The following is a 113733-nucleotide window of genomic DNA, read 5'->3' on the forward strand; positions in this document are numbered from 1 at the left end:
CGTCCGGAGCCGGCACGACGGGGGTAGCGGGCGTGGCGAAGGTCTCGGTGCTCACCCGCCGGAGCCTAGCCGCGCCCGCTCCCGCACGCGGGTAGTGTGGCCGACAGCACGGGAGCCCCGCACGGGGCTGAGAGGGCGTCGGAGCCGACCGTCGAACCTGATCTGGGTCATGCCAGCGAAGGGAGCGCGCATGCACACCCCTGTCCGTCCCGGACCCCGCACGTCCGGGGCCGGTGCGCCCGTGCCCGACGGCGCACGCGACGTCGTCGTCGTGGGCGGCGGCATCGTGGGGCTCGCCGTCGCGTGGCGCGCGGCGCGCGCCGGGCTGACCGTCACGGTGCTGGACCCGGCGCCGGGCGACGGGGCCACGCACGCCGCCGCGGGCATGCTCGCCCCGGTCACGGAGGCGGACTTCGGCGAGGACGCCGCGCTGCGCCTGCACCTCGCCGCCGCAGCGACCTGGCCCGGGTTCGCCGCGGACCTGCACGCCGCGACGGGGGCCGACGTCGGGCTGCGCACCGCGGGCACCCTCACGCTCGCGTACGACGCCGACGACCTCGCCCTGCTGCGCCGCGTCCTCGCCCTGCACGCCGCGCACGGCCTCGCGTCGCACGAGCTCACCGTCGCCGACGCGCGTCGGCGCGAGCCGTACCTCGGCCCGCGGGTCGCGGGCGCGGCCTGGGCGCCCGCGGACCACGCGGTCGACCCGCGCGCGGCGCACGCCGCGCTGCTCGGCGCGCTCGACGCCGTCCCCGGTGCGAAGCCGGGCACGCTCGCGGGCGCGGACGGAGGTTCGGTCGTGCACGCCGCCGTCGTGCGTGCGTCGGCGACGCGGCTCGCGCTCGACCCGGCCGGGCGGGTCGTCGGGGTGCACGACGACGCGGGCCGGCTCCACCGGGCGGGCGCGGTCGTCGTCGCCGCGGGCTGGGAGTCCGGCGCGCTGCTCGCGGACGTGCCGGGCGCCGTCGTGCCCACCCGACCGGTGAAGGGCCAGACGCTGCGCCTCGACGCCGGTCCGGACCTCGCGCTGGAGCACGTGGTGCGCGGCGTCGTGCAGGGGCGACCGGTGTACGTCGTGCCGCGCGACCCGGTCCCGGAGGGGCAGGGTCACGGCTGCGCGGGGCACCGGGAGGTCGTCGTGGGCGCGACGTCCGAGGAGAACCCCGACGACCGCCGCGCGACCGCGGGCGGGGTGTTCGCGCTGCTGCGCGACGCACGCGCACTCCTGCCCGGCATCGACGAGGCCGCGCTCGTCGACGTCACGCCCCGGGCGCGCCCCGCGACGCCGGACAACCTGCCGCTCGTCGGCCCCACGGACGTCCCCGGGCTGCACCTCGCGACCGGCCACGGCCGCAACGGCATCCTGCTCGCGCCGCTCACCGCCGCCGCTGTCGTCGCCGGCCTCACCGGCGCCGCGCTCCCCACCGACGCCGCGACCGCCCTCGCCCCGACCCGCCCCGACCGCTTCGCCGCGCTCTCGACGACGACACCGAGGTGATCTTCATGACCCCACCCGCTCCGACCGCGCTCGTCAACGGCGAGCCCTACCCGCTCGACGCACCCGTGCACCTCGAGCAGCTCGTCGCGGCGCTCGTGCCCGCGTACGTCGCCGACGGGACGCCGCAGGGCGTCGCCGTCGCCGTGGACGACGCCGTCGTGCCGCGCGGCTCGTGGGCGACGACCGTCGTCGCGCCCGGCGACCGCATCGAGATCGTGACCGCCGTCCAGGGCGGCTGAGGAGGACCCGTGACCACGACCGACAGCTCCCCCGCGACCGCGAACCGACCGACGGAGGGCGACGACCCGCTCGTCGTCGCCGGGACGACCATCGGGTCGCGCCTCGTCATGGGGACCGGCGGGGCGGCGAACCTGCTCACGCTCGAGGACGCGCTCGTCGCGTCCGGCACCGCGCTGACGACCGTCGCGATGCGCCGCGTCGCGGTGCGCGCCGGCGGCGAGGCCAGCCCCGACGCCGGGATCTGGGCGCTCCTCGCCCGCCTCGGCATCCGGGCTCTGCCCAACACGGCCGGGTGCTTCTCCGTGCGCGAGGCCGTGCTCACGGCGCACCTCGCGCGCGAGGCGTGCGGCACCGAGTGGGTCAAGCTCGAGGTGATCGCCGACGACGTCACGCTCCTGCCCGACCCGGTCGGGCTCGTCGACGCGGCCGACCAGCTCGTGCGCGACGGGTTCGTCGTGCTGCCCTACACGAACGACGACCCGATCCTCGCGCGCCGGCTCGAGGACGTCGGCTGCGCCGCCGTCATGCCGCTCGGTGCACCGATCGGCACCGGGCTCGGCATCCTCAACCCCCGCAACATCGAGGCGATCGCCGCCGCGGCCCGCGTGCCGGTCATCCTCGACGCCGGGATCGGGACGGCGTCCGACGCCGCGCAGGCGATGGAGCTCGGCTGCGACGGCGTCCTGCTCGCGACCGCCGTGACGCGCGCGGCAGACCCGGTCCGCATGGCGCACGCGATGCGCCTCGCGGTCGAGTCGGGCCGCCTCGCCGCCGGCGCCGGCCGCATCCCCCGCCGCGAGGGCGCGCTCGCGAGCTCGTCGCCCGACGGCCGCCTCGACCTCGCCCTGTAGCCCGGCGGAGCACACCGCAGCGGTACCGGGGTCTCAGGCCGTGCGAGCGGACAGGCCGACGAGGTCCACCCAGGGTCAGAGACGAGTGGTCGCAGCGAGCCGCGCTCCGAGCACGACGAGCACCCCACCGGTGACGCGGTCGACCCACCGCACGGCACCGGAGCCGCGCAACCGAGGGCCGACCGAACCGGCCGCGAGCACGACCCCGGTCAGCCACGCCGACCCGAGCACGCAGTGCACCCCGGCCAGCGACGCTCCCATCGCCAACGGGTTCACGCCCTCCGGGACGAACTGGGGGATCGTGGCGACGTAGAAGACTCCCACCTTGGGATTGAGCAGGTTCGTCGTCAGACCCATGAGGAAGTCGCGGCCACGCCCCCCGACCGGCGGTGGGACGGCGACACCGTCACCCTCTGGTCGGCGGCGGAACGAGGACCAGAGCAAGGCTGCGCCCAACCACACGAGATACCCGGCTCCGGCGACGGTCAGCACCTGGTACGCGACCCGGCTCGCGGCAAGGAGCGCTGCGGCCCCGGCCGCCGCGGCGACGCCCCAGACGAGCGTCCCTGCCTGGATCCCGAGCAGGGCCGCGACGCCGTGCCCCCGGGATCGCGTCACGGTGCTACGCAGCACGAGCGCGGTGTCCAGACCGGGGACGATCGTCAGGACGCCGGCGACGGCCGCGAAAGCCAGCAACGCCTCAGGCACGGTCACGACCGTCACCCTAGACCGCCGCCGGCGGATCGTCCCCGAGCGGGGCTACCTCGGCGGGGCCGACGACAGCTCGGCGAGGAGGGCGGAGACGCCGCCGACGACCGAGCGAGCGTCGAGGCCCGCCGCGCGCGCGACGTCGGCCACGCGCGCCGACCGGGCGCCCACCGCGCACACGACGAGCACCGGGCGGTCGGTCGGGAGGTCGGCGAGCGCCACGCTCACCGCGTCCTCGGACGCACCCGGGACGCCCAGGAACGCACCGCTCGGGACCAGCACGGCCCCGGGCACCGGGCGCACCTGCGCCTCCCAGTCCTCACGCACGTCCAGCAGGAACGCCGTGCCCGACGACGCGACCTCGCCCCCGAGCAGCGTCGCGGCCTCGCGCGCGCTCACCTCGGTCGGCGCCGGCCGCGCGGGCACGAGGCCGCAGAACGACGCGTAGGCGTCGTCGCCCGGGAGCAGGGCCGTGACCGGCTCGCGCGTCGGGTCGGCGCGCACGGTGAGCTGGCGCCAGGAGAGGTCGAGCGCGTCGTAGACGGCGAGGCGGCCGAGCAGCGTCGTCCCGGCGCCGGTCACGAGCTTGATCGCCTCGGTCGCCATGACGGAGCCGACGGTCCCGCACATCGCGCCGAAGACTCCGCCGGTCGCGCAGTCGGGCGCGGCGCCGGGCGGCGGAGGGACGGGGAACACGTCGCGGTACGTGACGCCACGTGCCTCACCGTCGTCCGGGCCGGCGGGAGCCGCGCCGCCCGGGTGCGCGTCGCCGTCGGGCGCCGCGAACCGCGGGGCGCCCCAGAAGACGCTGACCTGACCCTGGAAGCGGTAGATCGAGCCCCAGACGACGGGCAGGCCGAGCACCTCGGCCGCGTCGGAGACGAGGTAGCGCGTGGGGAAGTTGTCGGCGCCGTCGAGCACGACGTCGTAGTCGCGAAGCACGTCGAGCGCCGTGTCCGCGTCGAGGCGCAGGGCGTGCTCGACGACGCGCACGTGCGGGTTGACGTCGGCGATCGCGTCGCGCGCGGAGTCGACCTTGCGGCGTCCGACGTCGGGCCCGCCGTGGATGACCTGGCGCTGCAGGTTGGACGTGTCGACCACGTCGTCGTCGACGATGCCGATCGTGCCGACGCCCGCGGCGGCGAGGTAGAGCAGCGCCGGGCTGCCGAGTCCGCCCGCGCCGACGACGAGCACGCGCGCGGCCGCGAGGCGGCGCTGCCCCTCGGGCCCGACGCCGGGCAGCGCGAGGTGGCGCGCGTACCGCTCGAGCTCGGCGGTGCTCAGCGCGGGACCGGGCGCGACGAGAGGTGCGAGCGGGGGCGTCGTCATGCCGCGTACTGCTCCTCCAGGACGGCGAGCTTGGCCTCGGCCTCGGCGTGCACCTTCTTCTCGAGGACGAACGACATGACCGGCACGACGCCCGCGAACACCATCGTCGCGAGGCGCCCCCAGCCCCAGCGCATCTTGGTCCACAGGTCGAGGACCGTGACGAGGTAGACGACGTAGATCCAGCCGTGCGCGAAGGGGATCCAGGAGACGTACCGCATGATCCCGTCGACGTCGACGAACTGACCGACCCCGTACTTGACGAGCATCTCGACGCACAGGATGAGGAGCATCACACCCGTGATGATCGCGAGGACCCGGTAGCGGGAGAGGGCACCGCGCGCCTTGCGGATCGCGGTGCGCGCGGCCTCCGTGCTGGGTGCCGCCACCTCGGCGGTCGCGGCGGCGGGCGCGTCGGTGGGGGTGGCCGGGTCCTGCGTGGTCATGGGGAGTGTCCTCGTTCCGGGCGAGACGGCCGCGGCGGTCCCTGCCGCGCGCGGTGGCGTGACGCGGTCGCAGCGTTAAAGCGTCGCCGCGTGTCGGACGCCGAACCTAGGGTAGAACACCGTGCGACCCCTCCCCCTCCCCGACCCGGGGACCCCCGACCTGCGCGGACCGACGCGCTACCTGCTCTGGCTGGCCAAGCGCCAGTGGACCGTCCTGACCGTCTCCGTCCTGCTCGGGCTGGTCAACTTCGCGTGCCAGGCGTTCCAGCCGTACATGCTCGGCCGTGCTCTCGACGAGGGGCTCACCGCGGGGTTCGGGCCGGCGCTGTGGCAGTGGGCCGGCCTGCTGCTCGCCCTGGGGCTCGGGATCGTCGTCACGGGAGTGACGCAGCACCGGTTCGACATCGCGAACTGGCTGCGCTCGGCGCTCACCACGTCGCAGCTCGTGGGCGACGTCACCGCGCGCTCCGGCGACGCGATCACGGAGGAGCTGCCCACGGGCGAGGTCGTGTCGACGGTGGCGAGCGACGCCATGCGCGTCGGACAGCTCTTCTCGATGATGGGCCAGTTCCTCGGCGCGCTCGGGGCGTACGTCGTGGTGGCCGTCATCATGCTCTCGACGTCGCTCCAGCTCGGGCTCGTCGTCGTGCTGGGCCTGCCCGTGGTCGCGGCCGTGCTCGCGCTCCTCGTCAAGCCGCTGCAGCAGCGCCAGGCCGCGCAGCGCGAGGCGCAGGGCCGCCTCACGACGCTCGGCGCCGACACCGTCTCCGGACTGCGCATCCTGCGCGGCATCGGCGGCGAGGGCGTGTTCGTCGGCCGCTACGCACGCCAGTCGCAGAAGGTGCGCGAGGCGGGCGTCAAGGTCGCGCACACGCAGGCGCTGCTCGACGCGCTCCAGGTCCTCCTGCCGGGCCTCCTCGTCGTGCTCGTCGTCTACCTGGGCGCGACGGCGGCGATCGCGGGCGACATCACGCCCGGCCAGCTCGTCGCGTTCTACGGGTACGCCGCGTTCCTCGGCTGGCCGCTGCAGGTCGCGACGCAGATGCTCAACATCGCGACGCGCGCCCACGTCGCGTCGCGCAAGATCGTGCGCGTCCTCGCGGTCGAGCCCGCCGCGGGCGCCACCTCCGCGACCGCGCCCATGCCGCCCGAGGGCAGCCCGCTCGTCGACGAGACGAGCGGGCTGGTCCTCGAGCCCGGTCGCGTCATCGCGCTCGTGTCCGCGGACCCCGACGCGTCCGCCGCCGTCGCCACGCGCCTCGGCCGGTTCGACGACGACGCGGAGTCCGCCACGCCCGTGCGGCTCGGCGGGACGCTGCTCGCCGAGCTCGACAAGCACGCGCTGCGGCGGCGGGTCGTCGTCGCCGAGGCGACGCCCCAGCTCTTCTCGGGCGCGCTGCGCGACGAGCTCGACCCGCGGGGCTCCGCGACCGAGGCGGACGTGCTCGCCGCGGTCGCCGTCGCCGACGCCCACGACGTGCTCGACTCCGTCCCGGACGGCCTCGCGGGCGAGCTGCCCGAGAAGGGCCGCTCCCTCTCGGGCGGCCAGCGCCAGCGTGTCGCCCTCGCCCGGGCCCTGCTCACCGAGCCCGAGGTGCTCGTGCTCGTCGAGCCGACGAGCGCGGTCGACGCGCACACCGAGGCACGGATCGCCGCGAGCCTCGCCGACGCGCGTCGCGGGCGCACGACGCTCGTCGTCACCGCGTCGCCTCTCGTGCTCGAGCACGTCGACGAGGTGCTGCTCCTCGAGAGCGGTCGCGTCACCGCGCGCGGCACGCACCGCGACCTCGTCGACCGCGCCCACGCGTCCGGCACCGCGCCGGACGACGACGCGGCCCGCTACCTGCGCGTCGTCGGGCGCTCGCTCGACGAGTCGCCCGTCCTCGCCCGCACCGCACCCGAAGGAGGAGAGTCGTGAAGCTCCCCGTCGCCGACGGTCCCACCGTCCGCAGCGCCGCCGGGCTCCTCTTCGCCCGCCACCGCGGCACGTTCGTGCTCATCGCCGTGCTGCACACCCTGGCCGCCGTCGCCGGTCTCGTCGGGCCGTGGCTGCTCGGCCGCCTCGTCGACGCCGTCACCGAGGGCACGACCTCGTCCTACGTGACGACCGTCGTCGCCGTCGGTGCGGGGGCCGTCGTCGCGCAGGCCGTGCTGCGCCGGTACGCGCAGCGCCTGTCCATGGTGTTCGGCGAGACGGTGTTCGCCGAGCTCCGCGAGGACCTCGTCGAGACGGTGACCTCGCTCCCCCTCTCGACCGTCGAGCGCGCCGGTACGGGCGACCTCGTCGCACGCACGACCAACGACGTCGACCGCATCCAGCACGCGGTGCGGTTCGGCGTGCCGCAGCTCCTCGTCGCGGTCGTGACGCTCGTGCTCACGGTCGTGGCGTCGGTCGTCGTGGCGCCGCTGGTCGCGCTGGCGCTGTTCGTCGGCGTGCCGCTGCTCGTGGTCGTCTCGCGCTGGTACCTCAAGCGCGCGTCGGCCGGCTACCAGCGCGAGGCCGCCGCCTACGCGACGCTCAACGGCACCATCACGGAGAACGTGGAGGGCGCTCGCACCGTCGACGCGCTCTCGCTCACCGAGCGGCGCAAGGCCCGCGTCCGCGCCGACCTCACGGAAGCGTTCGAGTCGGAGCGGTACACGCTCGGGCTGCGCACGGTGCTGTTCCCCGGCATCGACCTCGCGATCGCGATCGCCCCGGTCGCCGCGCTCGTGTGGGGCGCGTGGCTGCTCTCGCAGGGCCAGACCACGCTCGGCGCCGTCGCCACGGTGACGACGTACGCGTTCCAGCTCGCCGGTCCGGTGTGGAACCTCATCTTCTGGCTCGACGAGATCCAGGTCGCCGCGGCGTCGTACGCGCGCATCGTCGGCGTCGCGCAGGTCCCGGGCGACCGGACCGCGACGGGTGAGGTGCCGGACGGCGACCGCCTCGTGGCGCGCGACGTCGAGTACGCGTACCGCGAAGGACGCCCCGTGCTGCACGGCGTCTCGCTCGACCTGGAGCCGGGCGAACGGCTCGCCGTGGTCGGTCCGTCGGGCGCGGGGAAGTCGACCCTCGGACGCATGCTCGCGGGCATCCACCCGCCGACGGCGGGGTCCGTCCGCTCGGGCGGCGTCCGGCTCGTCGACCTGCCGCTGGAGGACCTGCGCCGCGAGGTCGCGCTCGTCACGCAGGAGCACCACGTGTTCGTCGGGACGCTCGCCGACAACCTCCGGCTCGCGAAGGTCGACGCGGGCGAGACCGAGCTGCTCGACGCGCTGGACGCCGTGGACGCCCGCGGCTGGGCCGAGTCCCTGCCCGACGGGCTGGAGACCACGGTCGGGTCGGGCGGGCACGTGCTCACCCCCGCACAGGCGCAGCAGGTCGCGCTCGCGCGCCTCGTGCTCCTCGACCCGCACACGCTCGTGCTCGACGAGGCGACGTCGCTGCTCGACCCGCGCGCTGCCCGGCACCTGGAGCGCTCGCTCGACGCCGTGCTCTCCGGGCGCACGGTGGTGGCGATCGCGCACCGCCTGCACACCGCGCACGACGCCGACCGCGTCGCCGTCGTCGACGCCGGACGGATCGCCGAGATCGGGCCGCACGACGAGCTCGTGGCCGCAGGCGGGGACTATGCGCGGCTGTGGGAGTCCTGGCAGCAGGAGTAGCACCGTCCGCGTCCGGTCCGGCCCTCCCCCGGGACCGGGCCGCGGCCGGGCTGGAGGGTGCCAAGATGGTGCTGATGCCTGACACCACGAGCGACGCCCCGCACGACCTCCCGTCCCTCCCGAGCCCGTGGCGGGCCCGGGTCCCCGGCTACGCCGACATCGACGCCCTCGTCGGGCTGCGGCGTCTGGACGAGCTGCAGGGGACGGGCTCGACGCACGTCGACCCCGCCGGGATCGAGTCCGAGGTCGCGGGACTGGCGTCGTGGACGCGTCGCCAGCTCGTCGCCGTCGGGCCGGACGACGTGCCCCACGCCTGGATCACGGTGCACGACCGCGCGGCCGGGCGGGCGACCGTCTGGGGCTACTTCGACCGCGACGTGGACGAGGTCGACGCGATCGCCGACGCGTTCTACCGATGGACGGAGCGCACGGCGGTCGCGATGGCACGCCTGCGCGGTGTCTCGACGACGCGTCTGGACGAGAGCCCGTTCGCCGACGACACGCGCCAGACCGGCTGGCTCACGCGGGCAGGCTACGCCAGACGGCGGAGCTGGTTGCACATGACCCGCCCCGTCACGGCGGACGAGGCCGCGCTGACGCCCCGCGCGCGCGTCACGGTGCGCCCGGTCGAGCGGCACCAGAACGGCTTGCCCGTCGCGGCCGACCTCCAGGTCGTGCACCAGATGCTGGAGACGTCCTTCCAGGACCACTTCAACTCCTACCGCGAGAGCTTCTCGGAGTTCGTGCAGCGGCTCCGCGAGGACCCGGGACACAGCTGGGACCACTGGTGGCTCGCGTACGTCGAGACGGACGACGGCCACCGCGTCGCGGCGGGCACGGTGGTGTGCTCGTCGCTCGCCGCCCTCCCGGGCGGCGCACGCGGCACCTACGTCGAGTACATCGGGGTCACACGCGCCGCCCGGGGCCGCGGCGTGGCGAAGTCGCTGCTCGCCACGGTGATCGCGGACGCAGCGCGCGACGGGCGCGACCGCGTGGCGCTCGAGGTCGACGCGGACTCCCCCACGAAGGCCGACCAGCTCTACCGCTCGCTCGGTTGGGAGACGGACTACGTCACCGAGTCGTGGTTCAAGGACCTCGCCGTCGAGGGCTGACGTGCTCGACGGGCGCCCGGCCCGGACCTACCCGTGGCGGCAGGAGGATCAGTCGCCGGGCAGGCCGGCGATCCCGGAGCCGTCGCCGCGCGCGCGGCGCGCTCCGCCCGCGGCCTCGTCCCGCACGAGCCGGACCCACAGCAGCACGGCGAACCCGCCGAACACCCACCACTGCAGCGCGTAGAACAGGTTCTGCAGGTTCAGGCCGGTGCCGCCCTCGATCGTCGGGCGCGGGAGCTGGGCCGGGCCGCCGTCGGCGGCGGAGACCTGCGGGGGGTCGGACGAGAGGAGCACGAGGTACCCCGAGTAGATGGGTCCGCCCCAGACGTTGACGAGCTCGCCCGTGGCGATCGCGTCCGTCTGACCCGCCGGGAGCACCAGCTCCCCCGCGGCCTCGGAGGCCTGCAGGTAACCCGTGAGCCGCACCTCGCCCTCGGGCACGACGAGCGCCGCCGCGTCGTCGGGCTCCTCCACCCATCCGCGGACGACGGGGAGCACGGGCGCGCCGGACAGCTCGGCCCACGACTCCCCTGCCGTGCCGTCGTCGGTGACGCGCAGCGGGGTGAGGACGAGGTAGCCGGTCCGACCGTCGAGCGCTCGACCGGCGACGACGAGCTGGCCGTCCGGCTCGTACTCCCCCTCGACCCACGCCTGCCGGCCGACGAGCTCGCCGGGGAACGTGGACTGCGGAGGGAGGAGAACGCCGAGGCCTTCCGGGCCGACGGCCTCGAGCTCGGCGGCCTCCTGCTGCGCCGCGAGCTCGGCGCGCTGCTGCGCGCGGTCGAGCTGCCAGACGCCGAGCCGCGCGCACACCGCCGCGGCGAGGAGGAACAGCACGAGCAGCCCGATCACGCGTGGCTGGCGGGCGACCGCCCAGAACGAACGGCGGGCGGTGGGCTCGGGCACGACCCCACGGTAACCGCGCGCCGCACGACTCCCCGAATCCGCGAACCCGCCCGGGCGAAACTCACATCCGGCGGACCGACGCGCGCCGCCGCGGGGACGGACGTCCCGGACCCGTCGCGCTGCCCGGGACCTTGGACCCTTTGTCCGGCAGCGGAGGCACGTCACACCCCGGAGCGCCGTCACGAACCGTGCAGGGCCTCGGTCGATGCGGTTGTATGAAGCCGTAGTCGTTCACGAACCCTTCCCCCTGCAGGAGCGTGAGATGAGCACGACCACCGCCACCGAGCACACCGCCTGGCGACCCGCCGAGGTCGCCCCGCTCGACGACGACACCCTGCGTCGTGTCGACGCGTGGTGGCGCGCGGCGAACTACCTGTCCGTCGGCCAGATCTACCTGCTGTCCAACCCGCTGCTGCGCACCCCGCTGGTGCGCGACGACGTCAAGCCGCGCCTGCTGGGCCACTGGGGCACGACCCCCGGCCTGAACTTCCTCTACGCGCACCTCAACCGGGCGATCGCCGAGCGGCGCCAGTCGACGATCTACGTCGCGGGCCCCGGTCACGGCGGCCCCGGGCTCGTCGCGAACGCGTACCTCGAGGGCACGTACTCCGAGACGTACACGGACATCACGCAGGACACCGAGGGCCTGCGCCGGCTGTTCCGCCAGTTCTCCTTCCCGGGCGGCATCCCGAGCCACGTCGCGCCGGAGACCCCCGGGTCGATCCACGAGGGCGGGGAGCTCGGCTACGCGCTCTCCCACGCGTACGGCGCGGCGTTCGACAACCCCGACCTGCTGGTCGCGGCGGTCGTGGGCGACGGCGAGGCGGAGACGGGCCCGCTCGCGACGAGCTGGCACTCGAACAAGTTCGTCAACGCGCGCAACGACGGCGTCGTGCTGCCGATCCTGCACCTCAACGGCTACAAGATCGCCAACCCGACGGTGCTCGCGCGCATCAGCGACGACGAGCTGCGCGACCTCATGATCGGCTACGGCCACACCCCCTACTTCTTCACCGGCGGGTTCGACGGCGAGGACCACGTCGAGGTGCACCAGCGCTTCGCGAAGCTCCTCGACGAGGTGCTCAACCACATCGCGCAGATCAAGGCCGACGCCGCGGCAGGGAACGACGAGCGGCCCGCGTGGCCGATGATCGTCTTCCGCACGCCCAAGGGCTGGACGTGCCCGCCCGTCATCGACGGCAAGAAGACCGAGGACTCGTGGCGCGCGCACCAGGTGCCGCTCGCGAGCGCGCGGGACACCCCGGAGCACCTCGAGGTGCTGCGCGGCTGGCTCGAGTCCTACCGGGCCGACGAGCTGTTCGACGAGGACGGCCGGCTCCTCGACGACGTGGCCGCGCTCGCGCCCGAGGGCACGCTGCGCATGAGCGACAACCCGCACGCCAACGGCGGGCTCCTGCTCAAGGACCTCCGCCTGCCCGACTTCCGCGACTACGCGGTCGACGTCTCGGGCCCGGGTGGCTCCGTCGCGGAGGCGACGCGCGTCCTCGGTCAGTGGCTGACCGACGTCGTGCGCCTCAACCCCGACAACTTCCGGATCTTCGGGCCCGACGAGACGGCGTCGAACCGGCTCCAGGCGGTCTACGAGGTCACGGACAAGCAGTGGAACGCGGACTTCTACGGTCCCGACGTCGACGAGCACCTCGCGCGCGCCGGCCGCGTCATGGAGATGCTGTCGGAGCACCAGTGCCAGGGCTGGCTCGAGGGGTACCTGCTCACCGGGCGCCACGGCCTGTTCACGAGCTACGAGGCCTTCATCCACATCGTCGACTCGATGTTCAACCAGCACGCGAAGTGGCTCAAGGTCACCAACCACATCCCGTGGCGTCGACCGGTCGCGAGCCTCAACTACCTGCTGTCGAGCCACGTGTGGCGCCAGGACCACAACGGCTTCAGCCACCAGGACCCCGGCTTCATCGACCACGTCGTGAACAAGAAGGCCGAGATCGTCCGCGTGTACCTGCCGCCGGACGCCAACACGCTGCTCTCGACCTACGACCACTGCCTGCGCTCGCGCCAGTACGTGAACGTCGTCGTGGCGGGCAAGCAGCCGGCGCCGCAGTTCCTGTCCATGGAGCAGGCGATCGCGCACTGCACGCGCGGGCTCGGCATCTGGGAGTGGGCCGGCACCGAGGTCGAGGGCGAGGACCCGGACGTCGTGCTCGGCGCCGCGGGCGACGTCCCGACGCTCGAGGTGCTCGCCGCGGCCGACATCCTGCGGCGCCGCATCCCCGACCTCAAGGTCCGGGTCGTCAACGTCGTGGACCTCATGCGGCTCCAGGACGAGAACGAGCACCCGCACGGCCTCTCGGACAAGGACTTCGACACGCTGTTCACCGCCGACAAGCCGGTGATCTTCAACTACCACGGCTACCCGTGGCTCATCCACCGCCTCACGTACCGCCGCACCAACCACGGCAACATCCACGTGCGCGGGTACAAGGAGGAGGGCACCACCACCACCCCGTTCGACATGGCCATGCTCAACGACATCGACCGCTACCACCTCGTCATCGACGTCATCGACCGCGTGCCGTCCCTGCGATCGACCTACGCGGGTCTGCGCCAGGAGATGGTCGACGCGCGGCTGACGGCCCGCCAGTACACGCGCGAGCACGGGGAGGACATCCCCGCGGTGCGCGACTGGGTCTGGCCGGACGCCGGCGACACGGCGACCGAGGAGGGTGGCCCGCAGCACGACGGCGCTCGCGCCGTGCAGGACACCGGAGGAGACAACGAGTGAGCGACACCGCTCGCAGCATCTACATCACCTCGCCCGAGGGCGAGACGGGCAAGTCCACGATCGCGCTGGGGGTCCTCGACCTGCTGGTCCGCAAGGTCCAGCGGGTCGGGGTCTTCCGGCCGGTCACCCGGGCCGTCGGCCCGGACGTGCAGGACTACGTGCTCGAGCTGCTGCTCGCGCACGACGGCGTGGACGTCACCGCCGAGCAGGCGATCGGCGTCACGTACGAGGACGTCCACGCCGACCCCGAGGCCGCGCTCTCGCGGATCGTGGCGCGCTACCACGAGGTCGCGCGCCAGTGCGACTTCGTCGTGGTCGTCGGGACGGACTACACGGACGTCGCCGGGCCGACCGAGCTGTCGTTCAACGCGCGCGTCGCCGCGAACCTCGGCGCGCCGGTGCTCCTCGTCGTCTCCGGCAAGGGCCGCACGCCCGACGCCGTCGGCAACCTCATCGAGGTGAGCGTCGCCGAGCTGCGATCCCAGCACGCGCAGCCCATCGGCGTGGTCGCCAACCGCGTGCGGCCGGACGAGCTCGACGCGGTGCGCGCGCTGCTCGGCGCGCTCGGCCCGGACGGGGAGCCGCTCGCGCGGTCCGGCTCCGTGTCGTCGGGAGCGGCGGCGTCGGGCACGACGGCGGAGCCCGGCCCGGGCGCCCGGCTGCCCGGCTGGGCGGTGCCCGAGGACCCGTTCCTCGATGCCCCGACCGTGCGCATCCTCATGGAAGCCGTGGGCGGGACGCTCGCGTTCGGCGAGGAGGAGCTCCTCGCACGCGAGGCGACGGACCTGCTCGTCGGTGCCATGTCGTTCGAGCACCTGCTCGACCGGCTCACCGACGGCGCCGTCGTCATCACGCCCGGCGACCGGGTGGACATCCTCATCGGGCTGCTCGCCGCGCACTCGGCGTCGGGCTTCCCGTCCCTCGCGGGCGTCATCCTCAACGGCGGGTTCTTCCCGCCCGAGTCGACCGCGCGCCTCGTCGCCGACCTCGACCCGAGCCTGCCGATCATCCGCACCGACCTCGGGACGTTCCGCTCGGCGAGCGCCGCCGCGAGCGCCCGGGGCCGCGTGACCAAGGAGTCGCAGCGCAAGGTCGACACGGCGCTCGCGCTGTTCGAGCAGAGCGTCGACGGCGCGGCGCTCCTCGCGGGGCTCGACGTGCCCCGGCCCGAGGTCGTCACGCCGCTCATGTTCGAGTACGAGCTGCTCTCGCGCGCCCGCGCGGACCGCAAGCACGTGGTGCTCCCCGAGGGCGACGACGACCGCATCCTGCGCGCCGCGTCCACGCTGCTCGGCCGCCAGGTCGCGGAGCTGACGATCCTCGGCGAGGAGCAGAAGGTCCGCGCCCGCGCGGCCGAGCTCGGCCTCGACATCGACGCCGCGCACGTCGTCAGCCCGCACGACCCGGAGCTCGTCGAGCGGTTCGCCGCGGAGTACCAACGCCTGCGCGCCCACAAGGGCATGACGCTCGAGGAGGCGCGCGAGCGCGTCCAGGACGTGTCGTACTTCGGCACGATGATGGTCCACCTCGGCCTCGCGGACGGCATGGTCTCGGGCGCGAAGCACACGACGGCGCACACCATCAAGCCGTCGTTCGAGATCATCAAGACGCAGCCGGGCGTGTCCGTCGTGTCGTCGGTGTTCCTCATGTGCCTCGACGACCGGGTGCTCGTCTACGGCGACTGCGCGGTCATCCCCGACCCGACGGCGGAGCAGCTCGCGGACATCGCGATCTCCTCGGCGGCGACGGCGCAGCAGTTCGGCGTCGACCAGCGGGTCGCGATGCTCTCCTACTCGACGGGCGAGTCCGGCTCGGGTGCCGACGTGGACAAGGTGCGCCGGGGCACGGCGCTCGTCCGTGAGCGCCGCCCCGATCTGTTCGTCGAGGGCCCGATCCAGTACGACGCCGCCGTGGACGCGTCCGTCGCGGCGTCGAAGATGCCGGGCTCGGACGTGGCGGGTCGCGCGACGGTGTTCATCTTCCCGGACCTCAACACGGGCAACAACACCTACAAGGCCGTGCAGCGCTCCGCGGGCGCCGTCGCGGTGGGCCCCGTGCTGCAGGGTCTCAACAAGCCGGTGAACGACCTGTCGCGCGGCGCGCTCGTGCAGGACATCGTCAACACCGTCGCCATCACCGCGATCCAGGCGCAGGCACCGTCCGACGCCGCCGTGGACGCTTCCACCGCCGACCCCGGCTCCGCGTCCGGCGCCGACTCCCGAGGAGCCACCTCATGACGATCCTGCCCGAGGGCGAGCGCCCGAACCCCTACAGCGCCTACGGGGCGCACGGGTCCGTGCTCGTCATGAACTCGGGGTCGTCCTCGCTCAAGTACCAGCTCGTCAACCCGGTCGGCGGCGAGGCCATCGCCGCGGGCACGATCGAGCGCATCGGCGAGGACACCGGCATCATCAAGCACCGGTTCGCCGGGAACACAACGACGCGCGAGGAGCCGGTCGCCGACCACGGCGTCGCCCTGCGCATCGCTCTGGGCTTGTTCGACGAGGTCGGCCCGAGGCTCGCCGACGCGGACGTGTACGCGGTGGGGCACCGTGTGGTGCACGGCGGCGCGGTCTTCTCCGCACCGGTCCTCGTGGACGACGAGGTCGTGCGCCAGATCTCCGAGCTGTCGCCGCTGGCTCCCCTGCACAACCCGCCGAACGTCAGGGGCATCGAGGTCGCGCGCGAGCTGCTGCCCGACGTGCCGCACGTCGCCGTGTTCGACACGGCGTTCTTCTCCACCCTGCCGGACGCCGCGTCCACGTACGCGCTGGACCGCGAGGTCGCGCAGGCGCACGGGGTGCGCCGGTACGGCTTCCACGGCACGAGCCACCAGTACGTGTCGGGCAAGGTCGCGCGCGTCCTCGGGCGCCGGATCGAAGGTCTCAACACGATCGTCCTGCACCTGGGCAACGGCGCGTCCGCGTCGGCGGTGCGCGGCGGCGTCGCTGTCGACACCTCGATGGGCATGACCCCGCTCGAGGGCCTCGTCATGGGCACGCGCACGGGCGACATCGACGCGGCCGTCGTGTTCCACCTCGCGCGCAACGCGGGCATGAGCATCGACGAGATCGACGTCCTGTTCAACAAGCGCTCGGGCGTCAAGGGCCTGTCCGGCGTCAACGACTTCCGCGAGCTGCGCCGCCTCATCGACGCCGGTGACGAGGACGCGCGCCGCGCCTTCGACGTCTACATCCATCGCCTGCGCAAGTACGTCGGTGCGTACACCGCCGTGCTCGGCCGGGTCGACGTCGTCGCGTTCACCGCGGGCGTCGGCGAGAACGACACGGACGTGCGCGCCGCCGTCGTCGAGGGACTCGAGCCCCTCGGCCTCGCGGTCGACCCTGAGCGCAACGCCGTGCGCTCCGGCGAGCCGCGCGTCATCTCGCCCGACTGGACGAGCACGCTCGTCATGGTCGTGCCGACGATGGAGGAGCTCGCCATCGCCCGCCAGTCGGTCGAGGTCGTCGAGGCCGCCTCGCGCGCCGGCTGAGCGCCGCCGGTTGAGCCCTACCCGCCGACCGGCGGGCCGACGCACACGCGTCGGCTCGCCGGCCGGTGGCATGCTCGGGCGGTGACCGTTCTCATCGACCCGCCGGCATGGCCCGCGCACGGCACGCTGTTCAGCCATCTCGTGTCCGACGCGTCGCTCGCGGAGCTGCACGCGTTCGCGACCTCGATCGGCGTGAGCCGCCGAGCGTTCGACCTCGACCACTACGACGTCGCCGCCGAGCGGTACGACGTCGCGGTCGCGGCCGGCGCGGTGCCGGTCGACGGGCGCGAGCTCGCCCGGCGGCTCGGGGCGTCGGGGCTGCGCGTGCCCGGCCGGGCGCGGCGCGCGGCGAAGGCCGACGCGCTCCTCGCCCGATGGGACGCGCTGCTCCCCGGCGCGCGCGACGTCGGCGTCGACCTCGTCGAGCGCTGGCACGAGCCGCACCGCGTCTACCACGGCCCCGAGCACCTGGTGCACGCGCTCGACTCGCTCGCGCTCCTGGAGGGGCGGCAGCCCGGGGTGCCCGATGACGTCGTCGCGCCCTGGAGCGCGGGTGGCGGCGCGACGTCGGGCAGCGAAGCGGGCGACGACCCGGACCACGTCCCGCGGAGCGGCGTGGCGACGCAGCTCGCGCTGTGGTTCCACGACGCGGTGCACGACGGCGAGGCAGGCCGCGACGAGGAACGGTCGGCCGAGCTCGCGCGCACCCGGCTCGCGGACCACCTCGGCACGAGCGTGGTCGACGAGGTCGCGCGCCTCGTCCTCGTGACGACGGACCACTCCCCCGCGCCGGGCGACGGGCCGGGCGCACTCGTCTCCGACGCCGACCTCGCGATCCTCGGCTCCGCCCCGGACAGGTACGCGCGGTACGCGCGGCAGGTGCGCGCCGAGTACGCGCACGTGCCCGACGACGCCTTCCGCACCGGTCGCGCCGCCGTCCTGCGCGGACTCCTCGCAGGCGACGCACTGTTCCGCACCCCACAGGGCACGACCCTCTGGGAGGCCCCCGCCCGGAAGAACCTGCACGACGAGCTCACGACGCTCGACACCCCCACCTGACCCCCACCCGACCCCCACCCCGCCGAACAGGTGGTCCTGGTCCGTCCAGCGCGACGGACGGACCACGACCACCTGCTCGGCCAGCCGGGATCGCCTGGTCGGCGCTCGGGCGGCGTTAGGGTCGGGTCGTGAGCGACGAACCCACGAAACCCGGTTTGCTCTCGGCCTCGGCTTCGACGTCGTCGGCCTCGGTGTCGGTGTCGGGGGTCGGGTCTGCGTCCGGTCGCCCGTCCCACCCGGTTCGACCCCGGTGGTCGCGGCGTCGCCGGACCCTCGTCTGGGTCGCCGCCGGGCTGGCGGTGCTCGTGCTGGCGCCGTTCGTCGTCGTGCAGGCGGTCGGGCGCGCGCACGTCGCCGACGCCGCGGACGTGCCGGCGAGCGACGCGATCGTCGTGCCGGGGGCTGGGCTGCGGCCCGACGGGTCACCGTCCACGTACCTGCGCCGTCGGCTCGACGCGGCGGCGGAGCTCTACGGTCGGGGCGTCGCACCCGTCGTCCTCGTGAGCGGCGACGCCCACGACGACTACGACGAGCCCGGGTCCATGCGCGCGTGGCTGCTCGACCGGGGAGTGCCGGACGACGCGATCCTGCTGGACCGCGAGGGCTTCGACACGCACGCGACGTGCACGCGCGCGGTGTCCGAGTTCGGCGTCGGCACGGCGGTGGTCGTCACGCAGGGCTATCACCTGCCGCGCACCCTCTTCTCGTGCCGCGTCGCGGGCCTCGACGCCGTCGGGATCGGGGTCAGCGCGGCGAGCGTCGAGCCGTGGAAGGCCGTGCTGTACCGCGTCCGCGAGGTCCCCGCGGCGTCGAAGGCCGTGCTCGACGCCGTGCGCCGCTGAGCCAGGCTCCGCTGAGCGGGGCGCCCGCTGAGCCGCACGACCCGGTCGTGCCCCGGACGACCGGCACGGCCGGTCGCCACCGGCGTCAGGGCAGCCGCAGGCGGCGCATCGCGTCGAGCGCCGACGTGAGGACCTTGCTCGGCAGCTCGCCTCCGAGCTGGTAGACGGTATCGAGCGTGAGGCCCTGGTTCGCGCCACGCTGCACGGAGATCGTCTGCGCCTCCGTGAGCGCCTCGATCCCCTCGCGGCCGTGCCGTCGGCCCAGCCCGGAGGCCTTGAACCCGCCCATCGGCGCGCCGACCGAGCCCCACGCGGCGGAGTACCCGTCGTTGACGTTCACCGTGCCCGCCTCCACGCGCGCAGCGATCCGGCGCCCCCGCGCGACGTCGCGCGTCCACACGCTCGCGTTGAGCCCGTACTCGGTGTCGTTCATGACCCGCACGGCCTCGTCGTCGCTCGCGACCCGCCGCACGGACACGACCGGGCCGAACGTCTCCTCGCGGGCGCACGCGGCGTCGTCGGGCACGTCGTCCAGGACGGTGGGCGCGTAGAACCACGGACCGATGTCCGCGCGGTGCACGCCCCCCGCGAGGACGCGCGCGCCGCGCGCGATCGCGTCCTCGACGTGCGCGACGACGCGGTCGAGCTGCGCCTGCGACGTGAGCGACCCCATGTCGGCGGAGTAGTCGAGCCCGGCCCCGAGGCGCATCTCGCGGACGAGCGGCACGAACTCGTCGAGGAATGCGTCGGCGACGTCCTCGTGCAGCACGATCCGCTCGATCGAGACGCAGAGCTGGCCCGAGTTGGAGAAGCACGCGCGGACCGCGCCACGTGCGGCGGCACGCACGTCCGCGTCCGCCGCGACGTAGAGGGGGTTCTTGCCGCCGAGCTCGAGCGTCGCGCCGATGAGCCGCTCTCCCGCGCGCGCGGCGACCTTGCGGCCCGTGGCCGTCGAGCCGGTGAAGGCGATGTGGTCCACGTGGTCGGTCACCGCCGCGCCGACGTCGCCGCCGCCCGCGACGACGAGGAACAGGTCGGCGGGCAGCCCCGCCTCCTCGAGCAGCTCGGCGCCCCACAGCGCGCTGAGCGTCGTCTGCGGGTCCGGCTTGAGCACGACGGCGTTGCCCGCCACGAGCGCGGGCACGGCCTCCGCGAACGCGAGCGTCAGCGGGTAGTTCCACGGCGCGATGACGCCGACGACGCCCACGGGGCGACGGTGCACGCGCGTGCCCGTCAGCACCGGGAGCATGCCCGGCGCCCGGCGGTCGGCGAGGTAGCGGGGCCCGCGCTGGGCGTAGTGCCGCGTGAGGATCGCGACGTCCGCGACCTCCTCGAACGCGCTGCGGCGCGACTTGCCGGACTCCATCTGGATCAGGTCGAGGCCGTCCGACTGGCGCGCGAGCACGAGCTCGCCGAACCGTCGCAGCACAGCCGCGCGCTCGCGGACGGGCAGCGCCGCCCAGGCCGGCTGCGCGGCGCGTGCCCGCTCGACCGCGCGCGCGACGTCGTCCACGGAGGAGACGGGGAACGCGGCGAGCGGCGCACCCGTGAAGGGTAGGACGGAGCGGTGCATGCCCGCCTCGTTGCCGGTGACGATGCGCTGCGCGAGCGGTGCGACGACGTCGGGCTCGAGCACGTACGTCGCGGCCGGGTTCTCGGGGTCGATCGGGCCGTCCAGCGCGGCGCCCTCGCCGGGGCCGGTGCCGGGGGTGCCGGATGAGCTCGTCATGGGGACAGGCTACGTCGTCGGACCGACAGTCCTCAGACGGGGAGCTCCCACGTCGTGAGCACGGGGCGGAAGCCCTGGCGCGCCCAGAAGGGAGCCGAGAGCGGGTTGAGGACGCCGTGGTGCAGCAGCACGACCGTGTCCTCCCCGACGCCGTCCCGGACGCGCGCGAGCGCGGCGTCGACCAGCGTGCCGCCGACCCCGGCGCCGCGCGCGGAGTCCGTCACGTGGAGCAGCACGAGGTAGGCGACCGGCCCGGTCGTCACCGTCCCTGCGACCGCCCCCGACCGCTCCGGCGGCTCGACCGCGACGACGCCGAGGATCTCCTCGGGCCGATCCTCGGGGGCGTTCCCGCGACCGTCCGACGGGGAAGCCGTCGCGACGAGGAACGTCGTGGCCGGGTTCGCGACCGCGCCCGCGACCTGGGTCTCGAGGTGCTCGCGAGCCCCGGGACGCACCCGGGCCGCGCCCACGAGCTCGTCGTACGCGAGCTCGGCGAGCTGGTGCTCGACGAGTGCCGGGAGGTCGTCGGGCGTCGCGTCGCGGACGACGACGCCCGCCGGACCACGTCCTGCGGCGCCGGGGGCAGTGCCACGGCGGGCGGCGAGGTGCACGGTCGGGCGCATGCCGTGCGCGGCAAGGGCCGCGACCGCCCCGACGTCGCGGCTCGGCCAGAGGAGCACCCTCCCGTGATCGCGCGGGGCGGGTCCCACCTGGGGCACGCCGTCGCCGTCGGGAGGGGTGCCCGGGTCCTGCGCGACGCGCTCGGACCATGCCGAGAGGAGCGCCGCCACCGCGCCCGGGACGTCCGGGCCCGCCGCCCGGGCGCGCAGCCGGTGCTCGCGGAGCGGGCGGAACAGCGCGGCCGAGGAGTCGGCGCCGACGTCGCCGACCGTGACGAGGCCCGCCGCCCTCGACCCGTCGGGGAGCCGGACGGCGAGCAGGCGCTCGTCCTCCGGGGCCGCGCCCAGGTCCGGGACCGCGACGAGCGGGTCGAGCGCACGGGCCCGCGCGCGATGCTCGGCCTCCAGGGCGGCCAGGTCGTCGGCGTCCGGTGCCCAGGTCGCCGTCGTCATCGGCCGGCGTCGCGCGCGTCCGGCGCCCCGAGCGGCCGGCCCAGCACCACGCACTCCTGGTCGGTGTAGCCGAGGTGCTCGTAGAAGCCGCGGACGGCGTCGTTGGTCGAGCGCACCATGAGGCGCACGGCCCGCGCGCCCTGAGCCGCGAGCCACGCCTCCGCCGCGACGACCGTGGCCCGTCCCGTGCCGTTTCCCTGCAGGCGCGGGTCGACGGCCACGTAGTAGAGCCAGCCGCGGTGACCGTCGACGCCGGCCACCGCCGACGCGACGACCTCGCCCGCGCGGACCGCGGCGCCGGCCTCGCCGTCGTCGGGCGCGGCGCCCGGGAGGTCGCGCGTCGCCCGGCCCACGAGCACCGTGGACGTCTCGCCCAGCCGGGCGTCCGCGACGTCGCGGTACGGGTCGTTCCACGGCCGGGTGAGCCCGCACGTGCGCCACAGCACGACGACGGCCTCGACGTCGTCGTCCGCGACCTCCGCGAACACGACGTCGGCGCCCGCTCCGGCACGGCCGTCGTCAGGCAGCTCGCCCGGTGTCGCTCCGCGCACCGGGTCGGGCACGCCGTCTCCCGCGCGGGCCAGCCGGGGTCCGTCCGCGATCCGTCCCGTCACGCCGCTGCTCAGCGGGGCTGGTACGGAGAGACGACGACCTCGACGCGCTGGAACTCCTTGAGGTCGGAGTAGCCGGTCGTCGCCATCGCGCGGCGCAGCGCACCGACGAGGTTGAGCGTGCCGTCGGCCTGACGACCCGGGCCGAAGAGGATCTCCTCCAGCGTGCCCGCGGTGCCGACGCGCACGCGCTCGCCGCGCGGGAGCTGCGCGTGGTGCGCCTCCGAGCCCCAGTGCCAGCCCTGGCCCGGCGCCTCCTCGGCGCGCGCGAGCGCGGCGCCGATCATCACGGCGTCCGCGCCGCACGCGACGGCCTTGACGAGGTCGCCCGAGCGGCCGACGCCGCCGTCGGCGATGACGTGCACGTAGCGGCCGCCCGACTCGTCGAGGTAGTCGCGGCGCGCGGCCGCGACGTCCGCGACCGCCGTCGCCATGGGCGCGTGGATGCCGAGCGAGACGCGCGTGGTGTGCGCGGCCCCACCGCCGAAGCCCACGAGGACGCCCGCGGCGCCCGTGCGCATGAGGTGCAGCGCCGCGGTGTACGTGGACGCGCCGCCGACGACCACCGGGACGTCGAGCTCGTAGATGAACCGCTTGAGGTTGAGCGGCTCCGCGACGCCCGAGACGTGCTCGGCCGAGACGGTCGTGCCGCGGATGACGAAGAGGTCGACGCCCGCGTCGACGACCGTCTGGTAGTGCTCCTGGGTGCGCTGGGGAGACAGTGCCCCGGCGACGGTGACGCCCGCGGCCCGGATCTCCTTGAGCCGCTGGGTGATGAGGTCCGGCTTGATCGGCTCGGCGTAGATCTCCTGCATGCGCCGCGTGGCCTCGACCGGCTCGAGCGTCGCGATCTCCGCGAGGAGCGCGGTGGGGTCGTCGTAACGCGTCCACAGGCCCTCGAGGTCGAGGACGCCGAGGCCGCCGTGGTTGCCGAGCGCGACCGCCGTGGCGGGGCTCATCACCGAGTCCATGGGCGCCGCGAGGATCGGCAGCTCGAAGTGGTACGCGTCGATCTGCCAGCCGACCGACACCTCCTTCGGGTCGCGCGTGCGCCGGGAGGGCACGACCGCGACGTCGTCGAAGGAGAACGCGCGCCGACCGCGCTTGCCACGTCCGATCTCGATCTCGTTGCTCACCGGGCCAGCCTACCGGCGGGCCGTGCCGGTCATCTGCACGGCGGGGCCGTGTGGGTGGGCGCTGGCAGGGTGACGCTCGTCGCCGGGACGTCCGGCGGCACCCGGGCGCGACGCGCACCGGGACGCGAGCGAGACCGCGAGGTGCACCATGACGACGACGCCCTGGACGGCGGGACCGCTCCTCGGTCTCGACACCGAGACCACGGGCGTCGACGTGGACGTCGACCGGATCGTCACCGCGGCCCTCGTCCTGCGCGAGCCCGGGTCGACGCACGTGCGGACGTGGCTCCTCGACCCGGGCGTCGAGGTCCCCGCGGAGGCGACGGCGATCCACGGCGTGACGACGGCGCACGCCGTCGCCCACGGCACCGCGCCCGCCGAGGCCCTGGAGGAGATCGCGACGCTCGTCGTCGACGCGCAGCGCGACGGCGTGCCGCTCGTCGCGTACAACGCCGCGTTCGACCTGTCCCTCCTCGACGCGGAGCTCGTCCGGCACGGCCTGCCGACGCTCGCCGTCCGGCTCGGGCGGCCCGTGCGCCCGGTGCTGGACCCGCTCGTGCTGGACCGGGCGTGGGACCCGGACCGGGAGGGCAAGCGGCGGCTCGTGGACCTGTGCGCGCGCTACGGCGTGCTCGACGTCGGGCGGCTGCACACCGCGGACGCGGACGTGCTCGCGACGCTCGACCTCCTCGACGCGCTGGCCCGCCGGTTCCCGGACCTCGGCGCCCTCGGCCCGGGCGCCCTCCACGACCTGCAGGTGGAGGCGCACCGCCGATGGGTCGACGCCCTGGACCCCGAGCGGGAGCCCCCCTACGTGGGCGCGGGCGCGGACGGCCGCTGGCCGTCCTGAACGGCGTCGTCGTCAGCAGCGGCGCCACCGGCTATCTCACAGCACGGATGGAGATCGTGTGACGATGGCGTGATACCGCCCCTGTCCCCCCGGGTTGCCGCGTGGATATCTCATCCATGAGTTATCGTCGCTCGCATGACAGCGATCGACGACGCCCCACTCACGCAGGTCGGCACGCTCATCCGCGGCGCCCGCCAGAACCGGGGTCTCACCCAGACCCAGCTCGCGGAGCGGCTCGGCACGAGCCAGAGCGCCGTGCACCGCATCGAGCAGGGCGCCCAGAACCTCAGCCTCGAGATGCTCAACCGCATCAGCCTCGCGCTCGACTCCGAGATCATCAGCCTCGGCGGGCCCAAGCACGCGCACCTGCGCGTGCAGGGCGGACACACCCTGTCCGGGCGCATCGACGTCAACTCCTCGAAGAACGGCGCGGTCGCGCTCCTGTGCGCGTCGCTGCTCAACCGGGGCCGCACGACCCTGCGCGGCGTCGCCCGCATCGTCGAGGTCGACCGCATCGTCGACGTGCTCCGCTCCATCGGCGTGCGGGCGACCTGGACGACCGGCGGCCGCGACCTCGAGATCGTCGTGCCGGACCAGCTCGACCTCGCCGCCATCGACGTCGACGCCGCACGGCGCACCCGCTCGATCATCATGTTCCTCGGCCCGCTGCTCGGGCTCCGCGACACGTTCGAGCTCCCGTACGCCGGCGGCTGCGATCTCGGGACGCGCACCGTGGAGCCGCACATGATCGCCCTGCGGCCGTTCGGCCTCGCGGTCACCGCGACGGGCGGCAACTACCACGCGACGGTCGCCCCGGCGTCGGGCACCGACCTGTCGGTCGTGCTCACCGAGCGCGGCGACACCGTCACGGAGAACGCGCTCATGGCCGCGGCCCGCCGCGACGGCGTGACGACGATCCGCAACGCCAGCCCCAACTACATGGTCCAGGACCTGTGCTTCTACCTCGAGCTGCTCGGCGTGCGGGTCGAGGGCATCGGGACGACGACGCTGCGCGTCCACGGCCGCACGGACATCGACGTGGACGTGGAGTACGCCGTCTCGGAGGACCCGGTCGAGGCGATGAGCCTGCTCACCGCGGGCATCGTCACCGGTTCGGAGATCACGGTGGCCCGCGTCCCGATCGAGTTCATGGAGATCGAGCTCGCGACCCTGGCCGAGATGGGGCTGCGCTACACGCTGAGCGCCGAGTACCTGGCCCGCAACGGCCGGACGCGCCTCGTCGACGTCACCGTGCACCCGAGCGAGCTGCACGCCCCGATCGACAAGATCCACCCCATGCCGTTCCCCGGCCTCAACATCGACAACCTGCCGTTCTTCGCGGTCATCGCGGCGAACGCGCACGGCACGACGCTCATCCACGACTGGGTCTACGAGGGCCGCGCCATCCACCTCACCGACCTCACGCGCCTCGGGGCCGACGTGCGGCTCCTGGACGCCCACCGGCTCCAGGTCACCGGCCCGACGCGCTGGTCCGGCGCCGAGGTGAGCTGCCCCCCGGCCCTGCGCCCCGCCGTCGTCATCCTGCTCGCGATGCTCGCCGCGAAGGGCACGTCCGTCCTGCGCGGCGTCGACATCATCGCGCGCGGCTACGAGGGCCTGACGGAGCGCCTGCGCGAGCTCGGCGCCAACATCGAGACCTTCCGCGACTGACCCCGACCCACCTGCTGAGTGCATGAAATAGTCGCGGCCAGGACGTCCGACCGCGACTATTTCATGCACTCAGCGCCCTCCCGGGCGGGTGTCGTCAGAAGCCGGTGTAGTTGGGGGCCTCGACGGTCATCTGGACGTCGTGCGGGTGGCTCTCCTTGAGCGACGCCGACGTGATGCGGATGAAGCGGCCCTTCTCCTGGAGCTCCGGGACCGTCCGCGCGCCGACGTAGAACATCGTCTGGTGCAGGCCCCCGACGAGCTGGTGCGCGACGGTGCCGAGCGAGCCCTTGTACGCGACCTGGCCCTCGATGCCCTCGGGGACGATCATGTCGTCGCTCGTGACCTCGGCCTGGAAGTAGCGGTCCTTCGAGTAGGACTTCTTGCCGCGCGACGACATGGCGCCCATCGAGCCCATGCCCCGGTACGCCTTGTACTGCTTGCCGTTCACGAGGATCGTGTCGCCGGGCGACTCCTCCGTGCCCGCGAGCATCGAGCCGAGCATCACCGACTCCGCGCCCGCGACGATCGCCTTGCCGATCTCGCCCGAGTGGCGCATGCCGCCGTCCGCGATGACGGGCACGCCCGCCGGGCGCGCGGCGAGCGACGCCTCGTAGACCGCCGTGACCTGCGGGACCCCCACGCCGGTGACGATGCGCGTCGTGCAGATGGAGCCCGGACCGACGCCCACCTTGACCGCGTCCGCACCCGCGTCGACGAACGCCTGCGCGCCCTCGCGCGTCGCGACGTTGCCACCGATGACCTGCACGTCGCGCGTCGCCGGGTCGGACTTCAGCCGCGCGACCATCTCGATGAGCATGCGCACGTTCCCGTGCGCCGTGTCCGCGACGAGCACGTCGACACCCGCGTCGATGAGCGTCGTGGCGCGCTGCCACGCGTCGCCGAAGTAGCCGATCGCGGCGCCGACGAGCAGGCGGCCCTGGCCGTCCTTCGACGCGTGGGGGAACTGCTCGGACTTGACGAAGTCCTTGACCGTGATGAGCCCCGAGAGGCGGCCGTCGGCGTCGACGAGCGGGAGGCGCTCGAGCTTGTGCTTGCGCAGGAGGGCGGTCGCCTCCTCGCGCGAGATCCCGGCCGGGCCCGTGATGAGCGGCTGCGGCGTCATGACCTCGTCGACCTTGGTCGTCGCCCACTCCGCGACGGGCGTGAAACGCAGGTCGCGGTTCGTGACCATGCCGATGAGGCGGCGCTCGCCGTCGAGCACGGGGAAGCCGGAGATGCGGTACTCGCCCGCGGTCTTGTCGAGCTCCTCGAGCGTCGCGTCCGGGCCGATCGTCACCGGGTTGTCGATGATCCCCGTCTGCGTGCGCTTCACCAGGTCCACCTGGAGCGCCTGGTCCTCGATGGAGAGGTTGCGGTGCAGGACGCCGATGCCGCCCTGGCGCGCCATCGCGATCGCCATGCGCGACTCGGTGACGGTGTCCATGGCCGCCGAGACGAGCGGCACGCGGAGCGAGATCTCGCGCGTCAGGCGCGTCGTGGTGTCGATGTCCGACGGCGCGAGGTCCGAGTAGCCGGGCTGCAGCAGGACGTCGTCGTAGGTGAGACCCAGGAAGCCGAAGGGGTCGCGGTCGGGAGCGGCGGCGGGGACGGGCGAGGCGGTCACACCAGGATTCTACGCCGCGGGCCCTCGCCGTATTCCCGCCCGGTCCCGGCCCGCCCGGCGTGCGGGAGGCACCGACGGACGGCCCGGGTACCGGTCCAGCGGACGGCTCAGCGCACGACGGCGAGGAGCTCGTGCAAGAGACCCGTGAAGCTGCGCACCCGGTGCACGGTCGCGGCGAGCGGGAGCTCGCCGGCGGCCTCGTCGCTCGGCAGGCCGACGAAGAACGGCAGGTTCGGGTTCGCCTCGTGCGCGGCGTGCACGATCCCGAGGTCGGGACGCGCCTGGGTCGTGACCATGGCGACGGCCGACGGGCGCACCATCGTCACGATCTCGAGCGTGCGGTGGACGTTCGCCGGGCCGGTGACGATGCGGGCCATCGCGCCGTGCGACGCGAGGGACGCGGCGAGCGCGTGCGCGGCGAGCGGGAGCGGCTCGTCGGGCGCCGCGAAGACGAGGACGATGCGGCGCATGCGGCTCGGGTGGTTGCGCGGCGGCCCCCCGGCCGCGACGATCGCGTCCTCGCTCGCCTGCGTGTACTCGCGCAGCGCGCCGAGCGTCGCGTTGGCGAGCACGACCTCGGGCACCTCGCCCGGGCCGGCGAGCACCGTGCGCTCGCCGAGCCGCTCGAGCGCGGGCTCCACGAGGTCGGACCACCAGGCGGCGGGGTCGCTCCCGGCGGGGATGCGCAGGAGCCGGTCGCACCCGCGCTGGTCGTAGGCGATCGCGGCGTCGACGACGTCGGAGACCCGGGTGGGGCGCGGCGCCTCGCGCACGCCGAGGACACGTGGCCCGACCGACCGCGCAGGCTCGCCGCCGGGGACGGCCCGCAGGAACGGGCGCGACGGCGGAGCGGGCTCGGGGGTGGGGTCGTCCGCGTCGAGGTCGTCGTCGGGGTCCGGGCCGCCCTCGGCACCGTGGTCGTCGAACGAGACGGCACCACGGTGCGCGTCGAGCTCGTCGTCGTCGGCGGCCAGGGCCGCACGGGCCGCGTCGGCGGGCGCGACGCCGTCGAGCGTGAGGCGCCGCATGACGACCAGGCGTGCGACGTCGTCGTCGGTGTAGCGACGGTGCGACCCGGCGCGGTGCTGCGAGGGCCCGAGGCCGTACCGGCGGTCCCACGTGCGCAGGGTCGCGGGCGCGACGCCGAGCCGGCGCGCGACGGCGGCGACGGCGAGGCCGGGGTTCGTGGACATGCTCGGTCGGGCTCCCTCGGGGTCGGGGGCGGACCGGACGGAGGTCATGGATCGATTCTGCCGACCGGCCACCGGTCTCGCCACCTCGTCCAGGTCACAGTCGTGCACCCTTCGCTTCAGCCTTGTGCAGCATTTGTTCACCACACGCGCAAACGCGCCATCGCGTCACGATCGCGCCAGGCCGACCGTGCGTCATGGATCGCTTCTGCGCCTCATGGCCCACATCCGCCGAGGAGAACCGCCCGCGACCTGGCCGTTCACCTTTTCACCACAGGGGACTTGAACAACCTCTGCAACGCTTGTAGGTTGTTCGCCATGGCAGAGATCTCGAGGCTCCCCGGGCCCGTCATGGAGCTGTGGGAATGGCAGTACCAGGGTTCGTGCCGCGACGCGGACGACACGTTGTTCTTCCACCCGGAGGGCGAGCGCGGCTCGACGCGACGGCGTCGCGCGGAGGCCGCGAAGGCGATCTGCCACTCGTGCCCCGTGATGATGCAGTGCCGTGAGCAGTCGCTCCGCGTGCGCGAGCCGTACGGGGTGTGGGGCGGCCTGAGCGAGGACGAGCGGGCGGCGATCCTCGCCGGCGGCGCGCGCCGCACCGGCTGAGCCCCGCCGCGCCGCCGCACCACCCGGCGCGGCACCTCCAGGCCGCGGCACCACCCGACGCAGGCCCCTCCCGCAGACCTGCACGACCCGGTCCGACGTCGCACCGGGAGCACGTGCGCACGACCCGTGGGAACGGTGGGGCGACCGGCCACGGAACGCAGCAGGGCCCGCGACCGGACGGTCGCGGGCCCTGCTGCTGGAACGGGTCGGCGTCAGCCGACCACCACGGCGAGGATGTCGCGCGCGGACAGGACCAGGTAGTCCACGCCGCCGTACTTGACCTCGGTGCCGCCGTACTTGCTGTAGATGACCTTGTCGCCGACGGTCACGTCGAGCGGGACGCGGTTGCCGTTGTCGTCGACACGGCCCGGACCGACGGCCAGGACCTCGCCCTCCTGGGGCTTCTCCTTGGCGGTGTCCGGGATGACCAGGCCGGATGCGGTCGTGGTCTCGGCCTCGAGGGCCTTCACGACGATCCGGTCCTCGAGCGGCTTGATGGGGACCGACACGTCGGACCTCCCCTTTCGCGGTGAGAACTGCAACGGATGGGTCGAGCGCACCGGCTGGCCGTCGTCGCGGGTGCCGGACAGCCTGGTCGCACGTGGTGCCGCCTCCGCGAGCGGCGGCGGCACGTCCTCAAATCTAGGTCGCCGTTAGCACTCGGTCAAGGCGAGTGCCAACGTCCGCCCCTCGGACGGTCGACGTCCCGGCTGCGCGAGGCGCCCACCTGCCGTGGAAGGATCGACGCCATGGACGCCGCCACGCTGACCAAGCTGCTCAGCCCCGAGGGCTGGGCGCTGCTCGGCGCGCTCCCCCCGTACGACGAGCAGCAGGCGCTGGTGCTCGCGGCGGGGCTGCGCGCGAAGGGCGTCGACCCCGACCTCGCCGCGGCGGCGCTCACGCAGTCGCGGCTGCGCGCGGCCGCCCGCGGCAAGCTCGGCGCGTTCGCCGACGGCATGCTCTTCACGCAGGCGGGGCTGGAGCAGGCGAGCCGGCTCGTCGTCGCGGGTCTGCACGCGCGGAGGTACCAGGACGCGGGGATCCGGCGCGTCGCCGACCTCACGAGCGGGATCGGCGTCGACGCGCTCGCGTTCGCCGCCGCGGAGCTCGAGGTGGTCGCGACCGACGTCGACGAGCTCACCGCGGCGATCGCGACCGTGAACCTGCGGCACTTCCCCGAGGCCGAGGTGCGGCACGGCGACGGGCTCGCGCTCGACCTCGAGGGCGAGCGGGTCGAGGGCGTGTACGCCGACCCCGCCCGACGGACACGGGGCGGCACGCGCGTGTTCGACCCGAGGGCCTACGCCCCGCCGCTCGACGCGGTGTGGGCGCTGCGCGAGCGCGTCCCCGCGGTCGGTATCAAGGTCGGCCCCGGGATCCCCCACGACGGCCTGCCCGAGGACGCTGAGACCGAGTGGGTCTCCGTCGACGGGGACGTCGTGGAGGCCCGGCTCTGGTTCGGACCGCTCGCGCCCGAGGGGCCGGGTCGCTCCGCGCTCGTCCTCACGTCGTGGACCGACCAGGACGGGACGCAGCGCTCGACGACGCGCCGCCTCGCCCACCGCCCCGGCGACGAGGACGTCGTGCCCGACGTGGGCGGCGTCGGGCAGTACCTCTACGAGCCCGACGGCGCGGTCATCCGTGCGGGGCTCGTCGCCCATGCGGCGCGCGGGCTCGGCGGGCGGCTGCTCGACCGGACGATCGCGTACGTGACGACCGACTCCCCCGCGCCGCTCGACGCGACCGGGCTCGCGGACGGACTCGCGCGCGGCTACCGCGTGCTCGACACGATGCCGTTCGGGCTCAAGCGGCTGCGCTCCTACCTGCGCGAGCGCGGCGTGGGGCGCCTGACGATCAAGAAGCGGGGCACGGCCGTCACGCCCGAGCAGCTCCGCCGTCAGCTCGCCCTCACGGGCGACGCGACCGCCACGATCGTCCTGACGCGCGTGGGCGGCTCCCAGCAGGTGCTGGTCGTCGAGCCGCTCACCGTTCCCCCCGCCACCACCCCGCAGGACGGTCCGCGGTGAGCGCCCTGCCGCGCCGCACCGCGATCCCGTTCGCGCGGTCGGAGCGCTCGACCGTCGGGCTCGAGTGGGAGCTCGCGCTCGTCGACGCCGACTCGGGCGACCTGCGCCAGGTCGCCCAGACCGTGCTCGACGCCGTGCGGCCCGCGGGTGGCGGCGCGCACCCGTCGATCAAGCAGGAGCTGCTGCTCAACACGGTCGAGGTCGTGAGCGGCGTGTGCCGCACCGTCGGGGAGGCCGGGCGCGACCTCGAGCGCTCGATCGAGGAGCTGCGGGCCGTGACGGACCCGCTGCGCGTCGAGCTCATGAGCGCGGGCACGCACCCGTTCGCGCGCTGGGCGCAGCAGAAGGTCACCGACAAGCAGCGCTACACCACCCTCATCGACCGTACGCAGTGGTGGGGTCGGCAGATGCTCATCTACGGCGTGCACGTGCACGTCGGCATCGAGGACCGCGCCAAGGTGCTCCCGATCCAGCGCGCGATGCTCACGACGTTCGCCCACCTGCAGTCGCTCTCGGCCAGCTCGCCGTTCTGGGGCGGCAAGGACACCGGGTACGCGTCGAACCGCGCGCTGATGTTCCAGCAGCTCCCCACCGCGGGCCTGCCGTTCCAGTTCGCGACGTGGGAGGAGCTCGAGGGCTACGTCGCGGACATGCTGCACACCGGCGTCATCGACGCGTTCGACGAGGTCCGCTGGGACCTGCGGCCCGCGCCCCAGTTCGGCACGCTCGAGACCCGCATCTGCGACGGCGTCACGAACGTCTCCGAGCTGCTCGCGATCGCCGCGCTCACGCACTGCCTCGTCGAGCACTTCTCCACGATGCTCGACGAGGGCCGCGAGCTCCCGAGCATCCCGCCGTGGTACGCGCAGGAGAACAAGTGGCGCTCCGCGCGCTACGGCATGGACGCGATCATCATCCTCGACCGCGAGGGCAACGAGGAGCTCGTGACCGACGCCGTGGGGCGCCTCCTCGTCGAGCTCGAGCCCGTCGCCGCGCGGCTCGGGTGCCTCGACGAGCTCGACGGCGTGCGCACGATCGTGCGGCGCGGTGCCTCCTACCAGCGCCAGCGCGCCGTCGCGCGCCGCAACGGGGGCGAGCTCGACGCCGTCGTGCGCTCGCTCGTCGCCGAGATGCGGGCGGGCCGCCCGCTCTGATCGGCGGTGTCACCCGACCTCCCGCCCCGCGGGGCGGTCAGTAGTCGCGCAGGACCACGCCGAGGTCGGTCGCGCGCTCGGCGAGCCACGTCGGCGACCAGTCGTCGGTGTCGCACGGCGACGACATCCGGTCCGCCGCGGCCTCCGAGTACCCGCCCCACGAGAGGACGCGGCACGTCGCGTCGGTCTCGAGCGCGTGCTGCCACTCCTCGTCCTCCGCGAGCCCCGAGTCGACGGCCGACTGGAGCAGGTCGAACTCGTGCCACCACTGGAGCATGTGCGACAGCTCGTGCGCGAGCAGGACCTGGTTCGTCGCCGGGTCGGCGTCCTCGCCCCACCACACGAAGAGCACCGTGGGGTGCGCGGGCTGGAAGCAGCCCGCCGAGCCGGTGGCGTACGCGTCGTGCTCCGCGACGTGCTTCATGCCGCAGTTGAGCTCGGGGTCGTCCGTGAAGACGACCTGCACGCCCTCGTTGGCCGGGTTGAGCGCGAGCAGCCACGCCGTGGGGTCGGGGTGGTCGGGCAGGAAGGGCGACGTCTGCGCGGACCCCGGCACGGGGTCCGGCAGCGGCTCGGCGTAGTCGCCCGCCTTCCAGGCCGCCTCCGTCCCGGACGCCGACGTGGTCGCGTCGGGGCTCGGGTCCTCCCAGACCGTGGGGGGAGGCACCGCGCCCTCCTGCTCGGTCGGCAGGACCGCGCCGTCGTCGCGCGCCTCGCGCCGGTCGTTGACGAGGTAGGAGAAGACGGCCACCACCACGACGAGGACGACCGTCCCGACCCGCCCGGCGCGACGTCGGACCGGTCGGCGTGGAGGCGCGCCCCACGGTGCGGGGGGCGTCCCGTCGACCGCGGCGCCGTAGCCGGGCGCGACCGCGGGGGTACCGTATCCGGGCTGTGCCGCCGGAGAGCCGTAGCCCGCGGGAGCGGCCGTGGCGTCGGCCGTCCCGTAGCCCGTCGTGGACGGAGCTCCGACCGGCACGGCGGCCGTCCCGTACGCAGGCACCGCCGCGAGGAGGGCCCGGTGCTGCGCCGCCCAGTACGCCGCAGCGTGCTCGGCGTGGGCACGCTCGGGCCCGGGGGCGGCCGACGAGGCCGCCCCGGCCCAGGCGTGGGCGCGCCGTAGCGCCTCGTCGGGCGTGAGGCCGGGTTCCGGAGTCACACGTGGGTCACGGTGAGCGGCATCGACGAGTCGACGCCGATGTCGAGGCTCGACGGCGCCACGCCGGCCCGCACGACGGCGGAGCCGAGCGCGGCGATCATCGCGCCGTTGTCGGTGCAGTAGCGGATCGGCGGGATCCGCAGCTCGATCCCGGCCTCGGCGCAGCGCTTCGCCGCCATGTCGCGCAGCTGCGAGTTGGCGCTGAACCCGCCGCCGACGACGAGCGTCGACACGCCGTGCCGCTCGCACGCCGCGATGGTCTTGGCGGTGAGCACGTCGGCGACGGACTCCGCGAAGGAGGCCGCGACGTCGTGCACGGGGATCTCCTCGCCCGCGTCCTGACGCGCCTCGACCCAGCGCGCGACGGCCGTCTTGAGGCCGGAGAACGAGAAGTCGTACGCGTGCTTCTCCTGGTCCTTGCGGGCGGTGAGGCCGCGGGGGAAGCGGATCGCCGTCGGGTCGCCCTCGCGTGCGAGGCGGTCGATGTGCGGGCCGCCCGGGTAGGGCAGGCCGAGCAGGCGACCCACCTTGTCGAACGCCTCGCCCGCCGCGTCGTCGAGCGTCGAGCCGAGCTCGGTGACCGACGTCGCGACGTCGTCCACGAGCAGGAGCGAGCTGTGCCCGCCGGACACGACGAGCGCCATGACGCGCTCGGGGAACGCGCCGTGCACGAGCTCGTCGACGGCCGCGTGGCCGATGACGTGGTTGACGCCGTAGAGCGGCTTGCCGAGCGCGAGCGAGAGCGCCTTGGCCGCGGACGCGCCGATCGTCAGCGGGCCGACGAGGCCCGGCCCGGCGGTGACGGCGATCGCGTCGACCTCGGACAGGTCGACGTCGGCCGTGCCGAGGCTGCGCTCGATCGTGGGGATCATCGCCTCGAGGTGGGCGCGCGACGCGACCTCCGGGATGATGCCGCCGTAGCGCGCGTGCTCGTCCATCGAGCTCGCGACCGTGTCGACGAGCAGCTCGCGACCGCGGACCAGCGCGACGCCCGTCTCGTCGCAGGACGTCTCGATACCGAGCACGAAGGGCTCGCCGGCGCTCACAGACACCTCACCGCCACAGAGGGAACCATGGCGTCCAGGGTAGTCGCGCACCAGGACGTCCCGTGCCGTGTCACGCACGTCACACCGTCTGCTGGGAAGATGGTTCAAGACTCAACTGTTGCCTCGGTCATGAGCACCGACACCCTCGCCCCCGCGAGCCTGCACATCGACGACACCACGGCCGACCGCCTCTTCCGCGAGGCGCGCACCACCGCGCAGTTCACCGACACCGAGGTGAGCGACGAGCAGCTCGCCACGGTCTACGACCTCGTCAAGTGGGGCCCGACGGCCATGAACATCGTCCCGCTGCGCATCCTCGCGGTGCGCACGCCCGAGGCCCGCGAGCGCCTCGTCGCGCACATGGACGACGGCAACAAGGAGCGCGTCGCGAACGCGCCGCTGTCGCTCGTCGTCGCGTACGACCCCGCGTTCCACGAGCACCTCGACACGCTCTTCCCGCACGTCCCGGGCGTCCGCGAGAACCTCGACGGCGTCCCCGAGGTCCGTGACGGCATGGCGCGCGACAACGCCTACATCCAGGCGGGCTACCTCGTCGTCGGCCTGCGCGCGGCCGGGCTCGCCGCAGGCCCGATGAACGGCATGGACCGCGCCGCGATCGACGCCGAGTTCTTCGCCGACAACGGCTGGAAGTCGATGCTCGTCATCAACGTCGGCGTGGCCGACGGCGTCGGCACGCCGTACCCGCGCTCGCCGCGCCTCGCGGCCGAGCAGGCCATCGCGATCGTCTGAGCAGCGCGGCCCCGCGCCGCAGCACCACCGGCCGAGGCGGCGTCCCACCCGGGGCGCCGCCTCGCGGCGTCCGCGGGGTCGCGGTCCGTCAGGTCGCGGCGGGTCGCGCCGGGTCGTTCGACCACTGCGACCACGAGCCCGCGTAGAGCGCCGCCTCGACGCCGAGCGTCGCGAGGGCCGCGACCTCGTGCGCCGCGGTCACGCCCGAGCCGCAGTAGACGCCCACCGCCGGGGGCGCGCCGTGCGGCACTCCCAGACCCGCGAACCGCGCGCGCAGCGCGGCCGCGTCCAGGAACGTCCCGTCGGCGGCGAGGTTGTCGGTGGTCGGTGCGCTCACCGCGCCGGGGACGTGTCCCGCGCGCGGGTCGACAGGCTCGACCTCACCGCGGTAGCGCTCGGCCGCCCGCGCGTCGAGCAGCACGCCCGACGTCGCGAGGTCGGCCGCGCCGTCGGCGTCGAGGACCGGCATCCCGCCCGGGGTGACGACGACGTCGCCCGGCTCGGGCCGCACGTCGCCCGCGTCGACCGCGAGACCGGCGGCCTGCCAGGCGACGAGCCCGCCGTCGAGGATCCGCACGTCGTCGTGGCCGGCCCAGCGCAGCAGCCACCAGGCGCGCGCGGCGGACGTGCCGCCGACGGCGTCGTAGACGACGACCGGCCGGTCCGCGCGCACGCCCCAGCGTCGGGCCGCGGCCTGGAGGCCGGCGGGGTCGGGCAGCGGGTGGCGCCCCGCCGCGGGCGACGGCGGCGCGGCGAGCTCGGTCTCCAGGTCGACGTAGACGGCGCCCGGGACGTGCGCGGCGTGGTGCTGCTCGCGCCCGTCGGTGACGCCGAGCGCCCACCGCACGTCGAGCACGACGGGCGGGCGGTCGCCCGCGAGCGCCTCGGCCAGCACGGGCGCGGTGACGAGGACGCGCTCGCGCCGCGCGGCGTCGGGCCCGCGGTCGTCCGTGCCGAGGCCCGGGCTCCGCGGCACGGGCGCGGTCACGCGACGACGCCGGTCTCGGTCGCCGTGCCGTAGTCCGGTGTGTCCCGGTCGGGCGTCGTGGTCGCGCCGAGCTCGAGCCGCATCGTGTACGCGTCGACGTCCTCGGGCTGGTAGTAGCGCTTGCGGATCCCGAGCTGCTCGAACCCGTACTTCGCGTAGAGCGAGAGGGCCGGGTCGTTGTCGACCCGCACCTCGAGCAGCACCGCGCTCGCGCCCAGGTCGCGCGACCGCGCGATCAGCGCCTCCAGGAGCGCCGAGCCGACGCCCTGGTGCTGGAACGCGGGGTCGACCCCGAGGGTCATGACCTGCGTGACGTCGCCGTCGAACCACAGGCCTGCGTAGCCGACGACGGGCTGCGGGCCGGCGGCGTAGAGCCGCACGGGCTCCGCGGCGACGTACCAGCGGCCGAGGCCGGCGAGCTCGTCCGCGAGCATCCCGTACGTCCAGGCGCCGCGCCCGAACAGCTCGCGCTCGAGCTCGACCACGCGGTCGAGGTCGGCCGCCTTGAGGGGTCGCAGGCGGATCTCGTAGCGGCGCGCGCTCATCGGGACCCCTCGGGCGCCGGGGCGGGCGCGGCGTCGCTCACGCGCTTGCGTGCCGCGGCCTCGTGGACGTCGGGACGCCGCAGGTACAGCGGCTCGGTCGGCTGGTCCGCCCCCGCGGCCCTGCGCGCGATCGCGAGCCGCGCGAGGACCGCGGCGTCGGGCACCTGCGGCGCGTCGTCGGCGGCGTCGAGGGCGTCCGGGTAGAGCTCGCCGCCCTCCCCCACCACGACGGCGCCCGCGGCGTGCTCCGCGACCGCGGCCGCAGGCCCGACGTCGGGGCCGGCGACGGTCGCCAGGATCGGCACGGCGTGCGGGCCCTCGTGCGCGACGACCCGATAGCGCGCCCAGTACACCTCGCGGCGGCGCGCGTCGGTCGCGACCAGCAGCTCGTCGTCGGGTTCGAGACCGAGGTCGCTCACCGCCTGCGCGGCGATCGCGTCGAGGCTCGGGACGCCGAGCACGGGGATGCCGAGCGCGAAACCCAGCGCCCGGGCCGTGACGAGCCCGACCCGCAGTCCCGTGAAGGGTGCGGGGCCCGTGCCGACGGCGACGGCCGTGAGGTCGCTCCGGTCGACGCCCGCCTCGACGAGCGCCTCCTCCACGAGCGGGGCGAGCGCCTCGGCGTGCCGACGACGCTCAGGCGCGTCGCGGCGGGCGAGACGGGCGCCGTCGTCGGACACGACGGCGACGGTGACGGAGGCGGAGGTGTCGAGCGCGAGAACAGCCACGGCCCCAGCCTACGGCCGAGACCGCGAGGTGTTCCTCCGCGTCCAAGGTGCCCCACCGGGTGGAACGCCCCGGGCGCGACGGAAGACCTCGCGCGGGCTACCGGGTCAGCGCGGCGACGTCGAGGTCCGCCCATCGGGGGCCGACGCCGCGCACGGTCACGCGACGCGCGCCCGCCTCGGGCGCTACCTCGTCGTCGGACGCGGCCTCGTCGTCGGACGCGCCGCCGGGCACGACCCCGGTCGCGTCGCCGCGCGGGCGCTCGAGCACGAGCTCGAGCCGGTCGCCCGCGAGCGCCTCGACGAGACCGCTGCCCCACTCGACGACGGTCACCGACTCCTCCAGGCTCGAGTCGAGGTCGAGCGCGTCGACCTCGTCGAGAGAGCCGAGCCGGTAGGCGTCCACGTGCACGAGCGCCGGGCCGCCCACGAGCGACGGGTGCTCGCGCGCGACGATGAACGTGGGCGACGCGACCTGGCCGCGCACGCCGAGCCCGGCACCGATGCCCTGCGTGAGCGTCGTCTTCCCCGCGCCGAGGTCGCCCGTGAGGATCACGAGGTCGCCCGCGCGCAGGACGCCCGCGAGGGCGCGGCCGAACGCGCGGGTCGCGTCGGCATCGGGCAGCACGACGACGCCGTGCCCGGCGGCCGCGTCGGTGGAGGTCGAGGGGGTCGGGTCGTCGCTCATGCGCGGACCGTCCTTTCCGTGCTCTGCTGGCTCGGGTCGTGCGCGAGCAGCGCCCGCGCGCCGTCGTCGAGCACGTGGGTCCCCACGTGCTCGCGCGGCACGCGCGCGCCGAGGCGCGTCGTGATCTCGTAGCTGATGGTCCCGGCGGCCCGGGCCCAGTCCTCGGCGGTGGGGACGCCGTCGTGCTCGACGCCGTCGCCCGCGCCGAACAGCGTGACGACGTCGCCCGCGCGCTCGGCCGCGTCCGGGCCGAGGTCGAGCACGAGCTGGTCCATGCACACGCGTCCCGCGACGCGCAGGACCCGACCGCCGTCGCCGGGACGAGCGCCGACGAGGACCGGACCGCCGGGCGCCCCCGCGGGCCCGCCGCCCGAGGCGTGCCGCGGGATCCCGTCGCCGTAGCCGAGGGGGACGACGCCGAGCGTCGTGTCCTGCGGGGTCGTGTAGTGGTGCGAGTAGGAGACGCCGTGCCCGCCGGGCACGCGCTTGACCGTCGCGAGCCGCGCCTCGAGCGTCATCGCGGGGCGCAGCCCGTACCGGGATGGCGGCCCGAGCTGCGGCACGGGCGTCATCCCCCACACCGCGAGGCCGGGCCGCACGAGGTCGTAGTGCGTGCGCGGCGCGGTCAGCGTCGCGGCGGAGTTCGCGAGATGGCGCAGCTCGGGCGCGACGCCCGCGCGCTCGGCGAGGCGGACCGCCTCGTCGAGCACGTCGGCCTGCGCGACGACGCTCGGGTGCCCGGGCTCGTCCGCGAACGCGAGGTGCGACCACAGGCCGACGACCTGGACCGCGCCCTCGGCCTGGGCGCGCGCGACGGCGGCGAGCACGTCCGGCAGGTCGGCGGGCATGATCCCGTTCCGCCCCAGGCCCGTGTCGACCGCGAGGTGCACGCGGGCAGTCCGCCCGGCGGCCCGCGCTGCGGCGACGACCTCGTCGACCGCCCAGCGCGCGGCGAGCGACACGTCGACCTCCGCCTCCACGAGCGCGCGCAGCGGCGCGCCCGGCGGGTAGAGCCACGTGAGGACGCGCGCGCGGTCCACCGCGATCCCGGCGGCGCGCAGCGCGAGCGCCTCGCTCGGCTGCGCGGTGCCGAGCCACGTCGCGCCGCCCGCGAGCGCCCCCAGCGCGCTCGCCACGAGCCCGTGCCCGTAGGCGTCCGCCTTGACGACGGCCATCACCTGGGCCGTCGGCGCGTGGTCGGCCAGCGCCCGGACGTTGTCCCGGATCGCGGCGAGGTCGACGACGGCGCGAGCCGGGTAGGCGAGGGCCGGCTCGGCGGGGGGCCGGTGGGCGTGGTGGCTCGAAGAGCCGGCGGGTGTGCCGGCCGGGGTCGTGCGCTGGGTGTCGCTCACGAGGGACGATTCTCTCACCGTCGTCGCCCGGCGGGCGGGCGCGCCGGGTCGCGGTCGTCCGGGCCGCTCGGCGGGGTGCTACCGAACTCGACCCGGTACCGGGACGGGCTGGTCCCGAGCCGCGCACGGAAGTGGTGGCGCAGGGACTCCGCGGAGCCGAGGCCCGCGGCGTCTGCGACCCGGTCCACGGCGAGGTCGGTCGTCTCGAGGAGCTCGCGCGCCCGGTCGACGCGCTGGTCCAGCAGCCACCGCACCGGGCTGAGACCCGTGCGTGCGGCGAACCGGCGCGTGAAGGTGCGCCGTGACGTCCCGGCCGCGCGCGCCCACGAGTCCAGCGAGATCGGCTCGTCGAGGTGCGACCGCGCCCAGACCATCGCGAGCTCGACGGGGTCGGCGGTGTCCTCCGGGGGCACCGGGGCGGGGACGAACTGCGCCTGCCCGCCCGTGCGGTGTGGCGCGAGAACGAGCGCCCGCGCGACCCGGGCCGCGACTCGTGCCCCGTGGTCGCGGCGCACCAGGTGGAGGCAGCAGTCGAGCGCGGCCGCGGTGCCGGCGGACGTCACGACGTCCCCGTGGTCCACCCACAGGACGTCGCTGCGGACCGTGACGGCCGGGTGGTCCCGGCCGAGCCGCTCGGCCGCGCGCCAGTGCGTCACGACCTCCCGCCCGTCCGCCACACCGCTCGCCGCCACGAGGAACGCGCCCAGGCACAGCCCGACCACGCGGGCGCCTCGTGCGTGCGCGGCCCGCACCGCGGCCAGGAGCGCGGGTGGCGGCTCGACGTCGTGGTGCCAGCTCGGCAGCACGACGGTCGCCGCGTCCTCGATCGCCTCGAGCCCGTGGTCGACGTGGACAGCGAAGCCGGCCGACGTCGCGAGGCGACCGGGCGTCGGCGCGCACACCACGACGTCGTACGCGGCCCCGGCGAGGGCGTCGGAGCCGAGGACGAGGCCGGGGACGGCGAGGTGGAACGGGCTGATGCCGTCGAACGCGACGACGGCGACGCGCTCGGGTCGCCCGGCGGGCTCGCGGGCAGGCGCTCCGGTAGGTACTCGCGTGGGCGCTCCGGTGGCCGCCGAGGAGGGCACCACGACGCCGGCAGGGGCCAGGGCAGGCATGGCCCGATCCTACCGATCATCGCCCTGCGGGCCACTGTCCCGTCCCCGTCCCGCGCGGGAGGCTCGACCCATGACCACCGCACCGCACCCCGTTCCCCGGCCCGGCGAGCGCGCGCCCGCGACGCCCGGCGGGCTCACCCTGCTGCACGTCGGCGGGCCGGCGCTCCTGCTCCGCCTCGGCGGGCTGACGATCGTCTCCGACCCGGGCTTCGACACGCCCCGCGACTACCCGCGCCCCGGCGGCGGCACGACCACCCGCCTGGACGGCCCGGCCACGACTCCCGACGCGCTCGGCCCGCTCGACGTCGCGCTCGTCTCCCACGACCAGCACGTCGACAACCTCGACCTCAGCGGCCGGGCGCTCCTGCCCGACGTGCCGTGCGTCCTCACGACCCCCGCGGGCGCGGCGCGGCTCGAGCCCGACGTCCCGGGCGTCGTCGGGCTCGCGCCGTGGGAGTCGACGGCCGTGCCCCGACCCGACGGCGGCACGCTGCGCGTCACCGGCGTCCCCGCGCGCCACGGACCGGAAGGTGCCGAGCGCGTGCTCGGCGACGTCACCGGGTTCGTCCTCGACGGCGACGGCCTCCCCCGCGTCTACCTGTCCGGGGACAACGCCGCCCCCGGCCTCGTCGCGGAGATCCCCGACCGCGTCGGGCCCGTCGACGTCGCGATCGTCCACGCGGGCGCCGCGCGCGTCCCCGCGATCCTCGACGGCGCGGCGCTCACGCTCGACGGCGCGGGCGTGGTCGAGGTCGCGCGGCTCCTGCGGGCGCGCGTCGTCGTCCCGGTGCACGCCGAGGGGTGGGCGCACTTCAGCGAGTCGGTCGCCGACGTCGAGCGGGCGTTCGCGGCCGCCGGGCTGACCGACGTCCTGCGCGTCCCGACGCCCGGCGTCGCCCTCCGGCTGTGACGGCCCCGTGCGGCTCCCCGGGTCGGGCGCACCCGGCAAGGCGCCGCCCCGCCCTCACCAGGCGGCGAGCGTCCGGTCCGTCTCGAAGCGCCGCTCGCGCCCCGTGAGGGGGTCGACGAAGGCGAGCGACCGCGACACGAGCTGCAGCGGGCGCGTGTAGTCGTCCGGCGCGACGTCGTACGGCTCGGGGTAGAAGTTGTCGTGCAGGATCGGCACCCCGAGCCGCGCCATGTGCAGCCGGAGCTGGTGCGTCTTGCCGCTGTGCGGCTCCAGCCGGTAGCGCGCGAGACCGCGGGTCGCGTCCGCCTCGATCACGTCGACGCGGCTCTCCGCGTTGGGCTCACCGTCGACCTCCTCCGCGCGCATGACGCCGCGCCGCTTGACGATGCGGCTGCACACCGTCGCGGGCACGTCCAGCGCCGGGTCGAAGGGGGCGACCGCCTCGTACGTCTTGCGCACCTCGCGCCGCGCGAAGAGCTCCTGGTACGCGCCGCGCACCTGCGGGCGCAGCGTGAGCAGCAGGACGCCCGCGGTCACGCGGTCGAGCCGGTGGGCCGGGCTGAGGTCGGGCAGGTCGAGGTCGCGGCGCAGCCGCACGAGCACCGACCGCGCCACGTACGACCCTCGCGGGATCGTCGCGAGGAAGTGCGGCTTGTCGACGACGAGCAGGTCCCGGTCGCGGTGCAGCACGCGGACCTCGAACGGCACCTCGGGCTCGACCGGCGGGTCGCGGTAGAGGAACACGAAACCGCGCGGCTCGTACGGGGTGGTCGGGTCGACCGGACGGCCTCGGCCGTCCACGACCTCGCCCGCCGCCACCTTCTCGGCCAGGCGGTCCGCGTCGTCCGGGAAGCGGTGGCGCACGTAGTCGAGCGTGCGCGTGTACCGCGCGACGCTCTCGGCGTCGTGCGGCAGCACGAGGCGCGTCGGGTTGAGGCCGTCGCGCACGGGGAGGGGGACCACGCCACCACGGTACCGGCGCACCCCGGCCCGCGACCCTCACCTCCGCGACGCCCCGCCGCTCCCCACCGTCACGGCACCCCGCCCACCGCCGCCGTCCGCGCGGAACGTCGGCGCTCGGAGCACCCCCGGCGCTAGAACCCCTCGCTCCGTGCCGCGAGCAGCTCGGCGACGACGGCGGGCACAGCACCGGCGACGTCGAGCGCGGCGACCGGGCCGCCCGGGTTCGCCCGCTCCGCCGCGAGGCCGTGGACCACCGCGGCGACCGCCGCGAGCTCCGCGGCGAGACCCGGCTCGTGCACGACCCGCTCGGAATGCGCGGCGAGCACCGTGCCGAGGATCCCCGCGAGCACGTCGCCCGCGCCCGCCGTCGCGAGCCACGCGGGCGCGTCGGACTGTGACCACGCGCCCTCCGGCCCGACGACGACGGTCGCCGACCCCTTGAGCAGCACCGTCGCCCCGGTGGCCGCGTGCGCGCGCCGCGCCCACCGCAGCGGCTCCGCCTCGACGTCGGCGCGCGTCACGTCGTCGCCGCGCGACCGCAGCAGCGTCGCGAGCTCGCCGGCGTGCGGGGTGAGGACGGCCGACGGCGGGCACCGCTCGGGCAGCAGCGACAGCGCCCCGGCGTCGACCACCACGGGCACGCGCGGCCCCGCGACGTCCGCGGCGAGCTCTCCGGTGGCGGCGGCGAGCGCGGAGCCGATGCGGTCGTGCTGGCCGCCGTCGCCCGCCGGCTCGTCGTCGGGGCCCGGCACGGGCGGCACGCCGGGTCCGAGCACCCAGGACTGCACGCGGCCCGCGGCGGGCACCACCTCGGGCCGGGCGGCGAGCACCGCGCGCGTGACGTCGTCCGGTCCGCGGAAGCGGACCATCCCCGCGCCCGCGCGAACGGCGGCGCTCGTCACGAGCACCGCGGCGCCCGGGTAGGTCGACGTGCCCGCGACGACGCCGACGACGCCGCGCGTGTACTTGTGGTCGGTCGGTCCCGGCACGACCCACCGCGCCGCGACGTCCGCGGGCTCGAGGCGTCGGACGACGGGCCGCGCGGCGTCCCCGTCCTCGCTCCGCACGCGGTCGGCGAGGCGCAGCCCGATGTCGACGACCGCGCCGCGCCCCGCGAGGTGCGTCGCGGGCGGCAGCAGGAGGCCGGGCTTCGCCGCTCCGAACGTCACCGTGCGGTCCGCCCGCAGTACGGGCCCGGGCACGGTGCCGTCGTCGACGCCGATGCCGCTCGGCGCGTCCACCGCGACGACCCAGGGGCGACCGCGCCCCCCGGACCCGGCACGGAGCTCGATGCCCGGCCCGGGCCGACCGTCGAGCCCGGCGCGCCCGTCGAGCCCGGCGCGCGCGCCGTCGTCGAGCACGGCGGAGACGCGCGCCACGAGGTCCCCCGCGACGCCGCGGAGCGGACCCCGGGACCCGATGCCGACGAGACCGTCCAGCACGACGTCGGCCCGCGCGACCTGCGAAGCGACCCGGTCGGCGACGTGCGCGTCCAGATGGTCGTGCGGCCGGTCCGCGCGGCTCGCGTCGTCGGGGCTGCCGACCAGCACCTCGACGCGCCCGCCCGCGTCCCGGAGCGCCGCGAGCCCGCCCGGGTGCGCGTGCTCACCGGTCAGGACGGCCAGCACCTCGACGCCCCGGCGCGCGAGGTACGCGCCCGCGTGGAGCGTGTCACCGCCGTTGTTGCCCGACCCCACGAGCAGGACCGCCCGGGCGCCCGTGACGCGCCCGTCCCGACGACCGCCGTCGGGCAGGGCGACCGACCGTCGTCGCGCGAGGTCGCGCGCGACGACGGTCGCGAGCGCGAAAGCGGCACGCTCCATGAGCGGGGCGCCCGCCGCGAGCAGGGGTTCCTCGGCGGCACGCACGTCGGCGACGGACCAGGCTTCGATCATGACCTCATCCTGCCCACCGCGGGGACTCGTCGCCTGCCCGGCGCCCGCCCGCGGCGGCTCGGCGACCGGGACGGCACCCACACCGTCGGGGTCGTCCGGGCGAGGAGACCGAGGGACGAGACGGACGACGCGACGGGCTGCGGGCTCCGCCTGCCCGCATAGGGTGACGACCATGCGATTCGGACTCTTCATCCCCCAGGGCTGGCGCTACGACCTCGTCGACGTCGCGCCCGCGGACCACTGGAAGACGATGCTCTCGCTCCTCCACTACGCCGACAACGCCGCGGCGGGCGAGCCGCTGCCGGGCGGCGAGTTCGCGTGGGACGGCGTGTGGGTCTACGACCACTTCCACACCACCCCGACCCCGAGCACGGAGGCGACGCACGAGGCGTGGACGCTCTTGGCGGCGTTCGCAGCGGCGTCGCAGCGCGTCCGACTCGGCCAGATGTGCACGTGCATGGCGTACCGGGACCCGACGTACCTGGCGAAGGTCGCCGCGACCGTCGACCACGTCTCCGGCGGGCGGCTCGAGATGGGCATCGGCGCGGGCTGGTACGAGCACGAGTGGCGCGCCTACGGGTACGGGTTCCCGAGCGCGGGCGAGCGCCTGCGCGCGCTCGACGAGGGCGTCCAGATCATGTCCCGCATGTGGCGGACCGGGTCGTCGGGCACGTTCGACGGCGAGCGCTACCAGGTGGACGGCGCGCTCTGCTACCCGCAGCCGCTGCAGCGCGTCGCCGTGGACGGCGAGGGTGCCCGCCCGAGCATCCCGCTGTGGATCGCGGGCGGCGGCGAGAAGAAGACCCTGCGGATCGCCGCGCAGCACGCGCAGTACACCAACTTCGACGGCTCTCCCGAGGGCTTCGCGCACAAGTCGGCGGTGCTCGAGGAGCACTGCCGCGACCTCGGCCGCGACTTCGGCGAGATCACGCGGTCGGCCAACTACAACGTCGTCGTCGGCGAGACCGAGCGGGACGTCGCGGACCGGCTCGCCCGGATCGAGGACCACGCCCGCCGGTACTTCCCGGAGAAGGCCGACGACAACGTCGCGACGTGGCGCAACGGCCCCCTCGTCGGGACGCCGGAACAGATCGTCGAGACGCTCACGGGCCTGCGCGACCAGGGCCTCGGCTACGCGATCGGCTACTTCCCCTTCGCCGCGACCGACCGCGACCAGCTCGACCTCTTCCAGCGCCAGGTCATCCCGGCCATCCAGTCCTGACCGCCGTACCTTGCGGGCATGAAGAGGGCCCGGTTCTCGGCCGAGAACCGGGCCCTTTTCATGCCCACAGCACGCGGCAGTCGGTCAGCCCTCGGCGACGACTATGGCCGACGCGATGCCCGCGTCGTGGGAGATGCTCAGGTGCCAGGCCGTGATGCCGAGCGCGTCCGCGCGCGCCGCGACCGTGCCCGTGATCTCGACCTCCGGCGGGCCGCCGACGACCCGGTGCACCGTCGCGTCGTGCCAGCGCATGCCCGCGGGAGCCCCCAGCGCCTTGGCGATGGCCTCCTTCGCGGCGAACCGCGCGGCGAGCGACGCCGGCGGGAGGTCGCGCTCGGCGGGCGTGAACAGCTTCTCGCGGAGCCGGGGCGTCCGCTCGAGGGTCTCCATGAACCGGGCGACGTCCACGACGTCGATCCCCACGCCCTTGATCATGCGCCCACCCTACGGCCGGACGCCCGCCCCACCGTCCCCGGACCAGGCGATCCCGCCACCACGAGCAGGTGGTCCTGGCTCGTCCGGGAGACCGGACGAACCAGGACCACCTGGTCGGCGAGCGGCGGGGTCGGGAGACGGCTACTCGACCGTGACCGACTTCGCGAGGTTGCGCGGCTGGTCGACGTCGAGGCCCTTGGCCGTCGCGAGCGCCATCGCGAAGATCTGCAGCGGCACGACGGCCAGCAGCGGCGAGAGCAACGTGGCCGACTCGGGGATCCAGAAGATCTCGTCCGCGTAGGGGCGCACGGCGTCGTCCCCGTCCTCGGCGATGACGAGCGTCCGCGCACCGCGGGCCCGGATCTCCTGGATGTTCGAGATGACCTTCGAGTGCAGGCCCTCGCGGCCCTTCGGCGACGGCACGACGACGAACACCGGCTGGCCCTCGTCGATGAGCGCGATCGGCCCGTGCTTGAGCTCGCCCGCCGCGAAGCCCTCGGCATGGATGTACGCGAGCTCCTTGAGCTTGAGCGCGCCCTCGAGCGCGACCGGGAACCCGACGTGCCGGCCGAGGAACAGCACGGACTTCGCGTCCTTCATGGACCGGGCGGTCGCGCGCACGTACTCGCCGCGCTCGATGACCGTCTGGATCTTGCGCGGCATGTCGCGCAGGTCCTCGAGGATCGCCGAGATCTCGTCGGGGAACTTGTTCCCGCGCAGCTGCGCCAGGTAGAGCCCCAGCAGGTAGGCGGCGGTGATCTGCGAGAGGAACGCCTTGGTCGACGCGACCGCGATCTCCGGGCCGGCGTGCGTGTAGAGCACGGCGTCGGACTCGCGCGGGATGGTCGACCCGTGCGTGTTGACGATCGAGATGACCTTGGCGCCCTGCTCGCGCGCGTGGCGCACGGCCATGAGCGTGTCCATCGTCTCGCCGGACTGGGTCACGGCGACGACGAGCGTCTTCTCGTCGACGATCGGGTCGCGGTAGCGGAACTCGTGCGCGAGCTCGACCTCGACCGGGATGCGGCACCAGTGCTCGATCGCGTACTTCGCGACGTGGCCCGAGTACGCGGCGGTCCCGCACGCGACGACGATGATCTTGTCGACCGAGCGGAGCACGGCCTCGTCGATGCGCAGGTCGTCGAGCACGAGCTTGCCCGACGGGTCCGTCCGGCCGAGCAGGGTGTCCGCGACCGCGTGGGGCTGGTCGTGGATCTCCTTGTCCATGAAGGACGAGAAGCCGCCCTTCTCCGCGGCGGCCGCGTCCCAGTCGACCGTGTACCGCTTGGCCTCGGCGGGGTTCCCGTCGAAGTCGCTCACCTCGACCGACGTCGGGGTGATCGTGACGATCTGGTCCTGCCCGAGCTCGAGCGCCTCCTTGGTGTGGGAGATGAACGCCGCGACGTCGGAGCCGAGGAAGTTCTCCCCCTCGCCGAGCCCGACCACGAGGGGCGAGTCGTGCCGCGCGCCCACGACCGTGTCGGGCGAGTCGGCGTGCACGGCGAGGAGCGTGAACGTGCCCTCGAGCCGGCGCGCGACCTGGCCCATGGCGAGCGTGAGGTCCTTGGTCTCGCGGTAGGCACGGGCCAGGAGCTGCGCCGCGACCTCGGTGTCCGTCTCGGACCGGAAGAGCACGCCCTCGGCGAGCAGCTCGGACTTGAGCGTCGCGAAGTTCTCGACGATCCCGTTGTGGATCACGGCGAGGCGGTCGTCGTCCGCGAGGTGCGGGTGCGCGTTCGTGTCGGTGGGGCCGCCGTGCGTCGCCCACCGCGTGTGGCCGATCGACGCGGTCGCGGCGGGCAGCGGGTGCAGGTCGATCTCCTCGACCAGGTTCGCGAGCTTGCCCGACTTCTTCGCGAACGCGACGGCCTCGACCCCGGGCGCGACGAGCGCGACCCCGGCCGAGTCGTAGCCGCGGTACTCGAGCCGTCCGAGTCCTTCGAGAGCGACGTCGAGGGGTCGCCCCGAGGCCTCTCCGACCATGGTTCCAGGGCCTACGTAGCCCACGATTCCGCACATGGTGATCGAGTCTATCCACGGTGCGACCGGCCTCGGGAGCGGCGAGATTCCGCGGGTTTTGGTGACCACCGCTGCCATATTCGGGAGGGGCTCGACCGGGCTCGCGGCACGACCGGCCCGCACGATCCGGCAGAATCGCCGGGTGGACAGTTCTCCCCGTCCGACCGACACGACCGGGCCGACCGGGCTCACGACCGACGCCGCGGACCGCGCGACGAGCACGGAGCCCGACCCGTCCGACCTCCTCCCGGCCCGGCTCGCCGCGCCGTCCGCGTCGCCGTACGTCGACCTCGACCGGGCGGTGTGGAGCCGCCTGTCGGAGTCGACGCCGCTGCCGCTGACGGACGACGACGTCACCCGGCTGCGCGGGCTCGGCGACCCGATCGACCTCGCGGAGGTCGACGCCGTCTACCGCCCGCTGTCGCGCCTGCTCAACCTCTACGTGACCGCGACGTCCGGGCTGCACGAGGCGACGTCGACGTTCCTCCGCGAGGACACGGGCAACACGCCGTACGTCATCGGCGTCGCGGGGTCGGTGGCCGTGGGCAAGTCCACGACGGCGCGCGTGCTGCGCGAGATGCTGGCCCGCTGGCCCGAGACGCCGCGCGTCGAGCTCATCACGACCGACGGGTTCCTCTACCCCAACGCGGAGCTCGCGCGCCGCGGGCTCATGGAGCGCAAGGGCTTCCCCGAGTCCTACGACCGGCGCGCGCTCATCCGGTTCCTGTCCCGGGTCAAGGCGGGCCACGCCGAGGTCCGGGCCCCCGTCTACGACCACCTCACGTACGACATCGTCCCGGGGGCCGAGACGGTCGTGCGCAAGCCGGACGTCCTGGTCGTCGAGGGCCTGAACGTCCTGCAGCCGGCGCGCCCGAGCGCGCACGACGAGTCCACGGTCGCGGTGTCCGACTTCTTCGACTTCTCGATCTACGTCGACGCCCGCACCCGCAACATCCGGCAGTGGTACGTCGACCGGTTCCTCGCCCTGCGCCGCACCGCGTTCGCGCGCCCCGAGTCGTACTTCCGCCGCTACGCGGACCTCACGGACGAGCAGGCGGTCGAGAAGGCGAAGTCGATCTGGGACTCGATCAACGCACCGAACCTCGAGCAGAACATCCTGCCGACGCGCGGGCGGGCGACCCTCGTCCTCACGAAGGGCTCGGACCACTCGGTCCAGCGCGTCCGGCTGCGCAAGCTCTGACCCAGCGGGCCCCCGGGGGGCCGCGGCCCGCCCCCTCAGGACGCGCGCGGGGTGGCGCCGGGCCGCTCCGAGGCGGTCGCTCCCGGCGCCCCCGACGACGGCGCACCCGGCGGCTCGGACGTGCTCGGCCCCGGCGCGGCGGACGACGTCGGGACGGCCCCCGCGTCCGGAGACGTCCCGGCCGCGGCACCCGCGTCCGGGACGGCGGGCGTCGTGGCCGCCGCCGTCGGCAGCTCCCCCTTGCGACGTCCCCGCATCATGAGGACGCGGTCGATGACGAACCCGGAGGCGATCCCCAGCACGACCCCGACGACCATGGCGAGCAGCGGCTCGTGCCCCAGCCACTGCGCGGCCGCGTAGCCGATGAGGACGGAGTACACCGCCCACGTCACGGCCGCGATGCCGGAGAACGCCATGAAGCGGCGGCGGGGGTAGCCCACCGCCCCGGCGGTCATGTTGACGGCGACCCGGCCGACGGGGATGTAGCGGGCCGCGAGGATGAACGACGCCCCGCGGTGGGCGAGCGCGCGCTCCGCCCACGCGACGGCCTTGCGCCCCCGCGGGGTGCGCAGGAACCGCACGCGGTCCGTGCCGATCGCCCGCCCGATCGCGAAGGCGATCTGGTCGCCGGTCCAGGCCCCGGCCGCGGCGACCAGGAGCACGAGGAGCAGGTTGGGCTCGCCGGTCGCGTGCGCGGACACGGCGAGCGTGATGACGACGGACTCGCTGGGGATGGGCGGGAAGAAACCGTCGATCGTCGCGAAGCCGAACAGCGCGGGGTAGATCCACGCGGACGCCGCGAGGGCGAGAATCCAGGTCTCCAGATTCTCCAGGAAGGTCGAGACGGCCTCGGTCAACGGCGTCCTCGTTCGTCGGCTGGCGGGGAGGCCAGGCAGGTGGCGGCGGCAGGTCGGTCGTCCTGCACCAGGACAAGCCTACGGAGCGCGAGGACGTCGACCATCAGGGAAACCCCCGGTTCACCCCCGAGGATTCCCGCGCAGCGGACGCTGCGCCCGGTGACGAGTCTCCCGGGGGTGAGCGCGCGGCGTCGTCATCCCGACGAACGACTTCGCCCGACGAGGGCGTACGTCGTGAGGACCAGGCCCTCCACCTGCTCAGCCGTCACGGCGGCGCGGGTGCCGCGTGCTGCGCAGCGGCTCGGCGGTGCGCGGGTCCTGCGGCCACGCGTGCTTGGGGTAGCGGCCGCGCAGCTCGGCCCGCACCTGCGGGTAGCCCTGCACCCAGAACGAGGCCAGGTCGGCCGTGACCGCGGCAGGTCGACCCGCCGGGGACAGCAGGTGCAGCAGCACGGGCACGCGTCCGTCGGCGACCCGGGGCGTGCTCGCCCAGCCGAACGTCTCCTGGAGCCGGACCGCGAGCACGGGCTGGTCCTGGTCGTAGGCCACCGCCACGCGCGACCCGCTCGGGACCTCGATCCGCTCGGGCGCGAGCGCGTCGAGCCGAGCAGCCTCCGGCCACGGCAGCAGGCGGCGCAGCGCGCCCGCGAGGTCGGTGCTCTTCCCTCGTGCGACGGCGGGGACGTCGGGGCCCAGCCAGGCGTCCAGGCCGTCCAGGAGCGCGTCGTCGCCGACGTCGGGCCACGGGTCGCCCAGCACGCGGTGCAGGAAGCGCAGGCGGTCCCGCAGCCGGAGCGCGCCGTCCGACCACGCGAGGCTCGCGAGGCCGTCCCGGCGCAGCCCGTCGCGCACGGTCGCGAGCACCAGGTCCGCGGGCGGGTCGCGCCACGGCTCGCGCACGAGCTCGATCGCGCCGAGCGACGTCACCCGCGTGGCGCGCACGCGCCCGCCGGACCACTCGGCGACACCGGACGACCGCAGCTCGGGTGCGGCGGCGGCGCGCGCCGTCGCCTCGTCGACCGGTGCGGCGGACCGCACGACGGCGTCCGCCCGGCCCGCCGCGCGGTCCACGTCCGCGACCGCGAGCCACGGCGCGCCCTGCAGCGGCGAGCCCGGGGGCAGTCGCGCGCCCGCCCCCGAGACGAGGAGGTACGTCTCGCCGCCCGGGCGCAGGCGGGCCAGGCGGTCCGGGTGGGCGAGCGCGACGACGTGCCCGACGGCGACGTCGTCGGTGAGCCGGTCGTGCGCGGCCGGGCCCGGGGTCGCGGTCGGGTGCGCCGCGGCGGCGCGCGCGACCCGTTCGAGCCGGTCCCGCTGCGCCGCCCAGGTACCCGAGCCCGGACCACCGCGGCGCAGCGCACGCAGCGCGGCCGGCAGGTCGGCGCCCGGCACGCGCACGTCCTCCGTGAGCAGCGCCACGACCTCCGCCGCGCGCCGCGCGCCGACCTCGGGGGCGGCGTCGAGCAGCGCCCGGGCGCGGCGCGGGTCGGCGGGGACGTCGGCGATGCGGCGCCCGAGCGGCGTCACCCCGTCCGGCCCGACGGCGCCCAGCCCGTGCAGCACCTCGCGCGCCGCGGTCCAGGCGGCCGCGGGCGGCGGGTCCAGCAGCGCGAGGCCCGAGCCGTCGGGACTGCCCCAGCACGCGAGCTCGAGCGCGAAGCCCGTGAGGTCCGCGGTGCGGATCTCGGGCTCCGGGTGCCGTGCGAGGCGCGCGTGGTCGCCCTCCGACCAGCACCGGTACACCGCTCCCGGCCCCTCGCGCCCGGCGCGCCCCGCACGCTGCTCGGCACCGGCCCGGCTGACCGCGACGGTCACGAGGCCGGGCAGCCCTCGGCGGACGTCCGTGCGCGGCTCGCGGGCGAGCCCGGCGTCCACGACGACCCGGACCCCCGGCACGGTGAGCGACGACTCCGCGACCGCGGTCGAGACCACGACACGGCGCCGTGGGCCGGGCTCGAGCGCGCGGTCCTGCTCGTGCGAGGGCAGCCGGCCGTGCAGCGGGCGCACGTCGACGTCCGCCGAGCCGCGTCCGAGCCGGCTCGACACGACGTCGACCTCGCGCGCGCCCGGGACGAACACCAGGACGTCGCCGTCCCGCTCGCGCAGCGCACGATGCGTCGTGGCGACCACGTGGTCGAGCAGCGCGTCCGAGGTGCCCCGGGCGTCGGTACGCGGACCGGGCGCGGGGCACCAGACGACGTCGACCGGGTGCAGCCCGCCCTCGACCTGGACCACGGGGACCGGTCCTGCGCCCCCGCCGAGCGCTCGGGCCGTCCGCCCCGCCTCGACCGTCGCGGACATCGCGACGAGCGCGAGGTCGTCGCGCAGGTTCTCGCGCACGTCCGCCAGGAGCGCGAGCGCGAGGTCGTCGTCCAGGTGACGCTCGTGCACCTCGTCGAGCACGACGCCCGCCACGCCCGGCAGCTCGGGGTCGCGCTGGAGCCGGCGGACGAGAGTGCCCGTGGTGACGACCTCCACCCGGGTGCGCCTCGACGTCCGCGACTCGCCCCGCACGGTGTAGCCGACGGTTCCCCCGAGGTCCTCCCCGAGCAGGGACGCGAGCCGGCGTGCCGCCGCCCGGGCCGCGAGACGCCGCGGCTGGGTCACGACGACCCGACCGTCCCGGGCGCCCTCCAGGGCGGCCGCGAGCGCCGGCGGGACGAGCGTCGTCTTGCCGGTCCCGGGAGGCGCCTGCACGACGACGGCCCCCACCGCGTGCACGGCGGAGACCACGTCGGTCAGGTGGCGCCCCACCGGCAGGTCGGGCGGCGCGGCGAGGAGTCGGGTGAGCGGATCCACCCCGGTAGTCTCGCGCGGCGGACCGCACGGGCCGAACGGCGGGCCGGCCGCCGGGACCGCGACCGGTCCTAGCGAGCCCCGCCCGGGAGCCGCGCGACCCCGAGCGTGGACGCGAGGGTGCGCAGGTCGGCCGCGTCGACGTAGAGCTCGCCGCGCAGGTGGTCGGTCTCGTGCTGGACGATCCTGGCCGGCCAGCCGGTCAGCACGTCGTCGAAGGGCTCGCCCGCCTCGTCCTGCCCGGTGAGGCGCACCGAGCGGGCGCGCGTCCGCTCCGCCTGCCAGCCGTGCACGGAGAGGCACCCCTCGAAGAACGTCCGCGTCTCGTCGCCGACGGCCTCGTACCGGGGGTTGACGAGCACCCGGAACGCCAGCGGGGGACGCTCGCGCTCGTCGTCCACGTCGGGCGTGCCCGGGTCCTCGACGACGGCGACCGCCAGGCCGATCCCGACCTGCGGCGCCGCGAGGCCCACCCCGGGAGCGGCGTGCATCGTCGCGCGCATCGCGTCGAGGAAGCGCGGCAGCACGTCGCCGAGCTGCCCCGCGTAGGGCACGGCCGGCGTGCGCAGCACCGGGTGCCCGGCCTGCACGATCGGGAGGACGCCGTCGTCGTACGTGTCGAGGAGCGCGACCACGTGCGCGCGCAGCGCGTCGTCGACCCCCTGCCGCACGCCCGTCGTCTCCCGGTCGGTCGTCGGTCCCGTCGCGCTCACAGCGCGAGCCGGTCCCGCACGACGCCCGCGAGCCGCGCCGCGACCGCGTCGGCCTGCTGCTGCGTCGCCGCCTCGACCATGACGCGGACGAGCGGCTCGGTGCCCGACGGGCGCAGCAGGACGCGACCCGTCTCGCCGAGGGTCCGCTCCGCGTCCGCGACGGCGGCCTGGAGCTCCTCGTCGCTCGACGCACGCGCCTTGTCCACGCCGGGGACGTTGAGGAGCGTCTGCGGGAGCCGCTGCACGACGCCCGCCAGGTCGGCGAGCTTCTGACCGGTCGCCCGCACGCGCGCCGCGAGCTGGAGGGCCGTGAGCACGCCGTCGCCCGTGGTCGCGTAACGCGACAGCACGATGTGCCCCGACTGCTCGCCCCCGAGGCCGTAGCCGTGCGCCCGCATCTCCTCCAGGACGTACCGGTCGCCGACGGCCGTCTGGACGGTCGAGATGCCCGCGTCGCGCATCGCGAGGAGGAGGCCGAGGTTGCTCATGACCGTGACGACGAGCGTGTCGTGCGGGAGCGCGCCCTCCTCCTTCAGCGCGAGCGCGAGGACGCCCATGATCTGGTCCCCGTCGACGACCGTCCCGCCGTGGTCGACCGCGACGCACCGGTCGGCGTCGCCGTCGAACGCGACGCCGAAGTCCGCCTCGGACGCCACCACGACGGCCTGGAGCTGCTCCGGGTGGTTCGAGCCGCACGCGGCGTTGATGTTGCGGCCGTCGGGGCTCGCGTTGATGACGACGACGTCGGCGCCGGCCGCGCGCAGGGCCGCGGGGCCGACGTCGCTCGCGGCGCCGTTCGCGCAGTCGACCGCGATCCGCAGGCCCGCGAGCGGCTTGTGGTCCTCGTCGGCCCCGATGCTCGCCATGAGGTGCTCGACGTACGCGCCGCCGGCGCGCCCCGAGTCCGGGGAGATCCGGCCCACCGAGCCGTGCGTGGGCCGCTCCCACTCCTGCCCGATCAGGCTCTCGATCCGGTCCTCGACCGCGTCGTCGAGCTTGACCCCGCCGCGCGCGAGGAACTTGATCCCGTTGTCCTGCATCGGGTTGTGGGAGGCCGAGATCACGACGCCGAAGTCGACGTCCATGGTGCTCGTCAGGTACGCGACGGCGGGCGTCGGGAGTACGCCCACGTCCTTCACGTCGACGCCCGCGCTCGCGAGACCCGCGATGAGCGCCGCGCCCAGGAACTCGCCCGAGACCCGCGTGTCGCGACCCACGACCGCGCGCGGACGGTGCCCCTCCTCCTGCCCGCTCCCGAGCACGCGCGCCGCCGCGACGCCGAGGTCGAGCGCGAGCTCGCCCGTCACGTTGCCGTTCGCCAGCCCGCGCACCCCGTCGGTGCCGAAAAGCCGTCCCATGGAAAGTCCTTCCTCGACCGGCCGTACGTCGACCGTACGACCGCCTGCCCTGCCCCGCCCTCGGCGGGCTTGGTCACCGTCCCTCACAAACGACGTCGGCCCCGGTGGACGAGGTCCACCGGGGCCGACGAGCGCACAGCGCAGGATCAGCGCTTGGAGTACTGCGGTGCCTTACGAGCCTTCTTGAGACCGGCCTTCTTGCGCTCGACGACGCGGGCGTCGCGAGTGAGGAAGCCGGCCTTCTTCAGCGCGGGGCGGTTGTGCTCGGCGTCGATCTCGTTGAGCGCACGAGCGATGCCGAGGCGCAGCGCACCGGCCTGGCCGGACGTGCCACCGCCGCTGATGCGGGCGACGACGTCGAAGCGACCCTCGACGTCGACCAGCTTCAGCGGGGAGTTCACGAGCTGCTGGTGGACCTTGTTCGGGAAGTAGTCCTCGAGCGTGCGCCCGTTGATCTTCCACTGCCCGGTGCCGGGGACGAGGCGCACGCGCGCCACGGCCTCCTTGCGGCGGCCCAGGGCCTGGCCGGGGGCGGTGATGCTCTGGCCGCGGCCCGTGGGGGCGGCGGACTCGGAGGTGTAGGTGCTGGGCGTCTCGTCGCCCAGGGTGTCGGTGTCGACGGTGGTCTCGGCCACGGGTGTGTCCTCGCGTCTCTCTGTGCGCATCGCCTGGGCGGCGATTACTGCGCGACCTGGGTGATCTCGAACGGCTTCGGCTGCTGCGCGGCGTGCGGGTGCTCGGCACCCGCGTAGACCTTGAGCTTGCCGAACTGGGCACGACCGAGGGTCGTCTTCGGGAGCATGCCGCGCACGGCCCGCTCCACAGCACGCTCGGGGTGCTTGTCGAGCAGGTCGCCGTAGGCGACGGCACGCAGACCACCCGGGTAGCCGGAGTGGTTGTAGGCCATCTTCTGCTCGCGCTTGTTGCCGCTCAGGGCGACCTTGCCGGCGTTGATGACGATGACGAAGTCACCGCCGTCGACGTGCGGAGCGAAGGTCGGCTTGTGCTTGCCGCGCAGCAGGGTGGCCACGTGGGTGGCCAGGCGGCCCAGGACGACGTCGGTCGCGTCGATGACGTACCAGTCGCGCTGGACGTCGCCGGGCTTCGGGGTGTACGTACGCACGGTCGTAGCCTTCGTTTCTGTCTCAGGATGTCTTCTTCGGCCGCTGAAGCGTGCGGCCGAGAGGGCAGGTCGTTGCGCGGCGGGCTCGGTCGACACCCGCTCCTTGGCCGGCAGCGAGTGGGCGCGCTAGCGACACGGGCGTCGTGAGATGAGCACAACGACTCACCAGACTACCCGCGGGGCAGGCCACCGGTCAAAGCGGCGGAGCTGGTAGGCGGGCTGGTAGGCAGGCCGGTGGCCGGGCGCTCGACGACGCACGTCTCGCACCGCGTCGAGCGCGCGACGTGCACGCAGTCCGGGCAGTACAGGCGCAGCGTCCGGCAGCTCGGGTCGGCGCAGTTCTCGTACTTCGCGGTGGCCGCCCCGCAGCCCGTGCACGCGCCGAGCGGGGTCGACCCCGGGCCGAGGTCGACGTGCATGCGCTCGTCGAACACGTAGAGCGAGCCCTCCCACAGCCCCTGCGACCCGAACGCCTCCCCGTACCGCACGACGCCGCCGTCGAGCTGGTACACCTCCTCGAAACCGCGTGCGGTCAGGAGCGCCGACAGCACCTCGCACCGCACGCCCCCGGTGCAGTACGTCACGACGGGCCGCTGCTTGAGGTCGTCGTAGCGGCCCGAGTCGATCTCGGCGACGAAGTCGCGGGTCGTGGCGACGTCCGGGACCACCGCGCCGCGGAACCGACCGATCTCCGCCTCGAACGCGTTGCGGCCGTCGAACATCACGACGTCGTCGCCGCGCTCCGCCACGAGGTCGTGCAGCGCCTGCGGGCTCAGCCGCGCCCCACCACCGACGACGCCGCTCTCGTCGACCACGACCTCGTCGGGGACGCCGAACGCCACGAGCTCAGGACGCACCTTCACGGACAGGCGCGGGAAGTCCCGGCCCGTGCCGTCGGACCACTTGACGTCGATCCCCTCGAACCCGGGGTACTGCCGCGTGGTCTTCACGTACTGCTTGAGGTCCTCGACCGTCCCGCCGAGCGTCGCGTTGATCCCGTGCTCGGCGACGATCACGCGCCCCGTGAGGTTCCACCGCTCCCCCAGCGCCCGCTGCCAGAGCTGCACCGCGCGGGGGTCGGGCAGCGGCGTGAAGGCGTAGAAGAGCACGATCTTGTGGACGGCCATGCCCACCAGGATAGGGACGGCGGCACCCGCCCCGGCACGCGGCGGCTACCGCACCCGCTGCACGCGCTCGACCTCCCACACCGGCTCGGGCGCCTCGACGACCTCCCCGTCGCCGCGGAACACCAGGTAGCGGTCGAACCCGCGCGCGAACCACCGGTCGTGCGTCACCGCGAGCACCGTGCCCTGGAACGCCGCGAGGCCGGCCTCGAGCGCCTCCGCCGAGTGCAGGTCGAGGTTGTCCGTCGGCTCGTCGAGCAGCAGCAGGGTCGCGCCGTCGAGCTCGAGCAGGAGGATCTGGAACCGCGCCTGCTGCCCGCCCGACAGGGTCTCGAAGCGCTGCTCCGCCTGGCCGACCAGCTCGTACCGGTCGAGCGCGCGGCTCGCGCCCTCGCGGCCCATGCCGGCCCGGTGCCCGTCGCCGCGATGGAGGATCTCCAGGAGCGTCCTCCCGCGCAGCTCCGGGTGGTCGTGGTTCTGGGCGAACCAGCCCGGCCGCACGCGCGAGCCGAGCACGGCGCGGCCCGTGTGCGCCACCGGGTCGGGTCGCACGCCGTCGGACGTCGCGGCGTCGGGCACCACCCCGGGCTCCGGGTCGGTGCCGCCCGCGGCGAGGAGGCGCAGGAAGTGCGACTTGCCCGACCCGTTGGAGCCCAGCACCGCGACGCGCTCCCCGAAGAACACCTCGAGGTCGAACGGCCGCATGAGCCCGGTGAGCTCGAGCTCGTGGCACGTCACGGCGCGCTTCGCCGTGCGGCCGCCCGTGAGCCGCACCGAGACACGCTGCTCGCGCGCTAGCACCTCGGGGCGCCCCGCCTCCTCGAACTTGCGCAGGCGCGTGCGCGCCGCCTGGTACCGGCTCGCGAGCCCGTCGTTGAAGGCCGCCTTGGTCTTGAGGGTGAGCACGAGCTCGCGGAGCTTGGCGTGCTCCTCGTCCCACCGCCGCGCGAGCTCGGCGAGCCGGTCGCGGCGGTCGGCGCGCGCCTGCGCGTACGTCGCGATCCCGCCGCCGTGCACCCAGACCGTGCCGCCGCCCGGCGTCGGCTCGAGCGTCGCGACCTGCGTCGCCGTGCGGGACAGCAGCTCGCGGTCGTGCGAGACGTAGAGGACCGTCTTGGGCGACGCGACCAGCCGCTCCTCGAGCCAGCGCTTGGTCGGCACGTCGAGGTGGTTGTCCGGCTCGTCGAGCAGCAGGACCTCCTCGGGCCCGCGGAGCAGCGCCGTGAGCGCCAGGCGCTTCTGCTCGCCGCCGGACAGCGTGCGCACGTCGCGCCACTGCGCCTTGTCGAACGGGACGGACAGGACCTCGTCGGTCACCTCGTCCCACGCCGCCTCGGCGTCGTAGCCCCCGACGTCGGCCCAGTCGACGAGCGCCTGGGCGTACCGGAGCTGGGCGGGCTCGTCGTCGACCGTCATGATGTCGTGCTCCGCCGCGGCGAGCTCGAGCGCCGCCTCCTTGACCGCGACCGGCGCGAGCTCGACGAGCAGGTCGCGGACCGTGCGGTCGTCGTCGATGCGCCCCACGTCCTGGCGCATGACGCCGAGGCCGCCGCTGCGCACGACCGCCCCGCCGTGCGGCGCGACGTCGCCCTTGACGATGCGCAGGAGCGTCGACTTGCCGACGCCGTTCGGCCCGACGAGCGCGACCCGCGCGCCGTCCGCGACGCGCAGGCTCACGCCGTCCAGGAGCGTGCGCCCGTCGGGCAGGTGATACGTGACGTCGCTGAGGTCGAGGTGTCCCACGAGGCCATCGTCCCCCGGGCTGACCCGCCGGGTCACGCGGATTCCGCGCACCCCCGACCGCCCCGGCGTCGACCCGCCCTCGCCGGCAGCACGTCCGTGCAGGTCCGGCCGCAGATGCTGCGTCGGGCCGCGCGAGGTGCCACTGTGGACGCATGAGCCAAGACACCACCGGCACCAGCCCGGACCCGGAGACCGGCGCCGAGGGCGACAACGACCAGCTCCAGGCCGAGGACACGCTGCTCGACCGCGGCGTCGACGACGTGCTCGACGAGGGCTACTCCCCGCCCGACCGCCCTCGGAAGAACCACCACGGCGAGACGCCGTGGGAAGAGGTGCACGGCGAGACGCTCGACCAGCGTCTCTCCGAGGAGGAGCCGGAGGACTGGGACCGCGACCCGCTCGACCGGCCGGACGAGACGCGCTCGGGCCGCCTCGTCGCCGACCCCGACGCGCTCGACGGCCGCCAGAACGACACGTACGCGGACGACGAGGGCATCTCCGGCGGCGCCGCGGGCGCCGAGGAGGCGGCCGTCCACGTCGTCGAGGAGCCCTGAGAGGCGACCTCCGCGCCGAGGGATTCCGTCCGGCGCGGGGTGCGCCGCCCCGTGGATCACCCCGCACCGGGTGGAACAGCCGTCAGGACGGACCGGCCTCCCAGACGTCCTCCTCGTTGCGCACGGCACGGATCCGGTCGGCGCGAGCGGCGAGCTCGTCGTCCGGCGGGTAGGTGACCTCCTCCAGCACGAGCCCGTGGGCGGGGACGACGCCGGCGCCCGCGTCGCGCCGACGGCTCGCGAGGAGCTGCTCGGGCCAGTCGACGCCGCGCCGGCCCTCCCCCACGGCGAGCGACGCGCCGACCAGCGCGCGCACCATGTTGTGGCAGAACGCGTCCGCGCGGACGTGCGCGACGACGAGGCCCGCGTCGGGCCCGTCGACGGGTCGGGACCATGACAGGTGCTGGAGCTCGCGGATCGTCGTCGCCCCGGGGCGCGGCTTGCAGAAGGCCGCGAAGTCCCGGACCCCGAGCAGCGGCCGGACCGCGGCGTCCATCGCCGCGACGTCGAGCGGGCGCCGGTTCCACAGCACCCACGCGCGCCGCAGCGGGTCGCGCTGAACCGGGTCGTCCGCGACCCGGTACGTGTACGCGCGGTGCAGGGCGGAGAAGCGCGCGTCGAACCCGTCCGGGGCCGGCGTGGCGCGGTGCACGACGACGTCGCCCGGCAGCACCCCGCCGAGCCGCGCGACGAGCGCGTCCCCGGGGGCGCGGTCGGAGCGCCCGGGCAGCGCCTCCCACTGGTCCCGCGTGAGGTCGACGTGCGCGACCTGGCCCCGCGCGTGCACCCCCGCGTCCGTGCGCCCCGCGACGGTCAGGCGGGGCGCCGGGCCGCGCAGGAGCGTCGCGAGCCCGTCCTCGATCGCCCCCTGGACGGTCCGCAGAGTCGGCTGACGGGCCCAGCCCGCGAAGTCCGTCCCCTGGTAGGCGAGGTCCAGGCGGACCCGCACGACGTCGTCGGGCAGCCCGTGCCGTGCCGTCGCCGCGGCGTCCGACGCCGTGCCCGCCTCGTCGGCAGGGGCGGGGGCGGGGACTTCGGGGGCCGGGGCGTCGCTCACGGGAGTTCACCGTAGTCGCCCGGCCGTGCGGCGCGCGCGCCGTCGTGCCTACGCTGCCGCCCATGACCGGCGACCGAGCAGACCTCCGCACCCTCGCCGTGGACTGCGGCGGCGGGGGGATCAAGGCGAACGTGCTCGACGCGTCGGGCACCGCGCACGCCGCCGCCGTCCGTGTGCCGACGCCCTACCCGCTGCCGCCCGAGCTGCTCGTCGAGACGATCGCGGAGATCTCTGCCACGCTGCCCTCCGCGGACCGGGTCACCGTCGGCATGCCCGGCATGATCCGGCGCGGCGTCGTCGTGCACACGCCGCACTACGTGACCCGCAGCGGCCCCCGCTCGCGGGTCGACCCGGCGCTCGTGGAGGCGTGGACGAGCTTCGACGTCCAGGCCTCGGTGGCCGCGCGCCTCGGTGTGCCCGCCCTCGTGCTCAACGACGCCGAGGTGCACGGCGCGGGCGTCGTCGCGGCGTCCGGGCTGGAGCTCGTGCTGACGCTCGGGACGGGTCTGGGCTCCGCGCTGTTCCACGGCGGGCGGCTCGCGCCCCACCTCGAGTGGTCGCGCGCGCCGGTCCGCCGCGGCACCACCTACGACGAGTACGTCGGCGAGCCCGAGCGGCGGCGGCTCGGCAACGGGCTGTGGTCACGGCGCGTGCTCGCGGTCGTCGAGGGTTTGCGGCCCGTCTTCTGGTGGGACCGGCTCTACCTCGGCGGTGGGAACTCGCGGCAGATCACCCCGACGGTGCTCGACCGTCTCGGCGACGACGTCGTCGTCGTGCCCAACTCGGCGGCGCTCGTCGGCGGGGCGCGCGCCTGGGACCTACCACCCGCCTGACGGCGCTCAGCGCCCGGGCACGCGGTCCTGGCGTGCCCCGGTGGCGTCGCCGACGACGAGGCCACGGTCGACGGACCGCGCGACCGCACGGTGCGCGTCGAGCAGGACCCGGTTGAACGCGACCGGTGCGTCGAGGCTCACGAGGTGCCGTGCGCCCGGGACCACCACCAGGCGGGCGGACGCTCCCCCGCGCCGGGCCGCCGCGACGAACCCCCGCTCACCGAACCGGAAGTGGTCCCACCGGCCGTTGACCAGCCACACCGGCGAGTCCGTGGCGGAGAGCGCGGCGACGGGGTCGACCGCCTCGACCTCGCGCAGGATCGCGCTCATCACGTCGAGCGCGAACCCCCCGGCCGCGAGGTCCGCTGCGCCCTGGGGCGTCAGCGCCCGGTCGACGAGCGCCTGGTTGAGCCCCGCTCCCCCGTCGGGCAGCCGCTCGATGCCGCGGGCGACGAGGAGCCAGCCCCCGCGCAGCCGCGTCGCGGGCGGCGTGGAGCAGGCGGCCGCCACGAGCCCGACGACGCGCTCCGGGTGCCGCGACCGGGTCTCGATCGCGACGTAGCCGCCGAGCGACAGCCCGACGACGAGCGCGCACCCGCCCAGCCCGTCGATCCCGGTCACGACGGCGTCCACGGCACCGTCCAGGGTGAACGCCTCCCCCCGCCGCGCGCCGTGCCCCGGCAGGTCCACGGCGAGCGCGTCGACGCCCGCCCGGTGCAGGGCGGCGAGCTGGTCGCGCCACATCGACCGCGACGTGCGCGAGCCGTGCACGAGGACGACGGGCGGCCACGCCGCCCGCCCGGTACCGGCGGTGGTGTCGCGGCAGGGCACCCGTCGACCCTAGGCCGCGGTGCGGTCGTGCGCGCGGCCGGAGGTCCGCCGTCGGGCACCCGGCGCTCCCCCGACCGGCACCACGTCGCCCGATGCCGGGACAGCGTGTCCACCAGGGACGCCGCAGGGCCCGGAACCCTACGGTTCCGGGCCCTGCGGCGTGGAGCCCCGGAGGACTCCGAGAGTCGATCGAGGAGGCTCAGGCCTCCTTCTTCTCCTCGGCGGCGTCCTCGACGGGCGCGTCCTGGACGTCCTCGGCCGGAGCGTCCTCGACGGCGGCGGGCGCGTCCTCGACGGGCGCGTCCTCGACCGTCTCAGCCTTCTCGGCCGGCTTGTCCGCCTTCTTCTTGCTCGCCTTCTCCGCGGCCTTCTCGGCCTCACGGACGACGGCCTGCTTCGGGCTGACGGGCTCGGTGACGAGCTCGATCACCGCGAGGGGCGCGTTGTCGCCCTTGCGCGTGCCGACCTTCGTGATGCGCGTGTAGCCACCCTCACGCTCCGCCATCTGCGGGGCGATCTCGGTGAACAGCGTGTGCACCACGGACTTGTCGCGCACGACGCGCAGGACGCGACGACGCGCGTGCAGGTCGCCACGCTTGGCGAACGTGATGAGACGCTCGGCCACCGGGCGCAGGCGCTTCGCCTTGGTCTCGGTGGTCGTGATGCGGCCGTGCTCGAAGAGCTGGGTGGACAGGTTCGCGAGCATCAGACGCTCGTGAGCCGGTCCGCTGCCGAGCCGGGGGCCCTTGGCGGGGGTAGGCATGGGATGTGCTCCTTGGGAAGTGTTCGCGCCGCAGGTGCGGACCCGGACGCGCTGAGGTGTCTAGAGCCGCAGGCTCAGTACTGCTGCTCGGTGTCCGAGAACGTCGCCTCGTCGTCGTCGCCGTCGTAGTACGCGGCGGCCGACGGGTCGAAGTCGAGCGGCGAGTCCTTGAGGGACAGGCCGAGCTCGGCGAGCTTCTCCTTCACCTCGTTGATGGACTTCGCACCGAAGTTGCGGATGTCCAGCAGGTCCGCCTCGCTGCGTGCGACGAGCTCGCCCACCTGGTGGATGCCCTCGCGCTTGAGGCAGTTGTACGAGCGGATCGTGAGGTTGAGCTCCTCGATCGGCAGCGCCAGGTCCGCGGCCAGGGCCGCGTCCGTCGGCGACGGGCCGATCTCGATGCCCTCGGCCTCGACGTTGAGCTCACGGGCCAGGCCGAAGAGCTCCACCAGCGTCTTGCCCGCCGACGCGAGCGCGTCGCGCGGCGAGATCGCCGGCTTCGTCTCGACGTCCACGACCAGCTTGTCGAAGTCCGTGCGCTGCTCGACACGCGTCGCCTCGACCTTGTAGGTCACCTTGAGGACGGGCGAGTAGATCGAGTCGACCGGGATCCGGCCGATCTCCGCGTCGAACGACTTGTTCTGCGACGCCGAGACGTAGCCACGGCCGCGCTCGACGGTCAGCTCGATCTCGAGCTTGCCCTTGTCGTTGAGCGTGGCGATGTGCAGCTCGGGGTTGTGGACCTCCACACCCGCGGGCGGGACGATGTCCGCCGCGGTGACCGCACCAGCACCCTGCTTGCGCAGGTACATCACGACGGGCTCGTCGTTCTCCGAGGAGACGACGAGGTTCTTGATGTTGAGGATGACCTCGGTCACGTCCTCCTTCACACCCGGCACGGTGGTGAACTCGTGGAGCACACCGTCGATGCGGATGGAGGTGACCGCCGCGCCCGGGATGGACGACAGCAGCGTGCGACGCAGCGAGTTGCCGAGCGTGTAGCCGAAGCCCGGCTCCAGGGGCTCGATGGAGAAGCGCGAACGGTTCTCCGAGATGACCTCTTCGGTCAAGGTGGGGCGCTGTGCGATCAGCACTGGTGGTTTCCTTTCGGCGAGCGTCCGCCATATGACGCTGCACGGTTCAAGGCGAGGTGCGCGCCTGCGGCACGCGGCCCCGGCCGGGACTCTGTCCACCCGGCCGGGAGGGGGCGTCGGCCCCGTCAGGAGGCGGCTGCCCCGTGACGGGCGCCGCCGACGGGCTCGGCCGGTCGGTGACCGGGCGGTCCGTCGGCGGCACGCCGACGACGAGGGTCAGACGCGACGACGCTTGGGCGGGCGGCACCCGTTGTGCGCCTGCGGCGTGACGTCCTGGATCGAGCCGACCTCGAGGCCGGCCGACTGCAGCGAGCGGATCGCGGTCTCACGACCGGAACCCGGGCCCTTGACGAAGACGTCGACCTTCTTCATGCCGTGCTCCTGCGCCTTGCGGGCAGCGGCCTCGGCCGCGAGGCCGGCGGCGAAGGGGGTCGACTTGCGCGAGCCCTTGAAGCCGACGTCGCCGCCGGAGGCCCACGCGATCACGGCGCCCGACGGGTCCGTGATCGACACGATCGTGTTGTTGAACGTGCTCTTGATGTGCGCCTGGCCGGCGGGGACGTTCTTCTTGTCCTTGCGGCGAGGCTTGCGCCCAGCGGCGGCGCGAGTCTTGGGAGGCATCTTTCGTTTCTCTCCTGGTCTGAGGTGGTCTGACCGCGGGGATCTCCGACCGGGACGACGTGGACCGTGCGGCCGACGTCAGCACCCGAGCGGGGCCCGCCCTGCGGACTGGCTCAGCGGGCCTTCTTCTTGCCGGCCACGGTGCGCTTCGGTCCCTTGCGCGTACGCGCGTTGGTCTTGGTGCGCTGGCCGCGCACGGGCAGGCCGCGGCGGTGACGCAGGCCCTGGTAGGTGCCGATCTCGACCTTGCGGCGGATGTCGGCGGCCACCTCACGACGGAGGTCACCCTCGAGCTTGTAGTTGCCCTCGAGGTAGTCGCGGAGCGCGACGAGCTCGGCGTCGCCGAGGTCCTTCACGCGCGCGTCCGGGCTGATGCCGGTCGCGGCCAGCGTCTGCTGGGCGCGGGTACGGCCGACGCCGTAGATGTAGGTGAGCGCGACCTCGAGCCGCTTGTCGCGGGGGAGGTCGACGCCGATGAGACGTGCCATGTGCCTTTCGGCTCCTCGTGCTTCGTCGGAGGTCTGTCGCACCGCCCTCCCACGGGGAGCTCCGTGGGCCCCGGCCTCCGAGCCGGGGGTTCCCCTGCCTGTGGCGTTCTCCTCCCGGACTCGCGTCCGGGGTGCCGAGCAGGTTCGTGGTGGTGCGCTGGTGGCCGGCCGTCGTCGTGACGGGCGACCTGGTGATCACGGCCCCGAGAGGACCGTCACCCGTGGCGCAGGCGCGGGGCTCAGCCTTGGCGCTGCTTGTGCCGCAGGTTGTCGCAGATCACCATGACGCGACCGTGCCGGCGGATCACCTTGCACTTGTCGCAGATCTTCTTGACGCTGGGCTTGACCTTCATCTTCGTTCCCTCAGTGGTGCCCCGCCCCGGGCGCGACCGACGGGCGGTCCCGGTGACCGGGTGGCGAGGCGGGTGAGTGGGTGGACGCGTGGCGACTACTTGTAGCGGTAGACGATCCGGCCGCGGGACAGGTCGTACGGGCTCAGCTCGACCACGACCCGGTCCTCGGGGAGGATCCGGATGTAGTGCTGGCGCATCTTGCCCGAGATGTGCGCGAGAACCTTGTGACCGTTGGCCAGCTCCACGCGGAACATCGCGTTCGGCAGGGCCTCGACCACGCTGCCCTCGATCTCGATGACACCGTCCTTCTTTGCCATGTCCTCCGCTAACTCTCGTCTGAACTGCTGGTACTCCCGCGCACGCCCGACCCGCGGGTCGTCCGATCGTGGGAGGTGCGTGGAGCCGCGTGCGGAGGTCGGTCGCCCGGGTCCCGAGGGACGGGGGCCGGATGAACGACGTGCACGGACTACACCCGACGGACCATCCTACGGCATCGGGCAAGAGTCGCGAAACCGTGGTGGGGCCCCGGACCGTGCGACGCGTCACTCCCCCCGCACGCCCCGAGCCGGCGCGACCGATCGACCGAGAGACCGAGCGGTGGGATCGAGCCGTGGGATCGAGTCGTGGATCAGGCCGCGAGCGGCGCGACCTGGACGCCGAGCTGCGCAAGCTCCGCCGCCCCGCCGTCGGGCGCCGTGAGGACCCAGATGCCCTCGTCGAGGATCGCGACGCTGTGCTCCCAGTGCGCGGCGCGAGCGCCGTCGTCGGTCACGACGGTCCAGTCGTCCTCGCACACCTCGGTGAACCGGTCACCGAGCGTCACCATCGGCTCGACCGCGAGGCACATGCCCGGACGGAGCCGGGGGCCCTTCTCCCGCGTGCGGTAGTTCGGCACGTCCGGCGGCTGGTGCATGGCCGACCCGATCCCGTGACCGACGTAGTCCTCGACGATCCCGTACGTGACGCCGTCGGACTCCCCCGAGGCCCGGACGGAGTCCTCGACCGCGGCGCCCACGTCGCCCAGGCGCTCGCTCGTCGCGAGCGCGGCGATCCCCGCCCACATCGCTCGGCGCGTGGCCTCGACCAGGGCCACGTCCCGCGGCTCGCCCTCGCCCAGGACGAACGAGACGGCCGAGTCGCCGTGCCAGCCGTCGACGATCGCCCCGCAGTCCACGGAGACGACGTCGCCCGCACGCAGCTCGCGCGGGCCGGGGATGCCGTGCACGACCTCGTCGTTGACGGACACGCACAGCGACGCCGGGAAGCCCTCGTACCCGAGGAACGACGGGGTGGCTCCCGCGTCCGCGATCACGGCCGCGGCGAGCGCGTCCAGGTCGGCCGTCGTCATGCCCGGCCGCACCGCGTCGCGGACGGTCTCGAGCGCCCGCGCGACCACGAGGCCCGCGCTGCGCATGGACCGCACCTGGTCGTGCGTCTTGTACTCGATGCGTTCGCGACCGAACACCCTGCTGCTCCCCAGAACCCTACGGACGTGCTCGCGCCGGCTCAGGCGACGAGCGCGGAGAGCGCGGAGACGATCCGGCCGGTGATCTCGTCGACGTCACCGATGCCGTCGACGCGGACGAGCAGACCGCGCTCGTCGTAGGCCGACGTGAGCGGCGCCGTCTGCTCGGCGTAGATGTCGAGGCGGCGCGCGATGGCCTCCTCGGTGTCGTCCTCGCGACCCTCGAGCTCCGCACGCTTCGCCAGCCGGGCGAGGAGCTCGTCGCGGTCGGCCGTGAGCTCCACGACGCCGTCGAGAACGACGCCCAGGTCCGTCAGGATCGTGTCGAGCTCGACGACCTGGGCAGCGTTGCGGGGGTATCCGTCGAGGATGAACCCGCGCGCCGCGTCGTCCTGGGCGAGACGGTCGCGCACCATCGCGTTCGTCACCGAGTCGGGGACGAGGTCACCCTTCGCGGTGTACTCCTGCGCGAGCCGGCCGAGCTCCGTCCCGCCCTTGATGTTCGCCCGGAAGATGTCCCCGGTCGAGATCGCGGGGATGGCGAGCTGCTCGGCGAGCCGGGCGGCCTGCGTCCCCTTGCCCGCGCCCTGCGGGCCCATGATGACGAGGCGCGCGGGACGCGAGGTGGACTGGCCGTCGGTGGCGTTGCTCAACGGAGGAACCCTTCGTAGTGGCGCTGCTGCAGCTGGGAGTTGATCTGCTTGACCGTCTCCAGGCCGACGCCGACGACGATGATGATCGAGGAGCCACCGAACGGGATGTTCGTGCTCACGCCGAGCCCGATGAGGACCAGCGTCGGCAGCAGTGCGACGAGCGCGAGGTAGATGGCACCCGCGGACGTGATGCGGGTGATGACGTAGTCGAGGTACTCGGCGGTCGGGCGTCCGGCGCGGATGCCCGGGATGAAGCCGCCGTACTTCTTCATGTTGTCCGCGACCTCGTCCGGGTTGAACGTGATCGACGTGTAGAAGAAGCAGAAGAACAGGATCATCAGCACGTAGAGCAGGATGTGCAGCGGCGCGGCGGGGTCGGCCAGGTTCGTGCTGACCCAGACGACCCAGTCGGCGGTCTGGTCCCCGAACTGCGCGATGAGGCCCGGGACCGCGAGCAGCGAGGCCGCGAAGATCACCGGGATGACGCCGGCCATGTTGATCTTGATCGGGATGTAGGTGCTCGAGCCGCCGTACATGCGGCGCCCGACCATGCGCTTGGCGTACTGGACCGGGACGCGGCGCTGCGACTGCTCGACGAACACGACCAGGCCGATGACGACCACGATGACCGCGATCATGATGATGAAGTTCGTCGCACCGTTCGCACCGCCGGCGATCGACCACAGGGCGGTCGGGAAGCTCGCGGCGATCGACGTGAAGATGAGGAGCGACATGCCGTTGCCGACGCCGCGCTCGGTGATGAGCTCGCCGAGCCACATGATGAGGCCGGTGCCCGCGGTCATGGTGATGACCATGAGCGCCATCGTCACGAAGCTGGCGTCGGGGATCACGTCCACGGAGCAGCCCTGGAAGAGCAGGCCGTTGCGCGCCGTCGTGATGACGGTCGTGGACTGGAGGATGGCGAGCGCGATCGTCAGGTAGCGCGTGTACTGCGTCAGCTTCGCCTGGCCCGACTGGCCCTCCTTGTGGAGCGCCTCGAAGCGAGGGATCACGACGCGCAGCAGCTGGACGATGATGCTCGCGGTGATGTACGGCATGATGCCGAGCGCGAAGATCGACAGCTGGAGCAGGGCTCCGCCGCTGAAGAGGTTGACGAGGCCGAGCAGGTCGTTGCCGTCGGCGGTCTCCGCGATGCACTGCTGCACGTTGGGGTAGTCCACGCCGGGCGTGGGGATGAACGACCCCACCCGGAAGATCGCCATGATCGCGATCGTGAACAGCAGCTTGCGCCGCAGGTCGGGCGTCCGGAAAGCCCGGGCGAATGCGCTGAGCACCTATCCTCCTGGCCCGCCGAGGCGGGATGTCGTGTCGCCGGGAGGCCCGGCGAGGTGTGACGCACGGCACGGGCGCCAAGAGGCACCCTAGCCGTAGCGCCGCGTCGAACGGCAAGTCGGTCCCGACGACCGGACGGACCGACCGTGGACCTGGGAGTGACGGCCGTCACCCCGGGGTGCGGGGAGACAACCGTCGGAGAGTCTAACCGTGGGGCGCTGCCGGACGGACCACGGGTCGTGCGGGAGGACCTCCCCAGACGCGGACAGGGCCGACGGCGCGTGCGCGCCACCGGCCCTGTCCGGGGGTGTCAGTCCTCCGAGACCGAACCGCCGGCCGCGAGGATCTTCTCGCGGGCCGAGCCCGAGAGGGCGTCGACCGCGACCTCGAGCTTGACGGTGATCTCGCCCGTGCCCAGCACCTTCACGAGCTGGCCCTTGCGGACCGCGCCCTTCGCGACGAGGTCCTCGACGGTGACCTGGCCACCCTCGGGGTACAGCGCCGCGAGCTTGTCCAGGTTCACGACCTGGTACTCGGTGCGGAACGGGTTCTTGAACCCGCGCAGCTTCGGGAGGCGCATGTGCAGAGGCATCTGCCCGCCCTCGAAGCGCTCGGGAACCTGGTAACGAGCCTTCGTACCCTTGGTACCGCGGCCCGCCGTCTTACCCTTCGACGCCTCACCACGACCCACGCGGGTCTTGGCCTTCTTGGCGCCGGGAGCCGGACGCAGGTGGTGGATCTTGAGCGTGCCGCCGGCACCCTCGGTCTGCTTGCCGGACTGCGCGGCCTCCGCCTTGGCGGGAGCCTTCGCAGCGGCCTTCTTCTTCGGAGCCTCGGCGGTCTCCTTGGTGGCCTTCTCAGCCATGGTCACTCGACCTCCTCAACGGTGACGAGGTGCGCCACCGTCGCGACCATGCCGCGGATCTCCGGGCGGTCCTCCTTCACGGCGGTGTCGCCGATCCGCTTGAGGCCCAGAGTGCGCAGCGTGTCGCGCTGGTTCTGCTTGCCGCCGATGGCGGACTTCGTCTGGGTCACCTTGAGCCTGGCCATCAGGCGTTCACCCCCGCAGCACGGGCACGCAGGAGCGCGGCCGGGGCCACGTCCTCGAGCGGGAGACCACGGCGCGCGGCGACAGCCTCGGGCTGCTCCAGGTTGCGCAGTGCCTCGACGGTCGCGTGCACGATGTTGATCGCGTTGGACGAGCCGAGCGACTTGCTCAGCACGTCGTGGATGCCCGCGCACTCCAGCACGGCGCGCACCGGACCACCGGCGATCACACCGGTACCGGGAGCGGCCGGACGGAGGAACACGACGCCGGCGGCGGCCTCACCCTGGATGGGGTGCGGGATGGTGCCCTGGATGCGCGGGACCTTGAAGAAGTTCTTCTTGGCCTCCTCGACACCCTTGGCGATCGCCGCGGGCACCTCCTTCGCCTTGCCGTAGCCGACACCGACGGTGCCGTCGCCGTCGCCCACCACGACCAGCGCGGTGAAGCTGAAGCGGCGGCCGCCCTTGACGACCTTGGCGACGCGGTTGATGGTGACGACGCGCTCGACGAAGGCGTTCTTCTCGGCTGCGTCGCCACGGCGACCGTCGCGACGGTCACCACGACGGTCGTCGCGGCGCCCCCCGCGCGCGTTCTGGTCGCTCGACTCGTTGGCGGCACCCGTGGGGGCGCCGGTGTTGCTGCGCTGCCCTGCAGCCATCAGAGAATCCTTTGCTTCCGTGTGGGGATGGTCGGCGTCGTCACAGGGACAGACCGCCCTCGCGGGCGCCGTCGGCGACCGCAGCGACCCGACCGTGGTACTTGTTGCCGCCACGGTCGAAGACGACGGCGTCGACACCCTTGGCCTTCGCACGCTCGGCGACGAGCTCGCCGACCTTGCGGGCCTTGGCGCTCTTGTCGCCGTCGAGCGCACGCAGGTCCGCCTCGAGCGAGGAGGCCGACGCGAGCGTCTGACCGATCGTGTCGTCCACGACCTGGGCCGTGATGTGGCGCGTGGAGCGCGTCACCACGAGGCGCGGACGAGCGGCGGTCCCCTTGATCTTCTTGCGCAGGCGCAGGTGGCGGCGCTGACGCGCGACAGCCTTGCCCTTGCCGAGAACCTTCAGAGCCATCGTTACTTACCAGCCTTTCCGACCTTGCGGCGGACGACCTCGCCGGCGTAACGCACACCCTTGCCCTTGTACGGCTCGGGCTTGCGGATCTTGCGGATGTTCGCTGCGACCTCGCCGACCTGCTGCTTGTCGATGCCGGAGACCGAGAACTTCGTCGGGCTCTCGACCGCGAACGCGATGCCCGCGGGCGGCGTCACGACGACCGGGTGGCTGAAGCCGAGGGCGAACTCGAGGTCCGAGCCCTTGGCCGTCACGCGGTAACCGGTGCCGACGATCTCGAGCTTCTTCTCGTAGCCCTGCGTGACGCCCTCGACGATGTTCGCCAGGAGGGTGCGCGTGAGGCCGTGCAGCGCGCGGGACTCGCGCTCGTCGTCAGGGCGCGTCACCACGAGGGTGCCGTCCTCCTGAGCGACCTGGATGGGGGCGGGCACGTTGTGCTCGAGCGAGCCCTTGGGGCCCTTCACGGTCACGAGCGCGCCGCTGATGGTGACGTCCACTCCGGCGGGAACCGGAACGGGGATCTTGCCGATTCGAGACATGGCGTATCTCCTTTCCGGATTACCAGACGTAGGCGAGGACTTCGCCGCCCACGCCCTTCGTGGCGGCCTGCTTGTCGGTGAGCAGGCCGGAGGACGTGGACAGGATCGCCACGCCCAGGCCGCCGAGAACCTTCGGCAGCTCGGTGGACTTGACGTACTTGCGCAGGCCCGGCTTGGACACGCGGCGCACGCCGGCGAGGCTGCGCTCACGGTTCGGGCCGAACTTCAGCTGGATGGTGAGGTTCTTGCCCACCTTCGCGTCCTCGACGCTCCAGCCGGTGATGTAGCCCTCCGCCTGGAGGATCTCGGCAATGTGCGACTTCAGCTTCGAGTACGGCATGGTCACCGTCTCGTGGTAAGCCGAGTTCGCGTTCCGCAGACGCGTCAGCATGTCTGCGATCGGGTCGGTCATCGTCATCGGGCTCTAGCCCTTCCTCGACGTGGTATCCGGGCGGGGACGCGTCGTGCGACACGCCCCGCCAGGACCTACGACGTAGTTGTTACCAGCTGCTCTTGGTGACGCCCGGAAGCTCACCACGGTGGGCCATCTCGCGCACGCAGATGCGGCACAGGCCGAACTTGCGGTACACGGAGTGCGGGCGACCGCACTTCTGGCACCGGGTGTAGGCGCGGACCGCGAACTTGGGCTTGGCGGCCGCCTTGTTGATCAGGGCCTTCTTCGCCATGTCAGTTCTCCTTGAAGGGGAAGCCGAGACGGCGCAGCAGGGAGCGGCCCTCGTCATCGGTCGTCGCCGTGGTCACGATCGTGATGTCCATACCGCGGACACGGTCGATCTTGTCCTGGTCGATCTCGTGGAACATCGACTGCTCCGTGAGGCCGAACGTGTAGTTGCCGTGCCCGTCGAACTGCTTGGGCGACAGGCCGCGGAAGTCGCGGATGCGCGGCAGGGCGATCGACAGGAGACGGTCCAGGAACTCCCACATGCGGTCGCCGCGCAGCGTGACGTGCGCGCCGATCGGCATGCCCTCGCGCAGCTTGAACTGCGCGATGGACTTGCGGGCCTTGGTCACCTGCGGCTTCTGGCCGGTGATCGCGGACAGGTCGCGGATGGCGCCCTCGATGAGCTTCGAGTCCTTGGCGGCGTCACCGACACCCATGTTCACGACGATCTTCGTGACGCGGGCGACCTGGTTGACGTTCTCGTGCCCGAACTCCTCGCGCAGACCGGAGACGATCTCCTCGCGGTAGCGCTGCTTCAGACGGGGCACCTCGGGGGCGACGATCTCGGTGCTCATCAGATGTCCTTCCCGGAGCGCTTGGCGACACGCACGCGCACGGTGCGCTTGCGGCCGTCACGCTCGACCTCTTCGGTGCGGTACCCGACGCGGGTGCCCTTCTTGGTCTCCGGGTCGACGACCATCACGTTGCTGATGTGGATCGGGGCCTCGACGGTCTCGATCCCACCGGTCCGCGTGCCGCGCTGCGACTGGCCGACCTTGGTGTGCTTGGTGACGCGCTGGACGCCCTCGACGATGACGCGGTCACGGTCGGTGAGCACCTCGAGGACGCGGCCCTGCTTGCCCTTGTCCTTGCCGGCGATGACGACGACGAGGTCGCCCTTCTTGATCTTGGCCATGGTCAGAGCACCTCCGGAGCCAGCGAGATGATCTTCATGAACCGCTTGTCGCGCAGCTCGCGCCCGACCGGGCCGAAGATGCGCGTCCCGCGCGGCTCGCCGTCGTTCTTGAGGATCACGGCGGCGTTCTCGTCGAACTTGATGTAGGAACCGTCCGGACGACGGCGCTCCTTGGCGGTGCGGACGACGACGGCCTTGACGACGTCGCCCTTCTTCACGTTGCCGCCCGGGATCGCGTCCTTGACGGTTGCGACGATGACGTCGCCGATTCCGGCGTAGCGACGGCCCGAGCCACCGAGAACGCGGATGCAGAGAATCTCCTTGGCACCCGTGTTGTCGGCGACACGAAGTCGCGACTCCTGCTGGATCATGTAATGAACTCCTGTCGTCGAGCCGGTTCTCGCGCGGGGCGAGCCTTGCCGAACGGATAGCTGTCAGTGCCGGGTCCCTCGCGGGTGAACCGGCCAGACCGGGCGGTGGACCCGCCCGACCTGTCCTCACTGGTTGCCGCACCGCGGTGCGGCACGAGAGCGGTCGTGACGAGCGGGCCGGGGCCCGCCCGTCACGACCGGTGGATCACTTGGCCTTCTCGAGGATCTCCGCGAGGCGCCACCGCTTGGTCGCGGACAGCGGGCGGGTCTCCATGATGAGCACCAGGTCGCCCACGCCGGCAGAGTTCTGCTCGTCGTGCGCCTTGACCTTGCTCGTGCGGCGGATGACCTTGCCGTAGAGCGGGTGCTTGACCCGGTCCTCGACCTCGACCACCACGGTCTTGTCCATCTTGTCGCTCACGACGTAGCCGCGGCGCGTCTTGCGGTTCGCGCGCTCCTCGGCCGCCTCGGGCGCGTTCGTTGCGTTCTCGCTCATTCCAGCCTCACTCACTCGGCGCTCGGCGCGGTACGGATGCCGAGCTCGCGCTCACGCAGGATCGTGTAGATCCGCGCGATGTCGCGGCGGACGGCCTTGAGGCGCCCGTGGCTCTCCAGCTGGCCGGTGGCCGACTGGAAACGGAGGTTGAAGAGCTCCTCCTTGACCTTCTTGAGCTCGGCGACGAGCGTCTCGTCGTCCATGGCGTCGAGGTCGACGGGGGCGAGCCCCTTCGTTCCGATTGCCATCAGTTGCCACCACCCTCGCGCACCACGAAACGGCACTTCATCGGGAGCTTGTGGATCGCGCGGCGCATCGCCTCACGAGCCAGGTCCTCCGGGACACCCGCCAGCTCGAAGACGATCCGGCCGGGCTTGACATTGGCGACCCACCACTCGGGCGAACCCTTACCGGAACCCATGCGGGTCTCGGCAGGCTTCTTGGTCAGGGGACGGTCCGGGTAGATGTTGATCCAGACCTTTCCGCCACGCTTGATGTGGCGGGTCATCGCGATACGAGCAGCCTCGATCTGGCGGTTCGTCACGTACGCCGGCTCGAGAGCCTGGATGCCGTACTCGCCGAACGCGATCTGCGTGCCACCCTTCGCCGCGCCGGAGCGCGACGGGTGGTGCTGCTTGCGGTGCTTGAGCCTGCGCGGGATCAGCATGACTCAGGCCTCCGTTCCGGTCTCAGGGGCCTTCGCCTCCGCGGCAGGAGCGGACTGCTCAGCCGCGGCAGGCGCCTCGGACCCGGAGGTCCGCTCGCCCGAACGCTCGGGACGACGGCCACCACCACGACGGTCGCCGCCACGCTCACCGCGTGGGCCACCACGGCCCTGGCGCGGAGCGGCCGAGGCCTGCTGCGCGGCGTACTCCTTCTCGGTGACGTCGCCCTTGTAGATCCAGACCTTCACGCCGATGCGGCCGAAGGTCGTGCGGGCCTCGAAGAAGCCGTAGTCGATGTACGCACGGAGCGTGTGCAGCGGCACACGACCCTCGCGGTAGAACTCCGAGCGGGACATCTCGGCGCCGCCGAGACGACCCGAGACGGAGACGCGGATGCCCTTCGCGCCGGCGCGCTGCGCGGACTGGATGCCCTTGCGCATGGCACGACGGAACGAGACGCGGCTCGCGAGCTGCTCGGCGATGCCCTGAGCGACGAGCTGCGCGTCGGTCTCGGCGTTCTTCACCTCGAGGATGTTGAGCTGCACCTGCTTGCCGGTGAGCTTCTCCAGCTCGCCGCGGATGCGGTCCGCCTCGGCGCCACGGCGACCGATGACGATGCCCGGGCGCGCCGTGTGGATGTCCACGCGGACACGGTCACGGGTGCGCTCGATCTCGACCTTGGAGATGCCCGCGCGCTCGAGACCGGTGCTCATGAGCTTGCGGATCTGGACGTCCTCGCGGACGTAGTCGCGGTACCGCTGTCCGGGCTTGGTGCTGTCGGCGAACCAGCGCGACCGGTGGTCGGTGGTGATGCCGAGGCGGTACCCGTGCGGGTGAACCTTCTGTCCCACTATCGGGCACTTCCCTTCGTGTTCTCACGCGGAGCGACGACCACGGTGATGTGGCTGGTGCGCTTGAGGATGCGGTTCGCACGGCCCTGGGCACGGGGGCGGAAACGCTTGAGGGTCGGGCCCTCGTCGACGAACGCCTCACGCACGACGAGCTCCTGCTCCTCGAACGCCTCGCTCGCGCGGTCGGCCTTCACCCGGGCGTTGGCGATGGCGCTCTCCACGACCTTGCGGACGGGCTCGCTCGCCGCCTGCGGTGCGAACTTCAGCACCGCGACGGCCTCGGAGGCCTGCTTGCCACGGATGAGGTCCACGACGCGCCGGGCCTTCTGGGGCGTGACACGGACGAACCGCGCCTGCGCCTTGGCTTCCATTGCTGTCCTGCCTTCTTGTCTCTTGACCGTCCAGGTCGTCACCAGACTGACCCGGGGGTCAGCGGCGACGACCCTTCTTGTCGTCCTTCACGTGGCCGCGGAAGGTCCGCGTGGGAGCGAACTCGCCGAGCTTGTGGCCGACCATCGACTCGGTGACGAACACCGGCGTGTGCTTGCGACCGTCGTGCACGGCGAACGTGTGACCGAGGAAGTCGGGCGTGATGACCGACCGACGGGACCAGGTCTTGATGACGTTCTTGGTCCCCTTCTCGTTCTGAGCGTCCACCTTCTTCTGCAGGTGGTCGTCGACGAAGGGGCCCTTCTTCAGGCTACGAGGCATGTCTCCAGGCTCCTATCAGCGCTTCTTGCCGGTACGGCGACGACGCACGATCAGCTTGTCGCTCGGCTTGTTCGGACGGCGGGTACGACCCTCCGGCTGGCCCCACGGGCTCACCGGGTGGCGACCACCGGAGGTCTTGCCCTCACCACCACCGTGCGGGTGGTCGATCGGGTTCATGGCGACACCACGGACGGTCGGGCGCTTGCCCTTCCAGCGCATGCGGCCGGCCTTGCCCCAGTTGATGTTCGACTGCTCGGCGTTGCCCACCTCGCCGACCGTCGCGCGGCAGCGCAGGTCGACGTTGCGGATCTCGCCGGAGGGCATGCGCAGCTGCGCGTACGGCCCGTCCTTGGCGACGAGCTGCACGGACGCACCGGCCGAGCGGGCGATCTTCGCGCCGCCACCGGGCTTCAGCTCGATGGCGTGGATGACCGTACCGGTCGGGATGTTGCGCAGCGGCAGGTTGTTGCCGGGCTTGATGTCCGCGCCCGCACCGTTCTCGACGACGTCGCCCTGCTTGAGCTTCGCCGGCGCGATGATGTAGCGCTTCTCGCCGTCCGCGTAGTGCAGGAGCGCGATGCGCGCCGTGCGGTTGGGGTCGTACTCGATGTGCGCGACCTTGGCGGGCACGCCGTCCTTGTCGTGGCGACGGAAGTCGATCACGCGGTACGCACGCTTGTGGCCACCACCCTTGTGACGGGTGGTGATCCGGCCGGAGCTGTTGCGGCCGCCGCTCTTGGAGAGCGGGCGGACCAGAGACTTCTCCGGCTGCGAGCGCGTGATCTCGGCGAAGTCGGCGACGCTCGAGCCGCGGCGGCCGGGCGTCGTCGGCTTGTACTTACGGATTCCCATGGGGATCTGTCCTCAATCTGCTCTCGTCGGCTCAGCCGAAGATGTCGATCGTGCCCTCGCGGAGGGTGACGATCGCACGCTTGGTGTCCTTGCGCTTGCCCAGGCCGAAACGCGTGCGACGCGTCTTGCCCTTGCGGTTGATCGTGTTCACCGAGGCGACCTTGACCGAGAAGATCTGCTCGACGGCGATCTTGATCTCGGTCTTGTTGGCCCGCGGGTCGACGACGAACGTGTACTTGCCCTCGTCGAGCAGTCCGTAGCTCTTCTCGGAGACGACCGGCGCGAGGATCACGTCGCGGGGGTCCTTGGTCACGGTGGTCACTTCGCGGCCTCCTCGGCAGCAGTCTCGTCCGCCTCGGTGGAGGTGGCGACGGCCTTCGCGGAGCGACCCGTGGCCGGGCCCGCCAGGAACGCGTCGAGCGCGCCCTGCGTGAAGACGACGTCGTCGGAGACGAGCACGTCGTAGGTGTTGAGCTGGTCGGCCACCAGGAGGTGAACCTGCTCGACGTTCCGCAGCGACTTGATCGTCAGCTCGTCGCCACGCTCGGTGACGACGAGGACGTGCTTGCGCTCGGAGAGCTTGGCGAGCGTCGAGACGGCGGTCTTGGTCGACGGCAGGCCGTCGACGCCGAAGCCGGTCACGACGTGGACGCGGCCGTTGCGGGCGCGGTCCGAGAGGGCACCGCGGAGCGCGGCGGCCTTCATCTTCTTGGGCGTCCGCTGGTCGTACGAGCGCGGCGTCGGGCCGTGGACGATGCCACCCCCGGCGAACTGCGGCGCACGGGTCGAACCCTGGCGGGCGCGGCCGGTGCCCTTCTGCTTGTACGGCTTGCGACCACCACCGCGGACCTCGCCGCGGCTCTTGGTGTCGTGGGTGCCCTGGCGTGCAGCGGCACGCTGGGCGACGACGACCTGGTGGATCAGCGGGACGTTGAGCTCGACGTCGAACACCTCGGCGGGGAGCTCGGCGGTGCCGGCCTTCTTGCCCTTGGGGTCCAGCACGTCAACGGTCAGAGCGGACATGGTGTTCACGCTCCCTTCGCGGCGCTGCGCACGAGGACGACGCCGCCCTTGGGGCCGGGAACCGCGCCCTTGACGAGCAGCAGACCCTTCTCGGCGTCGACCGCGTGGACGGTCAGGTTCTGGGTGGTCTGGCGGGCGTTGCCCATGCGACCGGCCATGCGCAGGCCCTTGAACACGCGCGACGGGGTCGAGGCCCCACCGATCGAGCCCGGCTTGCGGTGGTTGCGGTGCGCACCGTGCGAGGCGCCCACGCCGGAGAAGCCGTGGCGCTTCATGACACCGGCGGTGCCCTTGCCCTTGGTCGTGCCCACGACGTCGACCACGGCGCCGGCCTCGAAGGCCTCCGCGGTGATCTCCTGGCCGAGCGAGTACTCGGCGGCGTCGGTGGTGCGGACCTCGGCGACGTGGCGACGCGGCGTGACGCCGGCCTTCTCGAAGTGCCCCTTGAGCGGCTTCGTGACCTTGCGCGGGTCGATCTGGCCGTAGGCGAGCTGCACGGCGGCGTACCCGTCGGCGTCCGCCGTGCGCACCTGCGTCACGACGTTCGTGCCGACGGCGACGACGGTCACGGGCACGAGGCGACCGGCCTCGTCCCAGAGCTGCGTCATCCCGAGCTTCGTGCCGAGCACCGCGGTGACCGGACGCGCGTTCTGCTGGGGAATAGTCATGATGTCCTCCAGCCTCAGAGCTTGATCTCGATGTTCACGTCCGCAGGCAGGTCGAGACGCATGAGCGAGTCGACGGCCTTCGGCGTGGGATCGATGATGTCGATCAGCCGCTTGTGCGTGCGCATCTCGAAGTGCTCGCGGCTGTCCTTGTACTTGTGAGGCGACCGGATGACGCAGAAGACGTTCTTCTCCGTCGGCAGCGGCACCGGACCCACGACCGTTGCACCAGCGCGCGTCACCGTGTCGACGATCTTGCGCGCCGAGCTGTCGATGACCTCGTGGTCGTAGGACTTGAGCCGGATGCGGATCTTCTGTCCCGCCATGGCGTCGTCTGACTCTCTCTCTCGAACCGCTAGCTGTCCGACCCCCGCGCTCGGGCGTGTCGCGTAGTCGCGACGCACCTGGGCGCACACGCCGAAGGCGTAGGGCCGTTGGATATGTGAACCACCGTCCGCACCGTGCTGACGCACGGGACAGCGGACCGGATCACAACGTTTGTGCGAGCCTGGCCGGAACGTGTGTTCCGCGGGGCGCTCGACCCATGTCGACACAGAGAGCTCAACCCGCAGACCCGGGTCAGGAACCCGGGGCCCTGGTCCTCTGCACGAGGACCGGTTCAACACACTGTTCGACACATGAAAGAGCGCGCCCGTAACAGGCAACCTGAACAGTCTGCCACACGAACGGTGCGCAGGCCAAGTCGAGACCGGCCGGCAGGCTGTGACGGTCACCGCACGAACGGTCACCGCAGGCCGAAGGCCCGGCCCCCGAGGGGACCGGGCCTTCGACGAGTGCTGCGGAGGCAGCGTCAGATCACTTGAGGATCTTGGTGACGCGGCCCGAGCCCACGGTGCGGCCACCCTCACGGATGGCGAAGCCGAGGCCCTCCTCCATGGCGATCGGCTGGATGAGCTCGACCGTCATCTCGGTGTTGTCGCCGGGCATGACCATCTCGGTGCCCTCGGGCAGCGTGATGACGCCGGTGACGTCCGTCGTGCGGAAGTAGAACTGCGGACGGTAGTTCGAGTAGAACGGGTTGTGACGGCCGCCCTCGTCCTTGCCCAGGATGTAGACCTGCGCCTCGAAGTTCGTGTGCGGGGTGATCGAACCCGGCTTCACGACGACCTGGCCGCGCTCGACGTCCTCGCGCTTGATGCCGCGCAGGAGGAGACCGGTGTTGTCGCCGGCCTGCGCCTGGTCCATCTGCTTGTGGAACGTCTCGATGCCCGTGACCGTGGTCTTCTGGGGCGCGCGGATGCCGACGATCTCGACGTCCGAGTTGAGGTCGAGCGTGCCACGCTCCACCTTGCCGGTGACGACGGTGCCACGACCGGTGATCGTGAAGACGTCCTCGACGGGCATGAGGAACGGCTTGTCGAGCTCGCGGACGGGCTCCGGGACGTTCTCGTCCACGGCCTCCATGAGCTCGATGACCTTCGCGGTCCACTCGGGGTCGCCCTCGAGCGCCTTGAGGCCGGAGACGCGCACGACGGGAGCGTCGTCGCCGTCGTAGCCCTGGCCCGAGAGGAGCTCACGGACCTCCATCTCGACGAGCTCGAGGATCTCCTCGTCGTCGACCATGTCGGACTTGTTCAGCGCGACGAGCAGGTACGGCACGCCGACCTGGCGCGCGAGCAGGACGTGCTCACGCGTCTGGGCCATCGGGCCGTCGGTCGCGGCGACCACCAGGATCGCGCCGTCCATCTGGGCGGCACCGGTGATCATGTTCTTGATGTAGTCGGCGTGACCCGGGGCGTCGACGTGCGCGTAGTGGCGCTTCGGCGTCTCGTACTCGATGTGCGCGATGTTGATCGTGATACCGCGCTGCTTCTCCTCGGGAGCCGCGTCGATCTCGTCGAAGTTGCGCTGCACGTTCGCCGGCAGGTCCGGGTACGTGTCCGCGAGCGTCTTCGAGATGGCCGCCGTCAGCGTCGTCTTACCGTGGTCGACGTGACCGATGGTGCCGATGTTGACGTGCGGCTTGGTCCGCTCGAACTTGGCCTTAGCCACTGGGGTCCTCCTGGGACTTGGGTAGATGTGCCGAACGTTGCGAATGTCGACCGAAAGATCCTACATCCGCGGGGCGTTGCGGTTTCCTACAGGTTGATGGTTGTGCGGGTCTTCGACCTGTGGGGACTCACTCGCCCCGGGTCTTCTTGATGATCTCTTCGGCAACGTTCCGAGGAACCTCGGCGTAGCTGTCGAACTGCATCGAGTACACGGCGCGACCCTGGGTCTTGGACCGGAGGTCACCGATGTACCCGAACATCTCTGACAACGGTACGTGGGCCCGGACGACCTTCACACCCGTCGCGTCCTCCATGGACTGGATCATTCCACGACGTGAGTTCAGGTCGCCGATGACGTCGCCCATGTACTCCTCGGGCGTACGCACCTCGACCGCCATCACCGGCTCCAGCAGAACCGGGTCCGCCCGCTTGACGCCCTCCTTGAGGACCATCGAGCCGGCGATCTTGAACGCCATCTCCGAGGAGTCGACCTCGTGGTAGGCGCCGTCGAGCAGCGTCGCCTTGACCCCGACCAGCGGGAAGCCGGCGAGCACGCCGAGCTCCATCGCGGACTGGATACCGGCGTCGACGCTCGGGATGTACTCACGCGGGATGCGACCACCGGTGACGGCGTTGGCGAACTCGTAGAGCTCGCCCTCGGCCGTGTCGAGCGGCTCGAAGGTCACCTGGACCTTCGCGAACTGCCCGGAACCACCGGTCTGCTTCTTGTGCGTGTAGTCGATCTTCTCCGCCTTGCGGCGGATCGTCTCGCGGTACGCGACCTGCGGCTTGCCGACGTTGGCCTCGACCTTGAACTCGCGACGCATGCGGTCGACGAGGATGTCGAGGTGGAGCTCGCCCATGCCGCCGATGACGGTCTGGCCGGTCTCGTCGTCCAGCTTGACGCGGAACGTCGGGTCCTCCTCGGCGAGCTTCTGGATCGCCGTCGAGAGCTTCTCCTGGTCGGCCTTCGTCTTCGGCTCGATCGCCACGTCGATGACGGGCTCGGGGAAGGTCATCGACTCGAGGATCACGGGCGCGTCGAGCGCGCTCAGCGTGTCACCCGTCGTGACGTCCTTGAGGCCGATGAACGCGTAGATGTGCCCCGCGCTCGCCTCGTCGACCGGGTTCTCCTTGTTGGAGTGCATCTGGAAGAGCTTCCCGATGCGCTCCTTCTTGCCCTTGGTCGAGTTGAGCACCTGGGCACCCTGCGCGACCTTGCCCGAGTAGACGCGGACGTAGGTGAGCTTGCCGAAGAACGGGTGCGACGCGACCTTGAACGCGAGCGCGGAGAAGGGCTCCGTGGCGTCGGGGTGACGCTCGACGACCTTCTCCTCGTCCTTGACGTCGTGACCCTCGATCGCGGGGACGTCGAGCGGCGACGGCAGGTAGTCGATGACCGCGTCGAGCATGGGCTGCACGCCCTTGTTCTTGAACGCGGACCCGCACAGGACCGGGAAGGCCTCGCCGGCGATGACGAGCTTGCGGATCCCGGACTTGATCTCCGCGATCGTCAGCTCCTCGCCACCGAGGTACTTCTCGAGCAGCTCCTCGTCGGCCTCCGCGACGGCCTCGATGAGCTCGCTGCGGTACTGCTCGGCCTTCTCGACGAGGTCGGCCGGGATCTCCTCGGTGTCGTACGCCTCGCCGAGCTTGGTCTCCCCGTGCCAGACGAGGGCCTTCATCTCCAGCAGGTCGACGACGCCGGTGAAGTCGTTCTCCGAGCCGATCGGGAGCTGGATGACCAGCGGCTTCGCCTTGAGGCGGTTGATGATCGTGTCGACGGTGAAGTAGAAGTCCGCGCCGAGCTTGTCCATCTTGTTGACGAAGCAGATGCGCGGGACGTTGTACTTGTCCGCCTGGCGCCACACCGTCTCCGACTGCGGCTCCACGCCCTCCTTGCCGTCGAAGACGGCGACGGCGCCGTCGAGCACGCGCAGGGAGCGCTCGACCTCGACCGTGAAGTCGACGTGGCCGGGCGTGTCGATGATGTTGATCTGGTTGTTCTTCCAGTAGCAGGTCGTCGCGGCCGACGTGATCGTGATGCCGCGCTCCTGCTCCTGCTCCATCCAGTCCATCGTCGACGCGCCGTCGTGCGTCTCACCGATCTTGTAGTTCACACCCGTGTAGAACAGGATGCGCTCGGTGGTCGTGGTCTTCCCGGCATCGATGTGGGCCATGATGCCGATGTTGCGGACCTTGTTCAGGTCGGTCAGCACGTCAAGTGCCACGGTCTGTTTCCCTCGCTAGGTGGGTTGAGTCGGGGGCGCTGCTCGGACCGGGGTGGCCGGCCGGAGACCCGCCGACGGCCCCGGGGACCCTGAGGTCCCCGAGGCCGGTCGGGCGGACTACCAGCGGTAGTGGGCGAAGGCCTTGTTGGACTCCGCCATCTTGTGCATGTCCTCGCGACGCTTGACCGCGGCACCGAGGCCGTTGCTCGCGTCGAGGATCTCGTTCATGAGGCGCTCGGTCATGGTCTTCTCGCGACGGGCGCGCGAGTAGTCCGTGAGCCAGCGCAGCGCGAGGGTCGTGGCGCGCGCGGGGCGCACCTCGACGGGGACCTGGTAGGTCGCACCACCGACGCGGCGCGAGCGGACCTCGAGCGCGGGGCGGACGTTCTCGAGCGCACGCTTGAGGACGACGACCGGGTCGCCGTCGGTCTTCGCCCGGACGCCCTCGAGGGCGCCGTAGACGATCGACTCGGCGGTGGACTTCTTGCCGTCGAGCAGCACCTTGTTGATGAGCTGCGTGACGACGGGCGACCCGTAGACGGGGTCGACGATGAGCGGCCGCTTCGGGGCCGGGCCCTTGCGAGGCATCAGCTCTTCTCCTTCTTGGCGCCGTAGCGGCTGCGGGCCTGCTTGCGGTTCTTCACGCCCTGCGTGTCGAGCGCGCCGCGCACGATCTTGTAGCGCACACCCGGGAGGTCCTTCACACGACCGCCGCGCACGAGCACGATCGAGTGCTCCTGGAGGTTGTGGCCGACACCGGGGATGTAGGCCGTGACCTCGACCTGGGAGGAGAGCTTCACGCGAGCGACCTTGCGCAGCGCGGAGTTCGGCTTCTTCGGGGTGGTGGTGTACACGCGCGTGCACACACCGCGCCGCTGCGGGGAACCCTTGAGGGCGGGAGTCTTGGACTTCCCCGCCTTCGAGGTCCGCCCCTTGCGGACGAGCTGCTGGATCGTAGGCACTACGTCTCCGTGTCTTCTCGAGCTACCGGGGCTATCCCCGATGGTGGTCGTGCTGGCTGCTGGAGCCGATCGCACGAGGCACCCGCAGCGCGAGACACGCTGCAGCAGCCACCTACCACCGGCTCGATGGTCCGTCGCCCGCCGACGGGCACGAGGCGCCGCCAGGACCGGGATCCGGAGTGCCCGGGCACTCACATCGGCCCGTCCGGAACCCGCTGCGCGGAGGTGGGAGCGATCGCTCGCTGACACCGCCCCGCCAGGGACATCACGGAGGGCCCGACGGCGCGGGCACGGTTCACCAGGCTACCACAGTAGGCGGACTGACGCGCGGCCTGAGGGCGGGAACGCTCCGGCCCGCGCCGCTCACCGGTCCTTGGCGTAGAGGAAGAGGTGTCGCTCGCGAGTCATCGACAGCCCGATCACCGTACCGAGCAGCGCGCCGAGCCCTGCCGGGATCGCGACGCGGGCACCGAGCACCACGGCGAGCAGAAGGTCACCGGAGGGTCCGAGGACGAGCATCGCCGTGGCCATGCACACCACGAGAGGTGGGAGGACCCAAGCCGTCGCCTCGAGGAGCGACACCGAACAGAGGTCGGACCTGCGGACGCGGTCGTGCAGGGCCGCTGCCAGCTCGACCCGGCGGGCACGGACGGCGGCGATCCCGAGCAGCAGGGCGAACACCCCGGCGACGACGCCGCCGAACCGGGTGATCCGGTCCGCGAACCGGGCATGCCCGTCGAACCTGGCGCCGAGCGAGGCGTTGAGCTGTCCGACGGCCGGGTCGTCCGTGCTCTCGTCGGCCGGCAACAAGGTCGAGAACAGGAGCGTCTGGAGCCGCTCGTCCTGTGGCCAGACATCCACCCAGCACTCGTCGAACACGGCCCGATCACCGCCGGGAAGCACCGCCAGGTACCCGAGCCCCGACCGTCGGCCATCGACCGGATAGGGAAAGACGCCTGCCACGCGGGTCGGGCCCCCCGTCGTCTCCAGCACACCTCCCCGGAGCCTCCCCAGGGTGCGGGCAGCGTCTTCCGAGAGCACCACCCCGCCTCCCCGGTCGACGTCGGCGTGGACCACGGAGAGAAAGCCGTCCGTCGCGTACCCCACCGGGAGCGGAGCCCCGGGGAGGCTGGACGCCGTCAGCTTCTCCTGCGGGAGCGCCAGGGCTCCCGCGGCTCGCACCCCGGAGACCTGGCCGAGCGCCTCGCAGCGCGCGCCGTCGACCCGCCCGCTCGCGACGATCGTCATCGTCGACCCTCCTGCCTCCCGGAAGGCCGCCGCGGCGCTCTCGATGCTGCGCACCGCGAGGAGATCGGCTCCGAGCAGCACCAGGCAGACCGCCCCGAGCACCGACGTGAGCAGCACGCTCCGCGTGGTCCCGCTGAGGACGTTGCGCCAGACCTCGCGCAGGATCGCCGGGAGCGTCATGTCGTGGCTCCGTCCCGGGCCTCGAACCTCGCGAGGTCGATGTGATCGGTGCAGGCGTCGCGCGTGTGCTCGTCGTGCGTGGCGACGACCACGATCGTCGCGTCGGTCGCGAGCCGCCTGATCGCGTCGTTGACGCGCCGCGCCGTCGGGAGGTCGAGCTGCGCGGTCGGCTCGTCGACGAGGAGGAGTCCCGGCCGACCGGCGATGGCGCGCGCGAGCATCAACCGCTGCGCCTCGCCTCCGGAGAGCCGCCGGAACTCCTGTGCCGCGACGGACGACAGCGCGAACCGTCCCAGGATCTCGGTCGCCTCGCGCTCGGCAGTGCGTGGGTCGAGCCCCGAGGCCAGAAGGGGGAGCGTGACATGGTCGAGGGCCGTCCGCCGGGGCGTGCCGTGCGGGTTCTGGAAGACCCATCCGACGTGGCCGATCCCCGCACGACGGATGGACCCCTCCGTCGGTTCGGACCATCCGGCGAGCAGGCTGAGGAGGGTGCTCTTGCCTGACCCGGAGGGACCGGTCAGGGCGTAGACGCGCCCGGGCTCGAGGCGAGCATCCAGGTGCCGGAACAACCACGGGCGGCCGGGGAACCGATGACCCAGATCATCGGTCTCTAGGTGCACGGCGTGCCTGGCGCCGGGTCCGTGTCCACGGTCGTGAGGGGGACCGGCCCGTCGACGACGACGAACGTCTGACCCAGCTGTGACCCGGCGATGCCTACCGTGCGCACCGCACCGTCGGACAGGACGCAGCCGCGACCGTCCGCTGCGCCGAACAGCGCGGACGGTGGGACGACCGACACCGTCTGCGGCGCAGCGAGCACGAGCTGGGCGGTCGGCGCACCGGCGCGGCCGGCGTCGCCGTCGTTGCTCGTCGGCTGGAGCGACGGCAGCGGGCTGAGCTGCACGAGTGCCGCAGGGTCGGAGACCGCGAGTGCGGCGTCGACGGAGACGCTCGTCCCGTCGACGACCAGAACGCGACCGCCGGGAACCAGCCCCTCGGGCGGCTCCGCGACGGCGACGCTCTCGAGGTCGCCCGGGACCGAGGCCACCGGGTCCCCCGCCGAGACCGTGCTCCCGACCGTCGCCAGGCACTCGTTGACCGACGTCGACGGCGCGGGCAGCCACACGATGCGGTCGATCGGCACGCGGTCGAGAGCACCGGTCTTCTCGCCCGCCTGCTCGTAGAGGTCGCGCAGGGCCCGGAGCGCGGCCCTCCGCAACGGCCCCTCTGCGTCGACCTGGTAGCCGAGGCGCGCCAGCTCGGTCTGGAGTGCGGTGACGTCCTCCCCCTCGTCCCCGATGGACAGGTCGCGCCACAACGGCACCGATGTCGCCAGGCCGACGAGCGGGGCGCCGTCCACCGTCAGCGCCGCCTTCCCCGACTCCATCGGCACACCGACCTTGCAGTGGGACGTCGTGACCCGGCCGGACGCCGGCGCGGTGAGCGCGAGGTCGTCGCCGCGCGACAGCCTCAGCTCGACCGGTCGCGGGTCGTCGAACTCCGCCTCTCCCACCGGGAAGTCGAGCGAGCGCTCAGGGGTGGCGACCGCCGACGGCGTCACCGGCGTCATGTACACGACGGCCCCGACCACGCCGAGCGCCGCGCACAGACATGCGCCCACGGCCGCGAGGCCGATCTTGGTCCACGAGGCCATCGACTACTGCTGCTGTTCCAGGATCCCCAGCGGGTCCACGGAGCACGACCGCAACGCCTCTTGGAGATCCGTCGGCAGTGCGCCGAACTCGACGAACCGACCCTCGTTGTCCCGGGTGTAGTCCTCGGCGTCGTAGTCGGCGGGCACGACGCCGGCCGTGACCAGGCACTGCGCGCCGATGGTCGCCCAGTCGAGGTTCTCGGGGTTGATCCGCATGATGTCGTACATGGACCCGACGGCATCCTCGCCGCTGGTGGCAGAACACTCGTCGATCAGCGCGTCGCTCTCCTCCGGGTTCGGCGCGGGCGAGGTGGAGAAACCACCGTCAGGGTTGTAGCCCTTGAACGTGATCCCCTTGCCGGCGAGGCACGCCGTGAAGAGCTCGACCATCTCAGCGTGCTCCGCGTCCGTGATCACGCTGTCGGCGAGGACACCGCGCGCGAAGTCCGAGTCCGTGTCCCGGTACGTCTGCGCGAACTCGGCGGCGTACGGGCCGGTGAACTCTGGCACGGGACCGTCGGTCGAGCCCGGCGGCACGTTCGCCGTCGCCCCGCCGTCCCCGCTACCGCCGCAGCCCCCGAGCACACCGACCATGATCATCGACGCCGTCACGATGACGGCTCGACCCACGTACCTACGCACACGCCCCCCAAAGAACAAACGTCAGAGACCCAGCACCCTCGCCTGCTGCGGGCGGCTCCAGCAGCCGCCCGCAGCAGCGCTGCCTACGCGAAGGCGTAGTGGCAGGAGTTACCGCCACCCGGGTTCGGGTAGATGCTGGAGTACGACCACAGGCCCCCGGACTTCCAAGGGCTACGGACGAGCTCGTGCGGTGTCTTGACGCTCGACCGGTGAGTCTTGCTGGCGTGGTAGTAGTTCGACTCCAGGATCATCGTCGTGTACTGCCAGTACCACTTGCCACCGTCTCGGTACTCCAGCCCTGCAGCCGCCGGACCGGCGGTGCCGAGTCCCATACCCACGGCCAGGGCGACGGTGCACACCGCCGTGATGATCTTCCTCATGGCTGTCCCCCATCAGTCATGCGCCACCCCCATTGACGACGCGGAGCAGAGGCTAGCCCCGAGCCATACCCGCCCCCCTGATGAGCTCACATCCTGGACAATCCAGTCGTCACCCCTGGTAGAAAGCAGGGGCGCGCGGCGTCGGCGAGAAGCCGTACGCCACGCGCCCCGCGCGGTGCTCGATCTGTCAGCGGTAGTCGCCGAAGTCCAGGTCCTCGAGCGGGATCGCCTCGCCGGAGCCCATGCCGAGCGCCGGGAAGTCGATCTCGTCGTAGCCGAAGCTCGGGTAGAGCTCCGTCTTGGCCTGCTCGGTCGGCTCGACCTGGACCTTGGTGTACCGGGGAAGACCGGTACCGGCCGGGATGAGCTTACCGATGATGACGTTCTCCTTGAGGCCGAGGAGCGGGTCGCGACGACCGCTCATCGACGCCTCGGTGAGCACGCGCGTCGTCTCCTGGAAGGAGGCCGCCGACAGCCACGAGTCCGTCGCGAGCGACGCCTTCGTGATGCCCATCAGCTCGGGACGGCCGGAGGCCGGCTGGCCACCCTCCGCCACCGCGCGACGGTTCGCGTCCTCGAAGCGGCCGCGCTCGGCGAGCTCGCCCGGCAGGAGGTGCGAGTCGCCCGAGTCGAGCACGGTCACGCGACGCAGCATCTGCCTCACGATGACCTCGATGTGCTTGTCGTGGATGTCCACGCCCTGGGAGCGGTAGACCTCCTGGACCTCGTCCACCAGGTGCTTCTGCGTGGCGCGCGGGCCGAGGATGCGCAGGACCTTCTTGGGGTCCACCGCGCCCTGGACGAGCTGCGTGCCGACGTTCACGTGGTCGCCGTCCTGCACGAGCAGGCGGGCACGCTTCGTCACCGGGTACGCGATCTCCTCCGAGCCGTCGTCCGGCGTGAGGACCAGACGGCGCGAGCGCTCCGAGTCGTCGATCGCGATGCGGCCCGAGAACTCCGCGATGGGCGCCTCACCCTTGGGGGTGCGGGCCTCGAAGAGCTCCGTGACACGCGGCAGACCCTGCGTGATGTCGTCCGCGGAGGCGACACCACCGGTGTGGAAGGTACGCATCGTCAGCTGGGTGCCCGGCTCACCGATCGACTGGGCGGCGATGATGCCGACCGCCTCGCCGATGTCGACGAGCTTGCCCGTGGCGAGCGACCGCCCGTAGCACTTGGCGCACGTGCCGACGCGCGACTCGCACGTGAGGACCGAGCGGACCTTGGCCTCACGGACGCCCGCGGCCACCGCGGCGTCGATGAGGACGTCGCCCGCGTCGTCGCCGGCCTTGCCGACGACGTTGCCGTCGGGGTCGACCAGGTCGGCCGCGAGGGTGCGCGAGTAGACGCTCGTCTCCACCTTCGGGTGGCGCACGAGCTTGCCCGCGAGCTCCTCCGCGATCGGCAGGGTCAGGCCGCGCTCGGTGCCGCAGTCCTCCTCGCGGACGATGACGTCCTGCGACACGTCCACGAGACGACGCGTGAGGTAGCCCGAGTCGGCGGTCCGCAGAGCGGTGTCCGCCAGACCCTTGCGGGCGCCGTGCGTCGCGATGAAGTACTCGAGGACGGACAGGCCCTCGCGGTAGTTGGACTTGATCGGGCGCGGGATGATCTCGCCCTTCGGGTTCGCCACGAGACCGCGCATACCGGCGATCTGACGGACCTGCATCCAGTTACCACGGGCACCCGAGCCGACCATGCGGTACACGGTGTTCCGGTCGTTCGCCTCGAGGTTCTCGCGCATGACGGAGGCGACCTTGTCCGTCGCCTGGGTCCAGATCTCGATGAGCTCCTGACGGCGCTCGTCGTCCGTGATGAGACCACGGTCGTACTGCTGCTGGACCTTGAGCGCGCGCTCCTCGTGCTGCTCGAGGATGACGGCCTTCTCCTTGGGCGTCGCCACGTCGGAGATCGCGATCGTCACGCCCGAGCGGGTCGCCCAGCGGAAGCCGGCGGCCTTCAGCGCGTCGAGCGACGCCGCGACCTCGACCTTCGGGTAGCGCTCCGCGAGCTCGTTGACGATCGCCGAGAGGCGCTTCTTGTCGACGACCGAGTTCACGTACGGGTAGTCGACGGGGAGCGTCTCGTTGAACAGCGCGCGACCGAGCGTGGTGTCGAAGAGGATCGGCTGACCCTCCTCCCAGCCCTCGGGCGCCTCGAAGCCGGAGACCGGCGGGACGAGGTCCGTCGTGCGGATCTTCACCTCGGCGTTCAGGTCCAGGGTGCCCTGGTCGAACGCCATGATCGCCTCGGCCACCGAGCCGAACGCGCGGCCCTCGCCCTCGGCGCCCTTGCGGTCGCTCGTCAGGTGGTACAGACCGATGATCATGTCCTGCGAGGGCATGGTCACCGGACGGCCGTCCGACGGCTTGAGGATGTTGTTGCTCGAGAGCATGAGGATGCGGGCCTCGGCCTGCGCCTCCGCGCTCAGGGGCAGGTGGACGGCCATCTGGTCACCGTCGAAGTCCGCGTTGAACGCGGCGCACACGAGCGGGTGCAGGTGGATCGCCTTGCCCTCGACGAGCTGCGGCTCGAACGCCTGGATGCCCAGGCGGTGCAGCGTCGGCGCACGGTTGAGCAGCACCGGGTGCTCGGTGATGACCTCTTCGAGCACGTCCCACACGACCGGGCGGGCACGCTCGACCATGCGCTTGGCGCTCTTGATGTTCTGCGCGTGGTTGAGGTCCACGAGCCGCTTCATGACGAACGGCTTGAACAGCTCGAGCGCCATCTGCTTCGGCAGGCCGCACTGGTGCAGCTTGAGCTGCGGGCCGACGACGATGACCGAACGGCCCGAGTAGTCGACACGCTTGCCGAGCAGGTTCTGACGGAAACGACCCTGCTTGCCCTTGAGCATGTCCGAGATGGACTTGAGCGGGCGGTTGCCCGGACCGGTGACCGGACGACCACGGCGACCGTTGTCGAACAGCGAGTCCACGGCCTCCTGGAGCATCCGCTTCTCGTTGTTGACGATGATCTCCGGGGCGCCCAGGTCGAGCAGACGCTTGAGGCGGTTGTTCCGGTTGATCACGCGGCGGTACAGGTCGTTCAGGTCGCTCGTCGCGAAGCGGCCACCGTCGAGCTGCACCATCGGGCGCAGGTCCGGCGGGATGACCGGGACGGCGTCGAGCACCATGCCGGTGGGCGAGTTCGTCGTGGTGAGGAACGCGTTGACGACCTTGAGTCGCTTGAGGGCACGCGTCTTGCGCTGGCCCTTGCCCGAGCGGATGGTCTCGCGCAGGGACTCGGCCTCCGCCTCCAGGTCGAAGTCCTGGAGACGCTTCTGGATCGCCGCGGCGCCCATCGAGCCCTCGAAGTACGTGCCGTAGCGGTCCTGCAGGGCGCGGTAGAGCATCTCGTCGCCCTCGAGGTCGGCGACCTTGAGGTTCTTGAAGCGGTCCCACACCTGGTCGAGGCGGTCGAGCTGGGCGTCCGCACGCTTGCGGATCTGCGCCATCTCGCGCTCGGCCGAGTCACGGACCTTGCGGCGCGCGTCGGCCTTCGCACCCTCGGCCTCGAGCTCGGCCAGGTCGGCCTCGAGCTTCTGGGCGCGGGAGTTGATGTCGTTGTCGCGGGCGTCCGCGATCTCCTTCTTCTCCAGGTCGATCTCGTTCTGGAGGTTGGGGAGGTCTTCCTGCCGACCCTCGTCGTCGACCGACGTGATCATGTACGCCGCGAAGTAGATGACCTTCTCCAGGTCCTTCGGGGCGAGGTCGAGCAGGTAGCCGAGGCGCGACGGCACGCCCTTGAAGAACCAGATGTGCGTGACGGGCGCGGCGAGCTCGATGTGGCCCATGCGCTCACGACGCACCTTCGAGCGCGTCACCTCGACGCCGCAGCGCTCGCAGATGATGCCCTTGAAGCGCACGCGCTTGTACTTGCCGCAGTAGCACTCCCAGTCCCGGGTGGGGCCGAAGATCTTCTCGCAGAAGAGTCCGTCCTTCTCGGGCTTGAGGGTGCGGTAGTTGATGGTCTCGGGCTTCTTCACCTCACCGTGCGACCACGCACGGATGTCGTCGGCCGTGGCCAGGCCGATACGCAGCTCGTCGAAGACGTTGACGTCGAGCAAGTTGTCCTACTTCCTTCGCCTGCCGGGACCGGCCGTGGCCGGCCCCGACGCCAAAAAGACGGTTGGTGTGGGGGTCGTCGGTGGGAGCAGGGTGACCCGCTCCCACCTGCCCGAGATCAGATCTCGTCGATGCTGGACGCCGCGTTGGGGCGGCGCGACAGGTCGATGCCGAGCTCTTCGGCTGCGCGGTACACGTCGTCGTCCGACTCCCGCATCTCGATGGACACGCCGTCGCTCGAGAGCACCTCGACGTTCAGGCAGAGCGACTGCATCTCCTTGAGGAGGACCTTGAAGGACTCCGGGATGCCCGAGTCGGGGATGTTCTCGCCCTTGACGATCGCCTCGTAGACCTTGACGCGACCGGGCACGTCGTCCGACTTGATCGTGAGGAGCTCCTGCAGCGTGTAGGCCGCGCCGTACGCCTCGAGGGCCCACACCTCCATCTCGCCGAAGCGCTGACCACCGAACTGCGCCTTACCACCCAGCGGCTGCTGCGTGATCATCGAGTACGGGCCAGTCGAGCGCGCGTGGATCTTGTCGTCGACCAGGTGGTGGAGCTTGAGGATGTACATGTAGCCCACCGACACGGCCTCGGGGAACGGCTCGCCGGAGCGGCCGTCGAAGAGGCGCGCCTTGCCGTCGGCGCCGACCATGCGGTCGCCGTCGCGGTTCGGGATCGTCGTCGAGAGCAGGCCCGTGAGCGCGTCCTCGTGGACGCCGTCGAACACCGGGGTCGCGACCGGACGACCGGGCTCGGACGTCGCGGCGATCTCCGGGACGTTCTCCCGCCAGGCAGTAGAGCCCTTGCCCGCTGAGTCGTCGGCCAGCGAGATGTCCCAGCCCTGCTTCGCGACCCACCCGAGGTGCGTCTCGAGGACCTGGCCGACGTTCATACGACCGGGGACGCCCAGCGGGTTGAGGACGACGTCGACCGGCGTCCCGTCCGCGAGGAACGGCATGTCCTCGACGGGCAGGATCTTGGAGATGACGCCCTTGTTGCCGTGACGGCCGGCGAGCTTGTCACCGTCCGTGATCTTGCGGCGCTGCGCGATGTAGACGCGCACGAGCTGGTTCACGCCCGCGGGCAGCTCGTCGCCGTCCTCGCGGTTGAACTCGCGCACGCCGATGACCGTGCCGGACTCGCCGTGGGGCACCTTGAGGGACGTGTCGCGCACCTCGCGCGCCTTCTCGCCGAAGATCGCGCGGAGCAGGCGCTCCTCCGGGGTCAGCTCGGTCTCGCCCTTCGGGGTGACCTTGCCGACCAGGACGTCGCCCGCGCCGACCTCGGCGCCGATGCGGATGATGCCGCGCTCGTCGAGGTCCGCGAGGACGTCCTCGGAGACGTTCGGGATGTCCCGCGTGATCTCCTCCGGGCCGAGCTTGGTGTCGCGCGCGTCGACCTCGTGCTCCTCGATGTGGATCGAGGAGAGCACGTCGTCCTGCACGAGACGCTGGCTGAGGATGATCGCGTCCTCGTAGTTGTGGCCCTCCCACGACATGAACGCCACGAGGAGGTTGCGGCCGAGCGCGAGCTCGCCCTCGTCCGTCGCCGGGCCGTCCGCGAGGACGGAGCCGGGCTCGATGCGCTGGCCCTCGTCGACGAGCACGCGCTGGTTGTAGCTCGTGCCCTGGTTGGAGCGGCGGAACTTCGCGATCCGGTAGCTGCCGGTCGTGCCGTCGTCGTTCGCGACGAGCACGAGGTCGGCCGAGACCTCCGTGACGACACCGGGCTTCGTCGCGACGACGACGTCGCCCGCGTCGACCGCCGCGCGCCACTCCATGCCGGTCCCGACGAGCGGGGCCTCGGAGCGGACCAGCGGCACGGCCTGGCGCTGCATGTTCGCACCCATGAGGGCGCGGTTGGCGTCGTCGTGCTCGAGGAACGGGATGAGCGCGGTCGCGACCGACACCATCTGGCGCGGGGAGACGTCCATGTAGTCGACCTGCGCGCCCGGGACGATCTCGACCTCGCCACCCTTGGTGCGCACGAGCACGCGCTCGTCCGCGAAGGAGCCGTCGGCGTTGAGCACCTGGTTCGCCTGCGCGATGACGTGGCGGTCCTCGTCGTCGGCCGTGAGGTAGACGACCTCGTCGGTCACCTTGCCGGCCGTGACCTTGCGGTACGGCGTCTCGATGAAGCCGAACGGGTTGATGCGCCCGTAGGAGGCGAGCGAGCCGATCAGGCCGATGTTCGGGCCTTCCGGCGTCTCGATCGGGCACATGCGGCCGTAGTGCGACGGGTGGACGTCACGGACCTCCATGCCGGCGCGGTCGCGCGACAGACCACCCGGGCCGAGGGCCGAGAGACGACGCTTGTGCGTCAGGCCCGCGAGCGGGTTGTTCTGGTCCATGAACTGCGAGAGCTGCGACGTGCCGAAGAACTCGCGGATGGACGCCACGACCGGGCGGATGTTGATGAGCGTCTGCGGCGTGATCGCCTCGACGTCCTGCGTCGTCATGCGCTCGCGCACGACGCGCTCCATCCGGGACAGGCCCGTGCGGACCTGGTTCTGGATGAGCTCGCCGACGGCGCGGATGCGGCGGTTGCCGAAGTGGTCGATGTCGTCCGTCTCGACGCGCACCTCGACGGCCTCGCCGTTCCGGGTACCCGGGATGGCGGCGTGGTCGGCGTGCAGGGCCGCGAGGTACTTGATCGTCGCGACGACGTCCGAGACCGACAGCGTGGAGTCGCTGAGCGGCGCGTCGATGCCGAGCTTCTTGTTCGCCTTGTAGCGGCCGACCTTCGCGAGGTCGTAGCGCTTGGGGTTGAAGTAGAAGTTCTCGAGCAGCGCGCGGCCGGCCTCGACGGTCGGCGGCTCGCCCGGGCGGATCTTGCGGTACAGGTCGACGAGGGCCTCGTCCTGGGTGTGGACGTGGTCCTTCTCGAGCGTGTCGAGCACGGACGGGAAGTCCGCGAACTGCTCGCGGATCTCGGACTCCGTGAGGCCGAGCGCCTTGAGCAGCACGGTCACGGACTGCTTGCGCTTGCGGTCGACGCGCACGCCGACGGCGTCGCGCTTGTCGATCTCGAACTCGAGCCAGGCGCCGCGCGACGGGATGATCTTCGCGGAGAAGATGTCCTTGTCGCTCGTCTTGTCGGCCGCGCGCTCGAAGTAGACGCCGGGCGAGCGGACGAGCTGGGAGACGACGACGCGCTCGGTGCCGTTGATGATGAACGTGCCGCGCTCGGTCATGAGCGGGAAGTCGCCCATGAAGACCGTCTGGCTCTTGATCTCACCGGTGTTGTAGTTGACGAACTCCGCGGTGACGAAGAGCGGCGCGGCGTACGTGAAGTCCTTCTCCTTGCACTCGTCGGCCGTGTACTTCGGCGGCTCGAAACGGTGGTTGGAGAACGAGAGCGACATCGAGGACCCGAAGTCCTCGATCGGGGAGATCTCCTCGAAGATCTCCTCGAGACCCGACGTCGAGGGCACGTCCTGGCGGCCGGCCGCGGCCGCGGCGGCGACACGCGCCTGCCACGCCTCGTTGCCGAGGAGCCAGTCGAAGCTCTCGGTCTGGAGGCCCAGCAGGTCGGGGACCTCGAGGGGCTCGTAGATCTTGGCGAAGGAGAGGCGACGCGATGCGGTGCGGTTCGCGATGGCGTCGGCGGTCGGAGCAGAAGGGGTGCGCGAGGCAGCCAAGAGGGGTCCTTCCCTGCAGATCGAAAGAACGCTGCACCGCCGGGCTGGACACGATCACCGCCGCCACGACACCTCGCGGACGCGCACGTACGTCGACGAGGGGGTCGGGGGTATATGAGATCGGGGGCACAGGACAGCGCAAAGCGTGAGCATACCCCAAAGAGGCATCGCCATACAACCCCGGGGCGCGCTCCCCCGCCCGGCACGGACGCGGGGCGTCCCACCGGCACTCGCGCGGGCCTCGTCGCCCGCCATCGACCCGTCGGACGGGTCGCGAACCTTGCTGGTGCCGACCTCGCTGTCCTGCGTCGTCGACCCGCACATGGTGGCACACTCGTGGCCGTTCCGTGAAGCCGGTGCGACCGCCCGGCTGCCCGACGACGTCCCGCACCCACCCTCCCGGCCCGCCCTCGCCGTCGGACGGCGGGAAGACGACGAGGCCCGCACCCCGGGTGGGGTGCGGGCCTCGTGCGGCGTGCTGGCCGGCCCCGTCAGGACGGGACCGGCGAGATCACTTGAGGGTGACCGTGGCGCCGGCGCCCTCGAGGGCAGCCTTGGCCTTCTCGGCCGTCTCCTTGTTCGCGCCCTCCAGGACCGGCTTCGGGGCACCGTCCACGAGGTCCTTGGCCTCCTTCAGGCCGAGGGACGTGAGCGCGCGCACCTCCTTGATGACCTGGATCTTCTTGTCGCCGGCAGCCTCGAGGATGACGTCGAACTCGTCCTTCTCCTCCTCGGCCGGGGCGTCGCCCGAGCCACCCGCGGGGGCGGCGACCGCGACGGCGGCGGGGGCGGCGGCGGTGACCTCGAAGGTCTCCTCGAAGGCCTTCACGAACTCGTTGAGCTCGATGAGGGTGAGCTCCTTGAACTGCTCGATGAGCTCGTCGGTGCTGAGCTTCGCCATGATGGCGTTCCTTTCGGTCGGTGCTCGGCAGCGGCCCGGTGCGGGCCTGCCAGAAGCGGGGTGTGTGCTTGCGCTGCGTGGATCACGAGACCGGGGCGAGCCCCGGGCGCGGGATCAGGCGGCAGCGCCCTCCGATTCCTGCTTCTGACGCAGGGCATCGATGACGCGGGCGGCCTGGGCGGTGTTCGCGGTGAAGACGTAGGCAGCCTGGAAGAGCTTGGCCTTCATCGCGCCGGCCGCCTTGGCCAGCAGGACCTCGCGGGACTCGAGGTCCGCGAGCTTCGTGACCTCCGCGGCGGTCAGGGGGCGCCCGTCGAGGACACCGCCCTTGATGACCAGTGCGGGGTTCGCCTTGGCGAAGTCACGCAGACCCTTGGCAGCCTCGACCGGGTCCCCGGTGACGAAGGCGATTGCCGACGGGCCCTGCAGGTCGGCGTCGAGTCCCTCGACACCGGCCTCCTTGGCCGCGATGGCGGTCAGCGTGTTCTTCACCACGGCGTAGGTTGCGTTGCCGCTGAGCGACCGACGCAGCTGCTTGAGCTGCGCGACGGTGAGCCCGCGGTACTCGGTCAGCACGGCAGCGTTCGAGTCGCGGAACTTGTCCGAGATCTCGGCGACTGCGGCTGCCTTGTCCGGCCTCGCCATGGCAATCCTTCCGGTGGTGGTACCACCGGCGTCCGTCCCGGAACGAGAAAGAGCCCCGCGCAGGCGCGGGGCTCGCAATCGCACGCACGGCGGGGCCGGGCGGACGTCGTCGATTCGCTACCTGCGCTGGCCTCCACCTCGTGGTGGGACTTCGATCCGTCACGTCCTGCAGACGGAGTCTGCGGGCAGCGTCGGACGACCGGCGGTCTTGGGTACACGCCCATCGTACGGGACGTCGGCACGTGCTCCAAACCGCGGTCGTCCGCGACGGCATCTCCGCCGCACGGTCAGAGCACCAGGGGGCCGAAGCAGACGAGCGGGACGGGCTCGGGCTCGTCGGCGACGGCGCGGGCGAGCGCCGTCCCCGGCATCGCGCCGTCGCGCAGCTCGGCGTGGAGCGACGGCATGACGCGCGCGGCGACGTCGTCGCGCAACGGGGCCACGCTCGCGACCACGGCGCGCGCGCCGAGCCGCAGCAGGACGCTCGTCAGGCCGAGCGACTCGCCGCCGATGCGCGGCGTCGAGAGCCCCACCTCGCACGCGGACAGGACGACGACGACGCCGTGCAGGTCGATGCCGTCGAGCTCGTGCGCGAACAGCGGCCCGTCGGCGAGCCGGAGCGAGGAGAAGAGCGGGTTGTCGGTCTCGTGCGTCCCGTGCGCCGCGAGGTGGACGACCCCCGCCGTCCGGAGCCCGTCGACCACGGCCTCGCACGTGGCGTCCTCGCCCGCGAGCGCGTCCGACCCCTCCCAGACGGACGCGACGAGCTTGGCCTCCGCGCTCGAGAACCGCAGCCCGGGGCCGGCGACGACGAGCGCCTCGTCGGCGCGCCGTGTCGGTTCGCCGATCCGCAGGTCCACCCACGAGTTGGCCCACGTCCGCAGACCCCGACGTGACGGCAGCGACGCCCACGGGAGCGCGAGCAGCAGGTCGCGCGCCGCGACGTGCAGGTCGCCGTCCGCCTCGAGGGGTGCGACCAGCGCCTCGTCGAGAGCGGTCAGGGTGCGCGTGAGCGACGCGACGGCCGCCTCGCGCATCGGGACGGGGATGAGCACGTTCGACAGCACCGCGAAGTCGGCGCGGGCACGGCGTACCTGCTCGGCGACCGTCGTGCGCCGCGCGAGCCGCACGAGCCGCGTCCCCTCGGCGGAGACACGGACCGCGCGCACGTCGTCGCCGTCGAGCACGAGGTCGGCGACGACGGCGTCGGAGCCCGCCGCGGAGAGCCCCGCACGGAGGCGGCGCTCCGTCGCGGCGACCGGGGTCGCCGCCCCTCCGCCGTGCTGCCACGCGCGACGTCGGGCGTCGTCCTGCAGCCGACGCGCTGCCCGCAGGTGGTCCTGTCGTCGAGCGAGGTACGCCGGGTCCGAGGGGGCACCGAGAGCACGTGCCGCCTCGACCTCGCGACGCGCCGAGGCGAGGAGGTCCGCGAGGACCGGGTCCGACGGCGGTCGCACGCGGCCGGTGCCCGCGAACGCCGCACGACCGCGCTCGACCGCGTCGAAGATGGTCCCCGGTCGCCGCGTCCGGAGCGCCGCGTCCACGTCGACGTTGCCGAGCCGGACCCCGTGCACCGCCGACGCGGTCACGGCGTCCACGGAGCCGAGCCGTGCACGGTGCTCGGCGAGGGCGGACTGGCCGCGGCGCACGGCCCGGACGCCACCCCGGCGGTCCCCGGCCGCGAACGCGAGCTGGGCGAGCACGGCCTCGTGCTGCAGGCGCACGGGGAGCGGCGCCCGGTCGAGCCGTGCGGGGACGAGCGCGAGGACGTCTCGTGCGGCGGGCACGTCGCCCGCGGACACGAGCCACTCGGCCGCTAGGAGCTGCGCCGGGATCGTCACGCCGAGTCCGGCGACGCCGCCGAGAGTTTCGCCCTCGCGCGCGAGGTCGAGAGCCCACGTGGCGTGGCGCCGTGCCGTCGTCGGCGTCACGGCGTCCGCGCGGTGCTCCGTGAGCGCCGCCTGCAGCTCGGCGACCCGGGCACGCAGCATCCACGGGGCGTTCCCGAGCCGGTCGAACCGGCGCGACGCCGACCGGGCCAGACGGCGGGCGTCGGCGTACCGCCGCAGACCGAGGACGACCCGCGACCGCACGAGCTCGACCTCGGCAAGGTCGCGCAGCATGCGGTACCGGGAGAGCTGCGCGCGCGCCTCCCCCAGCGCGTCGTCGGCCTCGGTCAGCAGACCGGCGTCGAGCAGCACCTGGGCGCGGTCGATGAGCCCGACGGCGGCGTGCCGGTCCGGCGCCTGCTCGGCGGCCTCGTCCATCGCACGGAGTGCGACGGGGAGATCACCACGGAGGTACTCCGCGTACCCCAGGTTGTGACGTGCCTTGGAGACGAGGAGGTCGTCCCCGAGGGCACTCCCCCGGCGCACGGCGTCGTCCAGGTCGCGGCTCGCTCCCTCCGCGTCGCCGAGCTCGAGGCGCAGCGACCCGAGGTTCAGCATGAGCACCGCGGCGTCGAGAGGGCGCGCGTCGTCGACGACGTCGACCGCCGTCTCCATCTCGACGAGCGCCGCCGTGACGTCGCCGGACCGCAGCCGCAGGAGCCCGCGCTGCGAACGCACGACGAAGGCGAGCTCGCGCATCGCCAGCACAGCACCGCGTTCCTCGACCTCGGCGAGACGCTCGTACGCGCCGTCGACGTCGCCTGTGAGCTCGAACTCGGAGAGCGCAAGACCGAGGAGAGCGCGCGCAGCGACGTACGCGTCGCCCCTCCCCGCACCCTCGCCCGCGGCGTCGACCTCACGGACGATCTCCTCGAACGCGCGGCTCGCGCGGTGGTGCTGCCCACGTGCGTTGATCGCCTGCGCGGCAGCCAGACGGGAATCGAGCGTGGCCTGGCCGCTGCGCACCACCACTCATCACCTCATGCGTCGTCACCCGGGGTCGGGACCAGACCCGTCGCCAGGGTAATGGACGGCCAGAGCCATGCGCAGCGTTCCGGCGCTCCCTTGCCCGGCTCCAGTGCACCCGGTTCGGTGGGGTCGTCGCCGATGCGCTCGAGGAGCGAGGCCGCGAGCTCACCCGCGAGGACCGGTGCGGCGAAGGACGTCCCGCTCCACGTCGCGAACCCACCCTGGAAGCCTTCGGGGTCGATCGTGGCTCGGAAGCCCGGCCCCCACAGCTCCTGCACGTGCCGCGACGGGGCGACGGCGCCGTCGATCGTCGGCGGGACCGTCGACACGAGCGACGCACCTGGCCGGGTGCAGGTGATCCACGGGCCGTCGTTGCTGAAGAGCGCGACCGTCTTGTCGGGGTTCTCGGCGCCCACGGTCAGCACGGGGGGCTCGTCCAGCCGGAGCGTCACTCCCTCGAGGGGCACAGGAGGACTCACCTTCCGGTCGATCCGCGGCGCGAAGGCGGCCGGGTACGTCGGTCGCGTCTGGCCGTCGTTCCCGGACGAGACGACGACGACGACCCCGTAGCGGCGCAGGGCTCGAACGAGCGCACCGAACGGGGCGTCGAAGTCGGCGTCCTCCGGGCGCTCGTGGTAGTAGCCGAGCGACAGCACCAGGACGTCGATCGGTGCGTATCCCTCACGCCCGGACAAGCCGAGGACGTGCCAGAGCAGGACACGGCGCAGGGTCCGCAGGAGGTCGCGCTCCGGGACGACGCCAGACCCTCCGTAGAGCCGGGGCGCCAGGATCACGGCGTCCGGGCAGAGCTGGTGCACGAGCCCCGCGATGAAGGTCCCGTGGCCCGCCACCGGGTCGAGCGGTCCCGTGAGGGGCGAGACCGACACGCCACCGATCTCCGGGTCCTCGTAGGGGTACTCCGTCGGAGGAAGCGTCGAGAGCGGCTGCCCGAGCAGCTCCGGGTCCCGCACCACGACGGCCCCGCGTGTCTCCAGGTCGTCGTCGAACCACGGATGCTCGCCGACGCCCGTGTCGAGGACCGCGACGACGGGCCGACGGACGCCGTCACCCGAGACGTAGGGGGTCTTGCCCGCGGTCAGCGTCCGGCGCGGCACCGGGCCGATCCAGCTCACCGGGGTCCGCCCGCCCGACCCGGGCAGCGCGTACTCGGCCGTCCCCGCGGCGAAGGGATGGGGCTGGGTGTAGGGATGCGGCTGCGTGTACGGGTGGGGCTGGGTGTAGGGATGCGGCTGCGTGTACGGGTGCGGCTGCGTGTACGGGAACGGCTGCGTGTAGGGCTGACCGCCGATGAACGGCGTGGGCGCGATCATGTGGTCGAGGGCGAGCCGCGGGCTGCACCCGTCGTCGGGGCACAGCCGCCCGCGCAGCTCCTCGATCAGCCCCCAGGCGTCGGGGAGCGCACCCTGCCTGTCGTCGCGGTAGTGCAGGCGCACGGAGTAGCCGAACGTCTTGAGCAGGTCGCGCGTCGTCTCGGGGTCGAGGTCGGCCTCACGCACGAGCTCGGCGTCCTCGAGGCTCTCGTCCTGCACCTCGACCCGCAGTCCGCGGTCGGCCGCCGCGCGCTCGAGCCAGCGGAGCGAGCGGTTGCCCTCGCGGTCGAACGGCGACTCGGGGATGAGGATGCGGTCGCCGACGTACCACGTCGGGTGCGGGGACTGCTTCCCCGCACGGCGCTGCGCGCTGACCGGGTCGATGGTGCGCGTCCGCCACTGGAGCCGGTTCGGCCGGTCGCCGTAGTAGCCCGGGCCGGTCACGTCGACGGGGGGTTCGGGGGTCTCGCTCACGTGCTCCTCCTTGAGGGATGGCGTTCAGTCGGTGCCGCGGGCGTCGACATCGACGAGCAGCGGCTCGCGCACGGGTGCGCGGAGAGGGATGGGTGCAGGACGTCGTCGCGCCGCGGGCGAGGGGTCGCCCGCGGCGCGACGACGACTACAGCTCGATGACGGGGGTGCTCACGGCGCCGGCGGCGCCGTCCGCACGGCGGACGACGAGGCTCGCCGGGCCGCGGTCGACCGCGTCGAAGGCGAAGCGTCCGTCGTCGTCGCTCGTCGTCTCGCTCACGCTGCCGGGGCGGTGCAGCTCGACGCGCAGCGCGGTGGCCGGGGCGGCCCAGCCGTCGATGCGGATGCGCCCGTCGTCGGTCGCCGACAGCGAGATCATGACCGTGACGGACTCGGACGTGAACGTGATGGTGCGCGCCTCGACGGGAGGCGCGTCGCCCCGCACGGACATCTCGGGGACCTGGACGTACTCCAGCTCCATGACCTCGGCCTCGAGGCCGGCGAGGGTGATCGCGAACAGCGACCGCTCGACGAGGCCGTCGGGGACGGGGTCGATCTCCTCCGCGATGCGCGCCAGCTCGGCGAGCAGCGCGAGGTCGACGGCGTCGAGCGGCTCGTCGGGGCTGTGCGTCGGCTCGGTGCTCATGATGCTTCCCACGATTCCCCCTGGTCGTCGATGATGTCGCGCAGCTTGGCGAGGCAGCGCCCGCGCGTGGAGCCGATGCTCCCCACCGGCATGCCGATGGCGGCCGAGATGGCCTTGTAGTCGGGTCGGTCGGCGAGCGACACGAGCCGAAGCAGCCGCCGGCAGCGGTCCGGCAGCTGGTCCAGCGCGGCCCACAGCGTGCGGTCGCGCTCGTTGCGGAGGACCTCGACGTCGGGCGTCGGGTCTCCGGACGGGAGCTCCGGCACGCCCTCGTCGGTGTCGTCGGGGAGCTCGGTCCGACGCCGCGCCTCGTCCCGGTGCTTGCGCACGGCCTCCCACGCGGCGCGCTTGGCCGTGATGAGCAGCCACTTCAGGACGGCGTGCGGCTCCTTGATCGTCATCGCGTTGCGCACGAGCGCGACCCACACCGTCTGGACGATGTCGTCGGCCTGCTCGCGCTCGACACCCTGGGCTCGCACCGTGTGCCAGAGCAGCGGCGTCGCCTCGCGGACGAAGTCGCCCAGGGCGTGGGGGCGACCGTCACGGTACTCGAGGAGCGCGAGCGCGCCCCGGTCCCCCAGGCTCAGGCCCGGTTCGTCGGTGTCCGCCAGCTCGTCGGTGGTTCTGGTCATGGGGGGCACTGTCCTCGGCACGCTCGTCCGGTCAGGCATCAGCGGGGGGTCCCCGGAAATGCCTGATTCTAGGGCCGGGCCGGTGGGGTCGACAACCATAATCACTGGTCACGCCCCTCTCGGCTCGCGCGGCTGGGTCCCATCTCGCTCCTTCGGCACACGGGCGGGAGCGTCGGGCCGACACTCCTCCACCGGGACGAGAGGGACGGATCGCCCGTCTGATACATCCCGCTCCGGGCGAGCTCCGCGCCGGAGGGACCCAGCCGGACGGCGCACCGCTCCGAACCAGGGGCGACGCGCGGAGAGCCCGCGCGACCACAGAGCGGAGAACCCCATGACCTCGTCCCCGAACCGTCTGCTCGCGGCCGTCTTCGGCGCCGTCTACCTGCTGGTCGGCCTCGCCGGCTTCGTCGTCACGTCGGGCGTCGGCTTCGCCGCCACCGAGGGCCGCAACCTCCTGCTGTTCGAGGTGAACCCGCTGCACAACATCGTCCACCTCGGCATCGGGGCGGCGCTGCTGCTCGCGTCACGCAGCGTCCGGGCCGCGCGGGGCACGAACCTCACGATCGGCGCCGTGTACCTCCTCGTCGGAGTCGTGGGGCTGTTCCTCGTCGACACCGGCGCCAACATCATCGCGCTGAACGGCGCCGACAACGTACTGCACCTCGCCAGCGCGCTGCTGCTCCTCGGCGTGGGGCTCGCCGCGGACCGCGAGGACGCGGGCCGCACCGTCACGGCATGACGAGCCCCGTCCCCACCCGGCGCGTCGGCGCCGCGCTCGCGCTGCTCGGTGCCGGGATCGTCGACCTCGGGCTCGTCCGGGGCGGGTCCCCGGCACCGTCCGGCCTGCTCGCGCTGGCCACCGGGACGACGGAGCTGGTCGCCGCGCTCGTGCTCCTCGCACGCCGACCGCGACCCGGTCGCCCGGCGGCGGTCCCGCGCCTCGGCATCGCCCTGCTCCTCGGCGCGACCGTCGCCGGGGTAGCCGCCCCGGTCGCGTCCGGCGTGCCGCTCTCGGCGGGCGCGGCCGCCGCGGCCGTCCTGCGGGTCGCGACCGCATGCGTCCTCGCACGTCCGGCGCGCGTCCCCGCCGACGGCGCCCCGGCGCGCGCCGGGGCGCGGCTCGTCGCGCTGTTCTCGGTCGCGGTCGTGGTCTCGGCGGTCGCGACGTTCGGCCTGGGCGGGACCGAGGCCGCGCAGCACGCCGTGCCGCACGGGGCCCACCTGCCCGCCCTGGGGAACCTGCCCGGCCACGGCGCGGGGCACCACGGCGAGTCCGGCGACGGTCCCTGACACCTGCGCCGGGTACGAGTTCTCCCGTACCGCGAGGCTCGAAGTTCCGGGGAATCCCTCATGTCGCGCGGCAGGCACCAGGCCTAGCGTCGTGACGACCCCTGCACCCACCGCGGGTGCGGACCGGCGGGCCGCGACGTCGCGGCCCGCCCGAGCACGAGGAGCACTTCCGTGAGAACAGTCCTCTCCGGCCGCACGCGCGGCCGCACGGGGCGCGCGCTGCGCGCCCTCGCCACCGTCGTCGCCGCCGCGACCGTCGCCGCGGGCGGCGCCCTCGCCGCCGCGCCCGCGACCGCGGCGCCCGCGCCGGCCGTCGTCGCACCCGCGGCCGCGGCGGCGGGCAGCACGCAGTGGCTCACCGGCTACTGGCACAACTTCGACAACGGCTCGGTGACGATGCGCCTGTCGGAGATCCCGCAGGCGTACAACCTCGTCGCGATCGCCTTCGCCGACAACCTGGCCGGCACGCCGGGCGGCATCACGTTCAACCTCTCGAGCGCCGAGCTCGGCGGCTACACGGAGGCTCAGTTCAAGGCCGACGTCGCGACGATCCGCGCGCAGGGCCGCAAGGTCGTGCTCTCCGTCGGCGGCGAGAAGGGCAACGTCGTCGTCTCCAACGCGACGGAGGCCAAGAACTTCGCGGACACCGCGTACGGGCTCATGCAGAAGTACGGGTTCGACGGCGTCGACATCGACCTCGAGCACGGCATCAACGCGACGTACATGTCGAGCGCGCTGCACCAGCTCTCCGCGAAGGCCGGCCCGGACCTGATCCTCACGATGGCGCCGCAGACGATCGACTACCAGGCGACGAGCATGGGCTACTACCAGCTCACCCTGGCCATCAAGGACATCCTCACGATCGTCAACACGCAGTACTACAACTCGGGCACGATGATGGGCTGCGACCAGAAGGTGTACTCGCAGGCCACGGTGGACTTCCTCACCGCGCTGTCGTGCATCCAGCTCGAGATGGGGCTGCGCCCCGACCAGGTCGGCATCGGTGTCCCCGCCGTGCCGAAGGCCGCCGGCGGCGGCTACCAGCCGCTCGCCAACGTCGTGAAGGCCGTCGACTGCCTCGAGGTCGGCACCGGCTGCGGCGCGTTCAAGCCGGCCACGCCGTACGGCAAGATCGGCGGCGTCATGACCTGGTCGATCAACTGGGACAAGACGAACGGCTACGAGCTCGCGAACGTCATCGGTCAGCGGCTCGCGAGCGGTCCGACCACGCCGACGGACCCCACCGACCCGACGGACCCGACCGACCCGACGGACCCCACCGACCCGACGGACCCGACGGACCCGGGCACCTGCACCGCGCCGGCATGGTCGGCGTCCGCCGTGTACACCGGCGGCAACCGTGTCTCCCACCAGGGCCGCAGCTACGAGGCCAAGTGGTGGACGACGAACGAGAACCCGACGCAGAGCGGGCAGTGGGGGGTCTGGAAGGACCTCGGCACCTGCTGACCTGAGCCGGGGACGACGACGGCGCGGCACCCTCACCAGGTGCCGCGCCGTCGTGCGTGGTGCGGGTGGTGGACCACCCGCGGGAGGACTGCCGTCAGGCGGCGTCGTCCTCGAGCAGCTTCGTCGTCTTGGACTGGTCCAGCGGGATGCCGGGGCCCATCGTCGTCGTCAGCGTGGCCTTGGTGATGTACCGGCCCTTCGAGGACGACGGCTTGAGACGCAGGACCTCTTCGATCGCCGCCGCGTAGTTCTCCACGAGCGCCTTCTCGTCGAACGAGACCTTGCCGATGATGAAGTGCAGGTTCGAGTGCTTGTCGACGCGGAACTCGATCTTGCCGCCCTTGATGTCGGACACGGCCTTCGCCACGTCCATCGTCACGGTGCCGGTCTTCGGGTTCGGCATGAGACCACGGGGACCGAGCACCTTGCCCAGGCGGCCGACCTTGCCCATGAGGTCCGGCGTCGCCACGGCGGCGTCGAAGTCGGTGTAGCCACCGGCGACCTTCTCGATGAGGTCGTCGCCGCCGACCTCGTCGGCACCGGCCGCACGGGCCTCCTCGGCCTTCGCCGCGTTCGCGAAGACGATGACGCGGGCCGTCTTGCCCGTGCCGTGGGGGAGGTTGACCGTGCCGCGGACCATCTGGTCCGCCTTGCGCGGGTCGACACCCAGGCGGAACACGACCTCGACGGTCGCGTCGTACTTCACGGTCGACGTCTCCTTGGCGAGACGGATCGCCTCGAGCGGCGCGTAGAGACGCTCGCGGTCGATCTTCTCCTCGGCGTTGCGGTACGCCTTGCTGCGCGTTGCCATCTGCTTCTCCTTCTGCAGTCGTGGTCAGCGGGTCCGCGCGGACCCTGCCACCGTCGTCCGCAAGGTGCGGATCGACGTCGTGCCCGAGGCCGGCACGCGGTGCGTGCCGGCCTCAGTCCGTCCTCGAGCAGCCGTGAGGGCGCACCGGGGACGAGGTCATTGGGGGCTGTTCAGCCCTCGACCGTGATACCCATCGAGCGGGCCGTGCCCGCGATGATCTTCGACGCGGCGTCGAGGTCGTTCGCGTTGAGGTCCTCGAGCTTGGTCTGGGCGATCTCGCGCACCTGGTCGGCGGTGATCTTCGCGACCTTGACGGTGTGCGGCGTGGCCGAGCCCTTCTGCACGCCCGCGGCCTTCTTGATGAGCTCCGCGGCCGGCGGGGTCTTCGTCACGAACGTGAACGAACGGTCCTCGTAGACCGTGATCTCCACGGGGATGACGTTGCCGCGCTGCGACTCGGTCGCGGCGTTGTAGGCCTTGCAGAACTCCATGATGTTCACGCCGTGCTGACCGAGCGCGGGGCCGATCGGCGGGGCGGGCGTCGCCGCACCGGCCTGGATCTGGAGCTTGATGAGGCCGGAGACCTTCTTCTTGGGAGGCATGACTCTTCCCTGTCTTTCTTCTCGTGGACCGACGCCGTGGGCGATGACCCGGTTGCAGTACTGCGCTCACGCAGGAGCGGCGCGTGCCGCCCTCGCGTCAGATCTTGGCGACCTGGTTGAACGACAGCTCGACCGGGGTCTCCCGGCCGAAGATGGAGACGAGGACCTTGAGCTTCTGGTTCTCGACGTTGATCTCGGAGATCGTGGCGGGCAGCGTGTCGAACGGGCCGTCCGTGACGGTGACCGACTCGCCGACCGTGAAGTCGACCTCGACGGGAGCCTTCGCGGTGGCCTGGGCGGGCTTGCCGGGCTCCGGGGCGGGTGCCAGCATCGGCGCGAGCATCGAGAAGACCTCGTCGAGCGTCAGCGGCACGGGCTGGTGGGTGTGGCCGACGAAGCCGGTGACACCGGGCGTGTGGCGCACGGCGCCCCACGACTCGTCGGTGAGGTCCATGCGGACGAGGACGTAGCCGGGGATGCGCACGCGTCGGACGATCTTCTTCTGCGCGTTCTTGATCTCGGCCACCTCCTCCATGGGGACCTCGATCTGGAAGATGTAGTCCTCCATGTTCAGGCTCTGGATGCGGTTCTCCAGGTTGGCCTTCACACGGTTCTCGTAGCCCGCGTAGGAGTGGATGACGTACCAGTCGCCGAGCTGCGTGCGCAGCGTGCGCTTGAACTCCGCGACCGGGTCCTCGATGACGTCGCCGTCCTCGTCGACCGGGCGCTCGTCCTCGTCCTCGGACTCGTCAGCGGCGAGCTCGTCGTCCGACGCGTCCTCGTCGTCCGAGGCGTCCTCGACCGTCTCGTCAGCCTCGTCGACCGCCGGGACGTCCGTGGTCTCCTCGACGTCGTCCTGGGCACCCTCGGGCTGCGTCGGGTCGACGTTCTCCGTCTGGTCCAGCGACTCCTGGGACACGAACGAACCTGCTTTCTGACGAACTGCTCGATGACTTCTTCTGGAAGCGCCGACGGCGCCCCGAGGGGCGCCGGCTGCCGTGGTGGGGCCCGGCGTGACCGGGCGGAGGTGCGCTCGCTAGCCGAAGACCCACATGACGGCCTTGCCGATCCCGAGGTCGAGAACGGTCACGAACGCCATGACCACGACCACGAAGACCAGGACCACCGTCGTGTAGGTGATGAGCTCCGACCGCGTCGGGGTGACGACCTTGCGGAGCTCGGCGACGACCTGGCGCACGAACAGGGCGATGCGCGCGAAGATGTTGGGCTTCTTGTCCGCGGACGGACCGCCCTTCTTCTTCACCTCGTCGGCGCGTGCGCCGCCTGCACCCACGGCCTCTGACGGCGATTCGCTCACTCGTTCTTCCCCATCGCTCACGTACGGGACCTGCTCGAACCCTCGGTGCGACCCGGTGCCGGGCCGCGCGCGGTTCCCGGGAAGGTCCCACGAGAGCCACGCCGTGCAGGGTAGACAGGACTCGAACCTGCAACCTGCGGTTTTGGAGACCGCTGCGCTACCAATTGCGCCACTACCCTTCGTGCTCGACGACGCCGTACGAGCCCCGGCCACGAGACGAGAACACGTCTCACGGGCGCGGACCAGCGTGGCGGGCGTCAACCACCGAGGGATCACTGTACGCGACGCGAGGCCCCTGGTCGAACCGCCGTCCACCGATCGGTGGACACGAGGTCCGGACGAACGGCCGTCGCGGGCGAGAGGCCCGCGGGGACAGGCTGGTCCCATGACGACGACACCCCATCTCACCGGCTCCCGTGCCGCCGGTCAGGGACCGAGCGGCCCGGCCGTGGACGTGCGCGGGCTGCGCAAGGCCTACGGCGCCAAGCAGGCGGTCGACGGTATCGACCTCCGGGTCGAGCGCGGCGAGATCTTCGCGGTCCTCGGACCCAACGGCGCCGGCAAGACGACGACCGTCGAGATCCTCGAAGGGTTCCGCCGCCGCGACGCGGGCGAGGTCCGCGTGCTCGGCGAGGACCCGCAGACCGCGGGCCGCGCGTGGCGCTCGCGCATCGGCGTCGTGCTCCAGGACTCGCGCGACCAGGCCGAGCTCACCGTCGCCGAGATCGTCCGCCACTTCGCGACGTTCTACCCCGCGCCGCGCGACCCCGACGAGGTGATCGACGCCGTCGGGCTGCGCGAGAAGGCCCGGACCCGCACGCGCCAGCTCTCCGGCGGCCAGCGTCGCCGCCTGGACGTCGCGCTCGGCATCGTCGGGCGTCCGGAGCTGCTGTTCCTCGACGAGCCGACGACGGGCTTCGACCCGCAGGCACGCCGCGCGTTCTGGGCGCTCGTGCGCTCGCTGCGCGAGGACGGCACGACGATCCTGCTCACCACGCACTACCTGGACGAGGCCGCGCATCTGGCCGACCGTGCCGCCGTCGTGCGCGCGGGCGGGGTCGTCGCGCTCGACGCGCCCGACCGCCTCGGTGGCCCGGACGCGCGCCGGCCGGAGGTCCGCTGGCTCGACGACGGCGCCTGGCGGTCGGAGCGCACCGACTCCCCCACCGCGCTCGTCGCGTCCCTCGCCGCGCGGTACGCCGGACCCGACGGCGAGGTCCCCGGCCTCGCGGTGACCCGCCCGAGCCTCGAGGACGTCTACCTCGAGCTTATCGGCGAGCCGGCCACGGCGCCCGCCGCCGCGCCTGCCCGCACGACCGCACACAGGTCCCTCGACGCGCCCGCCGAGGACCCCACGCCCGACGGCACGACCGCCGTCGTCCCCGAGGAGGCCCGCCCGTGACCACCGCCCCGACCGCCGCCCGGTCCACGCGCTCCGCCCGACCCGTGGCCCTTCCCGGCGCCGGCCGGCTGGGGCTCGAGCGCACCCGCGCCGAGCTGCACGCGTTCTTCCGCGAGCGCGACGCCGTGATCTTCATCTTCACGTACCCGCTCATCATGCTCGCGATCTTCGCGACCGTGTTCGACGGGCAGGACCAGGGCTCGGCCGCCTACTCCGTGCCGTTCGCGCAGTACTTCCTGCCCGGCATGATCGCGACCGGCGTCATGCTCACGAGCTTCCAGTCCCTCGCGATCTCCATCGCGGTCGAGCGCGACGACGGCTCGCTCAAGCGTCTGCGCTCCACCCCGCTGCCGCCGTCCGCGTACTTCTACGGCAAGATCGGGCTCGTCCTGTTGACGTCGGTGGTACAGACGGGTCTGCTCCTTCTGCTCGCCGCGACGGTCTACGACGTCCCCATGCCGTGGGAGATGCCGGACGGCGGCGCGCGCCTCGCGACGTTCGCGTGGGTGTTCGTGCTCGGGTGCGCCACCGGCGCCGTGTGCGGCGTGGCGTTCTCGTCGCTGCCGCGGTCCGGCAAGTCCGCGACGGCGGTCGTCACGCCCGTCGTGCTCGTTCTCCAGTTCATCTCCGGGGTCTTCTTCGCGTTCTTCGCGCTGCCGTCCTGGATGCAGACCGTCGCGTCGCTGTTCCCCCTCAAGTGGATGGCGCAGGGCATGCGCTCGGTGTTCCTCCCGGAGCAGGCGGCGGCGCTCGAGCCGTCGGGGTCGTGGCAGCACGGCGCGACCGCTGCTGTACTGGTCGCATGGCTGGTCGTGGGGCTCGTGGTCGGTGCACGCTCGTTCCGGTGGCGGCGCCGTGACGACGGCTGAGACGCCGCCACCGGGCGGGGCGGCCGCCGGGGTGGTCGACGGGACGGCCGCCGACGCCGCGACCGCCGAGCTCGACGGCACGTGGGCCCGCGACGTGCGCTGGTGGGACGTGGCGTTCTACGTCATCGTCGTGCTCAGCGCACTCGCGCTGCTCGCGGCGGGCGTCAGCGGGAGGGCGCTGCTCGTGTCCCTGGCGGCGGTCGCGACGATCCTCGTGACCTACCTCGCCTGGGGGCGGCGGGCGGCGCGCACCCGCGACCAGGTGCCGGCCCACGTCTACCTCGTCGTCGCGATCGCGTGCACGCTCGTCGTCGTCGGGCAGGACGCGCTCGGCACGCTCCTGCTGTTCGCGGTGTTCACGCAGATCTGGATGCTGTCGGAGCACCTGTGGGCCCAGGTGGTGCTGTGCGTCGCGCTCGCGGCCGGCACGGCGCTCGCGCTCGCGTTCGACCCGCAGACGGGGCGGGTCGAGCCCGAGGAGCTCGCGAGCGCCGCGCCCCAGATGGGCGTCGCGCTCGCGTTCGCGCTGAGCCTCGGGCTGTGGACTGCGCACACGCTCCGGCAGTCGGAGCGCCACGCGCGGCTCGTCGACGAGCTGCGCGCCACGCAGGCCGAGCTCGGCCGGGCCTCGCACGAGGCGGGGGTGCTCGCCGAGCGCGAGCGCGTCGCCCAGGAGATCCACGACACGCTCGCCCAGGGGTTCACGAGCGTCGTCATGCTCGCGCAGGCCGCGAGCGCCGACCTCGACCGGGACGCCACCGACGCCGCGCGCGAGCGGCTCGCGCTCGTGGAGTCGACGGCACGCGACAACCTCGCGGAGGCGCGCGCGCTCGTCGCCGCGTCGGCGCCCGCGCCGCTGCAGGGCAGCACGCTCGGGGAGGCGCTGCGCCGGCTCGTGGACCGGTTCGCGGACGAGACGGGCACGCGCGTCGAGCTCGCCGCGCCGGAGTCGCCGCGACTGTCGAGCGCGGAGGACGTCGTCCTGCTGCGGTCGGCGCAGGAGGCGCTCACGAACGTCCGGCGGCACGCGGACGCGACGGCCGTGCGCGTCGAGCTCCGGCAGGACGCGGACGGGACGGTCCTCGAGGTGACCGACGACGGGCGCGGCCTGCCCGTCGACGCGTCGGGGTTCACGGAGGGCTACGGGCTGCGGGGCATGCGGGAGCGCGTGGCGGCGGAGGGCGGGCGCCTCGAGGTCGGGCCGAGGCCCGGGGGCGGGACGCGCGTCGCGGTCCGCCTGCCCGCCGGTACCCGCCCCGCCGACCCCGCCGGGGTACGGCCCGCGGCGACGTCGCGGACGGGAGGCCCGCGATGAGCCCGGCCGGGAACGGCGTCGTGCGGGTCCTCGTCGTCGACGACCACCCGGTCGTGCGCTCGGGGATCATCGGCATGCTGGCCGCCGAGCCCGACCTCGAGGTGGTCGCCGAGGCGGGCGACGGCGAGCAGGCGGTGGCGCTCGCGCGCGACCTGTCGCCCGACGTCGTGCTCATGGACCTGCGCATGCCCGTGCTCGACGGCGTCGGCGCGACGGCGGCGCTCGTCGGCGCCCCCGGCCGGGGCGCGGGGCGCGGCACCACACCGGCTCCGCGCGTCGTCGTGCTGACGACGTACGAGACCGACGCGGACATCCTGCGCGCGGTCGAGGCGGGCGCGACCGGCTACCTGCTCAAGGACACGCCGCGCGACGAGCTCGTCGCGGGAGTGCGCGCCGCGGCGCGGGGCCAGACGGTGCTCGCGCCGAGCGTCGCGACCCGGCTCGTCACGTCGGTCCGCGGGACGGAGCGCCTCACCGACCGCGAGATCGAGGTGCTGCGCCTGGTCGCGCGCGGGCTGTCGAACGCGGCGGTCGGGCAGGAGCTGTTCATCGCGGAGGCGACGGTCAAGACGCACCTGCTGCGCGCGTTCGCGAAGCTCGGCGTGGACGACCGCACGGCCGCCGTGACGGTCGCGATGCAGCGGGGGTTCCTCCCCGGGGCGTGACGTGACGTCCGGCGGTGACTCGGCCCAGCGTGACAGACTCCCCGTGTGCGAGACCTGGCGACGCTCCCCAAGGCCCACCTGCACCTGCACTTCACCGGGTCGATGCGCCCGGAGACGCTGCGCGACCTCGCCGCGCAGTACGGCGTGCGGCTCCCCCATGCGCTCGTCGACGGCGACCCGCTGCGGCTCCCGCCGACCGAGCGGGGTTGGTTCCGGTTCCAGCGCCTGTACGACGCCGCGCGCGCGTGCGTGCGCTCGGAGGCCGACATGCGGCGCATCGTGCTGGAGGCCGCGCAGGAC

At 72.9% G+C, this 113733-nt stretch carries 115 protein-coding genes, 1 tRNA gene and 1 riboswitch (2 of these 117 running past the window's edge); of the genes, 30 read left to right on the forward strand and 86 right to left on the reverse strand.

Going from position 1 to position 113733, the window contains the following annotated elements; translation table 11 throughout:
• A protein-coding gene (gene thiE, locus FIC82_RS16305; RefSeq protein WP_418884329.1) for a thiamine phosphate synthase crosses the window boundary here: on the reverse strand, positions 1–55 show its 5' end (the start). Its footprint begins 638 nt before the window's first position; the window shows 55 of its 693 coding nt (coding positions 1–55); its start codon is at positions 53–55; its stop codon lies beyond the left edge, outside the window.
• 51 nt (positions 56–106) lie between these two features.
• Positions 107–186: riboswitch (TPP riboswitch) on the forward strand.
• Between the two features lie 4 nt (positions 187–190).
• Here thiE and thiO point away from each other — a divergent pair.
• From thiO to FIC82_RS16320, 3 genes are read left to right on the forward strand one after another with little or no spacing between them, the layout of a single operon-like run.
• Positions 191–1498, forward strand: a complete 1308-nt coding sequence (thiO, locus tag FIC82_RS16310; RefSeq protein WP_154799210.1) for a glycine oxidase ThiO — start codon at positions 191–193, stop codon at positions 1496–1498.
• A gap of 5 nt (positions 1499–1503) precedes the next feature.
• Positions 1504–1737 carry a sulfur carrier protein ThiS gene (gene thiS / locus FIC82_RS16315; RefSeq protein WP_154799211.1) on the forward strand — a complete coding sequence of 78 codons (234 nt, stop codon included), beginning with the start codon at positions 1504–1506 and terminating at the stop codon, positions 1735–1737.
• A gap of 9 nt (positions 1738–1746) precedes the next feature.
• The gene (locus FIC82_RS16320) at positions 1747–2589 is read left to right on the forward strand and encodes a thiazole synthase (RefSeq protein WP_256390396.1); all 843 of its coding nucleotides are present in this window, start codon (positions 1747–1749) and stop codon (positions 2587–2589) included.
• Between the two features lie 75 nt (positions 2590–2664).
• Here FIC82_RS16320 and FIC82_RS16325 read toward each other — a convergent pair whose 3' ends face one another.
• From FIC82_RS16325 to FIC82_RS16335, 3 genes are read right to left on the reverse strand one after another with little or no spacing between them, the layout of a single operon-like run.
• A complete protein-coding gene (locus tag FIC82_RS16325) occupies positions 2665–3303 on the reverse strand; it encodes a LysE family translocator (protein ID WP_168732005.1) in 639 nt (212 codons plus the stop codon).
• A gap of 45 nt (positions 3304–3348) precedes the next feature.
• Positions 3349–4626 (reverse strand): ThiF family adenylyltransferase, encoded by a 1278-nt coding sequence (locus FIC82_RS16330; RefSeq protein ID WP_154799212.1) that lies wholly within the window; start codon positions 4624–4626, stop codon positions 3349–3351.
• Positions 4623–5069: a DUF3817 domain-containing protein gene (locus tag FIC82_RS16335; RefSeq protein WP_154799213.1), complete on the reverse strand. Its 447-nt coding sequence runs from the start codon at positions 5067–5069 to the stop codon at positions 4623–4625. Before FIC82_RS16335 ends, FIC82_RS16330 begins: the two co-directional genes overlap by 4 nt.
• Positions 5070–5190: 121 nt before the next feature.
• Between FIC82_RS16335 and FIC82_RS16340 the strand changes: the two genes are divergently transcribed.
• The 3 genes from FIC82_RS16340 to FIC82_RS16350 all read left to right on the forward strand — a co-directional run bounded on the left by FIC82_RS16340 (position 5191) and on the right by FIC82_RS16350 (position 9829).
• Positions 5191–6987, forward strand: coding sequence for an ABC transporter transmembrane domain-containing protein (locus tag FIC82_RS16340; protein ID WP_168732006.1), 1797 nt, complete (start codon positions 5191–5193; stop codon positions 6985–6987).
• Positions 6984–8717, forward strand: a complete 1734-nt coding sequence (locus tag FIC82_RS16345) for an ABC transporter ATP-binding protein (RefSeq protein ID WP_168732007.1) — start codon at positions 6984–6986, stop codon at positions 8715–8717. The genes FIC82_RS16340 and FIC82_RS16345 overlap by 4 nt, the downstream gene beginning before the upstream one ends.
• 65 nt (positions 8718–8782) lie before the next feature.
• Entirely contained in the window at positions 8783–9829 is a 1047-nt protein-coding gene (locus FIC82_RS16350; protein WP_154799214.1) for a GNAT family N-acetyltransferase, read from the forward strand.
• A gap of 48 nt (positions 9830–9877) precedes the next feature.
• Here FIC82_RS16350 and FIC82_RS16355 read toward each other — a convergent pair whose 3' ends face one another.
• Positions 9878–10735: an SURF1 family protein gene (locus FIC82_RS16355; RefSeq protein ID WP_253691231.1), complete on the reverse strand. Its 858-nt coding sequence runs from the start codon at positions 10733–10735 to the stop codon at positions 9878–9880.
• A 262-nt stretch (positions 10736–10997) separates the two neighbouring features.
• On the opposite strand from FIC82_RS16355, the gene FIC82_RS16360 reads away from it, so the two are divergent.
• The 5 genes from FIC82_RS16360 to FIC82_RS16380 all read left to right on the forward strand — a co-directional run bounded on the left by FIC82_RS16360 (position 10998) and on the right by FIC82_RS16380 (position 18890).
• Positions 10998–13496: a phosphoketolase family protein gene (locus FIC82_RS16360; protein ID WP_154799215.1), complete on the forward strand. Its 2499-nt coding sequence runs from the start codon at positions 10998–11000 to the stop codon at positions 13494–13496.
• On the forward strand, positions 13493–15733 hold the full coding sequence (gene pta, locus FIC82_RS16365; RefSeq protein WP_168732008.1) for a phosphate acetyltransferase: 2241 nt from the start codon (positions 13493–13495) through the stop codon (positions 15731–15733). Before FIC82_RS16360 ends, pta begins: the two co-directional genes overlap by 4 nt.
• Positions 15730–16989, forward strand: a complete 1260-nt coding sequence (locus tag FIC82_RS16370; RefSeq protein WP_154799216.1) for an acetate/propionate family kinase — start codon at positions 15730–15732, stop codon at positions 16987–16989. Before pta ends, FIC82_RS16370 begins: the two co-directional genes overlap by 4 nt.
• A gap of 81 nt (positions 16990–17070) precedes the next feature.
• Positions 17071–18048, forward strand: a complete 978-nt coding sequence (locus FIC82_RS16375; RefSeq protein WP_168732009.1) for a DUF4031 domain-containing protein — start codon at positions 17071–17073, stop codon at positions 18046–18048.
• A 299-nt stretch (positions 18049–18347) separates the two neighbouring features.
• A complete protein-coding gene (locus FIC82_RS16380) occupies positions 18348–18890 on the forward strand; it encodes a SanA/YdcF family protein (protein WP_253691232.1) in 543 nt (180 codons plus the stop codon).
• 85 nt (positions 18891–18975) lie between these two features.
• On the opposite strand, the gene FIC82_RS16385 is transcribed toward FIC82_RS16380, so the two are convergent.
• From FIC82_RS16385 to FIC82_RS16400, 4 genes are read right to left on the reverse strand one after another with little or no spacing between them, the layout of a single operon-like run.
• Positions 18976–20619, reverse strand: coding sequence for a succinic semialdehyde dehydrogenase (locus tag FIC82_RS16385; protein WP_154799217.1), 1644 nt, complete (start codon positions 20617–20619; stop codon positions 18976–18978).
• Positions 20620–20651: 32 nt separating this feature from the next.
• Positions 20652–21692, reverse strand: coding sequence for a GNAT family N-acetyltransferase (locus tag FIC82_RS16390; protein WP_154799218.1), 1041 nt, complete (start codon positions 21690–21692; stop codon positions 20652–20654).
• Positions 21689–22306, reverse strand: a complete 618-nt coding sequence (locus tag FIC82_RS16395; RefSeq protein ID WP_336240058.1) for a GNAT family acetyltransferase — start codon at positions 22304–22306, stop codon at positions 21689–21691. Before FIC82_RS16395 ends, FIC82_RS16390 begins: the two co-directional genes overlap by 4 nt.
• 8 nt (positions 22307–22314) lie before the next feature.
• A complete protein-coding gene (locus FIC82_RS16400) occupies positions 22315–23439 on the reverse strand; it encodes a GuaB3 family IMP dehydrogenase-related protein (protein WP_168732010.1) in 1125 nt (374 codons plus the stop codon).
• 148 nt (positions 23440–23587) lie between these two features.
• On the opposite strand from FIC82_RS16400, the gene FIC82_RS16405 reads away from it, so the two are divergent.
• Together FIC82_RS16405 and FIC82_RS16410 are read left to right on the forward strand one after the other, a co-directional pair.
• Positions 23588–24289, forward strand: a complete 702-nt coding sequence (locus FIC82_RS16405) for an exonuclease domain-containing protein (RefSeq protein WP_154799219.1) — start codon at positions 23588–23590, stop codon at positions 24287–24289.
• Positions 24290–24424: 135 nt separating this feature from the next.
• A complete protein-coding gene (locus FIC82_RS16410) occupies positions 24425–25960 on the forward strand; it encodes a helix-turn-helix domain-containing protein (RefSeq protein WP_154799220.1) in 1536 nt (511 codons plus the stop codon).
• A 94-nt stretch (positions 25961–26054) separates the two neighbouring features.
• Here FIC82_RS16410 and guaB read toward each other — a convergent pair whose 3' ends face one another.
• Positions 26055–27584, reverse strand: a complete 1530-nt coding sequence (gene guaB / locus FIC82_RS16415; RefSeq protein ID WP_168732011.1) for an IMP dehydrogenase — start codon at positions 27582–27584, stop codon at positions 26055–26057.
• A gap of 107 nt (positions 27585–27691) precedes the next feature.
• Entirely contained in the window at positions 27692–28825 is a 1134-nt protein-coding gene (locus FIC82_RS16420) for a MerR family transcriptional regulator (protein WP_154799221.1), read from the reverse strand.
• A 267-nt stretch (positions 28826–29092) separates the two neighbouring features.
• Here FIC82_RS16420 and FIC82_RS16425 point away from each other — a divergent pair, with 267 nt between their 5' ends.
• Positions 29093–29383: a WhiB family transcriptional regulator gene (locus FIC82_RS16425; protein ID WP_031316449.1), complete on the forward strand. Its 291-nt coding sequence runs from the start codon at positions 29093–29095 to the stop codon at positions 29381–29383.
• Between the two features lie 212 nt (positions 29384–29595).
• Here FIC82_RS16425 and groES read toward each other — a convergent pair whose 3' ends face one another.
• Complete coding sequence (groES, locus tag FIC82_RS16430) at positions 29596–29892, reverse strand: co-chaperone GroES (protein ID WP_047233053.1); 297 nt, start codon at positions 29890–29892, stop codon at positions 29596–29598.
• Positions 29893–30132: 240 nt separating this feature from the next.
• On the opposite strand from groES, the gene FIC82_RS16435 reads away from it, so the two are divergent.
• Complete coding sequence (locus FIC82_RS16435) at positions 30133–31410, forward strand: class I SAM-dependent methyltransferase (RefSeq protein WP_154799222.1); 1278 nt, start codon at positions 30133–30135, stop codon at positions 31408–31410.
• On the forward strand, positions 31407–32564 hold the full coding sequence (locus FIC82_RS16440) for a glutamate--cysteine ligase (protein ID WP_253691233.1): 1158 nt from the start codon (positions 31407–31409) through the stop codon (positions 32562–32564). The genes FIC82_RS16435 and FIC82_RS16440 overlap by 4 nt, the downstream gene beginning before the upstream one ends.
• Positions 32565–32601: 37 nt before the next feature.
• Here the strand turns inward: FIC82_RS16440 and FIC82_RS16445 are convergent, their stop codons facing one another.
• Positions 32602–33723, reverse strand: a complete 1122-nt coding sequence (locus FIC82_RS16445) for a hypothetical protein (RefSeq protein ID WP_154799223.1) — start codon at positions 33721–33723, stop codon at positions 32602–32604.
• Positions 33720–34769: a tRNA (adenosine(37)-N6)-threonylcarbamoyltransferase complex transferase subunit TsaD gene (gene tsaD, locus FIC82_RS16450; protein WP_253691234.1), complete on the reverse strand. Its 1050-nt coding sequence runs from the start codon at positions 34767–34769 to the stop codon at positions 33720–33722. The genes FIC82_RS16445 and tsaD overlap by 4 nt, the downstream gene beginning before the upstream one ends.
• A gap of 129 nt (positions 34770–34898) precedes the next feature.
• Between tsaD and FIC82_RS16455 the strand changes: the two genes are divergently transcribed.
• A complete protein-coding gene (locus FIC82_RS16455) occupies positions 34899–35519 on the forward strand; it encodes a malonic semialdehyde reductase (protein ID WP_154799224.1) in 621 nt (206 codons plus the stop codon).
• An 88-nt stretch (positions 35520–35607) separates the two neighbouring features.
• Here the strand turns inward: FIC82_RS16455 and FIC82_RS16460 are convergent, their stop codons facing one another.
• The 6 genes from FIC82_RS16460 to FIC82_RS16485 form a co-directional block, all read right to left on the reverse strand.
• Complete coding sequence (locus FIC82_RS16460; RefSeq protein WP_418884361.1) at positions 35608–36495, reverse strand: sulfurtransferase; 888 nt, start codon at positions 36493–36495, stop codon at positions 35608–35610.
• Between the two features lie 8 nt (positions 36496–36503).
• Positions 36504–37052: a ribosomal protein S18-alanine N-acetyltransferase gene (rimI, locus tag FIC82_RS16465; protein ID WP_154799225.1), complete on the reverse strand. Its 549-nt coding sequence runs from the start codon at positions 37050–37052 to the stop codon at positions 36504–36506.
• A complete protein-coding gene (gene tsaB, locus FIC82_RS16470; protein ID WP_168732013.1) occupies positions 37049–37780 on the reverse strand; it encodes a tRNA (adenosine(37)-N6)-threonylcarbamoyltransferase complex dimerization subunit type 1 TsaB in 732 nt (243 codons plus the stop codon). The genes rimI and tsaB overlap by 4 nt, the downstream gene beginning before the upstream one ends.
• Positions 37781–37877: 97 nt before the next feature.
• Complete coding sequence (tsaE, locus tag FIC82_RS16475; protein ID WP_154799226.1) at positions 37878–38465, reverse strand: tRNA (adenosine(37)-N6)-threonylcarbamoyltransferase complex ATPase subunit type 1 TsaE; 588 nt, start codon at positions 38463–38465, stop codon at positions 37878–37880.
• Positions 38462–39691, reverse strand: a complete 1230-nt coding sequence (gene alr / locus FIC82_RS16480) for an alanine racemase (RefSeq protein ID WP_253691881.1) — start codon at positions 39689–39691, stop codon at positions 38462–38464. Before alr ends, tsaE begins: the two co-directional genes overlap by 4 nt.
• A gap of 140 nt (positions 39692–39831) precedes the next feature.
• Positions 39832–40935 (reverse strand): GlxA family transcriptional regulator, encoded by a 1104-nt coding sequence (locus FIC82_RS16485; RefSeq protein WP_154799227.1) that lies wholly within the window; start codon positions 40933–40935, stop codon positions 39832–39834.
• A gap of 70 nt (positions 40936–41005) precedes the next feature.
• On the opposite strand from FIC82_RS16485, the gene FIC82_RS16490 reads away from it, so the two are divergent.
• Entirely contained in the window at positions 41006–41845 is an 840-nt protein-coding gene (locus FIC82_RS16490; protein WP_154799228.1) for an MBL fold metallo-hydrolase, read from the forward strand.
• A gap of 54 nt (positions 41846–41899) precedes the next feature.
• On the opposite strand, the gene FIC82_RS16495 is transcribed toward FIC82_RS16490, so the two are convergent.
• Together FIC82_RS16495 and FIC82_RS16500 are read right to left on the reverse strand one after the other, a co-directional pair.
• A complete protein-coding gene (locus FIC82_RS16495; RefSeq protein WP_253691235.1) occupies positions 41900–42808 on the reverse strand; it encodes a pseudouridine synthase in 909 nt (302 codons plus the stop codon).
• Between the two features lie 131 nt (positions 42809–42939).
• A complete protein-coding gene (locus FIC82_RS16500; RefSeq protein WP_154799229.1) occupies positions 42940–44703 on the reverse strand; it encodes a bifunctional ADP-dependent NAD(P)H-hydrate dehydratase/NAD(P)H-hydrate epimerase in 1764 nt (587 codons plus the stop codon).
• 172 nt (positions 44704–44875) lie between these two features.
• On the opposite strand from FIC82_RS16500, the gene FIC82_RS16505 reads away from it, so the two are divergent.
• Positions 44876–45925: an LLM class F420-dependent oxidoreductase gene (locus FIC82_RS16505; RefSeq protein WP_154799230.1), complete on the forward strand. Its 1050-nt coding sequence runs from the start codon at positions 44876–44878 to the stop codon at positions 45923–45925.
• 84 nt (positions 45926–46009) lie between these two features.
• On the opposite strand, the gene FIC82_RS16510 is transcribed toward FIC82_RS16505, so the two are convergent.
• Together FIC82_RS16510 and glmS are read right to left on the reverse strand one after the other, a co-directional pair.
• Positions 46010–46360: a holo-ACP synthase gene (locus FIC82_RS16510; RefSeq protein ID WP_154799231.1), complete on the reverse strand. Its 351-nt coding sequence runs from the start codon at positions 46358–46360 to the stop codon at positions 46010–46012.
• A gap of 141 nt (positions 46361–46501) precedes the next feature.
• Positions 46502–48379, reverse strand: coding sequence for a glutamine--fructose-6-phosphate transaminase (isomerizing) (glmS, locus tag FIC82_RS16515; protein ID WP_154799232.1), 1878 nt, complete (start codon positions 48377–48379; stop codon positions 46502–46504).
• A gap of 301 nt (positions 48380–48680) precedes the next feature.
• On the opposite strand from glmS, the gene coaA reads away from it, so the two are divergent.
• Positions 48681–49580: a type I pantothenate kinase gene (gene coaA, locus FIC82_RS16520; RefSeq protein WP_253691884.1), complete on the forward strand. Its 900-nt coding sequence runs from the start codon at positions 48681–48683 to the stop codon at positions 49578–49580.
• Between the two features lie 35 nt (positions 49581–49615).
• Here the strand turns inward: coaA and FIC82_RS16525 are convergent, their stop codons facing one another.
• The 8 genes from FIC82_RS16525 to FIC82_RS16560 all read right to left on the reverse strand — a co-directional run bounded on the left by FIC82_RS16525 (position 49616) and on the right by FIC82_RS16560 (position 59294).
• The gene (locus FIC82_RS16525; RefSeq protein ID WP_216609921.1) at positions 49616–50437 is read right to left on the reverse strand and encodes a DedA family protein; all 822 of its coding nucleotides are present in this window, start codon (positions 50435–50437) and stop codon (positions 49616–49618) included.
• Between the two features lie 258 nt (positions 50438–50695).
• Positions 50696–53236 (reverse strand): ATP-dependent helicase HrpB, encoded by a 2541-nt coding sequence (hrpB, locus tag FIC82_RS16530; RefSeq protein WP_216609922.1) that lies wholly within the window; start codon positions 53234–53236, stop codon positions 50696–50698.
• 68 nt (positions 53237–53304) lie between these two features.
• Positions 53305–53946, reverse strand: a complete 642-nt coding sequence (locus FIC82_RS16535; RefSeq protein WP_418884330.1) for a peptide deformylase — start codon at positions 53944–53946, stop codon at positions 53305–53307.
• Positions 53943–55304 (reverse strand): phosphoglucosamine mutase, encoded by a 1362-nt coding sequence (glmM, locus tag FIC82_RS16540; RefSeq protein WP_154799233.1) that lies wholly within the window; start codon positions 55302–55304, stop codon positions 53943–53945. Before glmM ends, FIC82_RS16535 begins: the two co-directional genes overlap by 4 nt.
• 146 nt (positions 55305–55450) lie before the next feature.
• On the reverse strand, positions 55451–55939 hold the full coding sequence (gene rpsI / locus FIC82_RS16545; protein ID WP_168732016.1) for a 30S ribosomal protein S9: 489 nt from the start codon (positions 55937–55939) through the stop codon (positions 55451–55453).
• A 44-nt stretch (positions 55940–55983) separates the two neighbouring features.
• Positions 55984–56427, reverse strand: a complete 444-nt coding sequence (gene rplM / locus FIC82_RS16550) for a 50S ribosomal protein L13 (RefSeq protein ID WP_047234564.1) — start codon at positions 56425–56427, stop codon at positions 55984–55986.
• 170 nt (positions 56428–56597) lie between these two features.
• On the reverse strand, positions 56598–57554 hold the full coding sequence (gene trhO, locus FIC82_RS16555; protein ID WP_154799235.1) for an oxygen-dependent tRNA uridine(34) hydroxylase TrhO: 957 nt from the start codon (positions 57552–57554) through the stop codon (positions 56598–56600).
• Between the two features lie 45 nt (positions 57555–57599).
• Entirely contained in the window at positions 57600–59294 is a 1695-nt protein-coding gene (locus FIC82_RS16560; protein ID WP_168732017.1) for an ABC-F family ATP-binding cassette domain-containing protein, read from the reverse strand.
• 152 nt (positions 59295–59446) lie between these two features.
• On the opposite strand from FIC82_RS16560, the gene FIC82_RS16565 reads away from it, so the two are divergent.
• A complete protein-coding gene (locus FIC82_RS16565) occupies positions 59447–59848 on the forward strand; it encodes a DUF5709 domain-containing protein (RefSeq protein WP_154799236.1) in 402 nt (133 codons plus the stop codon).
• Positions 59849–59930: 82 nt separating this feature from the next.
• Here FIC82_RS16565 and truA read toward each other — a convergent pair whose 3' ends face one another.
• Complete coding sequence (gene truA / locus FIC82_RS16570) at positions 59931–60812, reverse strand: tRNA pseudouridine(38-40) synthase TruA (RefSeq protein WP_154800450.1); 882 nt, start codon at positions 60810–60812, stop codon at positions 59931–59933.
• 155 nt (positions 60813–60967) lie between these two features.
• Between truA and FIC82_RS16575 the strand changes: the two genes are divergently transcribed.
• Complete coding sequence (locus FIC82_RS16575) at positions 60968–61738, forward strand: ROK family protein (protein ID WP_154799237.1); 771 nt, start codon at positions 60968–60970, stop codon at positions 61736–61738.
• 6 nt (positions 61739–61744) lie between these two features.
• Here FIC82_RS16575 and FIC82_RS16580 read toward each other — a convergent pair whose 3' ends face one another.
• The 48 genes from FIC82_RS16580 to FIC82_RS16815 all read right to left on the reverse strand — a co-directional run bounded on the left by FIC82_RS16580 (position 61745) and on the right by FIC82_RS16815 (position 103691).
• Positions 61745–62569, reverse strand: a complete 825-nt coding sequence (locus FIC82_RS16580) for an alpha/beta fold hydrolase (RefSeq protein ID WP_253691236.1) — start codon at positions 62567–62569, stop codon at positions 61745–61747.
• 199 nt (positions 62570–62768) lie between these two features.
• Positions 62769–63332 carry a 50S ribosomal protein L17 gene (gene rplQ / locus FIC82_RS16585; RefSeq protein ID WP_154799238.1) on the reverse strand — a complete coding sequence of 188 codons (564 nt, stop codon included), beginning with the start codon at positions 63330–63332 and terminating at the stop codon, positions 62769–62771.
• Between the two features lie 74 nt (positions 63333–63406).
• A complete protein-coding gene (locus FIC82_RS16590) occupies positions 63407–64426 on the reverse strand; it encodes a DNA-directed RNA polymerase subunit alpha (RefSeq protein WP_021479760.1) in 1020 nt (339 codons plus the stop codon).
• Between the two features lie 216 nt (positions 64427–64642).
• A complete protein-coding gene (gene rpsK / locus FIC82_RS16595) occupies positions 64643–65047 on the reverse strand; it encodes a 30S ribosomal protein S11 (RefSeq protein ID WP_021479759.1) in 405 nt (134 codons plus the stop codon).
• A 113-nt stretch (positions 65048–65160) separates the two neighbouring features.
• Entirely contained in the window at positions 65161–65535 is a 375-nt protein-coding gene (gene rpsM, locus FIC82_RS16600) for a 30S ribosomal protein S13 (RefSeq protein ID WP_021479758.1), read from the reverse strand.
• Positions 65536–65774: 239 nt separating this feature from the next.
• The gene (gene rpmJ, locus FIC82_RS16605) at positions 65775–65888 is read right to left on the reverse strand and encodes a 50S ribosomal protein L36 (RefSeq protein ID WP_003956441.1); all 114 of its coding nucleotides are present in this window, start codon (positions 65886–65888) and stop codon (positions 65775–65777) included.
• A 95-nt stretch (positions 65889–65983) separates the two neighbouring features.
• Positions 65984–66205 (reverse strand): translation initiation factor IF-1, encoded by a 222-nt coding sequence (infA, locus tag FIC82_RS16610; protein ID WP_012867920.1) that lies wholly within the window; start codon positions 66203–66205, stop codon positions 65984–65986.
• 311 nt (positions 66206–66516) lie between these two features.
• Positions 66517–67353 carry a type I methionyl aminopeptidase gene (gene map / locus FIC82_RS16615; RefSeq protein ID WP_168732018.1) on the reverse strand — a complete coding sequence of 279 codons (837 nt, stop codon included), beginning with the start codon at positions 67351–67353 and terminating at the stop codon, positions 66517–66519.
• 41 nt (positions 67354–67394) lie between these two features.
• A complete protein-coding gene (locus FIC82_RS16620) occupies positions 67395–68006 on the reverse strand; it encodes an adenylate kinase (RefSeq protein WP_256390397.1) in 612 nt (203 codons plus the stop codon).
• On the reverse strand, positions 68003–69301 hold the full coding sequence (secY, locus tag FIC82_RS16625) for a preprotein translocase subunit SecY (RefSeq protein WP_168732019.1): 1299 nt from the start codon (positions 69299–69301) through the stop codon (positions 68003–68005). The genes FIC82_RS16620 and secY overlap by 4 nt, the downstream gene beginning before the upstream one ends.
• A gap of 308 nt (positions 69302–69609) precedes the next feature.
• The gene (gene rplO / locus FIC82_RS16630; RefSeq protein ID WP_154799239.1) at positions 69610–70164 is read right to left on the reverse strand and encodes a 50S ribosomal protein L15; all 555 of its coding nucleotides are present in this window, start codon (positions 70162–70164) and stop codon (positions 69610–69612) included.
• A gap of 2 nt (positions 70165–70166) precedes the next feature.
• Positions 70167–70349, reverse strand: a complete 183-nt coding sequence (rpmD, locus tag FIC82_RS16635; protein ID WP_021480439.1) for a 50S ribosomal protein L30 — start codon at positions 70347–70349, stop codon at positions 70167–70169.
• Positions 70349–71005, reverse strand: coding sequence for a 30S ribosomal protein S5 (rpsE, locus tag FIC82_RS16640; protein ID WP_024840322.1), 657 nt, complete (start codon positions 71003–71005; stop codon positions 70349–70351). Before rpsE ends, rpmD begins: the two co-directional genes overlap by 1 nt.
• Positions 71006–71045: 40 nt before the next feature.
• Complete coding sequence (gene rplR, locus FIC82_RS16645; protein WP_154799240.1) at positions 71046–71417, reverse strand: 50S ribosomal protein L18; 372 nt, start codon at positions 71415–71417, stop codon at positions 71046–71048.
• Between the two features lie 2 nt (positions 71418–71419).
• Complete coding sequence (gene rplF / locus FIC82_RS16650) at positions 71420–71956, reverse strand: 50S ribosomal protein L6 (protein WP_154799241.1); 537 nt, start codon at positions 71954–71956, stop codon at positions 71420–71422.
• A 19-nt stretch (positions 71957–71975) separates the two neighbouring features.
• Positions 71976–72374 (reverse strand): 30S ribosomal protein S8, encoded by a 399-nt coding sequence (gene rpsH, locus FIC82_RS16655; RefSeq protein ID WP_154799242.1) that lies wholly within the window; start codon positions 72372–72374, stop codon positions 71976–71978.
• An 82-nt stretch (positions 72375–72456) separates the two neighbouring features.
• Positions 72457–72642 carry a type Z 30S ribosomal protein S14 gene (locus FIC82_RS16660; RefSeq protein WP_021480434.1) on the reverse strand — a complete coding sequence of 62 codons (186 nt, stop codon included), beginning with the start codon at positions 72640–72642 and terminating at the stop codon, positions 72457–72459.
• Position 72643: 1 nt separating this feature from the next.
• Positions 72644–73213, reverse strand: coding sequence for a 50S ribosomal protein L5 (rplE, locus tag FIC82_RS16665; protein WP_047233817.1), 570 nt, complete (start codon positions 73211–73213; stop codon positions 72644–72646).
• Positions 73213–73554, reverse strand: a complete 342-nt coding sequence (gene rplX, locus FIC82_RS16670) for a 50S ribosomal protein L24 (RefSeq protein WP_021480432.1) — start codon at positions 73552–73554, stop codon at positions 73213–73215. Before rplX ends, rplE begins: the two co-directional genes overlap by 1 nt.
• A 2-nt stretch (positions 73555–73556) precedes the next feature.
• Positions 73557–73925 (reverse strand): 50S ribosomal protein L14, encoded by a 369-nt coding sequence (rplN, locus tag FIC82_RS16675; RefSeq protein ID WP_021480431.1) that lies wholly within the window; start codon positions 73923–73925, stop codon positions 73557–73559.
• A 205-nt stretch (positions 73926–74130) separates the two neighbouring features.
• On the reverse strand, positions 74131–74421 hold the full coding sequence (gene rpsQ / locus FIC82_RS16680; protein WP_047233816.1) for a 30S ribosomal protein S17: 291 nt from the start codon (positions 74419–74421) through the stop codon (positions 74131–74133).
• An 11-nt stretch (positions 74422–74432) separates the two neighbouring features.
• Positions 74433–74669, reverse strand: a complete 237-nt coding sequence (gene rpmC, locus FIC82_RS16685) for a 50S ribosomal protein L29 (RefSeq protein ID WP_021480429.1) — start codon at positions 74667–74669, stop codon at positions 74433–74435.
• Positions 74669–75088 carry a 50S ribosomal protein L16 gene (gene rplP / locus FIC82_RS16690; protein ID WP_047233815.1) on the reverse strand — a complete coding sequence of 140 codons (420 nt, stop codon included), beginning with the start codon at positions 75086–75088 and terminating at the stop codon, positions 74669–74671. Before rplP ends, rpmC begins: the two co-directional genes overlap by 1 nt.
• Positions 75089–75091: 3 nt before the next feature.
• Entirely contained in the window at positions 75092–75937 is an 846-nt protein-coding gene (gene rpsC / locus FIC82_RS16695) for a 30S ribosomal protein S3 (RefSeq protein ID WP_168732020.1), read from the reverse strand.
• On the reverse strand, positions 75937–76308 hold the full coding sequence (rplV, locus tag FIC82_RS16700; RefSeq protein WP_021479879.1) for a 50S ribosomal protein L22: 372 nt from the start codon (positions 76306–76308) through the stop codon (positions 75937–75939). Before rplV ends, rpsC begins: the two co-directional genes overlap by 1 nt.
• Positions 76309–76366: 58 nt before the next feature.
• Positions 76367–76648 (reverse strand): 30S ribosomal protein S19, encoded by a 282-nt coding sequence (gene rpsS / locus FIC82_RS16705; RefSeq protein WP_021479878.1) that lies wholly within the window; start codon positions 76646–76648, stop codon positions 76367–76369.
• A gap of 15 nt (positions 76649–76663) precedes the next feature.
• Entirely contained in the window at positions 76664–77500 is an 837-nt protein-coding gene (gene rplB / locus FIC82_RS16710; protein WP_087471313.1) for a 50S ribosomal protein L2, read from the reverse strand.
• Between the two features lie 31 nt (positions 77501–77531).
• The gene (rplW, locus tag FIC82_RS16715) at positions 77532–77822 is read right to left on the reverse strand and encodes a 50S ribosomal protein L23 (protein ID WP_021479876.1); all 291 of its coding nucleotides are present in this window, start codon (positions 77820–77822) and stop codon (positions 77532–77534) included.
• Positions 77819–78523 carry a 50S ribosomal protein L4 gene (gene rplD, locus FIC82_RS16720; protein ID WP_154799243.1) on the reverse strand — a complete coding sequence of 235 codons (705 nt, stop codon included), beginning with the start codon at positions 78521–78523 and terminating at the stop codon, positions 77819–77821. Before rplD ends, rplW begins: the two co-directional genes overlap by 4 nt.
• Positions 78524–78528: 5 nt before the next feature.
• Positions 78529–79191, reverse strand: coding sequence for a 50S ribosomal protein L3 (gene rplC / locus FIC82_RS16725; protein WP_047233811.1), 663 nt, complete (start codon positions 79189–79191; stop codon positions 78529–78531).
• Positions 79192–79205: 14 nt separating this feature from the next.
• Positions 79206–79514: a 30S ribosomal protein S10 gene (gene rpsJ, locus FIC82_RS16730; RefSeq protein WP_012867945.1), complete on the reverse strand. Its 309-nt coding sequence runs from the start codon at positions 79512–79514 to the stop codon at positions 79206–79208.
• A 490-nt stretch (positions 79515–80004) separates the two neighbouring features.
• Positions 80005–81201: an elongation factor Tu gene (tuf, locus tag FIC82_RS16735; protein WP_168732021.1), complete on the reverse strand. Its 1197-nt coding sequence runs from the start codon at positions 81199–81201 to the stop codon at positions 80005–80007.
• Between the two features lie 127 nt (positions 81202–81328).
• The gene (fusA, locus tag FIC82_RS16740; RefSeq protein ID WP_168732022.1) at positions 81329–83431 is read right to left on the reverse strand and encodes an elongation factor G; all 2103 of its coding nucleotides are present in this window, start codon (positions 83429–83431) and stop codon (positions 81329–81331) included.
• A gap of 117 nt (positions 83432–83548) precedes the next feature.
• A complete protein-coding gene (rpsG, locus tag FIC82_RS16745) occupies positions 83549–84019 on the reverse strand; it encodes a 30S ribosomal protein S7 (RefSeq protein WP_021479870.1) in 471 nt (156 codons plus the stop codon).
• Positions 84019–84393 (reverse strand): 30S ribosomal protein S12, encoded by a 375-nt coding sequence (rpsL, locus tag FIC82_RS16750; protein ID WP_168732023.1) that lies wholly within the window; start codon positions 84391–84393, stop codon positions 84019–84021. Before rpsL ends, rpsG begins: the two co-directional genes overlap by 1 nt.
• A gap of 363 nt (positions 84394–84756) precedes the next feature.
• Positions 84757–85821, reverse strand: coding sequence for a hypothetical protein (locus FIC82_RS16755; protein WP_154799244.1), 1065 nt, complete (start codon positions 85819–85821; stop codon positions 84757–84759).
• Positions 85818–86441 (reverse strand): ATP-binding cassette domain-containing protein, encoded by a 624-nt coding sequence (locus FIC82_RS16760; protein WP_168732024.1) that lies wholly within the window; start codon positions 86439–86441, stop codon positions 85818–85820. Before FIC82_RS16760 ends, FIC82_RS16755 begins: the two co-directional genes overlap by 4 nt.
• Entirely contained in the window at positions 86432–87475 is a 1044-nt protein-coding gene (locus FIC82_RS16765) for a peptidoglycan-binding domain-containing protein (protein ID WP_154799245.1), read from the reverse strand. The genes FIC82_RS16760 and FIC82_RS16765 overlap by 10 nt, the downstream gene beginning before the upstream one ends.
• Positions 87476–87478: 3 nt before the next feature.
• Positions 87479–88105: a hypothetical protein gene (locus FIC82_RS16770; RefSeq protein ID WP_154799246.1), complete on the reverse strand. Its 627-nt coding sequence runs from the start codon at positions 88103–88105 to the stop codon at positions 87479–87481.
• A gap of 95 nt (positions 88106–88200) precedes the next feature.
• Positions 88201–88497: a lactococcin 972 family bacteriocin gene (locus FIC82_RS16775; protein ID WP_154799247.1), complete on the reverse strand. Its 297-nt coding sequence runs from the start codon at positions 88495–88497 to the stop codon at positions 88201–88203.
• A gap of 187 nt (positions 88498–88684) precedes the next feature.
• Complete coding sequence (locus tag FIC82_RS16780; protein WP_154799248.1) at positions 88685–92566, reverse strand: DNA-directed RNA polymerase subunit beta'; 3882 nt, start codon at positions 92564–92566, stop codon at positions 88685–88687.
• Positions 92567–92682: 116 nt separating this feature from the next.
• The gene (rpoB, locus tag FIC82_RS16785; RefSeq protein WP_154799249.1) at positions 92683–96207 is read right to left on the reverse strand and encodes a DNA-directed RNA polymerase subunit beta; all 3525 of its coding nucleotides are present in this window, start codon (positions 96205–96207) and stop codon (positions 92683–92685) included.
• A 511-nt stretch (positions 96208–96718) separates the two neighbouring features.
• Entirely contained in the window at positions 96719–97108 is a 390-nt protein-coding gene (gene rplL, locus FIC82_RS16790; protein ID WP_021483444.1) for a 50S ribosomal protein L7/L12, read from the reverse strand.
• 114 nt (positions 97109–97222) lie between these two features.
• Positions 97223–97753 (reverse strand): 50S ribosomal protein L10, encoded by a 531-nt coding sequence (gene rplJ, locus FIC82_RS16795; RefSeq protein ID WP_021483443.1) that lies wholly within the window; start codon positions 97751–97753, stop codon positions 97223–97225.
• 287 nt (positions 97754–98040) lie between these two features.
• On the reverse strand, positions 98041–100611 hold the full coding sequence (locus FIC82_RS16800; RefSeq protein WP_171445713.1) for a CHAT domain-containing protein: 2571 nt from the start codon (positions 100609–100611) through the stop codon (positions 98041–98043).
• Positions 100612–100622: 11 nt separating this feature from the next.
• A complete protein-coding gene (locus FIC82_RS16805) occupies positions 100623–102416 on the reverse strand; it encodes a S8/S53 family peptidase (protein WP_154799251.1) in 1794 nt (597 codons plus the stop codon).
• A gap of 145 nt (positions 102417–102561) precedes the next feature.
• Entirely contained in the window at positions 102562–103059 is a 498-nt protein-coding gene (locus tag FIC82_RS16810) for a hypothetical protein (protein WP_154799252.1), read from the reverse strand.
• Positions 103056–103691 (reverse strand): RNA polymerase sigma factor, encoded by a 636-nt coding sequence (locus tag FIC82_RS16815; protein WP_154799253.1) that lies wholly within the window; start codon positions 103689–103691, stop codon positions 103056–103058. The genes FIC82_RS16810 and FIC82_RS16815 overlap by 4 nt, the downstream gene beginning before the upstream one ends.
• Positions 103692–104025: 334 nt before the next feature.
• Between FIC82_RS16815 and FIC82_RS16820 the strand changes: the two genes are divergently transcribed.
• The 3 genes from FIC82_RS16820 to FIC82_RS16830 all read left to right on the forward strand — a co-directional run bounded on the left by FIC82_RS16820 (position 104026) and on the right by FIC82_RS16830 (position 106451).
• Positions 104026–104433: a DUF4383 domain-containing protein gene (locus FIC82_RS16820; protein WP_154799254.1), complete on the forward strand. Its 408-nt coding sequence runs from the start codon at positions 104026–104028 to the stop codon at positions 104431–104433.
• Positions 104430–104984: a hypothetical protein gene (locus tag FIC82_RS16825; protein ID WP_154799255.1), complete on the forward strand. Its 555-nt coding sequence runs from the start codon at positions 104430–104432 to the stop codon at positions 104982–104984. Before FIC82_RS16820 ends, FIC82_RS16825 begins: the two co-directional genes overlap by 4 nt.
• Positions 104985–105155: 171 nt before the next feature.
• Positions 105156–106451, forward strand: coding sequence for a glycosyl hydrolase family 18 protein (locus tag FIC82_RS16830; protein WP_216609923.1), 1296 nt, complete (start codon positions 105156–105158; stop codon positions 106449–106451).
• Between the two features lie 94 nt (positions 106452–106545).
• Here the strand turns inward: FIC82_RS16830 and rplA are convergent, their stop codons facing one another.
• The 5 genes from rplA to FIC82_RS16855 form a co-directional block, all read right to left on the reverse strand.
• Positions 106546–107262 (reverse strand): 50S ribosomal protein L1, encoded by a 717-nt coding sequence (gene rplA / locus FIC82_RS16835; RefSeq protein WP_154799256.1) that lies wholly within the window; start codon positions 107260–107262, stop codon positions 106546–106548.
• 170 nt (positions 107263–107432) lie between these two features.
• A complete protein-coding gene (rplK, locus tag FIC82_RS16840; RefSeq protein WP_047233799.1) occupies positions 107433–107864 on the reverse strand; it encodes a 50S ribosomal protein L11 in 432 nt (143 codons plus the stop codon).
• A gap of 97 nt (positions 107865–107961) precedes the next feature.
• The gene (nusG, locus tag FIC82_RS16845; protein WP_168732026.1) at positions 107962–108783 is read right to left on the reverse strand and encodes a transcription termination/antitermination protein NusG; all 822 of its coding nucleotides are present in this window, start codon (positions 108781–108783) and stop codon (positions 107962–107964) included.
• A gap of 117 nt (positions 108784–108900) precedes the next feature.
• Positions 108901–109128 (reverse strand): preprotein translocase subunit SecE, encoded by a 228-nt coding sequence (gene secE / locus FIC82_RS16850; protein ID WP_052877722.1) that lies wholly within the window; start codon positions 109126–109128, stop codon positions 108901–108903.
• A 160-nt stretch (positions 109129–109288) separates the two neighbouring features.
• Positions 109289–109361, reverse strand: a tRNA-Trp gene (locus FIC82_RS16855).
• 206 nt (positions 109362–109567) lie between these two features.
• Between FIC82_RS16855 and FIC82_RS16860 the strand changes: the two genes are divergently transcribed.
• The 5 genes in view from FIC82_RS16860 to FIC82_RS16880 are tightly spaced (at most 45 nt apart) and all read left to right on the forward strand, a layout consistent with a single transcriptional unit that may run on beyond the window.
• On the forward strand, positions 109568–110584 hold the full coding sequence (locus FIC82_RS16860; protein ID WP_154799257.1) for an ABC transporter ATP-binding protein: 1017 nt from the start codon (positions 109568–109570) through the stop codon (positions 110582–110584).
• On the forward strand, positions 110581–111453 hold the full coding sequence (locus tag FIC82_RS16865) for an ABC transporter permease (RefSeq protein WP_168732027.1): 873 nt from the start codon (positions 110581–110583) through the stop codon (positions 111451–111453). Before FIC82_RS16860 ends, FIC82_RS16865 begins: the two co-directional genes overlap by 4 nt.
• Positions 111440–112768, forward strand: a complete 1329-nt coding sequence (locus FIC82_RS16870) for a sensor histidine kinase (protein WP_253691237.1) — start codon at positions 111440–111442, stop codon at positions 112766–112768. The genes FIC82_RS16865 and FIC82_RS16870 overlap by 14 nt, the downstream gene beginning before the upstream one ends.
• Entirely contained in the window at positions 112765–113433 is a 669-nt protein-coding gene (locus tag FIC82_RS16875; RefSeq protein WP_154799259.1) for a response regulator, read from the forward strand. The genes FIC82_RS16870 and FIC82_RS16875 overlap by 4 nt, the downstream gene beginning before the upstream one ends.
• Positions 113434–113478: 45 nt before the next feature.
• Positions 113479–113733: the 5' end (the start) of an adenosine deaminase gene (locus FIC82_RS16880; protein ID WP_168732028.1), read on the forward strand. The gene runs 765 nt beyond the window's last position; 255 of the gene's 1020 nt are visible here — the first part of the coding sequence; its start codon is at positions 113479–113481; the stop codon falls past the right edge of the window.

Origin of the sequence: Cellulosimicrobium protaetiae (assembly GCF_009708005.2) — a bacterium.
In the GTDB taxonomy this organism is placed as follows: domain Bacteria; phylum Actinomycetota; class Actinomycetes; order Actinomycetales; family Cellulomonadaceae; genus Cellulosimicrobium; species Cellulosimicrobium protaetiae.

Excerpts from the sequence above, each read along its gene's own strand:
- rpsS (WP_021479878.1), bottom strand. The coding sequence starts at position 76,648 with ATGCCTCGTAGCCTGAAGAAGGGCCCCTTCGTCGACGACCACCTGCAG.
- rplN (WP_021480431.1), bottom strand. The coding sequence starts at position 73,925 with ATGATCCAGCAGGAGTCGCGACTTCGTGTCGCCGACAACACGGGTGCC.
- rimI (WP_154799225.1), bottom strand. The coding sequence starts at position 37,052 with ATGAGCGCGCGCCGCTACGAGATCCGCCTGCGACCCCTCAAGGCGGCC.
- FIC82_RS16825 (WP_154799255.1), top strand. The coding sequence starts at position 104,430 with ATGACGAGCCCCGTCCCCACCCGGCGCGTCGGCGCCGCGCTCGCGCTG.
- rplE (WP_047233817.1), bottom strand. The coding sequence starts at position 73,213 with ATGAGCACCGAGATCGTCGCCCCCGAGGTGCCCCGTCTGAAGCAGCGC.
- FIC82_RS16330 (WP_154799212.1), bottom strand. The coding sequence starts at position 4,626 with ATGACGACGCCCCCGCTCGCACCTCTCGTCGCGCCCGGTCCCGCGCTG.
- rplO (WP_154799239.1), bottom strand. The coding sequence starts at position 70,164 with ATGGCTGAGAAGGCCACCAAGGAGACCGCCGAGGCTCCGAAGAAGAAG.
- rplB (WP_087471313.1), bottom strand. The coding sequence starts at position 77,500 with ATGGGAATCCGTAAGTACAAGCCGACGACGCCCGGCCGCCGCGGCTCG.
- rplV (WP_021479879.1), bottom strand. The coding sequence starts at position 76,308 with ATGGAAGCCAAGGCGCAGGCGCGGTTCGTCCGTGTCACGCCCCAGAAG.
- rpsJ (WP_012867945.1), bottom strand. The coding sequence starts at position 79,514 with ATGGCGGGACAGAAGATCCGCATCCGGCTCAAGTCCTACGACCACGAG.
- FIC82_RS16775 (WP_154799247.1), bottom strand. The coding sequence starts at position 88,497 with ATGAGGAAGATCATCACGGCGGTGTGCACCGTCGCCCTGGCCGTGGGT.
- FIC82_RS16435 (WP_154799222.1), top strand. The coding sequence starts at position 30,133 with ATGGACGCCGCCACGCTGACCAAGCTGCTCAGCCCCGAGGGCTGGGCG.
- FIC82_RS16485 (WP_154799227.1), bottom strand. The coding sequence starts at position 40,935 with ATGCCTGCCCTGGCCCCTGCCGGCGTCGTGGTGCCCTCCTCGGCGGCC.
- rplK (WP_047233799.1), bottom strand. The coding sequence starts at position 107,864 with ATGCCTCCCAAGAAGAAGGTCTCCGGCCTCATCAAGCTCCAGATCCAG.
- glmM (WP_154799233.1), bottom strand. The coding sequence starts at position 55,304 with ATGGGACGGCTTTTCGGCACCGACGGGGTGCGCGGGCTGGCGAACGGC.
- FIC82_RS16820 (WP_154799254.1), top strand. The coding sequence starts at position 104,026 with ATGACCTCGTCCCCGAACCGTCTGCTCGCGGCCGTCTTCGGCGCCGTC.
- rplC (WP_047233811.1), bottom strand. The coding sequence starts at position 79,191 with ATGACTATTCCCCAGCAGAACGCGCGTCCGGTCACCGCGGTGCTCGGC.
- FIC82_RS16370 (WP_154799216.1), top strand. The coding sequence starts at position 15,730 with ATGACGATCCTGCCCGAGGGCGAGCGCCCGAACCCCTACAGCGCCTAC.
- FIC82_RS16405 (WP_154799219.1), top strand. The coding sequence starts at position 23,588 with ATGACGACGACGCCCTGGACGGCGGGACCGCTCCTCGGTCTCGACACC.
- FIC82_RS16565 (WP_154799236.1), top strand. The coding sequence starts at position 59,447 with ATGAGCCAAGACACCACCGGCACCAGCCCGGACCCGGAGACCGGCGCC.
- infA (WP_012867920.1), bottom strand. The coding sequence starts at position 66,205 with ATGGCAAAGAAGGACGGTGTCATCGAGATCGAGGGCAGCGTGGTCGAG.
- thiO (WP_154799210.1), top strand. The coding sequence starts at position 191 with ATGCACACCCCTGTCCGTCCCGGACCCCGCACGTCCGGGGCCGGTGCG.
- FIC82_RS16385 (WP_154799217.1), bottom strand. The coding sequence starts at position 20,619 with ATGACGAGCTCATCCGGCACCCCCGGCACCGGCCCCGGCGAGGGCGCC.
- trhO (WP_154799235.1), bottom strand. The coding sequence starts at position 57,554 with ATGGCCGTCCACAAGATCGTGCTCTTCTACGCCTTCACGCCGCTGCCC.
- FIC82_RS16390 (WP_154799218.1), bottom strand. The coding sequence starts at position 21,692 with ATGACGACGGCGACCTGGGCACCGGACGCCGACGACCTGGCCGCCCTG.
- rplR (WP_154799240.1), bottom strand. The coding sequence starts at position 71,417 with ATGGCTCTGAAGGTTCTCGGCAAGGGCAAGGCTGTCGCGCGTCAGCGC.
- rplF (WP_154799241.1), bottom strand. The coding sequence starts at position 71,956 with ATGTCTCGAATCGGCAAGATCCCCGTTCCGGTTCCCGCCGGAGTGGAC.
- FIC82_RS16500 (WP_154799229.1), bottom strand. The coding sequence starts at position 44,703 with ATGATCGAAGCCTGGTCCGTCGCCGACGTGCGTGCCGCCGAGGAACCC.
- glmS (WP_154799232.1), bottom strand. The coding sequence starts at position 48,379 with ATGTGCGGAATCGTGGGCTACGTAGGCCCTGGAACCATGGTCGGAGAG.
- rpsQ (WP_047233816.1), bottom strand. The coding sequence starts at position 74,421 with ATGAGCGAGAACGCAACGAACGCGCCCGAGGCGGCCGAGGAGCGCGCG.
- thiS (WP_154799211.1), top strand. The coding sequence starts at position 1,504 with ATGACCCCACCCGCTCCGACCGCGCTCGTCAACGGCGAGCCCTACCCG.
- FIC82_RS16815 (WP_154799253.1), bottom strand. The coding sequence starts at position 103,691 with ATGACCAGAACCACCGACGAGCTGGCGGACACCGACGAACCGGGCCTG.
- FIC82_RS16335 (WP_154799213.1), bottom strand. The coding sequence starts at position 5,069 with ATGACCACGCAGGACCCGGCCACCCCCACCGACGCGCCCGCCGCCGCG.
- FIC82_RS16455 (WP_154799224.1), top strand. The coding sequence starts at position 34,899 with ATGAGCACCGACACCCTCGCCCCCGCGAGCCTGCACATCGACGACACC.
- rpmC (WP_021480429.1), bottom strand. The coding sequence starts at position 74,669 with ATGGCAATCGGAACGAAGGGGCTCGCCCCCGTCGACCTCGACGCCATG.
- FIC82_RS16425 (WP_031316449.1), top strand. The coding sequence starts at position 29,093 with ATGGCAGAGATCTCGAGGCTCCCCGGGCCCGTCATGGAGCTGTGGGAA.
- FIC82_RS16350 (WP_154799214.1), top strand. The coding sequence starts at position 8,783 with ATGGTGCTGATGCCTGACACCACGAGCGACGCCCCGCACGACCTCCCG.
- rpmD (WP_021480439.1), bottom strand. The coding sequence starts at position 70,349 with ATGGCCAGGCTCAAGGTGACCCAGACGAAGTCCGCCATCGGCGGCAAG.
- rpsE (WP_024840322.1), bottom strand. The coding sequence starts at position 71,005 with ATGGCTGCAGGGCAGCGCAGCAACACCGGCGCCCCCACGGGTGCCGCC.
- FIC82_RS16510 (WP_154799231.1), bottom strand. The coding sequence starts at position 46,360 with ATGATCAAGGGCGTGGGGATCGACGTCGTGGACGTCGCCCGGTTCATG.
- rplX (WP_021480432.1), bottom strand. The coding sequence starts at position 73,554 with ATGGCCAAGATCAAGAAGGGCGACCTCGTCGTCGTCATCGCCGGCAAG.
- FIC82_RS16360 (WP_154799215.1), top strand. The coding sequence starts at position 10,998 with ATGAGCACGACCACCGCCACCGAGCACACCGCCTGGCGACCCGCCGAG.
- rplJ (WP_021483443.1), bottom strand. The coding sequence starts at position 97,753 with ATGGCGAGGCCGGACAAGGCAGCCGCAGTCGCCGAGATCTCGGACAAG.
- rpsH (WP_154799242.1), bottom strand. The coding sequence starts at position 72,374 with ATGACGATGACCGACCCGATCGCAGACATGCTGACGCGTCTGCGGAAC.
- FIC82_RS16420 (WP_154799221.1), bottom strand. The coding sequence starts at position 28,825 with ATGACCTCCGTCCGGTCCGCCCCCGACCCCGAGGGAGCCCGACCGAGC.
- rplL (WP_021483444.1), bottom strand. The coding sequence starts at position 97,108 with ATGGCGAAGCTCAGCACCGACGAGCTCATCGAGCAGTTCAAGGAGCTC.
- FIC82_RS16810 (WP_154799252.1), bottom strand. The coding sequence starts at position 103,059 with ATGAGCACCGAGCCGACGCACAGCCCCGACGAGCCGCTCGACGCCGTC.
- FIC82_RS16410 (WP_154799220.1), top strand. The coding sequence starts at position 24,425 with ATGACAGCGATCGACGACGCCCCACTCACGCAGGTCGGCACGCTCATC.
- tsaE (WP_154799226.1), bottom strand. The coding sequence starts at position 38,465 with ATGAGCGACGACCCGACCCCCTCGACCTCCACCGACGCGGCCGCCGGG.
- rplQ (WP_154799238.1), bottom strand. The coding sequence starts at position 63,332 with ATGCCTACCCCCGCCAAGGGCCCCCGGCTCGGCAGCGGACCGGCTCAC.
- FIC82_RS16755 (WP_154799244.1), bottom strand. The coding sequence starts at position 85,821 with ATGACGCTCCCGGCGATCCTGCGCGAGGTCTGGCGCAACGTCCTCAGC.
- FIC82_RS16490 (WP_154799228.1), top strand. The coding sequence starts at position 41,006 with ATGACCACCGCACCGCACCCCGTTCCCCGGCCCGGCGAGCGCGCGCCC.
- rplD (WP_154799243.1), bottom strand. The coding sequence starts at position 78,523 with ATGTCCGCTCTGACCGTTGACGTGCTGGACCCCAAGGGCAAGAAGGCC.
- FIC82_RS16660 (WP_021480434.1), bottom strand. The coding sequence starts at position 72,642 with ATGGCGAAGAAGGCCCTGATCAACAAGGCGGCCGCCAAGCCCAAGTTC.
- rplP (WP_047233815.1), bottom strand. The coding sequence starts at position 75,088 with ATGCTGATCCCGCGCAGGCTCAAGCACCGCAAGCAGCACCACCCGTCG.
- rpmJ (WP_003956441.1), bottom strand. The coding sequence starts at position 65,888 with ATGAAGGTCAAGCCCAGCGTCAAGAAGATCTGCGACAAGTGCAAGGTG.
- FIC82_RS16860 (WP_154799257.1), top strand. The coding sequence starts at position 109,568 with ATGACGACGACACCCCATCTCACCGGCTCCCGTGCCGCCGGTCAGGGA.
- rpsG (WP_021479870.1), bottom strand. The coding sequence starts at position 84,019 with ATGCCTCGCAAGGGCCCGGCCCCGAAGCGGCCGCTCATCGTCGACCCC.
- FIC82_RS16505 (WP_154799230.1), top strand. The coding sequence starts at position 44,876 with ATGCGATTCGGACTCTTCATCCCCCAGGGCTGGCGCTACGACCTCGTC.
- FIC82_RS16875 (WP_154799259.1), top strand. The coding sequence starts at position 112,765 with ATGAGCCCGGCCGGGAACGGCGTCGTGCGGGTCCTCGTCGTCGACGAC.
- rpsK (WP_021479759.1), bottom strand. The coding sequence starts at position 65,047 with ATGCCTCCCAAGACTCGCGCCGCCGCTGGGCGCAAGCCTCGCCGCAAG.
- rplA (WP_154799256.1), bottom strand. The coding sequence starts at position 107,262 with ATGGCAACGCGCAGCAAGGCGTACCGCAACGCCGAGGAGAAGATCGAC.
- FIC82_RS16765 (WP_154799245.1), bottom strand. The coding sequence starts at position 87,475 with ATGGCCTCGTGGACCAAGATCGGCCTCGCGGCCGTGGGCGCATGTCTG.
- rpsM (WP_021479758.1), bottom strand. The coding sequence starts at position 65,535 with ATGGCACGTCTCATCGGCGTCGACCTCCCCCGCGACAAGCGGCTCGAG.
- FIC82_RS16575 (WP_154799237.1), top strand. The coding sequence starts at position 60,968 with ATGACCGGCGACCGAGCAGACCTCCGCACCCTCGCCGTGGACTGCGGC.